Below are 114172 nucleotides of genomic sequence, written 5' to 3' on the forward strand. Positions count from 1 at the left end.
GCCCCGGGCTCGGCTCGCTGACGCTGGCGCTGCTGGAGGCGGCGGACCGGGTGACGGCCGTGGAGATCGACGACGTCCTGGCGGGCGCGCTGCCCGCCACGGTCCGGGCGCGGGTGCCCGCGCGCGCCGGCCGCTTCGCGCTGGTGCACTCCGACGCGCTGCACGTACGGGACCTGCCGGGCCCGGCGCCGACGGCGCTGGTCGCCAACCTCCCCTACAACGTCGCCGTACCGGTGCTGCTGCACATGCTGGAGCGCTTCCCGACCATCGAGCGGACGCTCGTGATGGTCCAGGCCGAGGTCGCCGACCGGCTGGCCGCGCCGCCGGGCGGCAAGGTGTACGGGGTGCCGTCGGTGAAGGCGGCCTGGTACGCGGAGGTCAGGCGCGCGGGCGCCATCGGCCGTACGGTCTTCTGGCCCGCGCCCAACGTGGACTCCGGTCTCGTCTCGCTGGTGCGCCGGTCCGAACCGGTACGGACGACGGCTTCCCGGGAAGAGGTCTTCGCGGTCGTCGACGCGGCCTTCGCACAGCGCCGCAAGACGCTGCGCGCGGCCCTCGCCGGGTGGGCGGGCTCGGCCCCGGCGGCGGAGGCGGCGCTGGTGGCGGCGGGGATCTCGCCGCAGGCGCGCGGGGAGTCATTGACGGTCGAGGAGTTCGCGCGGATCGCGGAGTCGAAGGGGGCGGGCGCGTGAGCGCGGTCGAACGGACGGAAACGCAGGCGGCACGGGCACGGGGCGCGTCGTCGACGCAGGCGGCACGGAAGCGGGGAGCACGGGCGCAGGCCCCGGGGGCGCAGGGTGCGGGTGCGCAGGGTGCGCAGGGTGCGGGGGCGCGAGGGGCCGGGGTCCGGGTGCGCGTGCCGGCCAAGGTCAACGTCCAGCTGGCGGTGGGGGCCGCGCGCCCCGACGGCTTCCACGACCTGGCGAACGTCTTTCTGGCGGTGGGCCTGTACGACGAGATCACCGTGACACCCGCCGACGAACTGCGGATCACCTGCAGCGGCCCGGACGCGCACCAGGTGCCCCTGGACGAGTCGAACCTGGCGGCGCGCGCGGCGATCGCGCTCGGCGCACGGCACGGCATCGAGCCGCGCGTGCACATCCACATCGACAAGGACATCCCCGTCGCGGGCGGCATGGCCGGTGGCAGCGCGGACGGTGCGGGCGCCCTGCTGGCCTGCGACGCGCTGTGGTCGCTGGGCTCCTCGCGCGAGGAACTGCTCGCGCTCTGCGCGGAGTTGGGCAGCGATGTGCCGTTCAGCCTGCTCGGCGGGGCGGCGCTCGGAACCGGCCGGGGCGAGCGGCTCACGCCCCTCGACGTCGGCGGGGCGTTCCACTGGGTCTTCGCGGTCGCGGACGGCGGTCTGTCGACGCCCGCCGTCTACGGGGAGTTCGACCGGCTCACGGAGGGCACGGGCGTCCCCGCCCCGGCCGCCGACCCGGCGCTGGTGGAGGCGCTTCGTACGGGAGACGCCGTCGCGCTGGCGGCCACCCTGGCCAACGACCTCCAGACCGCCGCCCTTTCCCTGCGCCCGTCCCTGGCCGCCACCCTCTCGGCGGGCACGGCGGCCGGCGCCCTGGGCGCCCTGGTCTCGGGCTCGGGTCCGACGACGGCGTTCCTGGCGAAGGACGAGGACGCCGCGACGCGGGTGGCGGAGGCCCTGCTCGCCTCGGGCACCTGCCGTACGGCCCGGGCGGCCCCGGCGCCGGCGCCGGGCGCGACGGTCGTCGGCGCGGAGGACGGCTGAGAGGTGCGGCAGGTGGAGGGTCGGCGAGGGTGGCGAGAGTTGGCGGGAGTTGGCGAGAGTTCGCCACTCTGTGTTGAGCGATCGCAGCTCTTGGTAGCGTGAACGTGAAGTGAGGGCTGGTGCTTCGTGCCGGCCCTCCACCCACGATCCTCACTGACCAGGGAGTTGACGATGGGAGAGCACGGAAAGCCGTCGGCCCCCACCCCGCCGGCCCCACAGCCCTCGCCGAGCACATCGGACAGCAAGCACCCCGATGTGTCGAAACCCGGCAGCGGTAAGCACAGGAAGTGACCACGGATCTCGCCCGGGGCCTGGATGACCTGCGCGCACGCGTCGTCGCCGAGTTCGATGCCGCGGACGGTTTCGCGGAACCCTGGATGCGCGACCTGTTCGTGAGGGTGCCCCGCCACGCGTTCGTCCCCGAACGGGTGTGGGAGTGGTCCGTCGAAGCGGGCTCGTACCAGCCACTGGACCGCGCGGACGACCCGGACGGCTGGGCCCGGCGCGTCCACGACATGACCCGGCCCGTGGTGACCCAGGTCGACGACGGGCGCCCCGGCCCGGCCGGGGGAGTGCTCTCCACGAGTTCGATCAGCGCGCCCGACGCCGTCTTCGCGATGCTCGCCGCCCTCGACGTGCGGCCGGGGCAGCGGGTCCTGGAGATCGGTACGGGCACCGGGTACAACGCGGCCCTGCTGTGCGAGAGGACAGGGGAGGGCACGGGCGAGGCGCCCGGCAAGGGCGAGGGCAAGGGCACGGGCACAGGCAAGAGCACGGGCGAGGCGCCCGGCATGGGCACTGGCGAGCGGAACGTCACGACCGTGGAGATCGATGCCGAGGTTGCCCGGGCCGCAGCCGAAGCCCTGCGCACTGCCGGATACCACCCCACCCTCGTGATCGGTGACGGCGAGGACGGCCATCGCCGCAAGGCGCCCTATGACCGGATCATCTCGACGGCCGCCCTGTCCCGGGTCCCCGGTGCGTGGATCACCCAGACCCGGCCGGGTGGTCTGATCGTCGCACCCTGGCGCACCACCCTCCAGCCCCGAGGCCTGGCGGTTCTCCGGGTCGCCACCGAAGGGGACCGGGCCGAGGGGCACTTCGGTCACCCCATGGCCTTCATGGACCTGCGCGGCCAGCGCCGCGCCGGCCGCTCACCGCTGCACACGCTCTACACGCCCGAGGCGTGGGAGACAGCGCGGCGCGGCACGACAGATCTCGAACCGGACTGGCTCGCCGACGACTTCCACGCCCGGTTCGCCGTCGGCCTGATGCTCCCCGGGATGTACGCGGAGCAGCAGGACACCGATGCGGGACCGGCGTGGTGGCTCTCCACCGCCACCTCCTGGGCACATCTGGCAGGGAGGTCCGTCAGGCAGTGGGGTCCGCGCGATCTCGTCGCCGACCTCGAAGAGGCGCACCGGCGTTGGAGCAGGGCCGGTGAGCCGGAGCTGTACGACTACGGGCTCACGGTGACGGCGGACGGAGGCCAGTATCCGTGGCTCCACGACCCGGAACAGCCGGTCTGGCGACCGGATGCGGATAGCCCGCCGTGAAGGGGAACTCCGCGCCGGTCCTCGCGTGCAACCGCGTACGGAACCCGCTCGGGCGACCGCTGCCGACCGGGTCGAGCGCCCGCTCGGGGGTGACCGGCCGGACAAGGGCCGGCGCCGCGACAGGGGCAGAGGCTGCCGGGAGGGGCACTAGCATCGGCCGATGCCCGGACAGCGATCAGCAGCACATCAGGTACTCCGGCGGTCGCGCCTGCTGGTGGCGATCGCGGTCAGCGTGTGCGCACTGCTGGGAACGGTACGGCTGGTGGCACCGGCCACCGGCGGGCCGGACGACGAACCGCCCGGCGTACAGCGACAGTTGGCTTTCCAGCGCGCGGCGCTGGACGACGGCGCGGGCGAAGAGGCGCAACAGCTCTTCCCGGAGGGGTACTTCTTCTCGTACGTGCTGTACGGCCTGAGCCGGGCCGAGTCCGGGATGCGCCGGCCCGCCGGCGAGCGGTCGACGGCGCTGCGCGAGGCGCGGTGGGCGCTGGAGCGGCTGAAATCCCCGTCGGGCCGCGCCCCGTTCAGCCCGGACCTCACCCCCTCGCACGGAGTCTTCTACCGGGGCTGGAGCAACTGGCTGCGCGGCGGGGTGCTGAGCCTCCAGTCGGCCGGGGAGCGCGACCCCGTCGAGGTACGCAGGTTCGCCGCCGACTCCGCCGCGCTCGCGGCGGCGTTCGACGCCTCGGACTCCCCGTACCTGGCGGCGTACCCAGGGCAGGCGTGGCCCGTCGACTCGACCGTGGCGATCGCCTCGCTGCGGCTGCACGACACGCTGCTGCCGGCCCGCTTCGACGGCACCGTCACCCGGTGGCTCCGGGCGGCGCGCGAACGGACCGACCCGGGGACCGGCCTGCTGCCGCACCGGGCCGATCCGGACACCGGCGATCCGCTGGAGTCGGCCAGGGGCAGCTCGCAGAGCCTCATCCAGCGCTTCCTCGTCGACGTCGACCCGGAGTTCGCGGATGAGCAGTACCGGCGTTTCCGCGACCGGTTCGTCGACTCTCCGTTGGCCCTCGGACCGGCGGTACGGGAGTACCCGAAAGGCACGGACGGCCCGGCCGACGTCGACTCCGGTCCGCTGCCCCTGGGCGTGAGCGCGTCGGCGACCGTGGTCACCATCGGGGCGGCCCAGGTCCATGGCGACGACCGGCTCGCGTCGGCGCTGGCGGCCTACTGCGAGTTGCTGGGACTGCCGCTCGACACCCCGTGGACCAAGCGGTACGCCTTCGGGCTGGTCCCGATCGGTGACGCGTTCCTGGCCTGGTCGAAGACCGCCCGACCCTGGGTAGCGGACCCACCACTCCCGCCGCCCGCGCCGCCCGCGTCCGTCTCGGAGTGGTGGCGGCTGCCGCTGTTGTCCCTGCTGGCGGTCCTCGGCGTCGCACCCTGGCTGCCGGCCCTGGTGCGCCGCTGTCGGCACCGTTACAGCCGGTCCGGTGCCGGCGCCGTACCCGGCCACGTGGCGGCGGACGTGCCTGCCGCAGACGGCGCTGCGCCGGGTCAGGACCGGCTCGGCGATGCCACGCGATCGGACCGGCGCTGACCGCACGATCGGCGCGAAGCGGCCGGGTCGCCGTCCTGGCCGAGGCCCCCGGCGCCGGGGGCCTCTTTTGCGTGCGCTGTTGCGTATACGGCGCCCTCAGACGCTGAAGGCGCGATTCTTGGTGAGCCAACTGTTCACGATGACCATCCGTGTCGACCAGTGGGTGCGTGATGACGGGTTCTCAGATGATGGCTGCGTAGGTGGCCTGGCTTCATCGATCTCCGCCTGCTGCCCCATGCGTACCTTGACCAGCTGATCAGCCAACTGGGGGTCAGGTCTTCGCGCGGCGCCGCCCGTCCGGCGGCTCACGGGCGCCGGGTAATGCGTCCCCCGTACCGCTTACCGCAACGGCGCACCCCACAGTCGGGACATCGCCGGAGATGTGGGGCGCGCTTCTCGTCTTGGCCCGCCTTCGCCGTGCTCGGCGGGCCGGGGGACCAGGGCGGTGACTGTCCTGGGTCGGGCGGGCGGGCTTGGTGCCGGAGTCAGAACTGTTGCTGCTTGGCGCCGGGTGGGAGGAGGCAGGGGGTGTTGACGATCAGAACGATGAGGTTGTCCGTCACGTCCCCTGCGGAGACGAACTGTTGGTCCTTTGGGTGCGTCGCATCCACCAGGTTTGCAGGGTCCTTGCTTGGATCGGATCGATATCCTTGGATTTTGAATCCCTTATCCGTGAGCGTGTCTTTGATTGCCCGGATAGCGTCGGCGTGTCGATCTTTGGGGAGCTTGGCGCGCACACTGTAATGCAGGGTGTATCGTCCGTCTTCGGATACCTCGTTGTTTTTTCCGACGCAATTGGTGAAGTTGGCTGGGGGCAGTTCTGGGTCGGCCTCAGGTTCGATCTCCGCCTTGGCTGTCCGTGCCATGGACTCGACCCAGTGCCTGGCCCACGTTTCGGCTTTCTCCTTGCTCATTCTGGGCAGCGGATCGTTGATGCTGTCGTCGGACATGCAGCCTCCCATGAGTAGGGTCAGGGTCAGGGCTGTGGCGCCCCGAACTATCGCTGAGGGAGAAGTTCGCGCCGCAGTCATCAGCCCTGCCCTCCGTCTATCGGTAGCTTGCCGGCGATGATGCGTCCTTGGTTCACCAAACTTTGGCTGCCTTCATTCCAGTAGCCGTTGTGCCCGCTTGTGTCTACGTACATTCTTTGCGCACCGAATTCTGGCTGTTTCGGGTCGGCGCCCAGTGAGAGGTCGGAGGCCCAGTTGGAGACGCGATCGTCCGGCGCCGCACCTACCCACAAGTTTTTCGAGTCGATATTGAGCTGATCTGCTCGCTCGACTGTCAGGCCTGGACTACCCAGGACAACCACGTCATCGGCATCCAGCCCCTTGCTCCCGGCGTCGGCGGCGCCTGCAGTTGTGGAGCCGTAACTGTGGGCGAGGACGGTCAGATGTGTGCGCTCGCCTTCATGGGCTGCGCGAAGACCGTGTGTGAAGCTGCGTAGATCTTCAGCTCCGCTTGTGGCACGTCCGTCGGTGGCGATACCGAGATTGATCTCGGCCTCTCGCAGCCTCCGCACATTGAGCTCCGGAGCGTTGTAGTCCAGCCACGAGATAATCGAGACATCGTTCTGCTTGCCTGCAGTCCAGTCGCTCGCTGCCTTCTGCAGCTTGTCGGCCCGCTCGATCTGGCCGCCGAAGTTGTCCAACTGGTTCGCCGTACCCGGTACCTGGACCGCTGTGTGCTTGGCCGTGTCCGGGTTGCCGATCGCGACGATTGCTCGGCCGTCCCCTTCCGTGCTTATGCCGAGCAGATACAGCTGCTTGTAGGAGGGCCCGGTTTCCGATCTCTCCAAGCGGTCTTTGAGAGCGCTGAGTGATCGGTAGCTGCTGCGGTCGTGGAATCCGAGACCGCTCTCTCGCATCGCGTAGTCGTTGAGTTGGATGTCGAGTGTCGTCCGGTTGGCCTGGTCCCGGACTGTCGCAGGAAGCCCGTCCAGCGCGCCGATCTGATCAGGAAACGCGGCGAGGTAGAAATTCTGCCTGTCATCGTCCAGGCGCGCCCACCACTCGGCAGCCTCCTTTGGGTTTTTCCCGTCCGGGATGTCCTTCTTGTTGATCCCGGCGAATTCGGCGACCCGCCCCGCGTCCTCCTGGGCGCTCGTGCCGCCGTGTCGCTTGTCGAGGTCGAACGGGTCGATCTGGTGGAGTAGTTCGGCCGCTTCGTAACTCGCCGTATCGGCGTCGGAGAGGGCGTCGTCGATGCGGGCGCGGAAGCCGCCCAGGCCCGCGTTGGCCTGCTGTTGCAGGTCTTCGTAGTCCCCATCGTTGTGGTACTTGGCATCCACGGCCTGCTTCGGCTCCACCCAGCCGTCGTCTCGGACCTTGTGCCCCGCTTCTTCAGCGTCGGCCACGGCGTTGCGCAGCTTGCGCTTCGCCGCCTGCATCTTGGTTTGCAAGGCGGCCAAGGTGGTGGCGATCAGCTGGACGTTCAGCCGTGCCGTGCCGAGCTTGCTCTCGGTCGCTTCCATCGCCTCGAAGCCGTACGTGGCGCTGACTCCGGACCAGCCCGCCTTCCGGAGCGGTCCCGTCACTCGCTTACCGCTGTCGGTCTGGGTTGTGCCCAGAGCTTCGGCGAGCTTCTTCCAAGAAGAAATCGCAGCATCGAGATCGGAGAAGTCCTGGTTGAACAGGCGTGTGAAGTTCTTCGGCATTCTTCGGTCTCACCAGCCTCTGAAACAGCTGATGACGTCCTGTTCCATGATGTCGCGACCGTCAGCGAGCATGCGCATACCCACCGCGTGCAGCGACAGGTCGTCGCGGAGAGCGCCGAGTGCGCTGCCCCAGCCGTCGCTCGTCTCCGCCATCCGAGGGCCTGCCGTCCAGTCGCGGAATGTCACGGACGCGTCCGTCAGATCGGCGAGTGCCTTCCGCAGGAACGGCTGCAGATCCGTTACCAGGCTGTCCGCCGCCCCCGCCGACGCCCTGAGCTCGCCTGCGGAGATGTTGAGGTCCCAGCCCATTCGGCCCCCATGTCGGTCCGTAGCGTCTTGAATACTCTGCGCCAATCCTACTGGTCAGTCGGTTTCGCCGGGCGAGGGACCACGAGGTGGGCGGGGCCAGGGGGTGAAGCGGCCGACGTTTCGCCCAAGACCAACGCTCCGCTCACGGCGACTACGCTGGGACGCTGACCGATCCCCCCGTACAGGAGCGTTGATGGCCGTCAATCTGGTCAATGTCGAGACAGTCACCAAGGTGTACGGCACCCGTGCGCTGCTCGACGGTGTTTCCCTCGGCGTCTCCGAGGGCGACCGGATCGGTGTCGTGGGCCGTAACGGGGACGGCAAGACGACCCTCATCCGTCTCCTCGCCAAGCTGGAGGAGGCCGACACCGGGCGCGTCACGCACAGTGGCGGGCTGCGGCTCGGGGTGCTGACCCAGCATGACTCGCTCGATCCCGGGGCCACCGTCCGGCACGAGGTCATCGGGGATCTCGCCGACCACGAGTGGGCCGGCAGCGCGCGGATCCGGGACGTGCTCACCGGGCTGTTCGGCGGGCTCGACCTGCCCGGGTTCCCCCAGGGGCTCGACACCGTCATCGGCCCGCTCTCCGGCGGTGAGCGGCGCCGGATCGCGCTCGCCAAGCTCCTCATCGGCGAGCCCGACCTGATCGTGCTGGACGAGCCCACCAACCACCTCGACGTCGAGGGCATCGCCTGGCTGGCGGGGCACCTGCGGGCCCGCAGGTCCGCCCTCGTCTGCGTGACGCACGACCGGTGGTTCCTCGACCAGGTCTGTACGCGCATGTGGGACGTCCAGCGCGGCGTGGTGCACGAGTACGAGGGCGGCTACTCCGACTACGTCTTCGCCCGCGCCGAGCGCGAGCGCATCGCCGCGACGGAGGAGGCCAAGCGGCAGAACCTGGTGCGCAAGGAGCTGGCCTGGCTGCGCCGGGGCGCGCCCGCCCGTACGTCCAAGCCGCGGTTCCGGGTGGAGGCGGCCAACGACCTGATCGCCGACGTCCCGCCGCCCCGTGACACCTCCGAGCTGATGAGGTTCGCGAACGCGCGGCTCGGCAAGACCGTCTTCGACCTGGAGGACGTGACCGTCCAGGCCGGGCCGAAGGTACTGCTCCGTCACCTCACCTGGCAGCTCGGCCCCGGCGACCGGATCGGCCTGGTCGGGGTGAACGGCGCGGGCAAGACCTCGCTGCTGAGCGCGCTCGCCGAGGCCGCCCGTACCCAGGGCGACGCGCAACCGGCGGCCGGCCGGGTCGTCGTCGGCAAGACGGTCCGGCTCGCGTACCTCTCCCAGGAGGTGGCCGAGCTCGACCCGGCGCTGCGGGTCCTCGAAGCGGTTCAGCGGGTACGGGACCGGGTCGACCTGGGCAAGGGCCGGGAGATGACCGCGGGCCAGCTGTGCGAGCAGTTCGGTTTCACGAAGGAGAAGCAGTGGACGCCCGTCGGGGACCTCTCCGGCGGTGAGCGGCGCCGGCTCCAGCTGCTGCGGCTGCTGATGGACGAGCCGAACGTCCTCTTCCTGGACGAGCCGACCAACGACCTCGACATCGAGACGCTCACCCAGCTCGAGGACCTGCTCGACGGCTGGCCGGGCTCGTTGGTCGTGATCTCCCACGACCGGTTCTTCATCGAGCGCACCACCGACAAGGTGATGGCCCTGCTCGGGGACATGACCCTGCGGATGCTGCCGCGCGGGATCGAGGAGTACCTGGAACGGCGCGCGAAGCAGGCCGAGGCATCGGCCGCTTCCGCTTCGTCGGTCGCCTCGCCCGCGGGCTCCTCGTCGTCCGCCCGGGCCGGGCAGGCCGGCCGGTCGTCCGGCGCGCGTTCCGTCGCGGGGGGCGGATCCGGCTCAGGGGCCGGCTCGGGAGCCGGGACCGGCGTGTCCTCCGCCAAGGACAGCCGCGCCGCGAAGAAGGAGCTCCAGAAGATCGAGCGGCAGCTGGACAAGCTCTCCGACCGGGAGGCGGCCCTTCACCAGGAGATCGCCGACAACCCCACGGATTTCGAGAAGGTGGCGAAACTGGACGGTGAGCTCCGTGAACTCGCGGGCACCCGGGAAGAGTTGGAAACGCGGTGGCTGGAGCTCGCGGAGAGCGCCTGAGCCGACCTGTAGAGACCGCGTGCAGAGGCCATAACGACCGCATCACGGGCCGGTCCTCCCTTGGGTACAGGGGCGGGACCGGCCCTCCTGTAGTGGGGTCCGAGTGATACAAAGAATGCCCCGCTCGACTGATGTGACGATGCGGAAACCACCGCCCGAATCGCTCCATTCCGGAGGTCAACCACCGGAATCGCGGGGGAGGCCGACCGGGCGGCGGTCCGTATGAAAAAGGGGGAAGCGCTGATGACCCAGCCGCCCGACCAGCAACCGCCGCAGGGAGGCTTCGGCGCTCCGCAGGATCCGCCGCCGCAGGCCCCGACCGGCCCGCCGCAGGCCCCGCAGGGACCGCCGCCCCAGAGCCCGCCGCCCCCGCAGGGGGCGCCACAGATGCCGCCCCAGGCTCCACCGGGGCCGCCCGGTGCCGCACAACCCGGTTCGGCCCAGCCGGGGTACGGATATCCGCAACAGCCGCCCGCACAGCCCGGGTACGGCTACCCCCAGGCCCCGCAGCCGGGACCGTACGGCCAGCAGCCGCCCCAGAGCCCGCCGGGCCAGCAGCCGGGCCCCTACGCCCAGCCCGGACCGTACGGCCAGCAGCCCGGTCCCTACGGTCAGCAGGCAGGGCCGTACGCCCAGCAGCCCGGACCGTACGGCCAGCAGGCCGGACCGTACGGCGGCGGCTACCCGCCCCAGCAGTACCCCGGCGCCCCGACACCCCCGCCCGGCGGCGGCAGCGGCAGTGGCGGCGGCAAGGACTTCTTCAAGGGCAAGCCCGGCATCATCGTCGCCTCGGCCGCCGCCGCGCTGCTCGTCATAGGCGGCGGAACGTGGTTCGCCCTCAGCGGCGACGACGAGGGCGGCTCCAAGCCCGTAGCGGGCGAGAGCGGGGACGCCAAGCGCAAGGGTTCGTCCGGCATCGACAAGGGTGACGGGACCGGCGGCGGCCGCGCGGCGGAGGACGATCTCAACGCCGGGCGCAAGGACGGCGAGTCCAAGATCTCCTGGCTCCAGACCAACGACGTGGACCTGCCGCGCAACGGCGCGGACGTGTACGGCCCGTGGATCGTCGGGGACACCGTCGTGAAGGCCATGTTCAAGAGCATCGCGGGCTACTCGGCCGCCGACGGCAAGAAGAAGTGGACGCTGACGCTGCCCGCCGAGGTGTGCGCGGCCCCCCAGACGCCCACGGCCGACGGCAAGCTCGTGATCGCGTACAAGAGCGGGACCAGCGACAAGGCCAAGTGCAACCAGTTGCAGATGGTGGACGCCACGAACGGCAAGGGCGGCTGGAAGAAGGAGGTCGCCGAGCGCGGCAACTTCGACATGCTGGGCGACATCACGCTGGCCATCAGCGGGGACACGGTCACCGCCGCCCGCACCGGCAACTCCGACGCCTACCGGGTGAGCGACGGCACGGAACTGTTCGGCAAACTGCCGGGCGAGTGCCAGCCCTACGCGTTCGCCGGCGGCGCCAAGCTCATAGCCGCCGAGAGCTGTCCCACGGCCGACTACGACACCGAGCAGAACCAGATACAGGAGCTCGACCCCGCCACCGGCAAGGCCAAGTGGACGTACAAGCTCAAGGAGAACTGGACCGTCGACAAGGCCTACTCGGTCAACCCGCTCGTCGTCTCCGTCAAGAACGACGACGAGAAGAGCTGGAGCATCCTCGCGCTCAACGCGGACGGCTCGGCGCGCTCGCAGATCGACGGCGGCGACGACAAGTTCGCGCCGCGCTGCGTGGGTTCCTTCGTCGTGTTCGGCGAGAACCTGGAAGGCTGCACCGGCGTCGCGGCCGACGCGAACACCTTCTACATGTCGACCGAGCCCGACGAGAGCGGAAGTTCGGCGACCAACGAGGTCGTCGCCTTCAACCTCGACACCGGCAAGGCGAAGTGGCGCTCCAAGGCGCCCGAGGGCCGCGAGATGGAGCCGATGGGCATGGAGGACGGCAAGGTCCTCGTCTACATGAGCGCCTCGTACAACGAGGGCGGCTCGGTCGCGACGATCGCCCCGACCGGTGGCGCGCCCAAGGTGATCCAGCGGCACCCGGCCGCCACGTCCGAGATCGAGTCGTCGTTCTACTCGCCGAAGATGCTGTACGCGGACGGCCGGTTCTACCTGGCCAGCGGCCGGGTCAGCGCGAGCAGCGACGAGGAGGAGAAGCAGACGAAGACGATGATGGCCTTCGAGGACTGATCAGGTCCCGGGCGCGTCCTCGCCTTCTCTTCCTCTCTTCCGGTTCCTTCCCTTCTCCCGCTCGCCCTGTGCGCGGCTTCCAGACGCGCGCTTCCCTTTCCGTGACTTCTTCTCCGAGGTACGACGTACGCCATGACGCAGCCGCCCCAGCCGCCCCAGCCTCCACAGCAGCCACCGAGTGAACCGCACAAGTCCCCGCAGGGAGGGTTCGGCGCTCCGCAGGACCCGCCGCCGGGCGGGTACGGCACCCCGCCGCCTCCGGCGGGACAGCCCCCGGCCGGGCCACCCCCGGCCGGGCCACCCCCGGCCGGGCCGCCTCCGCAGCCTCCGGCGCAGCCGCCGTCCGCACCGCAGGGCCAGCCGGGCCAGCCGGGCCAGCCGGGCCGGCCGGTCGAGCCGGGATACGGCTATCCGCAGCAGCAACCGGGTCAGCCGACCCAGCCCGGCCAGCCGGGGTACGGATATCCGCAGCAGCAGCCGGGCTACGGGTACCCGGGTCAGACCGGCCAGCCCGGTCAGCCGGGCCAGCAGCCGCCGGGCCCGTACGGTCAGCCTGGTCCCTACGCCCAGCCCGGCCCGTACGCCCAGCCCGGTCCTCCGTACGGTCAGCCCGGTCCGTACGGCCGGCAGGGCCCGTACACGCAGCCGCTCCAACAGGGCGGTGGCCCCGGCGGCGGGGGCGGCAAGAAGCTGACCGCCCAGATGCAGATCATCATCGCCGCGGCCGTCGCCGTCGTGCTGATCATCGGCGGCGGCATATGGTTCGCCTCGTCCGACGGCGGCGACGACCCGAAGAACGAGGCGAAGGGCGGCTCGTCGGGCTCCTCCGAGGGCGGTGGCAAGGCCCCGGACGGGCCCGGCAAGGAGAAGGCCCCGGACAACCCCGCGGCCAAGGTCGGCTTCCAACTGCCCGTGCCCAAGGTCACCGACGTGACCGCGGTGGACGGCTCCTGGCTGACCGACACGGCGTACGTGAAGACCGGCGTCAACCAGGTCGTCGGCTACGACATCAAGACGGGCGGCCAGCTCTGGACGATCCCGCTGCCCGGCCAGGTCTGCGCCGCGACGAAGCACGTCACCGACGACAACAAGACGGCGATCGCCTTCGAGGCGGCCAAGGTCACCAAGGGCAAGAGCTACCAGCCGTGCACCGAGGTCGGCGTGATCGACCTCGCGGCCGGGAAGCTGGCCTGGAGCACGTCCGTCAAGGCGTCCAACGCGGGTGACGACAAGGTCAAGTACGACGAGATCACCCTGAGCGGGAAGACCGTCGCGGCCGGTGGCACGGACGGCGGCGCCGCCTTCGACATCGCCGACGGAACGGTCCGCTGGAAGCCCGAGGTCACCGCCGACGGCTGCTACGACCAGGGGTACGCCGGCGGTCCGGCCCTGGTCGCGGTCCGCAAGTGCGGTACGTACGACGACCCGCAGCTCACCGTCCAGTACATGAACCCGGAAACCGGCGCCCCGATCTCCTCGTTCAAGATGCCCGCGGGTGTCGAGTGGACGGCTGTCGTCTCGACCAAGCCGCTGGTGGTGGCCGCCAACGTCGGTGACGTCGCGGACGACGGCAGCAGCATCTCGGACTATTTCTCGATCGACGAGAAGACCGGCAGGCTACGGGCCAAGATCCCGGCCGACGCCGACAAGTACGGCGGCCGGTGCGGATCCACCGAGGTCGAGCAGTGCCAGCAACTCGCCGTCGGCAACGGCCGGCTCTACGTTCCGACCGAGGAGCACGAGGGCAGCAGCGCGACGGGCGACACGAACGAGATCGTCTCCTTCGACCTGGCCACCGGCAAGTCCACCTCGGACCGGGCGGACGCGGGCGACCGCTACTCGATGGTTCCGCTGCGGATGGACGGCGGCAACATCATCGCGTACAAGGTGCCCCCGTACGACAAGGGCGGCCAGATCGTCTCGATCGACGGCAGCACGTTCAAGCAGACGGTGTTGTTGGAGAATCCGGCGGACGAGGCGGTCCGGGACGCGGAGACCAGCTTCTCGCTGGAGTACTCCGAGATCCTTTACGGGAAGGGCCGGATGTTCATCTCCGACAAGATGCTGAGCAAGCCGAGAGAGACCTCGCTGGACGACAAGTCGTACCTCGCGGTCGCGTTCACGACTGCCGGAGACTGACGCGGCGCGGCCCGTGTGCCGCGCCCGTGTGCCGCGCCCACGTGCCGCACTCGTGTGCCGCGCGATCAGGGCCCCGGCCCGTGCCGTTCCGCCGGACATCGTCCGCCGGCCCGGCACGGGCCGGGGCCCTTCCGCGTCTCCGGCCGCTGCCCTTCCATATCTCTTCCTCGTGCCCAACGCGGGCTGAACGACGGGGAATTCGGCAATCCGGGGGGCTTCTGGCCGTTAGGGGGCGCGCGACGTCGAACAAGCGTGTAGCTTGCCGGGTCAGGAGGCCGGGGGGCGCGGGGTCCAGCACGGAACGGGGCCGGCGGGGAGGGGGATTGTTCGATGGGCGTGCGGCTCATGGTGGTCGACGACCACAGGCTGCTGGCGGAGGCGCTCGCCTCGGCGCTCAAACTGCGCGGGCACCGGGTGCTCGCGGCGGCGGCGCCCACGGCGGGCGCCGCGGAGCTGGTGGTGAGCAGGGCGCCCGAGGTGTGCCTGATGGGCACGGCGGCGCCGGCGGAGCCGGGCGTCTTCGACCCGGTCGTACGGATCAAGCGGGAGCGCCCGCAGGTGGCGGTGGTGGTGCTCGGGCCGGTGCCGAGCCCGCGCGGGATCGCCGCGGCCTTCGCGGCCGGCGCCTCCGGTTACGTACGCCACGACGAGCGCATCGAGGGCGTCGAGCGCGCCATGGTGAAGGCGCGGGCGGGGGAGGCCGCGGTGGCGCCGCAGCTGCTCCAGGGCGCCTTCACCGAACTGCTCAACCCGGCGGCCCAGCCGGACGACGAGGGCCAGCGCCTGCTGCGGCTGCTCACTCCGCGCGAGGTCGAGGTGCTGGTACGGGTCGCGGAGGGCGAGGACACGCGGTTGATCGCGGCCGGTATGGGCATCGCGCCCAGTACGGCGCGGACGCATGTGCAACGGGTGCTGATGAAGCTGGGGGTGGGGTCGCGGCTGGAGGCGGCGGCCCTGGCCGCACGGACGGGGCTGTTGGAGCGCGCGGTGCTGATCAGGCGGCGCGGCGCCGGGGGCGCGGAGGCGGGGAACGGCGCGGGGCCTGGCGCGGGACCGCGTGAGGGGCGCGCGAGCTCTTAGCCCGCGTACGCCGATCCGCGCCACGATTCCAGGTCGCCCGGCCGGCCGCCACGACCCCGAGACGCCCGGACAACCGGCACGCCCCCGCAGGCACGGGCAACCGGCACGCCCCCGCAGGCACGGGCACGCCCTCCAGGCGACCGCCGCCACGCCTCCGGGGCAACCCGCGGCAGCTCGGGTCTCCCTGCCCCCGACCGCCCCACTGCGCCACTGCCTCATCCGTCACCTCGGCGTTGACCAGACTGTTGGGTTATGATTTCTTGTGTTCGGTTCTGTTGGGTGAGCGGGTAAGCGGTTCGGAGGCATCGACCGATGAAGAAGACGGTGACGAGGCTCGCCGACGGTCGCGAGCTGGTCTATTACGACTCCCGCGACGACGCCGTGCGCGGCGCCGTCGACCAGCGGCCCCTCGGGCCCACCTCGTCCACCTCCGAGGTGCGCCACGACGTCCTGCTCGGTGACTCGGTCGCCATCGCCTCGCACCGCCAGGGCCGTACGTACCACCCGCCCGCCGACGAGTGCCCGCTCTGCCCCTCCCGGGACGGCCGGCTCAGCGAGATCCCGGCGGACGACTACGACGTCGTCGTCTTCGAGAATCGTTTCCCCTCCCTCGCCGGGGACACCGGCCGCTGCGAGGTGGTCTGCTTCACCTCCGACCATGACACCTCCTTCAAGGACCTCACCGAGGAGCAGGCCGGGACGGTCCTGGAGGTGTGGACCGACCGCACCGCGGAACTGGCCGAACTGCCGCAGGTCGAGCACGTCTTCCCGTTCGAGAACCGCGGCGCCGAGATCGGCGTGACGCTCGGCCATCCGCACGGGCAGATCTACGCGTACCCCTTCGCCACCCCGCGCGCGAACCTGATGCTGCGCTCCCTGCGCGAGCACCGCGAGAAGACCGGCCGCAACCTCTTCGACGACATCGTCGAGCGCGAGCGCGCCGAGGGCACGCGGGTGGTGCTGGAGGGCGCGCACTGGATCGCCTTCGTGCCGTACGCCGCGCACTGGCCCTACGAAGTCCACCTCTACCCCAAGCGCCGGGTCCCCGACCTGCGCGGGCTGGACGACGAGGCGCGCACAGAGTTTCCACAGATCTATCTGGAACTGTTGAGGCGCTTCGACCGGATCTTCGGTGAAGGTGAACCGCCCACGCCGTACGTCGCCGCCTGGCACCAGGCGCCCTTCCGGGCGGCCGGACGCGCGGACTTCGCGCTCCACCTCGAGCTTTTCACCATCCGCCGCACTTCCGGCAAGCTGAAATTCCTCGCGGGTTCCGAATCCGGCATGAGTGTGTTCATCAACGACGTGCCGCCGGAGGCCGCGGCCGAGCGACTGCGAGAGGTAGCGAGCGAGTGAGCAAGAAGTACCTGGTCACGGGCGGTGCGGGATACGTCGGCAGCGTGGTCGCCGCGCATCTTCTGGAGGCCGGCCACGAGGTGACCGTCCTCGACGACCTCTCCACCGGCTTCCGCGAGGGCGTGCCCGCGGGCGCCGAGTTCATCGAGGGCCGGGTCCAGGACGCGGCCAAGTGGGTGGACTCGTCGTACGACGCGGTGCTGCACTTCGCCGCCTCCTCGCAGGTCGGCGAGTCCGTCGCCAGGCCCGAGAAGTACTGGGACAACAACGTCGGCGGTTCCATGGCGCTGCTCGCCGCCATGCGCGACGCCGGCGTGCGCACGCTGGTCTTCTCCTCCACCGCCGCGACCTACGGCGAGCCCGTCTCCACCCCGATCACGGAGACCGACCCGACCGCGCCCACCAATCCGTACGGCGCGACGAAGCTCGCCGTGGACCACATGATCGGCGGCGAGTGCGCGGCGCACGGCCTCGCCGCCGTCTCGCTGCGGTACTTCAACGTGGCGGGCGCGTACCGCACGCGCTCCGGAGCCACCGCCGGTGAGCGTCATGACCCCGAGTCGCACCTGATCCCGCTCGTCCTCCAGGTCGCCCTCGGCAAGCGCGAGTCGATCTCCGTCTACGGCGAGGACTACCCGACGCCCGACGGCACCTGCGTGCGCGACTACATCCACGTCGCGGACCTGGCCGAGGCCCATCTGCGCGCGCTGGACGCGGCGGTGGCCGGCGAGCACCTGATCTGCAACCTCGGCAACGGCAACGGCTTCTCGGTCCGGGAGGTCATCGAGACCGTGCGCGAGGTCACCGGGCACCCCGTGCCGGAGGTCGTCGCGGAGCGCCGGGCCGGTGACCCCGCCGTCCTGGTGGCGTCCGCCGGGACGGCCCACCGCCGCCTGGGCTGGACCCCGAGCCGCGCCGACCTGGCGGGCATCGTCGCGGACGCGTGGGCGTTCGCGCGCGGCGGGGAGGAGAACGAAGCGTGAGGAGAGACACGGGTGAGTGAGGCACGGCAGGGCGCGGCGGTCACGGGTACGGAGGCCGAAGGTACGGCGTCAGCGGACTCGGCTGTCTCGGGTACGGCTGTCTCCGGTGCTGAGGTGGCCGGCGCGGAGGTCGCGGACCCCGGGCCGGAGAGCGGGGACGCGATCGCCGCCCGGCGCGTCGCCGAGGAGTTCCGGGAGCTGTACGGCGCCGATCCGGACGGCGTCTGGGCGGCGCCCGGCCGGGTCAACCTGATCGGCGAGTACACCGACTTCAACGACGGTTTCGTGCTGCCGCTCGCGCTGCCGCACACCGCGCTCGCCGCCGTCGCCCGCCGCGCCGACGGGGTCCTTCGCCTGCACTCCGCCGATGTCTCCCAGGGCGTGGTCGAACTCGGCCCGGACGGGCTCGTGCCGGGCTCCGGCACCGGCTGGGCCGCGTACCCGGCGGGCGTCGTGCACGTCTTGCGCGGCGCGGGGCACGAGATACCCGGCGCGGACATCCACCTGTCCTCGACCGTCCCCACGGGCGCGGGACTGTCGTCCTCGGCGGCCCTGGAGGTCGTCACGGCGCTGGCCCTGAACGACCTGTACGGACTCGGTCTGCCGGCCGCCGAGCTGGCGGTCCTCGCGCAGCGCGCCGAGAACGAGTTCGTCGGCGTCCCCTGCGGCATCATGGACCAGATGGCCTCGGCGTGCGCCACCGCCGGGTACGCGCTGTACCTGGACACCCGGGACCTGGGCAGGCGTCAGGTCCCCTTCGACCTGGCCGCCCACGGTCTGCGGCTCCTGGTGGTCGACACCCGGGTCAAGCACGCGCTGGGCGACGGCGCGTACGCCGAGCGGCGCGCGGGGTGCGAGGCGGGCGCGCGGGCGCTCGGGGTGCGCGCGCTGCGCGACGTGCCGTACGGGGAACTGCCCGCGGCGCTCGACCGGCTCGCCGAGGCGGGCGAGAGCGACGACGTCCGCGCGTTCGTACGGCACGTCGTGAGCGACGACCACCGCGTGGAACAGGTCATCGCGCTCCTGGACGCCGGCGACGTGCGCGCCGTCGGCCCGGTCCTGACCGAGGGGCACGCGTCCCTCCGCGACGACCTGCGTGTCTCCTGCCCCGAACTGGACCTGGTGGTCTCCGCGGCCACGGCGGCCGGTGCCCTGGGGGCACGGATGACGGGCGGCGGCTTCGGCGGGTCGGCGATCGTCCTGGTCGAGGAGGCGGAAGCGGCGGCGGTGACGAAATCGGTGGAGGAGGCGTTCGCCGCGGCGGGGTACACGGCACCGAGGGTGTTCCCGGCGACCGCGTCGAGGGGCGCGCACCGGGTGCTCTGAGAGCGATTCGAAATGGCCGTTCTCAACCATTCACAACACTCTCCATGTCATTTATTGTCGACTTCTGTCTTTATTCGAACTTCAGACGCACGATAAACGGCCAGGCCATTCGAGTTCCGCGAATTACCTTCGGCTCCGCCCCCACGCCCGTACGCTGATGCACAGCACCGGTGGGGGCCGGTGCTGTTTCAGGGGTGGAGACAAGTCGGGTACGACGCCCGGGGCGGGGTGTTGGTCGGCAGGACGGCGGCGGCCGTACTGGTGACGGAGCACCCAACCGTTTCCCGGGCGCCGTGCCCCGCGCAGTCCGCTCCCCGCCGTCAGGGGGTTTGCGTTGGTACGTATCCGGGTTCTCGTGGTGGACGACCACCGCATCTTCGCCGAGTCACTGGCCGCCGCGCTCGCGGCCGAGCCCGACGTGGACGTCGCGGCGGCCGGCAGCGGCCCCGCCGCGCTGCGCTGTCTGGACCGGGCAGCGGCGGAGGGGCGCAGATTCGACGTGATGCTGGTCGACGCGGATCTCGGCGCGACGGCGGGGCCCGCGGGCGCGCCGTCGGCGCCGGGGCCGGCCGCGGGCCTGAACGGCGCGACGGTCATCGGCGCGACGCAGGCCGCACCGGGAGGACCGTTCGCCGGGCACGGCCCGGGTCCGCTCGGCGGCCCGGGCGCGGGCCCCGGTGGGAGCCGCGGCGCGGGGTACGGCCCCGGACCGGTCGTCGGCCACCGGGCGGCGTACGGTGCGGGTCCGGCGGCGGCGTCGTACGGCGCCGGACACGCCACGGGGCAGGCGGGCGGGCAGCTCCCGGCCGCGGCCGGTGGTCCGGTCGTCGGGGGACCGGTCGGCGGCGGACCGGTCGGCGGCGGACCGGTCAGGATGCCCGTCGCGCGGGCCGTCCCGGACGGCGGTGAACAGGCCCTGGTCGACGGCATCGCGCTCGTCGCCGGCGTCCGCTCCGCGCAGCCCAACGTCCGGTCGGTCGTCCTCGCCGAGAAGGACGACCCGCGCCGGGCCGCCCTGGCCCTCCAGGCGGGAGCCTCCGGCTGGGTCGCCAAGGACTGTTCGCTCCAGCGGCTGCTCACCGTCGTGCGGGGCGTGCTGCGCGACGAGACCCACCTGCCGCCCGCCCTGCTCACCGGCGTCCTGCGGGAACTGACGGCCGCCCGCAAGCACCGCACCGACAGCGAGCGGCTGGTCGAGTCGCTCACCCCGCGCGAGCGCGAGGTCCTGCGCTGCATGGTGGCGGGGCTGGGGCGCAAGGCCGTCGCCGAGCGCCTGTTCCTCTCGCCCCACACGGTCCGTACGCACATGCAGAACGTGCTCGGCAAGCTGGGGGTGCACTCGACCCTGGCCGCCGTCGCACTGGCCCGCCGGGCCGGCGTGGGCCCCGCCGAGGCGCCGGAGCAGCCCCTGAGGTCGGTCCCGTGATCGTCGGCGGGCTCCCGGCGCCGGGCATCCGGGCGGGCATCCGGTCGTACTGACGGTCCCGCCGGCCCTCAGCCGGGAATATTGTCGAACGGGGCGGTCAACTGCCGTAGCAGCGAGGCCAGTTCGCCGCGCTGCTGGCGGGAGAGCTCGGCGAGGATCGCGCGCTCCTGCTCCAGCAGCCCGGCGAGCGCCTGGTCCGCGCGGTCCCGCCCCTCGGCGGTCAGCCGGACCAGTACACCGCGCCGGTCGCTCGGGTCGGGTTCCCGCTCGACCAGGCCCTTCTTGGTGAGCCGGTCGATGCGGTTCGTCATCGTGCCCGAGGTGACCAGGGTCTGGGTCAGCAACTGGCCGGGGGAGAGCTGATACGGGTCGCCCGCGCGCCGCAGCGCGGTCAGGACGTCGAACTCCCACGGCTCCAGGCCGTGCTCGGAGAACGCGATCCGCCGCGCGCGGTCGAGGTGGCGGGCCAGCCTGCTGACCCGGCTGAGCACTTCGAGCGGCTCCACGTCGAGGTCCGGGCGCTCCCGGCGCCAAGCCGCGACCAGACGGTCGACCTCGTCCTCCATGACGATCAGTGTAGAGGGTCTGTCGACATGAAGTCTCTTGACGTCAAGAGATGTGGGCGGCATGGTGGTCGACGCCGGGCGCCCGCCCGGCCGCGCCGTACCCGCGACAGGGGCAAGACCATGCGTTCCGCGCCGCGTTCCACACCGTCGTCAGGCCCGAACCCAGGCCCGAACCCAGGCCCGTCCGCGGGTCCGTCGGACCACCCGGACACCACTCCGGCCGCCGGATCCGGCCGGGACACCGGGGCGGCGGGCGCCGCGGCGCCCGCCGCGCCCACCTGGGACCCGCACCAGTACCTGCGCCACTCCGGGCACCGGACACGCCCCTTCCTGGACCTCCTCTCCCGCGTCCCCGAGCCCCCGCGCGGCGCCGACGGGACGGTCAGGATCGCCGACATCGGCTGCGGCCCCGGCAACGTCACCGCGCTCCTCACGGACCGCTGGCCGGCCGCCCGCGTCACCGGCTTCGACAACTCCCCGGAGATGCTCGCCAAGGCGAGGAAGGACTACGAGGGCCCCACGGCCGGCGGCGGCACCATGGACTTCCGGGCCGCCGACGCGACGGCCTGGACCCCCGACGAGCCGTACGGCCTGATCGTCTCGAACGCCGCGCTCCAGTGGGTCCCCGGGCACGCCGACTCCTTCCCCCGCTGGATCGAGGCCCTGGCGCCCGGCGGCACGTTCGCCTTCCAGGTCCCCGGCAACTTCGCCGCCCCCAGCCACGCCCTCCTCGCCGACCTGTGCGCCGCCCCGCGCTGGCGCGACCGCCTGGCCACCGCCGTCCGCAACCGGGCGGCCGTCCTGGAGCCCGCGGACTACCTCGCCCGCCTGCTGGACCTCGGCTGCGCGGTGGAGGTCTGGGAGACCACCTACCTCCAACTGCTCACCGGCGAGGACGCGGTCCTCGACTGGACCAAGGGCACGGCCCTGCGCCCGGTCCTCACCGCGCTCGCGGACGACGAGCAGGCGGCGGCGGACTTCACCGAGGAATACCGGGCCCTCCTCCGCACCGCCTACCCCCCGACCCCGCACGGCACGGTCTTCCCCTTCCGCCGCGTCTTCGCGGTGGCCCGCACGGCGGCCTGACAGCCGCGACGCGACAGTCACCCATTCTGGTGATCGTCGGTCGATCCACCCTCGGTGACGCGACGGATCCGTAGCGTCACGGTGTCGCTTGTGCCGTAGTGGTGCCTGCGCCCAAACTGATGGAGGAGGTGCTTCACGATGACCGCTCTCGCACATGAGGTGATGCCGGTGACGGACAACACGCCCACGCCGGTCCCCGAACTGGACGAGATCCTGTGGCAGACGTGGAAGACCATGGAACTCCCCGAGGGCTACCGGGCCGAGATCATCGAGGGAACCATCGAAGTGTCGCCAACCGGTCGTCGTCGTCATACCGTTCTCATCAACCGTCTCCGCAGGGCGCTGGAGGCCCACCTTGAGGGCGGTGACCACGCGGTGTGGCATGACGGCAACGTCATCCACCGCCGGAAGGTCTGGATCCCCGACCTGTTCGTCGCCCCAAGGGACCTGGACGAGATCCCCGACGAGGAAAACCTCGGCGTCGACGCGGCCGGCGTCGCCATGGTCATCGAGGTCGTCTCGCCCGGGCAGCGCAACACCGAGCGTGACCGGGCCCGCAAACGCCGGGAGTACGCCCGCGCGGGTATTCCGCTGTACGTCCTCATCGACGACTTCGACGAGGACGGCACGGTCGTCGTGCTGGCGGGCCCCGACACCCGGAAGGGTATCTACGCCGACGAACACCGCGTCTCCTATGGCACGGACGCCGTGATCCCGGAGGGCCCCGCCAAGGGTTTCGCCATCGACGAGGCGATCACCCGGGCCTGACAGGGCCGCGGACTGCCCGGCGTCAGATCTTCCGGTGCCCTATCAGCCGCGGCTTCGGCTCCAGGTTCTCCAGCCCGTGCCACGCCAGGTTCACCAGGTGCGCCGCCACCTCCGACTTCTTCGGGCGGCGCGCGTCCACCCACCACTGGCCTGTCAGCGCCACCATGCCCACCAGGGCCTGCGCGTACAGCGGCGCCAGCTTGGGGTCGAAGCCGCGGGCCTTGAACTCCATGCCCAGGATGTCCTCGACCTGCGTGGCGATATCGCTGATGAGCGACGCGAACGTGCCCGTCGACTGGGCCACCGGCGAGTCCCGGACCAGGATGCGGAAGCCGTCCGTGTACCTCTCGATGTAGTCGAGGAGCGCGAACGCCGCCTGTTCCAGCAGCTCACGGGGGTGGCCCGCGGTCAGCGCGCTGGTGACCATGTCCAGCAGCTGGCGCATCTCGCGGTCCACCACCACCGCGTACAGCCCCTCCTTGCCGCCGAAGTGCTCGTACACCACCGGCTTGGAGACCCCCGCCTTCGACGCGATCTCCTCGACCGACGTCGCCTCGAAACCCTTCTCCGCGAAGACCGTGCGGCCGATGTCCAGCAGTTGCTCGCGGCGTTCCGCGCCGGTCATACGGACCCGGCGGGCGCGCCTGCCGCCCGGGGTCCGGGTCTTCTCGGGGCCGCTCTTGCCGCTCGTACCGCCTTCTATCGCCACGGTGCCCATCATGCCGGGTGCGACGACGTGGCCTTGCGCCGGGAGTCGAGACGTGCCTCGCTCGGCCAGCGGACGTCCGTCGCCCAGCCCAGCAGCTCGAACCAGCGGATCAGCCGCGCGCTGGAGTCCAGCTGGCCCCTGAGCACGCCGTGCCGGGCGCTCGTCGGGTCCGCGTGGTGCAGGTTGTGCCACGACTCGCCGCAGGAGAGCACCGCCAGCCACCACACATTGCCCGACCGGTCCCGGGACTTGAACGGCCGCTTGCCCACCGCGTGACAGATCGAGTTGATCGACCACGTCACGTGGTGCAGCAACGCCACCCGAACCAGTGACCCCCAGAAGAACGCCGTGAAGGCGCCCCACCACGACATCGTCACCAGCCCGCCCACCAGGGGCGGCACGGCGAGCGACACGGCCGTCCACAGCGCGAACTGGCGCGAGACGGCGCGCAGGGCCGGGTCCCTGACCAGATCCGGCGCGTACTTGTGCTGGGGCGTCTGCTCCTCGTCGAAGAGCCAGCCGATGTGCGCCCACCACAGCCCCTTCATCAGGGCCGGCAGTGTCTCCCCGAACCGCCACGGCGAGTGCGGGTCGCCCTCCGCGTCCGAGAACCTGTGGTGCTTGCGGTGATCCGCCACCCACCGCACCAGCGGGCCCTCGACAGCCAGCGACCCGGCCACCGCGAGCGCGATCCGCAGGGGCCGCTTCGCCTTGAACGAGCCGTGCGTGAAATGGCGGTGGTAGCCGATCGTCACGCCATGACAGCCGATGAAGTACATCCCCGCCATCAGCCCCAGGTCGAGCCAGCTCACACCCCCCCAGCGCCAGGCCAGCGGGACGGCCGCCAGCAGCGCCAGGAAGGGCACGGCGATGAACAGCATCAGCGCGATCTGCTCCACCGACCCCTTGCTGTCGGCCCCCATCGTCGCCGAAAGTGTCGATCCGGACTCGTTGGGTGACGGGGTGGAGGAGTCGTCGAGTACGTCGGGAGGTGTCGTCATGAGATCCCCTGGGGACGGTGAAGAGGGTGGTGATGAAGGTGATGAAGGGGAGCGGTGTGGGCGGTGGACGAACGAGTGGGGCGAGGCGTGGGCAGGACCGGAGAGGTGACGCCCAAGCGGGGCGGATGCCAGGATGTCGGGATACGGGTGCGTAACCTACGGCATCGTAAGTATGGCAGCGTGCGGCGTCGCGGCAACCAGCCTGTGGATAACGTCCGGCGAAGGGCGCCTATCCTTGGTGCGTCGGACAGCGCGGTCCGCCCAGACCGCCGGACGGTCTGAACTCTCCAGAAACCTCCAGACGTGCTCAAACACTGCAAGGAGCCGCACCTGTGAGCAGTGCCGACCAGACCCCATCCGCCAGCCCGGAGCTGCGCTCCGACATCCGCCGTCTAGGTGACCTGCTGGGCGAGACGCTCGTCCGCCAGGAGGGACCCGAACTGCTGGACCTCGTCGAGCGGGTACGCGCCCTCACGCGCGAGGACGGCGAAGCCGCCGCCGACCTGCTCGGCCACACCGATCTGGAGACCGCGGCCAAGCTGGTCCGCGCCTTCTCCACCTACTTCCACCTGGCCAACGTCACCGAACAGGTGCACCGAGGCCGCGAGATGCGCGAGCGGCGCGCCGCCGAGGGCGGCCTCCTGGCCCGTACCGCCGACCGGCTCAAGGACGCCGACCCCGAGCACCTGCGCGAGACCGTCAAGAACCTCAACGTGCGCCCCGTCTTCACCGCGCACCCCACCGAAGCCGCCCGCCGCTCCGTCCTCAACAAGCTCCGCCGGATCGCCGAACTCCTCGAAGCACCCGTCATCCCCTCCGACCGGCGCCGCCACGACCTGCGGCTCGCCGAGTGCATCGACCTGATCTGGCAGACCGACGAACTGCGCGTCGTCCGCCCCGAACCGGCCGACGAGGCCCGCAACGCCATCTACTACCTGGACGAACTCCACGTGGGCGCGGTCGGCGACGTCCTGGAGGACCTCGTCGGCGAACTGGCCCGCGTCGGCGTCGAGCTGCCCCCCGGCACCCGCCCCCTCACCTTCGGCACCTGGATCGGCGGCGACCGCGACGGCAACCCCAACGTGACCCCCCAGGTCACCGGCGACGTGCTCATACTCCAGCACGAACACGGCATCACCGACGCCCTCGAACTCGTCGACCACCTGCGCGGACAGCTCTCCAACTCCATCCGCTACACCGGCGCCACCGACGAACTGCTCGCCTCCCTCCGCGGCGACCTCGACCAGCTGCCCGAGATCAGCCCCCGCTACAAGCGCCTCAACGCCGAGGAGCCCTACCGCCTCAAGGCCACCTGCATCCGCCAGAAGCTCGTCAACACCCGCGAACGCCTCGCCAAGGGCACCCCGCACCAGAGCGGCCGCGACTACCTCGGCACCGCGGAACTCCTCGACGACCTCACCCTCATCCAGACCTCCCTGCGCGAACACCGGGGCGGCCTCTTCGCCGACGGCCGCATGGACCGTACGATCCGCACCCTCGCCGCGTTCGGCCTCCAGCTCGCCACCATGGACGTGCGGGAACACGCCGACGCCCACCACCACGCCCTCGGCCAGCTCTTCGACCGGCTCGGCGAGGAGTCCTGGCGCTACACCGACATGCCGCGCGAGTACCGGCAGAAGCTCCTCGCCAAGGAACTCCGCTCACGCCGCCCGCTCGCCCCCACCCCCGCGCCCCTCGACGCGGCGGGCGAGAAGACCCTCGGCGTCTTCCACACCATCCGCCAGGCATTCGAACGCTTCGGCCCCGAAGTCATCGAGTCCTACATCATCTCCATGTGCCAGGGCGCCGACGACGTCTTCGCCGCCGCCGTCCTCGCCCGCGAAGCCGGCCTGATCGACCTGCACGGCGGCTGGGCCAAGATCGGCATCGTTCCGCTCCTGGAGACCACGGACGAACTGCGCGCCGCCGACGTCATCCTCGACGAGATGCTCGCCGACCCGTCCTACCGCCGGCTCGTCTCCCTGCGCGGCGACGTCCAGGAGGTCATGCTCGGCTACTCGGACTCCTCCAAGTTCGGCGGCATCACCACCTCCCAGTGGGAGATCCACCGCGCCCAGCGGCGGCTGCGCGACGTCGCCCACCGCCACGGCGTACGGCTGCGCCTCTTCCACGGCCGGGGCGGCACCGTCGGCCGCGGCGGCGGCCCCTCGCACGACGCGATCCTCGCCCAGCCCTGGGGCACGCTGGAGGGCGAGATCAAGGTGACCGAGCAGGGCGAGGTCATCTCCGACAAGTACCTGATCCCCTCCCTCGCCCGGGAGAACCTGGAACTCACCGTCGCCGCCACCCTCCAGGCATCCGCCCTGCACACCGCGCCACGCCAGTCCGACGAGGCGCTCGCCCGCTGGGACGCGGCCATGGACACGGTCTCCGACGCCGCCCACTCCGCGTACCGCCGGCTGGTGGAGGACCCGGACCTGCCCGCGTACTTCTTCGCCGCCACCCCCGTCGACCAGCTCGCCGACCTGCACCTCGGGTCCCGCCCCTCCCGCCGCCCCGACTCCGGCGCCGGACTCGACGGGCTGCGGGCCATCCCGTGGGTCTTCGGCTGGACGCAGTCCCGGCAGATCGTGCCCGGCTGGTTCGGCGTCGGCTCCGGCCTCAAGGCACTGCGCGAGGCCGGCCCCGCCGCCGTCCTCGACGAGATGCACGAGCACTGGCACTTCTTCCGGAACTTCATCTCCAACGTCGAGATGACGCTGGCCAAGACCGACCTGCGGATCGCCCGCCATTACGTGGAAACACTGGTCCCCGAGGAGCTGCGGCACGTCTTCCACACCATCGAGGCCGAGCACGAACTGACCGTGCGGGAAGTCCTGCGGATCACCGGCGGCCAGAAGCTGCTCGACTCCAACCCCGTCCTCCAGCAGACGTTCGCCATCCGGGACGCCTACCTGGACCCGATCTCCTACCTCCAGGTCTCGCTGCTGGCCCGGCAGCGCGCGGCGGCGGGGCGGGCCGAGGCCCCGGACCCGCTGCTGGCACGGGCGCTGCTGCTCACGGTCAACGGCGTGGCGGCCGGCCTGCGCAACACCGGCTGACCAGGGTCCCCCGCGCGGGCCGGGCCGATGCCGGGCCCGCGCGGGGACGGCCGACGTCCGGCCCCACCGGATCCGCGACACCACAGCCCCGGCGTCCGGGGGCCGCACCGGGGAACGGGGGCGTTCACACCTTTCGTCCGGGGGCGCACGGCCTCCTACAGCGCGAGGAACGCCGCCAGCAGCAGCGCCCCGCCCGCCACCGCCGCGCCCCACCCCGTACGCGTCAGACGCAGACCCCCGCCGATCACCACCGAGGCCAGCAGCAGCGCCCCGCCGAGCGGCACCCACGCGTACAGCAGCCCCGCCGTGCCGGTACGGACCAGCTCGTCCGTGTCCGGCTTGCGCACCACCGCGAACCGCTCGCCCTTCTTCACGGCGACCGACTCCTCGATCCGCATCCCGTCGCGGGGGCCGCCGGGCCCCTCCGGGGCGTACGGACCGGTGCAGACACCCTCCGCGCAGGACGCGACCGTGAGCGTGCCGTGCTCACGGCCCTTGGACAGCACCACATGCTGGGCGTCACTCCACGACGACCAGACACCCGCGACCAGCAGCGCGAGGGCCACGCACCCCATCAGGACTCGGCGGCCGAACGACAGCACCCGACGGGAGGACCCCCGTCCCCGCTTCATCCGCTTCATAGCCGGGGATCCTTGGCCATGGGGATGCGCTCGGTCAACTCATGGCCGGCACATGTGCGGACATGTAAGACGTTGTACGGACGGCCGCCGTATACGGCCGCCCTCCGCACAACGCCCACGACCACCGGTACGCGCCGATGGCCGCACCGCGGCCCTCACCCGCTCAGGAGTTGTACGCGCTCTGCGCGCGCTCCAGCCCCTCCGTCACCAGGGCCTCCACCGCGTCCGCCGCCCGGTCGACGAAGTACGCCAGCTCCTTGCGCTCCACCGACGAGAAATCCTTCAGCACGAAGTCCGCGACCTGCATCCGGCCCGGCGGCCGGCCGATACCGAACCGCACCCGGTGGTAGCCCGGCCCCATCGCCTTCGTCATCGACTTCAGACCGTTGTGACCGTTGTCGCCGCCGCCCAGCTTCAGCCGCAGCGTGCCGTAGTCGATGTCCAGCTCGTCGTGGACCGCGACGATCCGCTCCACCGGCACCTTGTAGAAGTCCCGCAACGCCACGACCGGACCACCGGACAAGTTCATGTACGAGGACGGCTTGGCCAGCACGACCCGACGGCCCGCCGGCCCCGGCGGCCCGATCCGGCCCTCGATCACCTGCGCCTGCGCCTTCTGCGCCCGCTTGAAGGAGCCGCCGACACGCTCCGCGAGCAGGTCGGCCACCATGAAACCCACATTGTGGCGGTTGTCCGCGTAACCGGGGCCCGGGTTCCCCAGCCCCACGACCAGCCACGGGGCATTGGCATCCGTCGTCATCCGCGCCGCTTCTCCTCGCGTGATCGCGTACCGGCCTGCCGGCCGGCCGTCCTACTGGCGTACTCGTACCGGCGCGGACGCGGCTCGAGGAGCGCGTCCGCACCGATGGGCGACGCCCGTACCGCGACGGCGGCGAGCACCGCGGGGACACGAGCGATGTACAGCAACGGGGTGACGGACCGGCACCGGCCCGCCACCCCGTGGGGCACAGCGCGAGGATCAGGCCTCGGCGCCCTCGCCCGCACCCTCCGCGGCCGGCTCCTCCGCCTGCGCGGCCAGGACCTGGAGGACGACCGCGTCCTCGTCCGTGACCAGCGTGGTGCCGGACGGCAGCGGGACGTCCTTCGCGAGAACCGAGTCACCCGCGTCCAGGCCCGCGATGGAGACCGTCACCGACTCGGGGATGTGCGTGGCCTCGGTCTCCACGGTCACGGTGTTGAGCACGTGCTCCAGCAGGTTCGCACCCGGCGCCAGGTCACCCTCGGTCTGCACGGCCACCTCGACCGTGACCTTCTCGCCGCGCTTCACCGCGAGCAGGTCGATGTGCTCCACGAAGCCCTTCAGCGGGTCACGCTGCACGGCCTTCGGGATGACCAGCTCGTTGCGGCCCTCGATGTCCAGGGAGATCAGGACGTTCGACGTCTTGAGCGCCATCATCAGGTCGTAGCCCGGCAGCGTCACGTGCACGGTGTCGGCGCCGTGGCCGTACACCACCGCGGGCACCTTGCTGGCGCGACGGGCACGGCGCGCGGCGCCCTTGCCGAACTCGGTACGGATCTCGGCGCTGATCTTGACTTCAGCCATGGCTGCACTCCTCGTAGAAGGTGACGGTGGACAACGGTCACCCGGCCACGACCGGCCTGCTACGAAGAGCGCGTCGATAACGGACCGCCGCACACACGGGTGCGGCCTCCCTCGCCGAGCAACTCCACGAGTCTACCCGGCGGGGGAGGCCGCCCAGAAATCGATCATTCCCACCCGGCGCCGGGGCGGAAAAGCCAGGCCCGGAGGCCGGAGCCGGGGCTGTGCCCGGGGCTACGCCCGGCCCCGGCCCGCGGCTACGCCTCCTCGTCGAAGAGGCTGGTCACCGAGCCGTCCTCGAACACCTCACGCACCGCACGCGCGATCGTCGGCGCGATCGACAGCACCGTGATCTTGTCCAGGTCCAGCGTGACCGGATCGGGCAGCGTGTTCGTGAACACGAACTCACTGACCTGCGAGTTCTTCAGACGATCGGCGGCGGGCCCGGACAGCACCCCGTGCGTCGCCGTCACTATGACGTCCTCGGCCCCGTGCGCGAACAGCGCCTCCGCCGCCGCGCAGATCGTGCCACCGGTGTCGATCATGTCGTCCACCAGCACACAGACCCGGCCGTTCACGTTGCCCACGACCTCATGGACGGTGACCTGGTTCGCCACGTCCTTGTCCCGCCGCTTGTGCACGATCGCCAGCGGCGCGCCCAGCCGGTCGCACCAGCGGTCCGCGACCCGGACCCGGCCCGCGTCCGGGGAGACGACCGTCAGCTTGGAGCGGTCCACCTTCGCCGCCACGTAGTCCGCCAGGACCGGCAGCGCGAACAGGTGGTCCACCGGGCCGTCGAAGAAGCCCTGGATCTGGTCCGTGTGCAGATCCACCGTCAGGATCCGGTCGGCGCCCGCCGTCTTCATCAGATCGGCCACCAGCCTGGCCGAAATCGGCTCCCGCCCCCGGTGCTTCTTGTCCTGCCGCGCATATCCGTAGAACGGAACGATCACCGTGATACTCCGAGCGGAAGCCCGCTTCAGAGCATCGATCATGATCAACTGCTCCATGATCCACTTATTGATCGGAGCGGTGTGGCTCTGGATCAGGAAACAGTCCGCACCGCGGGCCGACTCCTGATAGCGCACATAGATCTCACCGTTGGCGAAGTCGAAAGCCTTGGTCGGAACTATGCCGACACCCAGCTGATGCGCGACCTCCTCGGCCAGCTCGGGGTGGGCGCGGCCGGAGAAGAGCATCAACTTCTTCTCGCCGGTCGTCTTGATCCCGGTCACAGCACTGTCTCCTCGGACGTGTTGATGGCCGCTGCACCCGCGCGTCCCTGCGAGCCAGCCGAATCGTGCAGATATCACGGTACGCCGAGAATGGCGCGCCCGTTTTCGGTCAGTCTTCCGCGGCGACGCTGCCGGGCGCTGAACCAGACGCGGACCGGGCGGCCTCGGCGGCCTGCGCGGCGGCGCTGCCGGGACGCTTCCGGGCCACCCAACCCTCGATATTCCGCTGCTGCCCCCGGGCGACGGCCAACGAACCCGGCGGGACGTCCTTCGTGATGACCGAGCCGGCCGCCGTGTACGCACCGTCCCCCACCGTGACAGGAGCCACAAACATATTGTCCGACCCCGTCTTGCAGTGTGAACCGATCGTCGTGTGATGCTTCGACTCACCGTCGTAGTTCACGAAAACACTCGCCGCGCCGATGTTCGTGTACTCACCGATCGTCGCGTCACCGACGTACGACAGATGAGGCACCTTCGTCCCCTCACCGATCGACGCGTTCTTCATCTCGACGTACGTACCCGCCTTCGCCCGCACGCCCAGCCGCGTACCCGGCCGCAGATAGGCGTACGGGCCGACCGACGCACCCTCGCCCACCACCGCGCCGTCCGCCACCGTGTTGTCCACCCGGGCGCCCGCACCCACCGACGTGTCCCGCAACCGCGAATTCGGCCCCACCTCGGCACCCTCGGCGAGATGAGTCGACCCCAGCAACTGCGTCCCCGGGTGCACCGTCACGTCCTGCTCGAACGTCACCGACACGTCCACCCGCACCGACGCCGGATCCACCACCGTCACACCGGCCAGCATCGCCCGCTCCAGCAACCGCCCGTTCAGCAGCCGCGACGCCTCCGCCAACTGCACCCGGTTGTTGATCCCCACGATCTCCCGGTGATCACCCGCCACACAGGCCCCCACCCGGTGCCCGGCCTCCCGCAGAATGCCCAGCACATCCGTCAGGTACTCCTCACCCTGACTGTTGTCCGTACGGACCTTCCCCAGCGCATCCGCCAGCAGCCGCCCGTCGAACGCGAACACCCCCGAATTGATCTCCCGGATCGCCCGCTGCGCCTCCGACGCGTCCTTGTGCTCCACGATCGCCGTCACCGCACCGGACACCTCGTCCCGCACGATCCGCCCGTACCCCGTCGAATCCGGCACCTCGGCCGTCAGCACGGTCACGGCGTTCCCGTCGGCCGCGTGCGCCCCGGCCAGCGCCCTCAGCGTCCCGCCCGACAGCAGCGGGGTGTCACCGCACACGACGACCACGGTCCCGTCGGGCGTGCTGCCCAACTCCTGCAACGCGATCCGCACCGCGTGCCCGGTGCCCCGCTGCTCCGCCTGGTACACCGTGCGCACACCCTCGTACGAGGCGGTCACATGCCCCTCGACCTGCTCGCGCGCATGCCCGACGACCACGACGAGCCGCTCCGGATCGAGCTCCCCGGCGGCGGTCACGACATGGCCGACGAGCGAACGCCCGCAGACCTCGTGCAGGACCTTGGGGGTCTTCGACTTCATGCGGGTTCCTTCACCCGCTGCGAGGACGACTACGGCTGCCGGGCGGTTGGCGCTCACGGGAATGCCCTTCGGCTTCGGGTGGTGGACAACCGCAGGATACCGGGGGGTTTCGGGGCGGAAACGTGTACGGGTCCCGACCGGTGAAGTCGGGACCCGTGATGACAAGCTCCCCCGCCAGGACTCGAACCTGGACAGATGCCACCAAAAGACACAGTGCTGCCAATTACACCACGGGGGATTAAAGCCGACGAAACGGACATTTGGTTAAGCTGTCCGCTCCGCCCCCAACACTATGCCGTACCAAGCGCCCTCTACGCGACGGTAGAGTTCGGCGCTCTTGGTGACGTAAATGATCAAGCAGCCCCTGTACGCGTCGGCGGTGTTCTTTCTCAGGGTCTTCGCGTTGTGCCTCTTGAGTGTCGCCTTGTAGAAGACCTGGGGGTCGACGCCTGCCAGGTCCGCCCAGAACTTCTCGGCCTCGGTGACGTCGGCCGATTCGTGAATGCTGACGCGGAAGTGCAGGCGCTCGCGCGGGATCTCGAGCAGGTCGAGCCAGCGGAGATACAACGTGATCACGTTGGGGTCGCTGTTGATGAACTGGAGTGATTCACGTCGCGAGTACGGCTTGTCCTTGGCCCCCTCCGCCCAGTAGAGCGTGACTCCGGCGAGGAACAGCTCCCGGTCGGAGAGTCGGCCGACCGCCTCGCGCGCCAATCGTTTCGTTTCCTGTCGCTCCTGATCCCGCGACATGCGTAAACGGGCGAGTCCGGCATTCATGCGGGCGCGTCGCTCCTCCTCCGTGTACCGGGGCTCAGGCTTCGGCAGGTCCCGCACCCACAGTGAGATCGAACTCTTCGAGCACCCCAGTTCCAGCTGGATCTGGTCGTACGTGAGCCCCTTCAGGCGCAACTCCCGTGCTCGTTCGCGTAAGTCGTCCTTGGCGCGCGGGCGTTTCGTCCATTCCGGAGGCGGCTCGCCCTCCAGGAGGCGGTTGAGGAGGTCGTTGTTGTCGACGTGCAGGCGGTCGCGGATCTGGCGTCGGCTCAGGCCCGCCCGGCGCAGGGCCACCGCCTGTTCCCGGAGGTGCTCGAAGTCCGCGTACTTGCTGTGGATGGATCGCATGGGGCGATCCTCATCCGAAATACGATCGAACGAGCCGAATGGGTGCGCTATTCACCAGTTCGAGCGATTGACACGTGTTCCGGGCGTGTCATGGCGTTTTCTGTGCTGTGGCTGTCTCCTTTTGTGGCGTGGCGCTCGCCCGAAAACGAGTCGCGGGCGCCTTTAGGCTGGGAGACATGACCACAACGGGGGCACACCAGGACGGTGCGGGCGCGACCACCCGCGGCGTGTGGTGGTGGGAACGGCGGCGCGGTGCCGCGCTGGATGTGGGGCTGGCGCTCGTGTCGGCCCTGGAGTGCGCGCTGGAAGGGGCCGCGTTCGCGGGTTCGACCGGCTTGCTCGTGCCGGTGGGGGTCCTCTTCGGGCTGTTCGCCGGCGGGCTGCTGGTGGTGCGGCGGCGGTGGCCGTTCGCCGTGGTGCTCGTCTCGATCGCCGTCACGCCGGCCGAGATGGGGTACCTGCTGGGGCTGGTCGGGCTGTACACGCTGGCCGCTTCGGAGATCCCGCGCCGGATCATCGGCTCGCTGGTGGGGATGGCGTTCCTCGGCACGCTGATCGTCACGTATGTACGGGCGCAGCAGAACGTGATCAACACGGGGATCGATTCGGGCCGCTGGTACGTGCCCACGGTGGCGATCCTGATGTCGGTGGGACTGACCGCGCCGCCGCTGTTCCTGGGGTTGTACGTCGGGGCGCGGCGGCGGCTGATGGAGAGCCTGCGGGAGCGGGCGGACAGTCTGGAGCAGGAGCTGTCGCTGCTGGCCGACCGGGCGGAGCAGCGGGCCGAGTGGGCGCGTACGGAGGAGCGGACGCGGATCGCGCGGGAGATGCACGACGTGGTCGCGCACCGGGTGAGTCTGATGGTGGTGCACGCGGCGGCGTTGCAGGCGGTGGCGTTGAAGGATCCGCCCAAGGCGGTGCGGAACGCGGAGCTGGTGGGGGAGCTGGGCCGGCAGGCGCTGACGGAGTTGCGCGAGATGCTCGGGGTGCTGCGGTCCGGTGAGCCGGCGGCGGGGCGCGAGGCGGCGGGCGCGGGGGGTGCCGCGAGTGCGGTCGGTGTGGCGGACGTGGCGGGTGCGGCGGGTGGTGTGGCCGCCGGCGCGTCCGCGGGCGGCTCGGGGGCGGGGGTGGCCGGCTCGGCGGTGCCGCTCGCGGCCGTGGGTGCCGCCGCCTCGGCTGCCGCGGCCGCGGCAGCCGAGGCGGGCGGTCCGGGGCTGGGGGACATCGAGGTGCTGGTGGGGGAGTCACGGGACACCGGCATGGTGGTGGAACTGTCGGTGATGGGGGAGTCGCGTCCGTACCCGCCGGAGGTGGAGCAGACGGCGTACCGGGTGGTGCAGGAGGCGTTGACGAACGTTCTCAAGCACGCGTCGGGGGCGAAGGTCATGGTGCGTCTCGCGCATCGTGACGACGAGGTCGCGATGCAGGTGGAGAACGGTCCGTCGGACGACGGTGCGCGGGACGCGGGTCTGCGTCTGCCGAGTGGGGGCAACGGACTGGTGGGCATGCGGGAACGGGTGGTGGCGCTGGGCGGGGTCTTCGTCTCGGGGGAGACGGAGTCGGGGGGCTTCAGGGTCTCGGCGGTCCTGCCGGACCGGGGCGCGGCGTAGCGTTCGGTCCGGCCGGTCGGGTTCGGTCGGTCCCGGTCGGTCCCGGTCGGTCCGGTCGGGTTCGGTTCGAGCGGTTTCGGCTGGGGCGGTTTCAGCCGGTCGGGGTCCGGCCGGGCGCTCGGTGCCGCAGCCCGGCGCTGGGCGTCAGGCGTGTGTCAGCCGTTCCGGTTCCATGCCCGTCAGTAGGGTGCCCAGTGCCTGGTCGAAGGTCGCTCCGAGGTACCAGTCGCCGGTGTGGTCGATGCTGTAGACGCGTCCTTCGGTGTCGATGGCGAGGACCGCCTGGCCGTCGCCTTCCTCGCCGAGCGGGCTGAGCTCCGTGTCCAGGGACCGGCCGAGGTCGGCGAGCGTACGGGCGAGGTGGAGGCCGGCGGTCGGGTCGATCCGTACGGTGGCCGGGGCGATCTGGCGGCCCGGGCCCTTGGCGGTGACGCGCAGGCCGCCGAATTCGGCCCATGCCTCGACGGCGGCGGGGAGGACGGTCAGCCGGTGTCCGGCGGGGGTGGTGTGTGCGCGGAGCGTGTCGGCCCACTCCTCCGCCTGGTGTATGACCCAGCGCCCCGGCTGCCAGCCCGCCTCGCGGAGTGCGGCGTCGACGGGGACGGGGAAACGGGTGGTGTTGAGGTCGGGCATCGCTCAGCCGTTCTGGGTGGGGTCGACGGAGCGTACGCCGAAATGGGCGAGCAGCGCGGTGCAGGAGCGGCAGGGCGGGGCATAGCTGCCGTGCAGCGGATCGCCGTCCTCGCGGATGCGGCGGGCGGTCAGTTTCGCCTGTTTGAGGGCACGGCGTGCCTCGCCGTGCGTCATGGGTTTTCGTCTGGCCCGTTTGGAGCGGACGGCGTCGGCGGCGGTGAGGTGGCGGGAGAGCAGGATCGCTTCGGGGCAGCGGCCGGTGAACCGTTCGCGCTGGCCGCTGGTGAGGGTGTCGAGGAAATCCTGTACGAGGGGGTGGAGGGCGGGCGGCCGGTCGCCTTTGCCCGCGGTGGAGGTGAGGGTCTCGCCGCGCACGGAGAGTGCCGCCGCGACGGCGGGCAGGATGCCGTCGCGGCGGTGCAGGAGGGTCGGCGCACGGTGGGTGTCGGGGGCGCTCCAGCTCAGGCGTGGGTCGCCGGTGGTGTCCGTCGGTGCTGCGTGCAAGGTGCTTGCTCCCCTCCCCGTACCGGCTGTGCTCAGCCGCTGGTCGGCGTCGTCGCGTCAGAAATGTGCCAGGTGTACACGCCCCCGTGCTCCCGTGTTGGGGGTGACAGCCTGCCAAATGTGACGGGCTGTGGGGAAGCTGGGGCGGTGATGTGCGGGTGGTGTCGGCGCTGGGTCACTCGTACGTGACCGTTGGTCACGGCAGGGCGACGTCTGTGCTGACGCGGAGGCGCGCGTGGCCGGGGCCGCCGGGGCACACGGGGCCGCCGGTGCGGCCCGGGCCGCACCGGCCGGGCCGGTCGCCCCGCGGGCGGGGGAGCGTGTGGTGGCGCGAGTCGTGGCGGGGAACGTGTGACGGCGTGGGTCGTGGCGGGGGAGCGTACGAGGGCACGAGCCGTGGTGGGGAGCGTGCGGCGGCTGCCGGGGAGGAGCCTCCGATCCCCTCTTGCCCCACCGCATAGGCTGTGCTGAACCAGGGCTGTGGAACCAGCCGGAAGCAGCAGGGGGCAAACGCCATGACGACAGGTCGGCTCGGGCAGCAAGCCGCGCCACCGAACGCGGCCTATGCCGGGCAGGTCGTGAACTTCCCGGACCCGGTCCGGGCCGCCCGCCACCCCAGAGGTGTGCGCGTGGACGACAACGGCTACCCGGACTTCTCGCCGTACGCGCGTGCCGCCGTGGAGATCGCCGACCCCCCGGAGGGCTTCGGCGTGGACGAGCTGCGGCTCACGGATTACGTGTCGGCCAACGCCGCGCTGCACGCGACCGGCCATGAGCTGTGGGACACGATTCCCGCGGTGGCCACTCCGCATGGCTGGACCTGGCACCACGTGCCGGTCTCCCGTCGGCTGATGCTGGTGCCGGCGGAGGTGAAGGCGTTGCTGCGGCACCATGGCGGTCTGGCCACGGCGCAGGTGGACCACGGCAAGCGGGGTACGCGTCCGCTCCAGGAGACCCGGCCCGTGCACGTGCGGCTGCCGAAGGGATCGGTGGCGGTCACGGAGCAGCAGGTGCTGGGTGTGGAGGAGGACCTGGGTTACCGGCTGCCGGGGGCGTACCGTTCCTTCTTGAAGGCGGCGGGCGGCTGCGCGCCGGTGGGCGCGGCGCTGGATCCCGAGCTGGGGCTGTTGGTGGACCAGCCGTTCTTCACCGTGCGGGACGAGGCCGCGGTCAATGACCTGGTGTACGTCAACAAGTGTCTGCGCGACCACCTGACCAAGGACTTTCTGGGTGTCGCGTTCGTCCAGGGCGGCATCCTGGCGGTCAAGGTCAAGGGTGAGCGGGTCGGTTCGGTCTGGTTCTGCGCGTACGACGACGCCGGGGACCGGGACGGCTGGAGCGTGCGGGAGCGCGTGGAGCGGTTGCTGCTGCCGTGCGGTGACGACTTCGACGCGTTCCTGCTGCGGCTGGCGGGCAGTCCGCCGGAGCTGGAGACCGTGGCGAACCTGATGGTGGACGGCGGCTTCGCGCGCGTCGTCCCGGTGGAGGGGTGAGCGCGATGGTGACCTTCGCGCAGGCGCAGGAGCGCGCGGAAGAGTGGGTGAACGGCGATCTGCCCGGCTACCAGCAGCGTGAGGTGCGGGTGCGGGAGTTCGAGCTGGGCTTCGTGGTGTGGGCGGAGGACCGCGAGGGCGGTCCGACGTCGTCGGACGGAGGCCGGCAGCGGCTGGTGATCGCCCGGGACAGCGGTGAGGCCACGCTGTGGCCGGGGCTGCCGGTGGGTGAGGTGATCCGGCGGTACGAGGAGGAGTACGGGACGCCGGCGGTGCCGGCGCAGCCTGCCGCGCCGGAGACGCCGCAGCGCGTCGACCTGAACCAGACGTCGTTCCTGCTGACGCCGCCGGAGTGGTTGCAGGACGCGGCGGACAAGATGGGTATTCCGGATCGGAGGACATCGGCCGACGCGTCGGCGGGATCCTCGGCGGGATCGCCTTCGGATTCGGAAGGCTCGTCGGCCGGTTCGCCGGCGGGGGCCTCCCTGGGGAGTTCGTCTCCGGGTGGCGCGCCTTCCGGTGGTCACGGCTCGGGTACGGGTGCGAGCGCGGGCGGGGCCGGCGGTGCGGCCGGCGGAGCGGCCGGCGGAGCGTCGCGGGGTGGTTCGGCCTCGACGTCCGGTGCTGCCCCCGCCTGGCCGGAACCGGCCGGTGGCGGTGACAGCAGCGGTGGCGACAGCATGGGCAGCGGCGTCGGCGGCGGCAGCGGCGTCGCCGGGGGTGCCGCTGATCCGGCCGGGGCGACGCCATGGGCCGGGACCGATACGAACGCGTCGTCCGGCTCGGCGCAGGACGGCTCCGTACCCCTGCCGATGACGGTGTTCGCGCCGCCGATCTCCGGCACGGACGACGACACGCCGCCGCCCGCGGTCAGCGCCGACGCGCCGACCGCGCTGATGTCCGGCGGCAGTCAGTTGCCGCGGACGACGGTCTCGCCCGCGCTGGACGAGCAGGGCGCGGGGTCGGGGACCGGCGCGGGGACGGGTTCCGGAGCGGGTGCCGGCTCCGCTTCCGGTGCCGGCTCCGCTTCTTCTTCAGGCGTCGGTACGGGCCCGGCCGCGGCGATAGCCGATGCCGAGACGGACAAGTCGCCCGTATCGCCGCACGGCTCATCCGGTTCGCAGGGCTCGCCCGGTTCGCACGGTGCCGGACTCGCGCCTCCGCCGCCTCCCGGTCCCCCGGGCCCTCCGGCGTCGAGCCCGGGGGCTCCGGGGGCTTCGGGGGCTCCGGCGGGTGGCTACCTGCCCACGCAACTGGCGCCCCAGCTCGACCAGGACGGGCCGCGCCCGCCCGGGCCGCCCGGTCCTCCGCAGCCTTCAACTCCGCCCGGTCCGCCCGGGCCGCCGCAGCCGAGTGCCGGTACGCCTCCGGGGGGAGTGCACCACGCGGCGACGATGCTCGCCGACCCGAGCATGGGGGGCCGGCCGTCGCGGCCTCCGCAGCCCCCGGGCCCGCCCGGCGCGCCTCGGCCTCCCGGTCCTCCTGGCCCGCCCGGTGCGCCGCAGCCTCCCGGTCCGCCCGGTCCTCCTGGTGGTATGCCTCCGGGCGGGGTGCACCAGGCCGCGACCATGCTGGCCGGGCCCGGCCAGGTCGGTCCGCAGCCGCCGACGGCTCAGCCTCCGGGGCCGCCCGGTCCGCCCAATCCGCCGGGTCCGCCCGGCCCTCCGGGTCCGCCCGGTCCGCCTCCGGGTATGCCGCCGGGCGCCCCCGGACCCGTACCGCCGGGGCCTCCTCCGCCCGCTCAGCCGCACGCGCCGCAGCAGCCGCCGCCCCAGGCGTACGGCTATCCGGGGCCGCAGTCCGGTCTGCCGACCGTCGGCCCCGGCTACCAGGCCGTGCTGCGCTACCGCGCGCCCGACGGCTCGGAGGCGCAGCTCATCCGGCGCTCCGCGCCCGGGACCCCGCACCCCGAGTGGCAGATCCTGCATGAGCTGCGCGCCATGAACGTGCCGCCGCAGCAGGTGCTCGAACTGCACACCGAGCTGGAGTCGTGCGAGCTGCCCGGTGGTTACTGCGCGCGGATGATCCGGGAGACGTGGCCGCAGGTGCGGATCACGAGTGTCGCCCCTTACGGTCAGGACCACGCCAGCAGGCAGCAGGGCATGCGTCATCTGCTCACCCACCAGGGCGAGTTGCACCAGGTGGCGGACGGCCCCGCCCGGCCCGCGCCGGTGCGGGCGCCGTTGCCGCAGATGGCGCCGGCGCCGCCGGTGCCTCCCGAGGGGATGGCGCAGGAGCTGGTGGCGGCGTTCGGGCCGCAGGCCCTGTGCCGGTTCGACCAGCGGGCGGTGTCCCGGCAGGGCGTGCCGGAGGTCGTGGCGCGCACGCTCGTGTGGGCGGGGCTGCCGGCGGACTTCGGGCCGTTCTTCTGGGCGCAGCCCGCGCAGCCGGTGGTGCCGACGCTGGCCGAACTGGCGGCGCAGCGGCAGGTGCAGCCGGCGGCCGACGCCGGTTCGTACTTGGTGCTGGGCAGCGACTTCGGCCGTGCGCTGTGTGTTCAGTACGGTACGGCGCACATCATGGCCGTCCCGGTGGAGGCGGGCCCTGGCGGGCAGTCGGTGCCGCCGCAGTTCGTCAACACCGGACTGCCGGAGTTCACGCGGTCGCTGGCGTTGCTGGGGCGCATGTGGCGGCTGAGGTTTGGGCTCAATCCCGAGCAGGCGGGCCGCTGGACGGTGGACTTCCAGGCGCAGCTCGCGGCGCTGGATCCGGCGGCGCTGTCGTCGCCGGAGAGTTGGTGGTCGGTGCTGTTGGAGCAGATGTGGGACGGACTGCTCTGACGGCCCGTCGGCTCTGGCTGCCTGACTGTTCATGTCCGCCCTGGTGCGGCCAGTTCATATGACTGGATGATCTGAGGCGCCCTTCGTGATCCGCGGAGGGCGCCTCTTTTCATGACCGGCTCGGGTGACGGCTTTTGTCGCATCTTTGATCGTAACGGCATGCCGGAGTGTCGCATTGTGATCGCTTTGCTCTGATTCGACAGGATTAAGGCATATGTCATCTGTCGTTCGTGTCGGAGAGAGGCGTCAAAGATGGGTACTGCACCGCTGTCGGTTCATGGCTTCGTCTCCGTAAAGGGCCGGGGCTACCGCCCCGAACAGGTCGATCTGCGTGTGTCCGTGCTCTGCCGCCAGCGCGACGAGTTGTGGGAGCGCGCGGCGCGACTCACCGTGCTCGCCCGGGACATGGAGGGAGAGGCCGAGGTGCTCCGGGCGCGGGTGGCGGCGCTCGTACCGCAGACCTACGAGAGCCTGGGACCCGGCGCCCAGCGCGTATTGGCCGCGGCGGTGGAGGAGGAGGCGGCACTGCGGGCGAGGACCCGCGAGGAGTGCCGGGCGCTGCTTGCCGCGGGCGAGGCGGCCGGGCGGCGGGTCACCGAGGCGGCAGGCGAACAGGCCGATGCCGTACGGGCGGAGGCCGAGGCGTGCGCCGGGCGGGTGCTGGCCGCCGCGCGGGAGTCGGCCGAGGCGGAGCGGGCGGAGGCCGTGCGCGGTATCGAGGAACAGCGCGGCGAGGTGCTCGCTTCGGTCGAGGAGGTGCGGCTACGTACGCAGGCGGTGATCGACGAACTGGAGCGTGACCGGGCCGAACGGCTGGCCGCCCAGGACCGCGAGTTCGCCGACCGCAAGCAGGGGGTGCAGGCCGCGAACGCCGAACGGGAGACGTACGCGGAGAGCGCGCTCGTGGACGCCCAGCGGCTCTTCTCCGAGGCGCGTGAGCAGGCGCGGCGCGTACAGGAGGAGTCCCAGGAGCGGGCGGCCGAACTGCTGGCGCAGGCGCGGGCCCGGGCGGAGGGCATCGCCCGGGAGACCGAACGGCTGCTGGCGGAGCACGCGCGGACGCGGGACGAGGTGCGGGCGCACATGGCGCGGGTGCAGCAGAGCCTGTCGGCTCTGACGGGCGGACGGGCACCGGCGGAGAACTGATTCGCCGCGGTCGGCCGACCGGACTCTGTGGCGCGGGGGCCGGCAGGCTGGTGCCTGTCGCGGCACTAGGCCGTGCCCGGTCGCTCAGGGCTGCTCGGGGCGTCCGTGCTGTCCACGACGTTCTCGCTGTCGACGGTGCTGCACGACGCCCGTGTCACCCGTGTCACCCGTGGAGCCCGTGCCACCTGTTTCACCTGTGGAGTCCATGGCCGCTGTGGTGTCCGTGGACCCCATGGCCTCCGTGGTGCCAGTTTCCTCTGTGTCGTCCGGGATGACCGGGAAGCGGCGTGGGGCTACGAAGACGAGCACCAGGACGGCCACGGCCGCCGCGCACGCCGCGCCGACGTAGACGTGGTCCACCGCCGTGTCCACCGCGCGGCGCAGGTAGTCCGCCGCGTCGGCGGTGAGGGCGGCCGGATTCTCCAGGGCGTGGGAGACCGAGTCCAGATCGTCCGGCAGGTCCGGATCGGGTGCGTGGGCGAGGCGGGCTGCGAGCACGCCGTTGGCGACGGCGCCGAAGAGCGCGGCGCCCACGCTCTGGCCCACCTGGCGGTAGAAGAGTATGGACGCGGTGGCCGTACCGCGTTCCGACCAGCCGACGCTCGCCTGGACGCCGATGATCAGGGGCAGTTGGAACAGCCCGAGCGCGGCGCCGAGCAGCAGCATGATCAGCGCGGGGTGCCAGGGGCTGCCGGGATAGGGGAGCAGGGGGAAGGCGAGCAGGACGAGCAGGGCGAGGGACATGCCGGTGATGGCGGTCCTGCGGAAACCGATGCGGTTGTAGACGCGGTTGGCGAACGCGGCGCTGACCGGCCAGCTCAGGGTCATGGCGGAGAGGACGAACCCGGCCGCTATGGGGCCGAGGCCGAGCACGGACTGGGCGTACGTCGGCAGGAAGACGGTGGGCGCGATCATCAGCAGGCCGAGGGCCCCGAGCGCGAGGTTGACGGCGGCGATCGTGCGGCGCCGCCAGACCCAGCCCGGAATGATCGGCTCCGCCGCACGGCGCTCGATGACGACGGTGACAACGGCGAGGACGGCGCTCGCGCCGAGGAGGGCGAGGGAGGGCGCGGAGAGCCAGGGCCAGGCGACGCCGCCCTGGACCAGCGCGGCCAGGAGGAGGGCGCCGGTGGCGAAGACGGCGAGCGCGCCGGCCCAGTCGACACGGGGTCGGGGCGCGGGTTCCGGTACCTGGGGCGGGGCTTCGTGCGCCCGAGCCGTCGCTGTCGTACGTCCGGGCTCGTACAGGTACCGGACCACCAGCCACAGCGCCAGCGCGCCCACCGGCAGGTTGATCAGGAAGATCCACCGCCAGTCCGCGTACCCGGCGAGCAGCCCGCCGAGCGCCGGCCCCGCCACCGACGAGGTCGCCCAGACCGTGGACAACTTGGCCTGGATTTTGGGGCGTTGGGCGAGGGGATAGAGGTCGGCCGCGATGACCTGCACCGTGCCTTGCAACGCACCGCCGCCGAGGCCCTGGAGGACGCGGAAGGCGATCAGGGAGGCCATGTTCCAGGCGGTCGCGCAGAGGAGCGAGCCGATGAGGAAGATCACGATGCCGGCGATCAGGACGGGTTTGCGGCCGAAGGTGTCGGAGAGCTTCCCGTACACCGGCAGTGTGACGGTCACGGCCAGCAGATAGCCGGAGAACAACCAGGAGAAGACGGCGAACCCGCCGAGGTCGCCGACGATCTGCGGGACGGCCGTGGACACGATGGTGCCGTCGAGCGCGGCGAGCGCCGTGCCGAGCATCAGACCGGCGACGACGGGCCCGCGCTTCTGCCCGCGCGGCCGGCCTGCCTGCGCGTCCGGGCGGCCCGCATGAGCCGCGTAGGCGTTGCGTCCACGGCCACCTGCCGGCCCGACGCCGGGAGACCTGGGAGACCCAGGGGCCCCGGGAGCCCCGGGGGAGCCGGCCGGGGCCTCGGGTATCGCTTCCGTTTCCGTCTGTCCGGTGTCCTCGGGACTGCCGTCGGCGCTGCTCACGGGATCCCTTCCCTATGCATCTACCGTCGGTGACACCTTCTCACCCACGTCTGCGCGACGGGAGACCGCGAACAACGCCCGTCCGGCCCGGCGGGCACCCATGCGCGCAATGCCCCGCCCACCCGTGGCGGGCCGGGCGAGTGCCCGTCACGTCACGGACGCGGGCAGCTCGTTCGGGACCTCAGGTGTGTTCTCGCAGCCCAACGTCTCTGTCATCAGTCGGGCGGACTGAAGGAGGTACGTGAGGTGGGCGCGGGCGTTGGGTTCGCCTGTGAGTGTGTCGACCAACTCGCCCGTGAACGGAACCTTGTCCTCCTGCCCAGAAGCTGCCCCGGGTGCTTTGCACCGCACGTAGATGCGATAGCGAACAGGCTCGTAAGTGGTCGCCTTGTAGGTCATGGCGACGTCCGGGGCTATGGAAATATTCCTTCTTTCGCCTTCTGTCGGGTCTTTGTCGAATGGGAACTCGAAGATGGTGGACGGTCCGTACCTCAGGGAGAGCTCCCGCGAGGCGTCGGTGACGTCGGTCCTCGCCTTGCATACCACGGCTGATGGAAAGGAAAGGGGGGCATCGTCCTGAGGGGCCCAGCTCTTTGCCTTCTCCTGGAACAGAGACCGAGCCTTCTCCGGGCTGTCATCGCTCTTCATGTGTGCTTTCCCTGGGCCACCTGTTCGGTCTTCGATCCACTTCAGGCCGGCGTCGCCCACCGCCTCTTTACATGCGGAGTGATCAGGGCTCGGGGTGCTGCTGCTGTCATGAGGGGCTTTATTCGTGCATGCGCTTGCACCCAACAGGAAAGACAGGAGAGCGGTGAGGGTCAGGACTCTTCTCACAGTCACCATCCCCTGGAGTTTTCCGTGTCGGTACGCCGCGTTCCTGCCACGTACTCGTGCTCTGCTGCACTGGACAGGTCCCATATGTCGTCGGTGGACATGCCGTGTGCTTGTGCGTAGTTGAGCAGTGGAGTCATCGCGTTGTTCTGTCCAGTCTGTCTGGCAAGCTCAATTCCTTGCACTGACTCGTCGATGTTGTCGAACTCGCGCTCCTTGAGCCAGTCCAGAGTCTGGTTGCCGACATAGGTCTCAGCGGCGCCGCCGACCGTGTCGAAGGCAAGAGGTACGGCGATGGCCGCAGCTGCGCCAGTGGGTACGATCGCTGCGGCGCCAATGCCCACAGTGGTGCCGATCACGGCTCCGGCGGCAAAGTTGCGCCACTCTCCCTGCTTCGCGAGTTCCCTGTTCCGTTCCTCCTTCTCGTCGCCGAACTCCTTGCCGATCCCCTCAAATCGCGCTTCATCCAGCATCCCGTGCATTTTGACGCTGTGCAGGCCTACACGTTTCGCATCCTCCAAGTCGTCCCCCTGCGTTGTCATGACGCTGGCGCCGTAGACCTGTTGCGCCGTGGAAACGGTGTTGTACGCGTTTTCCTCGGAAGCCTTCCTTCTCAGGAAGCGCGTCGTATCCATCGACCCGAAGTCGCGAAGACGGTTCTCCTCGGCACCAAAGCGTTCTGCTCTGCCCGAAGCATCTCCGCCGGCCCCGAAATTCGCCGCGGAGTAGTTGAGGCTGTCGATGTGGCCGGCGGCCATGTTGGCCAGGCTGTCGCGGATTCCGTCCTGGGCGTCGATGGTGTCGGCCGTCTTGTAGTGGGCGACCACCTTTTCCATCAGTGCGGTCCGGTCGTCGCGGGCTGTTCGTTGGGCCTCGGTGTCAAGCGGCGGGATGCCCGGGGTCTCCGTGTCGTACGGGTAGCCCAGTGTCGCGGATTCCAGGGCGTGTCCGAGGTGCGCGTAGCCGGCTGTCTTGCCGTCCGCGTCGACCGGCCAGTCGCGGGCTTCCTTGTTGTCCTTGTCGACCAGGTAGTCCCAGTTGCCCAGCGTGTCGAGGCCGTCGTTCGCGCCTTTGCCGCTGGAGCCGTTGAAGAACTCCAGTGATGCCCCGGGGTTGTGGCCAAGGGCCTCCAGGAAGCCGGTGACCGGGTCGAATGCCGGTTTCGGGGAGCCTGATGGGTAGCTGGAGTCAATGAGGTATGAGGGTTCGTTCCAGAGCTGGGGGGCGCCGGGCCTCGCGTGGCCGCGTTCGAAGTCGATGAGGCTCGTGCCGTAGGAGTTGAGGAAGCCGGTGTCCCACTTCCCCTTCGTCATGAGGTTGCTCGTGAGCTGGTAGCCGTAGAAGGACTGTGTCGTGTTCGGGTTGGTGAACCGGTCGTCGCCTGCCGCGATGATGCCGTTCTTCCATTCCCTCATGGCGGGGGAATCCAGGTGGGACGCGGTGGCGAGGGTGAGGCCCAGGTTGTCCCTGGTCCGGGCGAGCAGTTTCTCCCTGTCGTCGGTCGGCGGTCCACCGATGCCCGGGGCGATGTGGTCGCGCCAGAACTGGAGGGTGCCCTCCGGGCCCATCTTCGTGGCGAAGCGCTCGGCGAAGGCCGGGTTGTCGCGCTGGCGCGCGGCCAGTTCGTTGAAGCGCCGCAACTCGGCGTCGGGCAGCGGGTGGTCGGCCGAGGCCAGACGCACCGCGAGGTCGGCGTCCTCGATGCCCTGCTTGCGGTCGGCGTCCTGGAGACTGGTGAAACCGGTCTCGTCGAAGTCGTATGCGCTCCGGGCATGCGTACGCAGGGCGCGCGCGGCGATGCGGTCGGTCTCGGCGGCGGCCTCCAGGATCGTGGCGATTTCCGCCGCCGCCGTGTCGATGTCTTCCTGGGACGGCGGCTCGGTCCCGGCCGTCAGCGTCGAGTCGCCGTCCCTGACGCCCAGCGGAACAGCGGAGACCACGGTGCCCTTCGCGTTGACATGAACGTTCTTCCTGGCCCATTTGTCGACCGCGGCCGTCAGGTCGTCCTTGTGCTTCTTCAGCGCGCTGTGTGCGTCGTCGAGGATCGTGTGGACACTGCGGGCCTCGGTGAGCATGTCGCCGAACTGCCGGGCCGTCGTGGTGGTGAACGCCTTGGTGACGGTGGCGTTGTCTCCCTTCCAGTCCGCCGCGTTCGCCTTGCGCTCCAGATCGGCCGCACTGACGCCGCCGTCGCCTCCTTCGGCGAGCGTCACGAGTTTGCGGACCATCTCCTGCCACTCCGTGACCGCCGTATCGAGTTTGCCGAGACGCAGATCCCGCAACTCCTGATAGGAGACCAATGCGAAGTCCTCCGCTACCTGATCTGGTCGTAGATACGCGACACCGTCATCGTGTTGCCGTCCGCGTCCCTCATGTCCGTCACGATCTTCTGCTCCTGTTTCGCGTGGCTGGAGCGTGAATAATCGAGATGGTTGGAAATGTGGGCGCACGCCTCTTTGAGGGTGGCCAGCTTGGTGTTCCAGGCGTTGTGCAGTTCGAGCAGCCCGGCCCCCATGTCCAGACCGTCGTTGAACAACTCGGTCGACGCGTCGAACGTCGCCACGCGCGCGTGGTCGCCGTCGTTCGCCATCTGTTCGCGCAGCGTGCGCGCCATGTCGCCGAGCTTGCCCAACTCGTCGTCATGGACGATGAGGTCGCGCTGCCCGCCGCCGCTGCCGCTGTTGCCACCGCTCCGGTTCGAGGCCAGTTGGTTCAGCCGCGTCCCCGCCGGACCGCCCCCGCCTCCGCCGGCCTTCGCCTGTTCCCACTCGTCCCACACCACCGGCCTCGCCCTTCCGGAATTCTCTCCTCAATTTTTGTCAACCGTAGGGGAGTTGGGGGAGGGAAAAGCAAGCGGGTGGTTACGGCGCGTGTCGAAAAGGATGCGGCGTGTAAGGGAATTCGTGCCGGTTTCGGAGGGATCGCCGGGCTGTTCGGTGGGCCCGTGTGTACCTGGGGGCGGCGCGGTAGGGTGAGTGTTCCGGCCTCGGTGGATGTCCTCCAACATCCATCGAGGCCGTATTGCGTCGCCGTTCTGTTTCCGGTCGTCGGTGCGTGTACGAGGTCGGGGCGATGGCCTTGGAGTGCGGAGGCGGTGGCCGTCGCTTCGGGTGTTTCGTGCCCGGTGGCCGACAGCTCTCGGGTCCGTTGCCTCGCGTATCGCAACACCGGACGCAAAAGACGGTGGCCACCCAACGAGGCGTGACCGTTTGGTCCGGATCCGGGAGTCGTCGTGGGGCTGGGCGCGCGCGGCTGGGGGTGCTCCTGGGGGGGCGCCGAGTTTGCCGACCCGGCAAGAAGGCTTTTCGATCCGGGGGAGGTCGCCGCAGGCTTCGCGTACACACACCAAAGGAGGCCGATCATGACGGACACCTCGACCACCGCCACCGACGCCCTCGCCGCGAAAGCCACCACCGACACCGTCGCGCAGCAGTACTGGGAGGGTTTCTACGGGGAACGGGACAGCGTCTGGAGCGGCAGGCCCAACGAGTTGCTGGTACGCGAAGTCGAAGCCCTCACCCCCGGAACCGCGCTGGACCTCGGGTGCGCCGAGGGCGGCGACGCCATCTGGCTGGCCCGGCGGGGCTGGCGGGTCACCGGCGCCGACGCGTCCGCGACCGCACTGCGCCGCGCCGCCGCCCGCGCGGACGAGGAGGGCCTCGGCGAGCGGATCGACTTCCAGCGGCACGACCTGTCACAGGGCTTCCCCGCGGGCAGCTTCGACCTGGTGTCCGCCCAGTACCTGCACTCGCCGGTCGAACAGGACGGAGAGCGGACCGCGATCCTCCGGCAGGCGGCGCGGGCCGTGGCACCGGGCGGGGTGCTGCTGATCGTCGGCCACGCGGGCTGGCCGTCGTGGGAGGCCGAGCCGCCCTTCGACTACCACTTCCCCACCACGGCCGAGGTGCTCGACTCCCTCGGCCTCGAACCGGGGCGGTGGCATGTAGAGGTGGAGGAACTCGTCACTCGCGACGTGACCGACCCCGAAGGCCGGCCGGCCACCCGGCGGGACAACGTCCTGAAGGTCCGTCGGGGGCGCTGAGCCCGTGGTGCCGGACGCCGGACGGGCGGGGCGGGCGGACGAGGACGATCAGGGGGACGGGGTACGGTCCCGCGCCGCTCGCTCAGGCGGTGTCCGGCACGGACGCGGGCGTAGCGGCGAAGTGGTCGAACTCGCCTGCTTTGACGCCGAGGATGAAGGCGCGGAGTTTTTCGGGGGTGGTGGTGACGATGGTGGCGGGGTCGTCGCTTTCGTGGATCTTGATGGTGCCGTCGTCGGCGGCGGCGATGTGAACGCAGCCATTGGCTTCAGCGCTGAACGAAGACTTCTGCCACTTGAGGGCGGACACTGGCATTCCCTTCTCAGATTGCTGCCGCGATGCGACGGATCAAGTCGCGGGACTCCGTTGGCTTGAGGCTACAGCGCTCCATGCGGTCCAGAACGGTCCGGTACTTCACCAACTGCGGTTGAGCGTCGAGAAACGCTGCGCCATGGTCCGTGTCGAGTTGGACAGTGTCCAGGGCCCGGACCGCGCCGGCCATGTAGAAGACGTTCTGGCCCGAGCTGGGGAAGGTGCCCGCGCCGAACGGGACCACCAGAACAGTGATGTGTTCGAGCTCGCTCATGGAGACGAGATGCTCCAACTGCGCCCGGGCTACGTCCGGTCCGCCGAAGCCCATACGCAGGGCTGCCTCATGGATGATCGCCGTCAACGGCGCCGGGCCCTGCCCGTGCAGCACCGCTTGCCGCTTGATGCGGTACGAGACTCGGTGTTCCACCTCATAGGGCGCGAGCGCGGGAACGGCGTCACCGATCACGGCTTGGGCGTGAGCCCTCGTCTGCAGCAGCCCAGGCAGGTGGATCACTGACGCGGTACGCATCGCGATTGCGTGGTGTTCGAGTTCGGCGAGATCCAGGGCGTCTCGCGGGAGGATGTCCCGGTACTCGTCCCACCAGCCGCGCGTGCGGCCTCCCGTCATCTCGCTGAGAGCGTCGATGAGCGGCTGATCCGCGCAGTCGTACATGCGCGCCAGGGCCCGTACTCGATCGGCGCTCACCGGATAGCCGCCGGATTCGATGTTGCTGATCCGCGACTGGGTCGTGCCGTGCAGGCGGCCCGCCTCCGTCGCGGACATCTGCGCGAGTTCGCGCAAGCGGCGCAGCTCCGCGCCCAGGCGGCGCTGGCGGATCGTGGGTGGGAGCTTGCTCGGAGGCATCGTTGTCGTTCTTTCCTGATTCGTACGCACGGCCGGGTTGGAATCTATACGGGTGACATGGGGTGTTACTAACCGTTGTGGAGGTGGACTGGATACTACCCACCTGGCTACCGTGTGAAGCACGCCACATCCACTGGCCCGCGCCCCACGGCGCCCTTCCACCGCCATGCCCGGCCCCCGCCGGCGTGCGCGTGTGCTTCTTCCGACAGGGGATTTCGATGACCGTATCGCCGCAGAACCCTGCCCAGGAGCTGTTCGACCGCGACCCGTTCGACGCGTTCGACCCGCTCGATCAGGAGGCGTACGAGCGCGAGGTGCGCGAGCTCGTGCGTGACACCGCGCCCCGGCTGTTCGCCGTCGTCGTGGAGTACCGCGCCGGTACGGCGGACGCGGACGCCGTCGTCGCCGCGTGGGGGCTCGCGTACCAGGACGGGAAAGCCGAGGTCAGCGGCGCCGAGGTCGGCGACGGCGGGTGCGGGCGGCGGTGGAGTCTCGCCTCGGCGGAGGGTGCTCTGCGGCACTTCGGGCGGGCCGAGGGCTGTTCGGCGCGGCTCGTCTGGCTCATGGCGGCCGACGTGGACCGCCGTACCCCCGCGCGGGCCGCCTGATCAGCAGCCGCGTCGGGCGGCGCTGTGCCCCGGGCGCGGCCCGGGGCACAGGAGGGACGCACAGAACGGAGAATCCCCCGGTCAGTGCGGGGTCGGGGACGGCTCCAGGACGAAGAGGGGGATCTCGCGGTCCGTCTTCTCCTGGTACTCCGCGTACGGCGGGAACGCCTCGACCGCGCGCGCCCACCACACGGCCTTCTCCTCGCCCGTCGCCTCGTGGGCGATCATGTCCTGGCGCACGGGGCCGTCCTGGAGCTCCACCCGGGGGTCGGCCACGATGTTGTGGTACCAGACCGGATTCTTCGGGGCGCCGCCCAGCGAGGCGACCACCGCGTACCTGCCCTCGTGCTCCACCCGCATCAGCGGGCTCTTGCGGATCTTGCCGCTCTTCGCGCCCAGGGTCGTCAGGACGATGACGGGCAGGCCGTTCAATGTCGTCCCCTCCGTGCCGCCGGAGCTCTCGTACAGCTCGACCTGTTCCCGGGCCATCGTCATCGAGCTCGGCTCGTACTCACCCTCAAGAGGCATGCCGTTCCATCCCATCGTCGGAATCCCGCGCCGTACCGGTCATCGCTGGTCCTCCCCCGTGTGCTTCTCAAGGATCGGTACGGGGCGATCATTCCCGCGTACGGCGTTCCCGCGTACGGCACGGAGGCGGCCGTCCCGTCCCCGCTCCCGACCGCGTTGTCACTGGGGCGTCGTAGTCTGGAAGACCCCCGGCCCGTGTGACGTGTCGGGCCCTTCGCGTTGTCCGTCGCTCGACTCGTCGGCGCTCGCGTTGTCAGTCACTGCCAAGCCCCAGGATCCGGACGGAAAACCCTTCATGAGCCTGCACGGTCTGCTGGACGCCGTAAGTCGTGACCCGGCGCTCGCCGAAGCGGTGAAGGCCGCCCGCGACGGGCGCCGGCCGTATGTCGATCTGGTCGGGCCGCCCGCCGCCCGGCCCTTCGCGGTGGCCGCGCTGGCGCGTGAGGCCGGGCGGCCGGTGCTGGCCGTGACCGCGACCGGGCGGGAGGCGGAGGACCTGGCGGCGGCGCTGCGGTCGCTGCTGGACCCGGACGGCGTGGTGGAGTTCCCGTCCTGGGAGACGCTGCCGCACGAGCGGCTCTCGCCCCGTTCCGACACCGTGGGGCGGCGCCTGGCCGTGCTGCGGCGGCTCGCGCACCCGGTGGCGGACGATCCGGCGGCCGGGCCGGTCTCCGTCGTGGTCGCGCCCGTACGCTCCGTGCTCCAGCCGCAGGTCAAGGGGCTCGGCGACCTGGTCCCCGTCGAGCTGCGCACGGGCGCCACCGCCGATCTGAACGAGGTGACCGAGGCCCTGGCGGCAGCCGCGTACGCGCGGGTCGAGCTGGTCGAGAAGCGTGGCGAGTTCGCCGTGCGCGGCGGCATCCTCGATGTCTTCCCGCCCACCGAGGAGCACCCCCTGCGGGTGGAGTTCTGGGGCGACGACATCGAGGAGATCCGCTATTTCAAGGTCGCGGACCAGCGCTCGCTGGAGGTCGCCGAGCACGGCCTGTGGGCGCCGCCCTGCCGGGAGCTGCTGCTGACGGACGAGGTACGCGAGCGGGCCGCCGCGCTCGCCGAGGCGCACCCGGAGCTGGGCGAGCTGCTGGGCAAGATCGCCGAGGGCATCGCGGTCGAGGGCATGGAGTCCCTGGCGCCGGTCCTGGTGGACGACATGGAGCTGCTGCTGGACGTCCTGCCGGCCGGGTCCATGGCGCTGGTCTGCGACCCGGAGCGGGTCAGGACGCGGGCGGCTGACCTGGTGGCGACCAGCCAGGAGTTCCTCCAGGCGTCGTGGGCGGCCACAGCCGGCGGCGGCGAGGCGCCCATCGACGTCGGCGCGGCCTCCCTCTGGGGCATCGCCGACGTCCGGGAGCGGGCGCGCGAGCTGGGCATGATGTGGTGGTCGGTCTCCCCGTTCGCCGTGGACGAGGAGCTGGGGGACGAGGCCATCACGCTGGGGATGCACGCCCCGGAGTCGTACCGGGGCGACACCGCGCGCGCCCTCGCCGACACCAAGGGCTGGCTGGCGGACGGCTGGCGCACGGTGTACGTCACGGAGGGCCACGGCACGGCGTCCCGTACGGTCGAGGTGCTCGGCGGCGAGGGCATCCCCGCCCGGCTCGACACCCCCGGCGCCCGTACGGCGGGCGGCCTGGCGGAGCTCACCTCGTCCGTGGTCCAGGTGGCGTGCGGCTCCCTCGACCACGGCTTCGTGGCCCCGGAGCTCAAGCTGGCGGTGCTGACCGAGACCGACCTGTCCGGCCAGAAGGCGGCGGGCCGGGACGGCGCGCGGATGCCGGCCAAGCGCCGCAAGACCATCGACCCGCTCACGCTGGAGGCGGGCGACTACATCGTGCACGAGCAGCACGGCGTGGGCCGCTACGTGGAGATGGTGCAGCGCACGGTCCAGGGCGCGACCCGCGAGTATCTGCTGGTCGAGTACGCGCCCGCCAAGCGCGGCCAGCCGGGCGACCGGCTCTACATCCCCACCGACCAGCTCGAACAGGTCACCAAGTACGTCGGTGGCGAGGCCCCCACCCTGCACCGCCTCGGCGGCGCCGACTGGACGAAGACCAAGCAGCGCGCCAAGAAGGCGGTCAAGGAGATCGCCGCCGACCTGATCAAGCTCTACTCGGCGCGGATGGCGGCGCCCGGCCACGCCTTCGGCCCGGACACGCCCTGGCAGCGGGAGCTGGAGGACGCGTTCCCGTACGTGGAGACGCCCGACCAGCTCTCCACCATCGCCGAGGTCAAGGAGGACATGGAGAAGACGGTCCCGATGGACCGGCTGATCTGTGGTGACGTCGGGTACGGCAAGACGGAGATCGCCGTGCGGGCGGCGTTCAAGGCGGTCCAGGACGGCAAGCAGGTCGCGGTCCTGGTGCCCACGACGCTCCTGGTGCAACAGCACTTCGGGACGTTCACCGAGCGGTACGGGCAGTTCCCCGTCTCCGTGAAGGCGCTCTCCCGCTTCCAGAGCGAGACGGAGGCGAAGGCCACCCTCCAGGGGCTCACGGAGGGCGCGGTCGACATCGTCATCGGCACGCACCGGCTGTTCTCCTCCGAGACGCGGTTCAAGGACCTCGGCCTGGTCATCGTGGACGAGGAGCAGCGCTTCGGCGTGGAGCACAAGGAGCAGCTGAAGAAGCTCCGGGCCAACGTCGACGTCCTGACCATGTCGGCGACCCCCATCCCCCGGACGCTGGAGATGGCCGTCACCGGCATCCGCGAGATGTCGACCATCACCACCCCGCCGGAGGAGCGCCACCCGGTGCTGACCTTCGTCGGGCCGTACGAGCAGAAGCAGATCGGCGCGGCCATCCGGCGCGAGCTGCTGCGCGAGGGCCAGGTCTTCTACATCCACAACCGGGTGGAGTCGATCGACCGCGCCGCCGCCCGGCTGCGCGAGATCGTCCCCGAGGCGCGGATCGCGACGGCGCACGGCCAGATGTCGGAGGGCGCGCTGGAGCAGGTGGTCGTGGACTTCTGGGAGAAGAAGTTCGACGTGCTGGTCTCCACGACGATCGTGGAGTCCGGCATCGACATCTCCAACGCCAACACGCTGATCGTGGAGCGCGGCGACAACTTCGGCCTCTCGCAGCTGCACCAGCTGCGCGGCCGGGTCGGCCGGGGCCGGGAGCGTGGCTACGCGTACTTCCTGTACCCGCCGGAGAAGCCGCTCACCGAGACCGCGCACGAACGCCTCGCGACGATCGCCCAGCACACGGAGATGGGCGCGGGCATGTACGTGGCGATGAAGGACCTGGAGATCCGGGGCGCGGGCAACCTGCTCGGCGGGGAGCAGTCGGGCCATATCGCGGGCGTCGGCTTCGACCTGTACGTACGGATGGTGGGCGAGGCGGTCGCCGACTACCGGGCGTCCCTGGAGGGCGGCGTGGAGGAGGAGCCGCCGCTGGAGGTCAAGATCGAGCTGCCGGTCGACGCGCACGTCCCGCACGACTACGCGCCGGGCGAGCGGCTGCGCCTCCAGGCGTACCGCGCCATCGCGTCGGCGACCACGGAGGAGGACATCGCGGCGGTCCGCGAGGAGCTGACCGACCGTTACGGCAAGCTGCCGGAGCCGGTGGAGAACCTGCTGCTGGTGGCGGGGCTGCGGATGCTCGCGCGGGCGTGCGGGGTGGGGGAGATCGTGCTCCAGGGGTCGAACGTCCGCTTCGCGCCGGTGGAGCTGCGGGAGTCGCAGGAGCTGCGGCTGAAGCGGCTGTACCCCCGTACGGTGATCAAGGCACCGGCGCGGCAGATCCTGGTGCCGCGCCCGACGGCCGGGAAGATCGGCGGGAAGCCGGTGGTGGGGCGCGAACTGCTGGCGTGGACGGGGGAGTTCCTGACGACGATCCTCGGGTCGTAGCCGGGGGCGGCGGTTCCGCGGCGGGGCGCGGCAGGGCGTGGTGGGAGGTGTGCGCGGGGTGCGGCGGCCGACGGCCGTCAGAGGTTTCGCAGGTGTGGGCAGCGGAATGCGCGGTTCCCGGCGCCGATGGGTCCTATGTCGGGTGACCAACTCCTCGCAACGGAGATCCAGTTGTCCGCGTCTTCAACTCTGCGGTAGACCTTGGTCCTGCCGGAATGACTTCTCGCCATAAGGGGAAAACTGAATGGTCGTGCAGCGCAATCCGGAAGGCGGGAAGGGGCCCGATCCTGCTTCCGACTCGCCCCGTGTGCGAGTGGCGGTCACCCTGTCGGGCGCCGCGGAGGCCCCTGCTGACGCTCTGAAGCCCGGACGGTCCGCGGCGGCCGGGCCGCCCGCGACCGCGGGGCGCGAGGGCCCGGCGCGTGCCGGAGCGGAGAAAGCGGGGAAAACCGCCAGGGAGGAGAGGGAGGGGACCACCGCCCCTGAAGGCGGCGAAGGCGCGGAGGGCGCCTCGAACGCGAAGGGTGCCGACGGGGCGGCGGCCGGAAAGGCCCGGAAGGGCGGCAAGGACGACAAGGGCGCGCAGGCGTCCCGCGACGCCGGGTCCGAGGCCGGGTCCGGAGCGAGGGCCGGGACCGGGGCAGGGTCTGTTCCCGGGGCCGAGGCCGACACCGAGGCCGGGACCCGGAAGGGCGGGGCGAAGGCCGCGGCGGCGGAAGGCGACGCGACCACGGAGACCGGCGCGGCGGCGCTCCGGGGTACGAGGACGAGGTCCGCGGGAGCGGCGGCACCGGCCGGCAACGCGGATGGCGCGGGCGGTCCGAGCGGTGCGGCGGACACGGGCGGCCACGGCGGCTCGGTGGCCGCCACGGCCGCGGACGCCGGCTCGCCGCCCGACCGCCCCGACAAGGACGTGACCCCGTCCGGCCGGCCGCAGAAGCCGATGCTGGCCGCGGCGGCCATCGTGGGGGCCGTGCTCATAGCCGTACCGTTCCTGCTCATAGGCGGCGACAAGGACGACGACAAGCGGCCGGTGGCGTCCCAGAGCGTGATGGAGAAGGACGCCGACACCGTGCTGGACGCCGACGCGCCGGGCGGGCCGGTGGAGTACACCCCCGAACCGCCGCCCAAGCCGAGCGTCAAGCCCTCCCGTACGCGGGAGGCTCCGCCCGTGCCGGCCGCGCCGCCCCCGCCGAAGCCGTCGGACAAGCCCTCCCCGTCCGCCGAGCCCAAGAAGCCGGCGGAGGAGAAGAAGCCCGAGAAGCCCGCCGAACCGGCCGAGCCCAAGTGGACCCGGACCGTCGTCTCGGCGCCGAGTGTGCTCACCGTCGGCCAGTCCTGGAGCACGAACCGGATCACGATGACGCAGCAGGAGGACGGCAACCTCGTCGTCTACAACAAGGAGAAGAAGGCGCTCTGGGCCTCCATGCTCTTCGGGCAGAACCACTACACCAAGTTCCAGCCGGACGGCAATCTCGTCGTCTACAACGGTGAGGACCGGGCCGTATGGGCCAGCCGCACCGACGGCCACGGGGGCGCGAAGCTGGTCCTGCGGGAGGACGGCAAGGTGGCGATCATGGAGGGTGACAAGGCGCTGTGGACCACCTGACGCGGCGTCGGCGGAACGTGACCGCATGCCGTAACCCCCGTCGGCCCGCCGCGCGTTGAGGTGCATGTTTTCGGCCGGGGCCGGGGACGTACTCGTTCCCGGCCCCGACCGTTCGTCGTAGAGTTGCGCATGTGCGCAAACTTGAAACACACATATCGCGAACCGCCCTCCGGGGCGGGGCACTTGTTCTGTCCGCCGCGGTCCTGACCGGCTGCGGCGGCGGGTCCGGCACCGACGCCAAGCCGTCCGCGTCGGCCTCCGCCTCCTCCACCGCATCCGCGTCGGCGTCGGCGGGCAACGGCCAGGGCGTCAGCCCGCTCGCCAACCCCGACGGTACGAAGCCGGGCCTCGCGCCCCTCACCTCGGAAGCGGACCGGCAGGCCGGCCGTGAGCTCATCGAAAAGGTGCGCACCGCGGGCCGAGGGCCCAAGACCGGTTATGACCGGGACGAGTTCGGCCACGCCTGGCTGGACACGGCGGACGGCGTGCCCCTCGCCCGTAACGGCTGCGACACCCGGAACGACCTGCTGGCCAGGGACGGGCGGCAACTGCGGTTCCGGTCCGGCTCCGACTGCGTGGTCGTGTCGATGAACCTGCACGACCCGTACACCGGAAAGGACATCGCCTGGCGCAAGGAGCAGGCGACGGAGGTGCAGATCGACCATGTGATGCCGCTGTCGTACGACTGGCAGATGGGCGCCGCGCACTGGAACGAGGCCAAGCGGAAGCAGATCGCCAACGATCCCCTCAACCTCCTCCCCGTCGACGGGCCGGCCAACAACGCCAAGCGGGACTCGGGTCCCGCGTCCTGGCTGCCGCCCGACAAGAAGATCCGCTGCTCCTACGCGGTGCGGTTCGCGCAGGTGGCGCTGAAGTACGAGCTGCCGGTGACGGCTCCGGACAAGACGACCATGCTGGAGCAGTGCGGCGGCTGACCGCTCGTCCGGGCCCGATGGCGGGTGGCGCGGGCCCGTCCTGACGGACGTGGCCCGCGGCTGTTCCGGCCGGTGAGCGCGCTGCTCACGCTCGGACCGACGGCCGTGCTCATGGCCGTCCTGTGACGGGGGCGAGCACGGCCGAAGACTCGGAAGACGTGCGGGGAGCGGCCGTCGGAACGCGCGGCGGGAGCGACGTGATCAAGACGATGTCCGTCGGGGGACAACTGTTCGGTGCAACCCGGTCCCGTTGTCGGTGGCGGTGTATAACCTCGGATTCGCACGCCACCTCTGTGTCCGTCCATTCCAGGAGCAGCCATGCACGGCACCGGCCCCGGCTCCGGCTACCCGCTGCCGGTGCTCCGGCCCTGCGGCCCGTCTCCCCATAGGCCGGAAGAGGCCGAGGAACCGGAAGCGTCCGGGGAGCCGGAAGCGTCCGGGGAGCCGGAAGCGCGGTCCAGCCGGTGAACGGCCGTGTCGTCGCCAAGCGTTACGAGCTGTCGGCCGACATCGGCCGCGGCGGCATGGGACAGGTCTGGACGGCGTACGACCAGCGGCTGGACCGGCGCGTGGCCGTGAAGCTGCTGCGCCCCGACCACATGGCCGGTGCCACGGCGGCCGACGAGATGCGCCGCCGCTTCGTCCGCGAGTGCCGGGTCACCGCCCAGGTCGACCACCCCGGCCTGGTCACGGTCCACGACGCGGGCCGCGACGGCGAGGACCTCTACCTGGTCATGCAGTACGTGGACGGCGCCGACCTCGCCGACCACCTCGCCGCGCACGACCCGTACCCCTGGCCGTGGGCGGCGGCCGTCGCCGCGCAGCTGTGTGCCGTCCTCGCCGCGGTGCACGCCGTGCCCATCGTCCACCGCGACCTCAAGCCGCGGAACGTGATGGTCGGACCCGACGGCACGGTCACCGTGCTGGACCTCGGCATCGCCGCCGTCATCGACACCGACACCACCCGCCTCACCCACACCGGCTCGCCGGTCGGCAGCCCGGCCTACATGGCGCCCGAACAGGCCATGGGCGGCGTCGTCGGGCCGTACACCGACCTCTACGCGCTCGGGGTGCTCCTGCACGAACTGCTCAGCGGGAACGTGCCGTTCGCGGGCACCACCCCCCTCGGGGTGCTGCACCGCCATCTGCACGAGCCGCCGCTGCCCATCCGCCGGTACCGGCCGGAGGTCCCCGCCGCGCTGGAGGAACTGGTCCTGCGGCTGCTCGCCAAGGACCCGCAGGACCGTCCGGCCGGGGCACGCGAGGTGTACGAGGCCCTCGTCCCGCTGCTGCCCGCGCGCGGCGGCCCCGTGACCGGCCCGCTGGACCCGACGCGCCCCTTCGTCCGCCCGCACGCGCCCTGGCCGGACCGGGCCGGCGCCGCGCCGCAGCCCTTCCCCGTACCGCCGCCCTTCCCCGTACCGCCCCGGGTGCCGCTCCCGGCGGCCCGTACGGATGTCACGGCGGCCCTCGACGAGGTCAAGCGGCTGCTCGCCGAGGGCAGCATCACCCGGGCCGTGGACATACTCGGCGGCGTCCTGCCCGCCGCCGCGGCCGAGCACGGCGAGCACTCCCCGGTCGTCCGCACGCTGCGGGAGAGTTACGCGGCGACGCTGCTGGACGACGGGCAGTACCGAAGGGCGCTGCCGGAGCTGCGCCGGCTCGCGGAGGACCGGGCGGCCGGGGCCGGTCCGGGCGACGCGCTGACGCTCACGTACCGCTACGACGCGGCGCTGTGCCTGGAGCAGCTGGGCGAGGCGGCGGCGGCCCTAGCCGAGTACCGCGCGCTGCTGCCGTACCACGAGAGCGACCAGTACGGCGAGACGGGCGCGTACGGCGAGTCGGGCGCGTACGCGGAGAGCGGCACGTATGGGGAGGCCGGCGGCGCGTACGGGGAAGGCAGCGCTTACGGGGAGAGCGGGACGCATCGCAAGGGCGGCACGCACCGCAAGGGCGGCCCGGCGACCGGCGGTGACCCCGGCCGGGCCTTCGAGATCCGGCAGCGCATCGCGCACCTGCTGCTGTCGATGGGCGACCACACCGAGGCTCAGCAGCAGCTGGGGGACCTGCTGTGGGACACGGAGCGGGTCTACGGTCCTTACCACCCGCTCCCGACCGAGATCCGCCGGGCCCTGGACAGGCAGCGGCAGTTCCGGGGCCTGTGACGGGCCGCGCCGGCACGGGCCGGCCTGTGTCGGCCCGCGCCGGCCCGGGCCGCCGGAACCACCTCCGCCGGGTCGGTGGGATCGGTCGGTGGGGTCAGTCGGTTCCGGCCCGCAGGAAGGCCGAGGTGGCGACCTTCCCCAGCATCTCCAGCCGGGACGTGCCGCGTGCCAGGTACGCGTCCGTGGACTGCTGGACCCCGGGCCAGTGAGCGTCACCGTAGTCGTCGAGGACGACGATGCCCCCGGGAGCCACGATCTCCTCGGCCCATTCCAGATCGGCCAGGACACCCTCCGCCGAGTGGTCGCCGTCCACGACGATCACCCCGTAACGCCGGTCGGACACCGCGGCCCGCACCTCCGGATCGCCGGAGAACCCCTGCTCGACCCGGGCCTCGGCGCCCGTACGGCCGCCGAGGGCGAGGTTCGCGCGGACGACGTCCATCCGCACGGGCGTGCTCGTCGGCTCCCTGCCCTGCGTCGCACCGGGCTGGAGCTGGCTGCCCACCAGCGGGTCGACGATCGTCAGCCGGGCCTCGACACCGGCGCGGTGCAGCATGCGCGCCAGCGTGGCGGAGAAGAGGCCGTAGAGCGTGCCGATTTCCAGCACGTCCTCGTTCGGCGGGCGGAGCAGGGGCACGGTCGCCAGCTTGCCGCACACGTTCGACGTCGAGCCGGCCAGCCGTCCGACGGCCAGCGCCTCCAGCGCGATCACGTTGCGGAAGGCGATGGTGACGTTCCGGCGGGCCTGGACCTCGTCCTCCCCCGTCACCCGCGCGATCTCGCGCACCAGCGTGTCGATCTGGGCGGCGGAGGGCACGCGGTGGCCGCTGCGCCCCGTCCGGTCGAAGAGCAGACCGAACGCGTAGCTCTGCTTCCGCAGCTCGGCCACCTCCTGTCGGAGCGCTTCGAGGTCGGTGCGCAGCGGGGAGGTCGAGCGGCTGATCCGTCGGTCCGTCAGGGCCGCCGCGGGTCGCAGCAGGCGTCTCGTCAGTCGGTTGTGGATGAGTGGCGACGTGAGAGAGGACATGCGTGGACGCTAGGGGGAACCCGGCCGAGGCGGGCCACCGGAGCGTGCTCTTCAGATGAACGGTGGGTGCGGCGTGGGTGACCGTTCCGGGGCCGCCGCCCGCGGGGGACGGCTGTGCCAGACTCACACTCCTGACGGTATGAGCCGGGGGAGCCAGGGAGTTCGTACGCCTATGACGGTCCGGGGCCAGCTGGCGAGGTTCGCCGTGGTCGGTGTGGTCAACACCGGTACGTATTACGCCTGCTATCTGTCGTTGCTGTACCGGCTGCCGTACGTGGTCTCGCACGTCGTCGCGTTCGCGCTGAGCATGACCGGTTCGTTCTTCCTGAACAGCAGGTTCACCTACCGGACCCGTCCGACCTGGCGCAAGTTCCTGCTGTTCCCGCTCACCAACGCCGCGAACTTCGTGGTGTCGACCACCGGGGTGTACCTGCTGGTGCACGTGGCGCGGTACGACAGCCGCTACGCGCCGCTGCTCGCGACGGCGGCGGCCGTTCCCATCACCTTCCTGGTCTCGCGCGCGATCCTGCTGCGCCCGGACCGCCGCGGGGCCGGGACCACCGGCGGGCGGGACGGGACCGCGGGCGGGACGGGGCCGCGGGAGGGGCGGGGACGCGAGCGGGAGGGGGCGGGGCCACCGATTCCCCGGTGAATCGTTGGTCGTGGGTGTGGCCTCGGCCACGTCGACTGCCTACCATCGATCACCGCAAGGTCTTGTGCACCGCCGCACAATCACGCCGGGAGGCCCCTTTGCACCGCAGCCGTCGCACCGCGCTCCTCCTCTCCACCGCGCTCCTCGGCGCGGCGCCCCTGCTCACCGCCTGCGGCAACGACTCCCACCCCGGAGCCGCGGCCGTCGTCGGCGGGCAGCGGATCGAGGTGTCCCAGCTCCAGGCGCAGGTACGGGACGTCCGTGCGGCGCAGGACAGATCGCCGCAGGCGGCGCAGCTGATCAAGAACACGGGGCAGCTCGGCCAGGCGAAGCTGAACAGCATGATCTTCGACCGGGTGCTCGAACGCGCCGCAGCCGACACCGGTGTCACGGTCAGCCGCAAGGAGGTGCAGACCGCACGGCAGCAGGCGGCGGCGCAGTCGGGCGGGGACGAGCGGTTCGCCGAGATGCTGTTGCAGCAGGGCGCGCTCTCCGCCGGACAGATCGACGGCGCGATCCGCCGTGAGGTGCTGCTGAACAAGCTGTCGCAGACGCTCGGCGCCGACACCACGACGCCCCAGGGCCAGCAGAAGGTGCTCGGGGAGCTGACGCGTACGTCGAAGGAACTCGGCATCGACGTCAATCCGCGCTACGGGAACTGGGACTACCGGCAGGTGCGGCTGGGCGAGGCGAAGACGCCCTGGATCACGCAGGTGACGCGGCAGGCGCCGGAACAGGAACCGGCGGGCGCGTAGCGCCCGGCCGGCGGGGGAGACCAGGCGCCGGGGCCGGCCGCGACGGTGCGTACGGCCTCTGGCCCGGCGGCGGCCCGGTCCGTGGTCGGCGGTAGGTTCGAGGTGTGACTGATGAGGTTTCCGCCGCGCCCGGCCGTATCGTCCTGCTGACCGCCAGCCACCGGGTGGCGCCCGGGCTGCTGTCCTGGCCCGCCTGGCAGACGCTGCGCGCGGCCGACCGGGTGCTGTGCGCCGATCCGGACCACCCCCAGCTGCCGTACCTGCGCGAGGCCGGCATCACCGTGGAGCACGAGGTGCCCGCCGCGCGCGAGCTGGTCGACGAGTGCGCCGGCGGCCGTACGGTCGTGATCCTTCCCTCCGGCGCGGGCGACGGGAGCGACGAGCGCGACGAGACGGGCGGCGGTCTCACCGACGGCCTCGCCCGGCTCGCCGGGTCCGGCCGGGTCCGGATGCCGGACCTGGAGCTGCTGCCCGGCTCGTACGACCTGCCGGGGGCCCGGCTCCTCGACCTCGTGCAGGTCATGGACCGGATCCGCCGCGAGTGCCCGTGGACGTCGGGCAGAACACACAAGGAGCTGGCCAAGTACGCCATCGAGGAGGCGTACGAACTGGTCGAGGCGATCGAGGCCGGCGACGGCGACGAACTGCGGGAGGAACTGGGGGACGTGCTCCTCCAGGTGGTCTTCCACGCCCGGATCGCCCAGGACGGCCTGGAAGAGGGGATCGAGCCGTTCTCGATCGACGACGTCGCGGCCACGATCGTGGAGAAGCTGATCCACCGGCATCCCCATGTCTTCGGCACCGAGACCGCCGAGACACCGGAGGACGTCAAGGCGCACTGGCTCCGGACGAAGGCGATCGAGAAGCAGCGCACCTCGGTCACGGACGGCGTTCCGCTGACCCAGCCCGGCCTGGCGCTCGCCGCGAAGCTCGGGGCGCGTACCCGTACCGCCGGCCTCGACGTCCCGCTGCCGGGCGGCGAGGGCATCGGTTACGAACTGCTCGCCCTGGCGGTACGGGCGGAGGCGGCCGGGGTGGACCCGGAGACGGCGCTGCGCGCGGCGGCCCGTGCGTACCGGGACGCGATCCGGGCGGCGGAGGGCCACGCGGAGTAGTCCCCCGTGCCCGAGCCCGCCGGCCGTGCCCGAGCCCGCCGGCCGTGCCCGAGCCTGATCGCCGTGCCCGAGCCCGATGGCCGAGCCCGAGCCCGATGGCCGAGCCCGGCGAAAGCACCCCTTAGTGTCGAGGTATGTCGTCGACCGCCGCCCCCACCCTTTTCACCTGGGAGTTCGCCACCGATCCGTACCCCGCGTACGCCTGGTTGCGCGAACACGCCCCCGTACACCGGGCCACCCTGCCCAGCGGGGTCGACGCGTGGCTCGTGACGCGGTACGAGGACGCCAAGCAGGCCCTCGCCGACCCCCGGCTGTCCAAGAACCCCGTTCACCACGCCGAGCCGGCGCACGCGCGGGGGAAGACGGGGATCCCGGGGGAGCGGAACGCGGATCTCATGACGCATCTGCTCAACATCGACCCTCCCGACCACACCCGGCTGCGCCGGCTCGTGTCCAAGGCGTTCACCCCGCGCCGGGTCGCGCTGTTCGCGCCCCGCGTCCAGGAGTTGACCGACCAGCTCATCGAGGACTTCGCCGGCAAGGGCGAGGCGGATCTGATCCACGACTTCGCCTTCCCCCTCCCCATCTACGCGATCTGCGACCTCCTCGGGGTGCCGCGCGAGGACCAGGACGACTTCCGGGACTGGGCCGGGATGATGATCCGCCACGGCGGCGGCCCGCGCGGAGGGGTGGCCCGCTCGGTCAAGAAGATGCGCGGGTACCTGGCCGAGCTCATCCACCGCAAGAGGGAGAACCCCGGCGAGGACCTGATCTCCGGACTGATCCGGGCCAGTGACCACGGCGAGCACCTCACCGAGAACGAGGCCGCGGCGATGGCCTTCATCCTTCTGTTCGCGGGTTTCGAGACGACCATCAACCTGATCGGCAACGGGATGTACGCCCTGCTCCGCAACCCGGACCAGAAGGCGCTGCTCCAGCAGGCGCTCGAGCGTGGCGACTCCCGGCTGCTCGAGACGGCGGTCGAGGAACTGCTCCGGTACGACGGGCCCGTGGAACTGGCGACCTGGCGCTACGCCACCCGGCCCCTGCGCATCGGAGGGCAGGACATCGGCCAGGGCGAGCCCGTCCTCGTCGTCCTCGCCGCCGCCGACCGCGACCCGGACCGGTTCGCCGATCCCGACAGGCTCGACCTCGGACGGCGGGACAACCAGCACCTCGGTTACGGACACGGAATTCACTACTGCCTCGGTGCGCCCCTTGCGCGCCTGGAGGCACAAACGGCACTCGCGACCCTGCTGACTCGACTGCCCGATATGCGTCTTGCCCAGGATCCGGTCGATTTGCGGTGGCGGGGAGGGCTCATCATGCGCGGCTTGCGGACGCTCCCCGTGTGCTTCACGCCGTCGCCCGGCCTGTGATGTTCGCCATGGCCGCCTGCCCGTATCCGACCGTTTTTCCCTCCGCTTCTCACTGACGCTCCGTCAAAAACGTGACTTTCGCGTGATCTGCGCTGCATCCGCTTGTGACAGACGTTCGAGTCCCGCTACTTTCACGGAGACTCCGGCCGCAACATGCCCGAGTTGTAATATCAGTCACACGGAAGGCAATCGCATGCGCTCCGGGAACGGCCGACACAGGCGACCTCGTCAAGCACCCGCTCTGTTCGTCACGGCGGGGGTGACCGGCTCGGCGATCGCCATTCCGCTGCTCGGCGCGTCCGGCGCGAGCGCGGCCGAGACGTCCACGTGGGACCGGGTCGCGGAGTGCGAGAGCGGCGGCACGTGGAGCGCCAACCTCGGGAACGGCTTCTACGGCGGACTCCAGATGTCCCAGAAGACCTGGGACGAGTTCGGCGGCGGTGCCTACGCGGAGCGGCCCGACCTCGCCAGCCGCTCCCAGCAGATCGCGGTCGCCGAGAAGGTCCTCGCCAAGCAGGGTCCCGCGGCCTGGCTGAGCTGTGCGGTGGTCTCCGGTCTGACGGGCGGCGGGGCGCTGACGCCCGGTGACGGTGACGGCTCCGGCTCCTCCGACGCGGGCGCGGGCGGCGGTGCGACGGAGGGCTCGCCCTCCCCGAGCGGCTCGACCGGCTCCTCCGACGGGCGGTCGGGCGACGAGCCGACGCCTTCCCACTCACCCGACGCGCCGACGCCCGGAGCCACCGGTTCCGCCGACACCGAGGGCTCGGACCCGGGTTCGGCGTCCGGCTCCGGGAGCGAGGCGGGCGCGTCCAAGGGCAAGCACCGCGGCAACGCGGCCGACGAGAGCCCGGCCGAGAGCGGCGCGGACAAGGAGCGCGAGGCGACCGACCGGGCCTCTCGGGACACCGGTTACGGGCGTGACCTCGGCGCCGGGTCGGAGGACGCCTCCACGGGCCCGGACATCATCAGCGGCGCCGGGCTCGTCGGCCCGTACGCCCCCGACTACAGCGGCGACTTCACGGTGCGCCCGGGCGCGCAGAAGGTCGTCGGCGGCTGGCTGTGACGCCGGCCCTCGGCTGACGCCGGGGGAGGGCCGGAACGGGCTGTACGAGGCGGGCCTGTATGTGGTCGGCCCGTACGAGGCGGGCTCGGTGGGGCCTGTGGGCCGCGCGACGTCGTGTGATGCGTCGCGTGCCCCACAGGTCCCTTGTCGCGTTCCGGGGTGCGCCCCGGCGCACGCCGCCCACCCTCCGGGCCACCCCGTGCACGGGGGCCCACCCCGTGCCTGGTTGTGCCGGCCGAGCTCGGCCGCACCCCTCCGCGCTCGACGGGCTTCGTCGGGCTCCGCCACGCTCGACAGGGCCACTTCGGGCTCCTCCGTACGCGTCAAGGCACCTCCGCACTCCTCCGTGCCCCTGTCCGCGCCGCCCCGCGCCGTCGCCGTACCGCGTCCCGGCTCGCCTCGCCGCCACCGGTCGCCGCCGGCCTCGTCGCGGGCCGGCGGGCGGCCTCGGCAGAGGCCCCGAGTGGCTGCTCAGAGCCGTGATCTGACAGGCCGACAGGATGAGTTCGAGATCGTTTGTCCACTTTCGCGAAAGTGAGACAAGCATCTCTTTGCCGCACCAGTTCCTCCATGGCCCGCCTGTTGGTCTCGTTCGTCTCTCACCTGCGGAAATGCGGCGTTCCTGAAGGGCAGTTAGGGCGTTTTCTCCCTGATGTACTTCTTTGAACAAGCGGCGGGCCTGTGTTTACGGTCTGAACCGCTCGCACCGCGGGCCTCGTCGACCGAAACGCCGAATCCTGCCGTCGGTCGGGGGGAGAGTCGTCGCGTCAAGCGCCGAAGGCAGGAGCGGGGGACCCAAGGTTTCGTGCCGGGCCCGGCCGTCGAGAGACGGCCGAGGGCCGGCTTGGGGTGAAGCCGCGTTGCGAGAGCACGCGGCCGGGCCACTCACAGCCCGAACCCGACAGCTGACCTCGCAGGCGTCGGTGAGGAGATGACCCATGCTGTTTTCCGGCAAGGCCAAGCACCGCCGTCCGTCCAAGGCCGTTCGCTACGCCACGCTCGCCGGGATCACCGGCGCCGCCGTCGCGGCCCCGCTGATCGGTGCGACCTCCGCCTCCGCCGCCAGCACCTCCGAGTGGGACCAGGTCGCCCAGTGCGAGTCCGGCGGCAACTGGTCCATCAACACCGGCAACGGCTACTACGGCGGCCTCCAGTTCTCGTCGTCCACCTGGGCGGCGTACGGCGGTACCTCCTACGCCTCGACCGCCGACAAGGCCTCCAAGTCCCAGCAGATCGCCGTCGCGGAGAAGGTCCTCGCGGGTCAGGGCAAGGGCGCCTGGCCGAACTGCGGCGTGAACCTGTCCGGCGCGTCGAGCAGCTCCGGCTCTGCGTCGGGCAGCGGCTCCAGCGCCTCGAGCTCCGGTTCGAGCTCCGGCGAGCAGCAGTCGCAGCAGTCGCGGCAGACCCAGCCGCGTCAGTACCAGCAGCAGGCTCAGCCCGAGAAGCAGGAGCGTACGTACAGCCAGTCCGCCTCGCGCGGCGAGAGCCGTCCGGCCACGATCAAGAAGGGGGACGGCGAGTACAAGGTCAAGTCCGGTGACACCCTCTCCAAGATCGCTGACGCCAAGAAGGTCAAGGGCGGCTGGAAGAAGGTCTTCGACCTGAACAAGGACGTCATCAGCGATGCCGATGTCATCTACCCGGGCCAGCGGCTCCACCTGAGCTGACCCGAGCCGTTCCCGGCGGCCGGGCCGGCCTCGCGTCGCCGGCCCGGCCCGCCGGGCCCACCGGGTCGCACGGCCTGAAGCGGCGGCCATCCGGCGGGCCGGCTCCGTACCTCCGCTCCCCGTACTCCCCGGCCAGCCCCCGAGCCCGCTCCCCGCAGTCCTCACCCCGTCCCCCCGGTGCTCCCCGGTCCGGCGCGTTTCCCCCGTACGCGCCGGGCCGGGGTTTCACGTCTCCCGGGCCGGAACCCGCATTCCTCGGTCTCTTTCGTCCCAGCGGGCGGGCGCGGGGCGGGGTGGTCACGCCCGGCCGGTTAGGCTCGTGTCGCAAGGCCAAGAGACCCTGCACCTCTAGCGTCACACCAGAAGGAGATGCTCGTGCCGTCCATCGACGTCGTCGTAGCCCGGGAAATCCTTGACTCCCGAGGGAACCCCACGGTCGAGGTCGAGGTCGGCCTCGACGACGGCAGCACCGGCCGTGCTGCCGTCCCCTCCGGTGCGTCCACCGGTGCGTTCGAGGCCCTGGAGCTCCGCGACGGAGACCAGAACCGCTACCAGGGCAAGGGCGTCGAGAAGGCCGTCCTCGCCGTCATCGAGCAGATCGGCCCGGAGCTCGTCGGGTACGACGCCACCGAGCAGCGCCTGATCGACCAGGCGATGTTCGACCTGGACGCCACCCCGGACAAGTCGTCGCTCGGCGCCAACGCCATCCTCGGCGTCTCCCTCGCCGTCGCGCACGCCGCCTCCGAGGCGTCCGACCTTCCCCTCTTCCGCTACCTGGGCGGTCCGAACGCGCACCTGCTGCCGGTGCCGATGATGAACATCCTGAACGGCGGCTCGCACGCCGACTCCAATGTCGACATTCAGGAGTTCATGATCGCCCCGATCGGCGCGGAGTCCTTCTCCGAGGCCCTGCGCTGGGGCGCCGAGGTCTACCACACGCTCAAGAAGGTCCTGAAGCAGAAGGGCCTCGCCACCGGCCTCGGCGACGAGGGCGGCTTCGCGCCGAACCTGGACTCCAACCGCGCCGCGCTGGACCTCATCCTCGAAGCGGTCAAGGAGGCCGGCTACGTGCCGGGCCGCGACATCGCGCTCGCGCTCGACGTGGCCGCGTCCGAGTTCTACAAGGACGGCTCCTACGAGTTCGAGGGCAAGTCGCGTACGGCGGCCGAGATGACCGCGTACTACGAGGAGCTGGTCGACGCCTACCCGCTGGTCTCCATCGAGGACCCGCTCTTCGAGGACGACTGGGAGGGCTGGAAGACCATCACCGACAAGCTGGGCGCGAAGGTGCAGCTCGTCGGCGACGACCTGTTCGTCACCAACCCCGAGCGCCTCGCGCGCGGCATCGAGGACGGCGCCGCGAACGCGCTGCTCGTCAAGGTGAACCAGATCGGTTCGCTGACCGAGACCCTGGACGCCGTCGAGCTGGCCCAGCGCAACGGTTTCAAGTGCATGATGTCCCACCGTTCCGGCGAGACCGAGGACGTCACCATCGCCGACCTGGCCGTCGCCACGAACTGCGGCCAGATCAAGACCGGCGCCCCGGCCCGCTCCGAGCGCGTCGCCAAGTACAACCAGCTGCTGCGCATCGAGGAGATCCTCGACGACGCGGCGGTGTACGCGGGCCGGAGCGCGTTCCCGCGTTTCCGCACCGCGCAGTAAGTCCCGCGGCAAGTCCCCGAGGCAAGTCCCCGCACCGCGGTGACCCCTGCGGCGAGTCGCCGCGGCAAGCCCCGCGGTGAGCGCCGCCCGCCCGTCGTCCGTACGTCTCCGGCCGTGGTCCCGTACCGTGTGCCGGGGACGCACGGCGGCGTGAGGTGAAGCCGACGGCACACGGGCCGGAGGCTTGAGGCAAGGGGAGGCGAGCCATGGCAGGGAACCGCGACCGGTTCTCCACCGCGACCAGGCTGCGGCTGCTCGGTGAGCAGACCGCGGCCCGGGTCTACCGCTCGCAGACCCGCAGACAGGACCGCCGCTCCCGGCTCACCGGCCGGGCGGCCTTCCTCGCGCTGATCGTCTGCACCCTGGTCGTGGCGCTGGCGTACCCGATGCGGCAGTACGTGTCGCAGCGCAACGAGATCGCGGAGCAGGAACGGCTGGCCCGCGAGGCGAAGGAACGCGTCGAACAGCTGCGGGACGAGAAGGAACGCCTCCAGGACGACGCGTACATCGAGCGGCTGGCCCGTGAGCACCTGCACTACGTGAAGCCGGGCGAGACCGGCTACACCCTGACCGACCAGGGGACACGGGAGCGGGAGCACGACGAGGAGGAGGGGGCGGACCGCCCCTGGTACTCGAACGTCATGGACGGCGTGGACACGGCGGACCGCCGGGACGACTGACCACTCCATCTCGTCGCATCGCATCGCATCGCATCACATCATCGGAATCGGCTTAGGCAGGCATGGAACACCCCCCTCCGCAGACCGGACGCACCGAGCCCACCGCGGCGGACGTCAAGGCATTCGAGCAGCAGCTCGGCCGGCCCCCGCGCGGACTGCGGGCCATCGCGCACCGCTGCCCCTGCGGCCGGCCGGACGTCGTCGAGACCGCCCCGCGGCTGCCCGACGGCACGCCCTTCCCGACGACGTACTACCTGACCTGCCCGCGTGCGGCCTCGGCCATCGGCACGCTGGAGGCGAACGGCGTCATGAAGGAGATGACCGAGCGCCTGGCGACCGACCCCGAGCTGGCCGCCGCGTACCGCCGGGCGCACGAGGACTACATCGCGCGCCGGGACGCCATCGAGGTGCTGGAGGGCTTCCCGAGCGCGGGCGGTATGCCGGACCGGGTGAAGTGCCTGCACGTGCTGGTCGGCCACTCGCTGGCGGCGGGCCCGGGAGTGAACCCGCTGGGGGACGAGGCGCTGGCGATGCTGCCGGAGTGGTGGCGCAAGGGCCCGTGCGTCACACCGTGCGCGGACTCGGCCCCGGGCGCGGATGTCGCCTCCGACACCGACACCGACGAGAACGGGGAGACGGCGTGACCAGGGTCGCCGCCATCGACTGCGGTACGAACTCGATCCGGCTGCTGGTGGCCGACGCCCAGCCCGGGACCGGCGAGCTGGTCGATCTCGACCGGCGGATGAAGATCGTCCGGCTGGGCCAGGGCGTGGACCGCACCGGCCGGCTCGCGCCCGAGGCGCTGGAGCGCACGTTCGCGGCCTGCCGCGAGTACGCCGAGGTCATCGAGGAACACGGCGCGCGGCACGTCCGCTTCGTGGCGACCTCCGCCTCGCGCGACGCGGACAACCGCGACGAGTTCGTACGGGGTGTCGTGGACATCCTGGGCGTCGAGCCCGAAGTGATCACCGGCGACCAGGAGGCCGAGTTCTCCTTCACCGGCGCCACCAAGGAACTGGGCGGCCGGGACAGCTATCTGGTCGTGGACATCGGCGGCGGCTCGACCGAGTTCGTCGTCGGTGACGACCGGGTCCGGGCCGCGCGCTCGGTGGACATCGGCTGCGTGCGCCTCACCGAACGCCACCTGGCCCACGACGGCGAGGCCGGCGACCCGCCGACGGCCGACCGGATCGCCGGTATACGCGCGGACGTCGAAGCCGCCCTTGACCTGGTCGAGCGCACCGTCCCCCTCCGCGAACCCCGCACCCTGGTCGGCCTCGCGGGCTCGGTGACGACGGTGGCCGGCATCGCCCTGGACCTGCCGGCCTACGACTCCGCCGCGATCCACCACGCCCGAATCACGTACGAGCAGGTCAAGCGGATCACCGATCGCCTCCTGACCAGCACCCACGCCGAACGCGCCGCGATCCCGGTCCTCCACCCGGGCCGGGTCGACGTCATCGGCGCGGGAGCCCTGATCCTCCTGGCGATCATGGAACGGACGGGCGCGCGGGAGGTCGTGGTCAGCGAACACGACATCCTGGACGGGATCGCCTATTACGCGGCCGAGCCGCCGTCGTAGGCCACCCCGACGGGATCGCCCGGTCTTCGCCCCGACCGCCTACAGGTTGCGGTAGACGTCCCGCCGGTCGCCCACCTTGACGACGAGGACGACGAGTTCACCATCGTTGATCTGGTAGGCGACCCGGTAGCTTCCGACCCGGAGCCGGTAGAGCCCCGACGGGCCGGTGAGCTTCTTGACGTCGGCGTCCTCGCGGTACGGGTCGTCGCCGAGCGCGGTCAGTGCGGTCAGGATGCGCATGGCGTCGGGCCGGCTGATGGCCCGGAGCTGCCGCTGTGCTGCCGTGGTGAACCGGAAGGCGTACTTCACGCCGCCTCGCCGTCGTGGTCGGTGAACAGATCCGCCAGCAGTTCCGCCATCGTCACGGTGGGACCGCCCTCGGCCAGGACCGCTTCCGCTTCGCGCGCCAGCATCACGTCGGACGCTTCCTCCAGCGCCTCGAAGTCCGCGATCGGAACCACCGCCGCCACCGGAGCGCCGTTGCGCGTGATGACGGTCGGAACGCCTTCCTCGGCCCGGTTGATGTGGTCTGCGAGGTGCGCGCGGGCTTCCCGTACGGTCACGGTGTTCTCAGTCATGAGATTAGTGTACGCATTCGCGTGTACACGTGGTCCGGGTCCGGGAGTCGCGTTCGCGAGCGATCCTCGACGGGATCGCCTGGGCGGCGGCGCCCGACGACGCGTGAGCCGCGGGGGTCAGCGGCCGCCCGGGCGCGTGTCAGGCGGGGCCGGTCCGTCAGCCTTCGGCTCCAGCCGGTCGGCGGCGGCGCGAGCCGGTGCGTGACGGCTCTCTGTCGAGCCCCCTGTGGCTTTCCCCGCAACCGCCCGCGCAGCAGCCGCATGTTCGCCGGGCTCTCGCACGCCTTCGCACGGATACGGAACAGGGCGTCAGTGCGGAACTGCTCGCGCCCTACTTCCGCCTGATGGCCCGTCGCCTGACCGACGGGCGCCCCGACGAGGGCACCACGGGCGTCGTTGACCTGCTCATTCGATGAGCCCGGTCATCCGCTGAGCGGGCCAAGGGTCAGGTGTGGCGCGCTTGTGGAGCCCCTCCGCCAAGAACTTCGTGAAGTTCTTCACAAGGAATTCGTCGCTCGGGCTCGCCGTGGCGGCCCACGGGGGCCGTTCGGCCCTAGCGGTACGGCGTCGCGCGCTGGTGTCCTGGGGTGCGAGGCGGTGTGCCGGTGTATGGGGCGAGTGGCCCGTTCGCCCCGTACCGGAGGACGGAGGTCCAGCTCAAGCGGGGTGGACAAGCGATGATCAACGCTCGGGAAGTCCGTCCGGTTCCCCGGGTGCCCATGAGCTCGGTCACGTGGGCCGGGCAGTGTAGCACGGGGGGACCATAACCTTGTGAAGGGGCTCACGAGCACCCCCTCCGAGGGGGGTGGATACTCGATGGCATGAGCACCACGGAGCGTCCCAGGATCCTCGTTGTAGGCGGTGGGTACGTAGGCCTGTACGCAGCTCGTCGCATTCTGAAGAAGATGCGCTACGGGGAGGCGACCGTCACGGTCGTCGACCCCCGCTCGTACATGACGTACCAGCCCTTTCTCCCCGAAGCCGCCGCCGGCAGCATTTCGCCTCGGCACGTCGTCGTCCCGCTGCGACGCGTGCTGCCCAAGGCTGAGGTGCTCACCGGCCGGGTCACCACCATCGACCAGGACCGCAAGGTCGCCACGGTCGCGCCGCTCGTCGGCGACGCCTACGAGCTGCCCTTCGACTACCTCGTCGTCGCGCTCGGCGCGGTGTCCCGTACCTTCCCGATCCCCGGACTCGCCGAGCAGGGCATCGGTATGAAGGGGATCGAGGAGGCCATCGGGCTGCGCAACCACGTTCTGGAGCAGCTCGACAAGGCCGACTCGACGGCCGACGAGGAGGTCCGCCGCAAGGCGCTGACCTTCGTCTTCGTCGGTGGCGGCTTCGCCGGTGCGGAGACCGTCGGTGAGGTCGAGGACATGGCCCGCGACGCGGCCAAGTACTACACGAACGTCAAGCGCGAGGACATGCGCTTCATCCTCGTGGACGTCGCGGACAAGATCCTGCCCGAGGTCGGCCCGAAGCTGGGCACGTGGGGCAAGGAGCACCTGGAGAGCCGCGGGGTCGAGGTCTACCTGAAGACCGGCATGGACTCCTGCGTCGACGGTCACGTCGTGCTCAACAACGGCCTCGAGGTCGACTCCGACACCATCGTGTGGACGGCCGGCGTCAAGCCGAACCCGGCGCTCGCCCGCTACGGTCTGCCCCTCGGCCCGCGCGGTCACGTGGACACCAGCGAGAAGCTCCAGGTGCAGGGCACGGACTACATCTGGGCCGCGGGCGACAACGCCCAGGTGCCGGACATGGTCTCCCGCCGCGCCGGTGTCGAGAACGCCTGGTGCCCGCCCAACGCCCAGCACGCGCTGCGCCAGGCGAAGGTCCTCGGCGACAACGTGATCTCCGGTATGCGGGGCTTCCCGCAGAAGGAGTACAGCCACGCCAACAAGGGCGCGGTCGCCGGACTCGGCCTGCACAAGGGCGTCGCGCTGATCGCCATGGGCAAGATGAAGATCAAGCTCAAGGGGCGGCTGGCCTGGTACATGCACCGTGGCTACCACGGTCTGGCCATGCCGACCTGGAACCGCAAGATCCGGGTCATCGCCGACTGGACGCTGGCCGTCTTCCTTAAGCGCGAGGTCGTCTCGCTGGGCGCCATGGAGACGCCGCGCGAGGAGTTCTACGAGGCCGCCAAGCCGGCCCCGGCGCCCGCCGCCGCTGCCGCCTCCCCCGCGACGGCGGGTGAGAAGGCAAAGGCCTCCTGACCCTCCGTAACGCCCGGGGCGTGAGCTCCCGGCCGGGAGGGCACGCCGTACCGGAGCCGCGCGGCGGCAGGACGACGGCACGACAACGGCACAACTTCATACGTCATACCGAAGAGCCGTCCGCCATCCGTGGTGCGGGCGGCTCTTTCGCGTGCCCGCACGCCGCACGTGTGCGCCCAGCCCGCGCACTCCCTTGCGCGCGGGCGTCGGTTTTCGTACGCATTTGCCCATGCCTGTACGGCTGATCTTTCGCGCCGGCCTCCGTGCGGCACCGTAAAGTCCATGGTGAATGCAGGTATTTTACTGTCCCATTGCGTGCATTGGGGACTGCTCCGAACACACCCGGTGTTTACGTGGTGTCGAGCATGTCGGTAACCACCCTTTACGGAGGTGTACGCCATGGCCAACGCCGCGCTGCGGCTGACCACTCTTGCCGAGGAACTGCTGGGGGCCCCGCTCCCGGTCCGGCTCCGCGCCTGGGACGGCAGCGAGTCGGGCCCGCCAGAGGCGCCGACCCTGATCATCCGCAACCGCCGTGCTCTGCGTCGCCTCCTGTGGAAGCCGGGCGAGCTGGGGCTGGCGCGGGGGTGGGTGGCCGGGGAGATCGATGTGGAGGGGGACCTCTACGCGGCCCTCGACCGGCTCGCCGGCTTCATCTGGGAGCGCGGTGACGACGACCCCGAGGACCGGGTCCACCCCCTGCTCGATCCCCGGATGCGGTCCGTCGGCCGGAAGCTGGTCGAGATCGCGGGACCGTGGCCGCCGCCCCCGCCGCCGCCCGAGGAGACCCGCCGCCGGCGCGGCACGTCGCACACCAAGCGGCGTGACAGGCAGGCGATCAGTCATCACTACGACGTCGGCAACGACTTCTACGAACTTGTCCTCGGACCGTCCATGGTCTACTCGTGCGCCTATTGGGACGACACCCCCGGCTTCACACTGGAGGACGCGCAGAGGGACAAGCTCGACCTCGTCTGCCGCAAGCTCGCCCTTCGCGAGGGCGACCGGCTGCTCGACGTCGGGTGCGGGTGGGGGTCCATGGCGATCCACGCCGCCCGGGAGTACGGGGCCCGGGTCGTCGGTGTCACGCTCTCCCGCGAACAGGCCGCCTTCGCGCGCAAGCGCATCGCGGAGGAGGGCCTGACCGACCGTATCGAGATCCGCGTACAGGACTACCGGGACGTCAGGGACGGGCCGTTCGACGCGATCTCCTCCATCGGCATGGCCGAGCACGTCGGCTCGGTGCGCTACCGCGAGTACGCCGACGACCTGTACGCCCTGCTCAAGGAGGGCGGACGGCTGCTCAACCACCAGATCGCCCGGCGCCCGGAGAAAAACGAGGACCAGTACCACATCGACGAGTTCATCGACGCGTACGTCTTCCCCGACGGCGAACTGGCGCCGGTCGGGCGGACCGTCTCCATCCTGGAGGAGGCCGGGTTCGAGGTCCGCGACGTCGAGTCGATCCGCGAGCACTACGCCCTGACGCTGCGCCGCTGGGTGGCGAACCTGGAGTCGCGCTGGGCAGAGGCGGTCCGCGCCACCTCGCCCGGCCGCGCGCGCGTATGGCGGCTGTACATGGCCGCCTCGGCCGTCTCATTCGAACGGAACAGGATCGGCGTCAACCAGGTCCTGGCGGTGAAGACCCCGGAGAGCGGGGCGTCGGGGCTGCCGGCCCGCTCCCGTACCTGGAAGGGCTGAGGGGTTTCGCGGGGGAGCCGATCGCGAAAGAGTGACACCGAAGAGTGACACGGGGGAACGAGCCGTCGGGCGGCGTGTCCGGCGGCTCCTTCGTCTGTTGTCAGGGAAAGGCATCGCGACCGAATCGCCCCGCGCACCGGGGCAATTCGGAATATGGGGGGAATCATGTACCGTCGTCGCCACCGTCAGCACCACGGACGTCCCAACGGTCATCAGCAGGAACAGCACCACCAGCACGAACAGCACCACCAGCGGCAGGACCACCATGAGCCGCAGGACCAGCACCGGCAGAACGCACGTCAGCAGAACCGGCGTCAGCGTCGGCGCGGGCGCGGAGCCTGGGCGACGGCCCTCGGTATCGGTCTGCTGGCCGTCGGCGTTCCCGGCCCCGCGGCGGCCACGGAAGCCACGGAAACCACTGATGTCATGCGGGCCGCGGCGGTCACTCCTGGCGCGATCTTCAACGACCCGGCCGGCACCGCGACCGCGCAGAACCGGATCCGCGATCACGTCATCTCGCTCATCCAGGGCGCGCCCGCGGGCAGTTCGATCACCCTCTCGCTGTACACCTTCACCGACAACGACGTCCGGACGGCTCTCGTCGCCGCCAACGACCGCGGGGTGGGCGTACGGGCCATTCTCGACCACAAGTCGCGCGAGAGCCGGACGCCCGGCGGCGAGTACGAGAACCTGGCGGCGAAGCTGGGCACCGACCGCACCAAGAAGTCGTGGGTGATGACCTGTCCGCAGACGCGGTCGTGCATCGGCAACCGCACGATCGGCCAGGCGGCCATCAACCACAACAAGTTCTTCCTCTTCTCCAGCACGGGAGGGGCCGACGACGTCGTCGTGCAGACGTCGGCCAACATGACGGGCGTCCAGCGCACGGACCTGTTCAACAACGCCGTGACGCTGGTGGACTCGGGTCTGTACGCCAACTACCTCGCCTACTTCGCCGACCAGGAGAAGTACGGCACCTCGGGGGACGGGCTCGCGTCGTACTACAAGACGCCGAGCAGCCCGACCGACGCCGCGTACAAGACGTACTTCTTCCCCCGCCAGGAGTCCTCGGGCAAGGCGTACAACACGGACCCCGCGACCGACACCGTCAAGCTGATCCTCGACAACGTCACCTGCTCGTCCTCGCAACCGACCGAGGTACGGATGGCCGCGAACCTGTTCTACCGCGACCACATCGCCACCAAGCTCGTCGCCATGGCCGACGCGGGCTGCAAGGTCTACCTGGCGGCCGACGGCAATCCGAACGGCGGCCGGGAGGGCGTGCCGTCGATGGGCAGGACCGTCGAGTCCATCGTCTCGGGCAAGCTGACCCAGCGCGTGGCGTGCTGGGAGAACCCGCCCGCCGGCCGGACGGCCAACATCGGGCTGCACTCCAAGTACCTGCTGGTGAAGGGCGTGTACGCGGGTGTGGCCAACGAGAAGATCGTCTTCACCGGCAGCCACAACTACTCGTGGCAGGCGCTGCGGTCCAACGACGAGACGCTGCTGAAGATCAATGACGACGCGGTCCACGACCAGTTCAAGGCGGACCACGACCACCTGATGGACTACTGCGCCGGCAGCTGACGGGCCGTACGAGGTGCCGGACCTCGTACGGGCCGCGCCTCACACGCGTGCGGGCCGGGCCCCCGGTCGGGGGTCCGGCCCGCATACGTCTTCCGGTTGTACGACGGCTTCGTCGCGACGTCGCGAGGTCATGCCGTCACGAGGTCACGCCGTCATCTCGACGGCCGGCTACTCCGTCTTGATCGCCGTCAGCATGTTCAGCTTGGCGGCGCTGCGGGCCGGCCACAGGGCGGCGAGCACGCCGACCAGTCCGGCCAGCACCAGGAAGAGCGCGATCCGGTCCCAGGGGAGGACCAGCGCGTAGCCCGGGATGGACGACTTGATGGTCTCGCCGATCGCCCAGGCCAGGAAGGTGCCCAGGGCCACACCGACCACCGCGCCGAAGACCGAGATCACCACGGCCTCCAGCCGGATGGTCCGCTTCACCTTGGTGCGGTCCAGGCCGATCGCCCGCAGCATGCCGATCTCCTGCTGCCGTTCGAAGACGGACATCGCCAGGGTGTTGACGACTCCGAGGACCGCGATGATCAGGGCCATCGCGAGCAGGCCGTACATGATGTAGAGCGCGGTGTTGATGAATCCGCTGTACGCGTTCCTGATGGCGTCGTGGTCCATGATGGTGACGGCGGGGTTCTTGCCCAGGGCGTCCACCAGGGCCTGCTCGTTGGCGTCGCTCGCGCCGCCGTCGGTCTTGACCAGCATGTCACGGATGTACGCGTCGGGCTCGTGCGGCCGGGCCAGCTCCGTGGACATCGTGACGGGGGAGAGCAGTTCGTTGTCCTCGTAGATCGCCCCGACCTTCAGATCGGCCTTCTTCCCGTCGTCGAAGGTGACCGGAAGGGTGTCCCCGACCTTCCACTTCTTGGACTCGGCCGTCTTCTCGGCGACGGCTATCCCGCCCTCCGCGAGGGTCTTCGTCGAACCGGAGACCGTCTTGATGTTCAGGACCTGGTCGACGTCGTTCGGGGTGACCGCGGAACCCGCGACCCAATCGTCCTTGACCGTCAGCGAGACGGACAGCTGCGGCGAGACGGCGGTCACGACGGATGCCTTCTCCAGCGCCCGCAGTGACTCCGGGCTGAAGGACTCGGCCCCCGCCATCGTCAGCATGTAGTCGGCCTTGATATTGGCCGTGGTCGCCTTGTCGACCGCCTGGCCGATCGTGACACCGAGGACCGAGAGGCCGGTGACGAGCGTGAGCCCGATGGCCAGCGCGGAGGCGGTGGCCCCGGTACGTCGCGGATTGCGGACCGCGTTCAGCCCCGCCAGCTTGCCGGACACCCCGAAGACGCCGATCAGCAGCGGCCGTACGAGCGCGATCACCGGCCGGGAGAGCAGCGGGATCAGGATGATGACGCCGACCATCGCCAGGAAGGCGCCCGCGCCGATCACGATGCGCCCGTCGGAGCCGGTCGCGGCACCGGCGACGATGGCCCCGGCGCCGAGCAGGGTCAGGATCCCGCCGATGGAGTTCCGCACGACCAGCGACTTGGTGGTCGCGACGGCGTGCACGCTGCTCATCGCCGCCACCGGCGGGATCTTCGCGGCGCGCCGGGCGGGCAGCCAGGCGGCGAACACGGTGATCAGCACACCGACGGCGAAGGCGGCGCCGACCGCGGTGGGCGAGACGACCAGCGGGCCCGCGGGGATCTTCGCGCCGGTCAGGCCCATGGCGGAGCGGAGGGCGACCGCGAGCCCGATCCCGCCGGCGAAGCCGGCCACGGAGGCGAACACGCCGACCACCGCGGCCTCGATCAGCACCGAACGCTTGACCTGGCGGCGGGAGGCGCCGACGGCGCGCATCAGTGCCAGTTCCTTGGTGCGCTGGGCGACCAGCATGGTGAAGGTGTTGGAGATGAGGAAGACGCCGACGAACAGGGCGATGGCGGCGAACGCCAGCAGCATCTGGTTGAGGCTGGAGAGCTGTGTCTCGATCGCCTTCGCCTGCTTGGCGGCGAGCTCCTGACCGGTCTCGGCCTCGGCGTTCGCAGGCAGGATCTTCTCGGTCTCGCGGAGGATCTTCTCCTGGGAGGCGCCGGCGTCGGCGCTGAGCGTGGCGGTGCCGAAGAGGCCCGGCCCCCGGTACAGCTTCTGGGCGGTCGCGGTGTCGAAGAGGGTCAGGGTGCCGCCCGCGTTCACCTCGCCGTCCTCGGTGGTGAAGATGCCGGCGAGGGTGTACTCACGTGCTGTTCCGTCGGCGGCGACGCGCACGCGGTCACCGACCTCGTACCCGCCCTTCGCCGCCGTCGCCTTGTCGAGCGCGATCTGGCCGGCTCGGGTGGGACCGGTCCCGTCGGTGAAGGTGTAGTCGCGGTCCTTGCCGTCCTCGCCGGGCTGGAAGTTGCCACCTTTGGTGGCCCACTCGGTGCCGATCAGCTTGCCGTTGGCGTCGGCGACCCCGGCGAAGCCGGTGACGCGCGGGGTGACCGAGGCGACCCCGTCGAGGGCGCCGAGTTTGTCGAGGGTCTTGTCGTCCAGGCCGGAGGGGAGCTTGCGCTCCTCCGGGTCGTCGCTGTGGCTCGTGTCGAAGACGTCGATGCTGACGGCCACGTCGTCGTAGTTCTTGGCCGACTGCTTGTGGAAGGCGTTGCCGAGGGTGTCGGTGAAGACCAGGGTGCCGGAGACGAAGGCCACGCCGAGCAGGACGGCGAGGACGGTCATCAGCAGCCTGGCCTTGTGCGCGAGCACATTGCGCAGGGCGGTACGGAACATGGTGGAAGTCCTGGTGGAAGGCGCCCGGAGCGGTGGCCGGGCGGAAGAGAGGGAGGGCGGGCGGCCGGCCTCGGGCCGTCGGTTCGCGCGGCGCGGGTCCGGGGCGTACGCCGACGGCCCCGGATCAGCTGGTGCGGCCCTTGGCGTCGAACGCCTTCATGCGGTCCAGCACGCCGTCGGCGGTCGGGTTGAGCATCTCGTCGACGATCCGGCCGTCGGCGAGGAAGATCACACGGTCCGCGTAGGAGGCGGCCGCCGGGTCGTGCGTCACCATGACGACCGTCTGACCAAGCTCCCGAACAGAGTTGCGAAGGAAGCCCAGCACCTCCGCGCCGGAGCGCGAGTCGAGGTTTCCTGTCGGCTCGTCACCGAAGATGATTTCCGGCTGCGAGGCCAGCGCGCGGGCGACGGCGACGCGCTGCTGCTGACCGCCGGAGAGCTGGGTGGGTCGGTGGCCGAGGCGGCCGGAGAGGCCGATCAGGTCGATGATCCGGTTGAGCCACTGCTGGTCGGGTTTGCGGCCCGCGATGTCCATGGGGAGCGTGATGTTCTCCAGGGCCGTCAGCGTGGGCAGCAGGTTGAACGCCTGGAAGATGAAGCCGATCTTGTCCCGGCGCAGCTGCGTCAGCTGCTTGTCCTTCAGGGTGGAGAGCTCGGTGTCACCGATGCGCGCGGAGCCGCTGCTGAAGCTGTCCAGCCCGGCGACGCAGTGCATCAGCGTGGACTTGCCGGAGCCGGAGGGGCCCATGATCGCGGTGAACTCGCCCTGGCGGAAGTCCACGCTGACCCGGTCGAGGGCGACCACCTGGGTCTCGCCCTGCCCGTAGACCTTGGAGAGGTCGGTGGCGCGGGCGGCCACGGCGGTTGCTTGGTACGCGAGCGGGGTGGTGGTCACGGGGACAACTCCTGTCGGACGTGGTTGGGAACTCCTCCATCCTCACGGCCGTTACCACCGTGGGGCGTCCGTCCCGTTGTCGGTTCCCGGGGCCCTCTTCGGGCTGACGGACCCGACCCGTTGTCCTCCTGCGGTATGACACCGTCCCCGAGACCGCTCCCCCCTCGGTATGCCCGGACGGAGGTACCGTCGCGGTCGGTGCCCCGGCCTCGCGGCCCGGCGCCCGGCCCGGCGGCGGCTCTTCCGGCGCCGCGCGCCCGGCGATGCGCACCCCGCGATGCGAGTTCTGCGATGCGAGTCCTGCGCGCCCGGGGCCGCCGGTGTCCCGCCGTCGCCCCCGCCCCCTACGGGGGACCTCGGTTCCGGAGAGCCGGCCGAGCCCGCCAGGGCCCCAGTCCGACCGGCCGTCGCCGCGCGCGACGCTTGCATGCTCGTGTCACCTGAGTAATCGGACGACGACTTTTCGTCATTCCTGCGGACCTCGGTACGGATGCCCATCCGCGCCCGGCATGTGCCGATGGCCCGCTCCCTGTGCTGACGCACCCTCAGACGTCAATAAAATAAGACAACATCGGGTTGTTGCTCGGCTGTTCGAGTGGTGTGTCCCGATAGGCTCGTGTGCCAACGCGGCGTCGCGTGCCCTGCCCGGATGGTGGAATGCAGACACGGCGAGCTTAAACCTCGCTGCCCCTCGGGGCGTACCGGTTCAAGTCCGGTTCCGGGCACCACTCTCGACGCATAGCTGACGGGCCAACAGACGGACGTCGTGAGCCCCTCCTGACCGCAAGTTCCTCGCGCCCCGTGTCCGGATCGGGCAGGTGCTCTCTACGCGAAGCCGGGCACCAGGGAGGCGAGCCGGAGGCGCCGTGGCCGGCGAGGGCGGGGGCGCATGTGGGCACGAGAATGTGACATATGCCACGCCGTGAAACGTCGCAGTCCCGGAAAGATCCTCCCTCAGCACTAGAGCGTAGTCTTTGCTTGCCTATTACTCTTGACGCAAGGCCGCGCAGGGCGGCCATGGAGGAGTGAGATGAGGAGCAGTAACCCGGTCTTCTCGCGACGGGGCTTCAGCCGCGACAACGGCCACGCGGGCTTCAACGCGGCGCCGCAGGCCGGGGGCCCCGCTGTAGCGACCAATCCGTACGCGACCAACCCCTACGCCACCGACCCGTACGCCCAGCAGCAGGGTACGCAGTTCGGTGCCGGCCCGCAGGCGCCCGCCCGGTCGGGGGCCATGACGATCGACGACGTCGTGACCCGTACGGGCATGACGCTCGGCACGGTCGTGCTGACGGCAGTCCTCTCATGGGTGCTGCTGCCGGTCGACCCGGCCAACGTCGGCAAGTCGTACGGCATCGCCATCGGTGCCGCGCTGGTCGCGCTGGTCCTCTCGCTGGTCCAGTCCTTCAAGCGCAAGCCGTCCCCGGCGCTGATCCTGGCGTACGCCGCCTTCGAGGGTGTCTTCCTCGGTGTGATCAGCAGCGCTGTCAGCACGTACATCGCCCCGGGTGTGGTCATCCAGGCGGTGCTGGGCACGATGGCGGTGTTCGCCGGTGTGCTCATCGCGTACAAGATGCGGTGGATCCGTGTCACGCGGCGCTTCTACGGCTTCGTGATGGCCGCGGCCATGGGCTTCGTGCTCCTGATGGTCGTCAACCTGCTCTTCAGCGTCTTCGGCGGCGGTGACGGCCTCGGCTTCCGCAGCGGTGGCCTCGGCATCCTCTTCGGTGTCATCGGCATCATCCTCGGCGCGTGCTTCCTGGCGCTGGACTTCAAGCAGGTCGAGGACGGCATCGCGTTCGGCGCGCCGCGCGAGGAGTCCTGGCTGGCGGCCTTCGGGCTCACGCTGACGCTGGTGTGGATCTACCTGGAGATGCTGCGGGTGCTGTCGATCCTGCAAGGCAACGACTGACGCGACAGACGCGACACCGCACGCGCGTAGCGGTATGACGCGGTGAGCGGTGAGCGGTAAACGCGGAAGGGGTCCGCGGGCAGTGAGCCCGCGGACCCCTTCCGCATTGTCGGGTTGTCGGATCCGATGTGCCGTGGGTTGGATTTTTTTGGGGCTCAGTGCAGGCGGCGGGCCGCCCGGCGCAGGTCGTACTCGTGGACGATCGCCTTGGCGTGTCCGTACGCGAGGTCGTACTCGCTCCTGAGCCAGCTGACCTTCTCCTCGAAGCGGAAGAGGGACGGGCCTTCTTCGACGGTGCGAAGCCAGTCGGACACTTCACGACCGGTGCACTGGGGGATGCGGGAGAGCAGGTTGCGATGGGTCTCTTCGGAGAAGACAAGGGACATCGGCGCCTCCGGACGCTTGCGCGTGCTAATCCTTCAAGCCACCGTGCCGCAGTGCGGAGCCGTTGGCAACAGTCGGGGGGCGGGCGGATAGGGTCGGGCGGTGCTCGATACGACGCCTCTGACGGCCGCAGTGGACCGATTCGCCGACCGCCTGCGGGCCGCCCCGCAGAGCCGCCTCCAGCGAGGTGCGGCGGCCGAGGCGCTGGAGCTGGCGCGTGAGCTGTCCGTACGGGCCCAGCGCCTGGACGCCCCGGACGAGGAACCGCGCCTCATGCCGGACGCGGGAGTGTTCGCGATCGCGGACCAGTTGACGGTCGCGGCGGCCGACCTGGCGGAGGCGCTGCGGACGGCTCCGTCCTCGGGGGAACTGGACGAGGCCGTGGCGTTGGTGGAGCGAGCCGCGGCGACGGCGGATCTCTGACGGGCGCGTGAGGCTTCCGGGCTCAGAGCGAGGCGATGACGCGGTCCGCGAGGATGTAGACGTGCTCGGCGGCCCCCGCCTTGTTGTCACCGCTGCGGGCGCCACCGCGGTCGTCGCCGCCGTACGAGAACGTCAGGGTGTACGCGCCCGAGACGCCCGACCCGCCCAGCAGGAACGGCGCCTCCCCCGCGCGCAGCGCCCCGGCGAGCCGCTCGGCGGTCTCCCGGTGGCCGGGCGTCATGCACAGCGTCGTGCCGTCGGCGAAGACGTAGACGTCGAGCGTGCCCAGCGGCCCCGGGCGGACGTCGGAGAGCTCCGTGCGGGTCCCGGCGAGCTCCTCCAGCCGGGCCACGGTCCGCTCGTGGTCGGTGACGACCGGCGTCCGTACCGGTACGAAGTCCGGGTGTGACGGATGCCGACGGCGGGCGGCGGCCAGTTCGGGCGAGTCCTCGGCGTCCGGGTGGTTCGTGAGGCCGTCGTGATCCAGCCGCTCCGGGGAATCGAGAGAGTCCAGATACCGCAGGGATTCCTTTGAGCCCAGGGAGTCGAGGGCATCAAGGGAATCAAGAGACTCGAGGGCTTCCAGAGATTCCAGAGACTCCACGGATTCCAGAGACTCCAGGGAGTCGCGGGAGTCGAGGGAACGGAAGGAATCCAGAGAATCGAGCGAATCCAGGGGCTCCAGCGGCTCCAGTCCGACGAAGTCGGCCTGGCGCGGTACGTAGAACGCCCCGTCCCCGGTGTCGAAACCGGTCGGCCCGCCCAGCGCCGACGGGGCGTCGGCCGCGTCCCGGGCCTCCTGCGCGGCCCAGAACGCGCGCGCCTCGGCCAGCTCCCGCTCGCGCTCCTCGGCGAGGGCCTCGGCCACGGCGGTGCGTATGTCGTCGGTGTGGGTGGCGGCGGTGCCGCTTCTGGCGTGCGGCACGGAAGCGGTGGCGCCGACGGGGTAGGCCACGGCCAGTTCGTCACGCAGTGCGCTTACCTGCTTGCGGAGCGCGTGGGCGGCGTGCAGGGCGGCGACACCCACGGCCGTGGCGGTGACCGTGGTCAGCAGCAGGGCAAGAGGCATGGCGCTCACTGACTACTCCCGATTCCAATCGATACCCCCGACTTCCTACCTCAGCTTGTCGCGGGCTCGGTCCGATCGGCAGTGCATTACGTCATGAAATGGGTGGGTCTTTAGGCCCGGGGAAAACCGCTCACAAAGCTCTGACCTCGATAAACGAATCTCCCCCGGAGATAGGTCACATCCTGGGGGAGATTCAGTCACAACTGGGGATCGAGGGAGCGTGCTGTCGCTTTTCCGTGTCGTGTGAAACACGCTCCGTCATGGAGAGGCGTAATTCCCTCGGTCCCAACTCGGTCGATGGCGGCTCGGCCGTGGTCGACTCGGCCGGGCCAACTCGGTCGTGGTCGACTCGGCCGGGTGTGTTCGACTCGGTCGCGTGGCCGGGGCTCGATCCGGTCGCACCGGATCAGCTCAGTCGCTCGATCACCATCGCCATGCCCTGGCCGCCGCCCACGCACATCGTCTCCAGACCGAACTGCTTGTCGTGGAACTGAAGGCTGTTGATCAGTGTTCCCGTGATCCGGGCACCCGTCATGCCGAAGGGGTGGCCGACGGCGATCGCGCCGCCGTTGACGTTCAGCTTCTCCAGCGGGACGCCGAGATCCCGGTAGGAGGGGATGACCTGGGCGGCGAACGCCTCGTTGATCTCGACCAGGTCGATGTCGTCGATCGTCAGCCCGGCCCGCGCGAGCGCCTGCTTGCTGGCCTCGACCGGGCCGTACCCCATGATCTCCGGGGGCAGTGCGGTCACCCCCGTGGAGACGATCCGGGCCAGCGGGGTCAGGCCCAGCTCGCGCGCCTTGGCGTCGGACATGATCACCAGCGCGGCCGCACCGTCGTTGAGCGGGCAGCAGTTGCCCGCCGTGACCAGGCCGTCGGGACGGAAGACGGGCTTCAGGCTCTGGACGCCTTCCATCGTGACGCCCGGGCGCGGGCCGTCGTCCTTCGTGACGACCGTGCCGTCCGCCAATGTGACGGGCGTGATCTCGCGCTGCCAGAAACCGTTCTTGAGGGCCTCCTCGGCGAGGTTCTGCGACCGTACGCCGAACTCGTCCATCTCCTGGCGTGTGACGCCCTTGAAGCGGGCCAGGTTCTCGGCGGTCTGGCCCATCGCGATGTAGGCGTCGGGCACGAGGCCGTCTTCGCGGGGGTCGTGCCAGCCGCCGCCCTCGCTCGCCGCGACGGCGGCCGTACGGGCCTCGGCGTCCGCGAAGAGCGGGTTGTGGGTGCCGGGCATACCGTCCGAGCTTCCGTTCACGGACCGGGAGACCGTCTCCACGCCCGCGGAGATGAACACGTCACCCTCGCCGGCCTTGATGGCGTGCAGTGCCATCCGGGAGGTCTGGAGCGACGAGGAACAGTACCGGGTGAGGGTGCACCCGGGGAGGTGGTCCATTCCCAGCTGTACGGCGACGATCCGGCCCAGGTTGTGCCCCTGCTCCCCGCCGGGCAGGCCGCAGCCGAGCATCAGGTCGTCGATGTCGCGCGGGTCGAGTTCGGGGATCTTCGCCAGCGCGGCCTGGACGACCGTGGCGGTCAGGTCGTCGGGCCGCAGCTCCTTGAGCGAGCCCTTGAAGGCCCGCCCGATGGGCGAACGGGCGGCAGAGACGATCACGGCTTCGGGCATTACGGCTCCAAAGGGCGGGGACAGACGGTGCGGGCAGTACCGAACAGGAAGTTACCCATACGTAGCGTGGAGGTCACCTGGGTGGCCATGTGACGCGGGATTCACTTTTTTGAGGGCTCGGTTCGCCTCCGGGGCGGGGGTGCCGGGTGGCGGCTGGGAAACCCCCGATGTCGGGCGGGGCGTTCCGGTGACCGCCGCGCGGCCTCTGTTTTGGGGCTCGGTTCGCCTCCGGGGGCGCTTCAAGCCCCCTGTCGACGGTCGACCGTGCTCGGTTTGCTCGTACCTCACAAACCTCCGCGCGCTCTCCCTTTCGACAGCGGCCGCGCCCCCTTCGGCTCACTCGCCGGCGGACGTGCCCGGCCCGGACGTATCGGGCACCCCGGCCTGCGGCCGCTCGCCGGTGGACGTGCCTGGCCGGGGCGTGTCGGGCGCCCCGGCCCCCGGCTCATTCGCCGGCCGGGGCAGGGCGGGAGAGGTCGTCGGTGCCGGTGCCTCCCGCGCGTACCTCGTCCGGGTGGATCTCCTCCGGCGTCGCTTCCTCCGCGGCCGTCGGCAGGTGGCGCCGGCGCCGGTGCTTGAGCAGGGCCCAGGGGGCGCGGACGCCCGTGACCTCCGTGCCCGCCTCGGACGCCGCGGCCGAGGCCGCCTGGGCCACCGGCAGCACGTCCTCGTCGCGGGAGACGTCCAGCCGGTCCGTCTCGGGCCACAGGTTGAGCACCGCGCACAGCGTCGGCAGGACCGCCATCGCGGCCGTCGCGTACCCCTCGGCCGACGGGTGGTAGTTGTCCGGGCCGAACAGCTCCCGCGGGTTCGCGGCGAACTCCGGGCCCAGCAGGTCGCCCAGCGAGACCGTACGGGCGCCCTGCTCGACCGCGACGATCGTCTGGGCCGCCGCCAGCTGTCGGCTCACCCGGCGGGCCAGCCAGCGCAAGGGCTGGTAGACCGGCTCGATCGTGCCGAGATCCGGGCAGGTGCCGACCACCACCTCCGCCCCAGCCGTACGCAGCCGCCGCACCGCCGCCGCGAGACAGCGCACGGACCGGGTGGCGGTCATCCGGTGCGTGACGTCGTTCGCGCCGATCATGATCACGCAGACGTCCGGCGGCCGGGCGGGGTCGGTCAGCACCAGCGTCACCTGGCGGTCCAGGTCGTCGGACTTGGCGCCGGGCAATGCCACGTTCCGCAGTTCCACCGGGCGCTCCGCGACCGCCGCGAGCCCGGAGGCGAGCAGCGCGCCGGGCGTCTGTCCCACTCGCCGTACGCCCTGCCCCGCCGCCGTCGAATCGCCGAGCATGCCCAGCCGGATCGGCTCGGAGCGCCCGTAGGCCAGCCCGTACCAGCCGTCACCGCTCGGCGGCAGGGGAGCGATCCCGTTGCCGACCGTCCGCTTCGCCAGCTGGACCTCCGCCAGCAGGAGCCCGACGCCCGCCGCTCCCAGCAGGCCGATGCTCCCGCCGCCGTAGGCCGCGCCTGCGGCGATCCGCCGTGCCACCCTCGCCCTTGACACAGTCCGAGCACCTCCTCCGCCTCATCTGCCCTGTCTGTCCCGTCCGCGTCACGGCCCCGGCCGTCGGCCGGGGCCGTACGCACGGCCACCGAGCGCGTACACCAGCTAAGTGCCCCGAACCGGGCATCGCCCAATCTCGGCCCCGGGCGCATACGCTGGCCGGACCATCACGGAGACCCCGGAGACAACGGTGCAATTCCACGACTCGATGATCAGTCTGGTTGGCAATACCCCGCTGCTGAAGCTGAACAGCGTGACAGCGGGCATTCAGGCGACAGTCCTGGCGAAGGTCGAATACTTCAACCCCGGCGGTTCGGTCAAGGACCGGATCGCGCTGCGCATGATCGAGGCGGCCGAGCAGAGCGGGGAGCTCGAGCCGGGCGGCACGATCGTGGAGCCGACGAGCGGCAACACGGGTGTCGGCCTGGCGATCGTGGCCCAGCAGAAGGGCTACAAGTGCGTCTTCGTCTGCCCGGACAAGGTCTCCACGGACAAGATCAATGTGCTGCGGGCGTACGGCGCCGAGGTTGTCGTCTGCCCGACGGCGGTCGATCCGGAGCACCCGGACTCGTACTACAACGTCTCTGACCGGCTGGTGCGCGAGACCCCCGGCGCCTGGAAGCCCGACCAGTACAGCAACCCGAACAACCCGCGCTCGCACTACGAGACGACCGGCCCCGAACTGTGGGAGCAGACGGCCGGGAAGATCACCCATTTCGTGGCGGGCATCGGCACGGGCGGCACGATCTCGGGCACCGGCCGGTACCTGAAGGAGGTCAGCGACGGGCGGGTGCGGATCGTCGGCGCGGACCCCGAGGGCTCGGTGTACTCGGGCGGTTCGGGACGGCCGTACCTGGTGGAGGGCGTCGGCGAGGACTTCTGGCCGACGGCCTACGACCGTACGGTGACGGACGAGATCGTCGCCGTGTCCGACAAGGACTCCTTCCGGATGACCCGCCGGCTGGCCAAGGAGGAGGGCCTGCTGGTCGGCGGCTCGTGCGGGATGGCGGTCGTGGCGGCGCTGGAGGTCGCGCGGGGACTGGGGCCGGAGGACGTGGTGGTCGTCCTGCTGCCGGACAGCGGCCGCGGCTATCTGAGCAAGATCTTCAACGACGAGTGGATGAACGACTACGGCTTCCTGGAGCAGGGGGGCGACGCGCCGCGCGTGGGCGATGTGCTCCGCCACAAGGAGGGCGGCATCCCCGGGCTCGTGCACATGCACCCCGAGGAGACGGTCGGCGAGGCGATCGAGGTGCTGCGGGAGTACGGCGTCTCCCAGATGCCGATCGTCAAACCCGGCGCGGGGCACCCGGACGTGATGGCGGCGGAGGTCATCGGCTCGGTCGTGGAGCGGGAACTGCTGGACGCCCTGTTCACCCAGCGGGCCTCGCTCGGCGATTCGCTGGAGAAGCACATGTCCTCGCCGCTGCCCCAGGTCGGCTCGGGCGAGCCGGTGGCGGACCTGATGGCGGCGCTGAGCGGATCGAGCGGGGCGGACGCGGCGATCGTGCTGGTGGAGGGGAAGCCGACGGGCGTCGTCAGCAGGCAGGATCTGCTGGCGTTCCTCTCGAAGGACCTGTCCGGGGGCGCGCGGCAGTAGCGTCGACGGGGGCCCGGTCCCGTTCCGGGGCCCTTCCGGCCGCTGCCTGTCCGCCGCCTGTCCCACATCGGTCCCGCTCCGGCCACCGCCGGTCCTGCTCCGGCCACCGCCGGTCCCGCTCCGGCCCCCGGTCCGCTCGGGGTCGCTCGGGTTCGTGAAAGTGGTACGAGCGCGACACGTCCGCGCAGCACCCGCTTAACACAGGTCGGGCACATTGGTGGGTGTCGGCGTCACGGACCTCCGGAGCGGCTCCCGGACCTCCACGGACGCCTGGACACGGCGAACCGGCCCTGACCCGGAACCGTGTCCCTCGCGGGGACCGCCGTCGTCCCGCCCCCCGGCAACGGGGGTGCGGCGGTCCCCGCGACTGCCTCCTCTGCGTCTTCTGTTCTCCGTCTTCTGTCTCTCCCCCCTCGGCCGCTCACCGCCAACCGAACCTCATGCCTCGCTGTCCGCCTCGCGGTCGGACGGCCGACGGCTCTCGCGCGGCGGCCACCCCTGGCGCGGCAAGCGGTCCCGGAAGGCGTGGACGGCGTTGATTCCGACGATGCCGGCCCAGCAGACGACCAGCCCGGGCAACTGGGCCTGTGTGACGGCGATCGCGGTCAGCGGAACGGCCAGGGCGAGTGAGACGACGCCGAAGCCGTACTGCTCCCAGAACCTCGCCGAGGCGCCCGGCGCCCGCGCCTCCCGGGCAGCGGCCATCCGCCGCTCGGCTGCCTGCCGCCGGACCTCGCGGTCGGCCGTACCGTCCATGCGTTGCTCGACCTTCTCCAGAAACGACGCGATGAGCGCGGGCTCGTAGTCCGGCCCCAGCTCCTGGCGTGCCTGAAGGGTGGCGTGGAGCTCCTTCGTGAGCTCGGGGTCGCGGGCGTCCATACCGTAACGGTAGGGAGGGCGCGCGTGAAGGTCACTGGGGTCAGCCCCAGTCCTCGGGCAGTCGGCGACCGTACCGGCCAGGGCCCGAAGTTCGGACCGTGCGGTCGTGGGTTCGAAACCGTCGGCGGCACCCAAATAATAATTCGACTGTTAAAGTTGGCGCATGGCTGATTCGACTGACTCCTTCGCGCCCGGTGAAGGCCCCACCCGGCCCATGTCCGTCTCCCTCCACGAGGGCACCATCGCTGCTCTCAAGGAGCGCACCGGAAGGCGTGGCATGTCCGCGTACGTCGAGGCGCTGATTCAGCGGCAACTGGAGCGGGACCGGCTGCGTGAGTTGATCGAGGACGCGGAGGCCGAGCACGGGCCGGTCGATCAGGCGGCGGTCGCCGCCAAGCGGGCGATTCTGCGCGGTGCTTCGGTCGGCTCGGCGGACGCCGCGTGAGCGGAACGCTCGTCCTGGACTGCGAGGGATTGTCCGCGCTGGTGCGGCTTACGCCCGAGCTCTCCGAGTGGCTGGCAGCCGCCGAGGCGGAGGACATCCGTGTCGTCGTCAGTTCCGTGACGCTGGTGGAGGCACGCGACCCCCGGGTGAACCAGGCGCGGTTCGACTACGCCGTTTCGCGCGTCAACGCCATCCCGCCCACCGAGCTCATCGCCCGCCACGCGAGTAAATTACTCGCCGGCGCGGGCCTGCACGGTCACAAGTACGCGCTCGACGCACTCGTTGCCGCCACCGCTCTGGACGCGCCTGCTCCGGTCACCGTCCTGACCTCGGACCCCGAGGACCTGGGCGCGCTGTGCGGCACAGGCGTGCGTGTGGTCAAGATCTGAGCCCTCCCGAGCCCTTTTGGCCGTGGCCAGGTCGCTACGCGGCCGTGCTGGGAAGGATCGGGCGCGAGGTGCCGTTTCGTGGGCACGTCCAGCATGCCGTGCCGTCCAGGGCACGCGCCACGGCCGGATGGCCGTGGCCGGGGGCCGGGCAGGGCGGGGCCGGGACGCCACTTCTTCGCCCTGGCGTCAGACGCCCAGGCGAGCGATCCCGTCCCGGGCCTCCCGCCGACGTTCACCCTGAACGTCATGTGGTCCTGGAACTGGACGTGGTCGTTGTGCTTCACGGGCTTCAGCGTCCCATGGAAGTGATAGTCCTTCCCCACCGCATGGCCGGCGTTCTTCGGCTTCCTCTTGCCGTTGGTTGGTCGTCGAAGCACCGGTGGAGGTGCCTGACGTGAACGTGTTGTCCTCGGCTCCTCGCGGTGCCGTACCCGCGGCCGGAGCGGCGACGGTACGTTGCGTCGCCTCGGCCGGCACGACAGTGCCGATTCCCGGCACCGCTGCCGCCAGAGCCACCGCCATGGCACCGGCTGACACCCGCGCGCTTTCCAGGTGTGCGTTCACGTGGTTGGCCTCTCTCGGTCGCGAAGCGATGGCCCCGAATGGAGCGCCTTTACCAAGAGTGATGGATTGGTCACGTGTCGGGTCAGGGGTTGGCGCATAGACGCCGACTATTTCTTCGCCAGGCCGTGCTTCGCCGCCCAGTCCGTCGCCACGTCCTCCGGGTCCTTCTTGTCCTTGTCGACCAGCCGGTTCAGCTCCGTCAGCGCCTCTGTCGTCAGGACGTTGCCCAGACGGGCCAGGGCCTTGCGGACGCGTGAGTCGGCCTTGCGGTCGGCTATCAGGGGGACCACGTGCTGGCCCGGGATCAGGTTCTTCGGGTCGCCGAGGACGACCCAGCCCTCGGCGGCGATGTCCGTGTCCGTCGTGAAGAGGTTCGCCACGTCCACGTCGCCCTTCCGCAGCGCGCCCTTGACCAGGGGGCCCGAGGAGTCCAGCGACTTGAACTCCTTGAACTCCACGCCGTACACCTCCTTGAGCCCCACGACCCCCACCACCCTCTTCTTCACCTCGGGCGCGGCGCCGATGACCAGCTTGCCGTTCTGCTTCTTCAGGTCGGCCAGCGTCCGCAGGCCGTACTTCTCCGCCGTCTTCCTGGTGACCGCGAACGCGTCGGAGTCCTCCGCCTTGCCGTACGGGAGGATCTGGAGGCCCGCGGGGAGTACGGCGGCGAGGGCGTTCTGCATGTCGCCCTCCTCCGTCTCGGTCGCCTTCGGGTCGAGGTAGTGCAGCAGGGCGCCCTGGTACTCGGGGAGCAGGTCGATGTCGCCGCCCTTGAGTGCCGGGATGAGGATCTCCCGCGTACCGAGGTTGGGGCGGACCGTCGTCTTCACGCCGGCGGCTTCGAGTACCGCCGCGTAGAGGTGGCCGAGGATCTGGTTCTCGGTGAAGTTGGCGGTTCCGATCGTGACCCCGTCCGCGCTGGAGCCGCCGCCCGCGCCGCCGGTGCCGCTCCCCTCCAGGGAGGTGATGCCGCTGCTGCACGCGGCCAGGACCGGGACGGCCGCCCCCGCGAACAGGCCGACCAGGATCTTTCTGCGGTTCGGCGACGGGGCGGATGAGGGGGTCGGGGCGGATGAGGGGGGCGGGGTGGACGGGTTGGGGGTGGGATTGGGGGCGTTGTCGGCTGCTGCCATGTGCGCGTGGCTCCTTGAGGCTGTCGGACCGGACGGTGGCGGTTCGTTCGGACGTGTGCGGCGTCAGGCCGCGCGGTGGCGGAAGAGGAAGCGCTGGAGTCCCGACAGCGCGAGGTCCAGGGCGACGGCCACCACCGCGACCAGCACCGCCCCGCCCATCACCTGGACGAGATCGCGCTGGGCCAGGCCGTCGAATACGTACCGGCCGAGTCCGCCGAAACTGACGTACGCGGCGATCGTCGCCGTCGCCACCACCTGGATCAGGGCGAGCCGCAGCCCGGTCATGATCAGCGGGAGCGCCAGCGGCAGTTCGACCTGGAGCAGGACCTGGTGGCCGCGCATGCCCTGGCCCCGCGCCGCGTCCTTCACCTCCGGGTCGATCGCGGTCATCCCCGCGTACGTGTTGGTCACGATGGACGGCACGGCGAGCGCCACCAGTGCCACGTACACCGGCGTCATCGACAGGCCGCTGGCCAGGAAGACCAGCACGACCAGGCCGACCGTGGGCAGCGCCCGGCCGAACGAGGCCAGGTTGATGGCCACGAACGCGCCCCGGCCGGTGTGCCCGATGAGCAGCCCGAGCGGCAGCGCGATGGCGGCGGCGATCAGCGTGGCCAGCAGCGAGTACTGGAGGTGCTCGGCGAGACGGTGGCCGATCCCGTCCGAGCCGGACCAGTTCTCGCCCGCGACCAGCCATCCGCCGAGGTTCCTGAAGAGTTCGTACATCCCGGATCAGGCCCTTTCGGTCACGGGGCGGCGACCGTCGTGCCCCGGCTCTGCGGCCTTCTCCGGCCGGTCGGTGGGGTCCGGCCGCCCGGCGCGCGCCTGGCTCCCGGTCCGGCGCGGTCGTCTCGTCCACGGCGTCAGCACGTACTGCGCCGCCACCAGCAGCGCGTCCGCGACCAGCGCCAGCAGCAGCGTCAGGACGACGCCGACGATCACCGGCGTGGGGAAGTTGCGCTGGAAACCGTCCGTGAAGAGCTGGCCGAGCCCGCCGTCGCCGATGTACGTGGCGACGCTGACCAGCGAGATCGACATGACCGTCGCGATCCGTACCCCTGCCATGATCACGGGCAGCGCGAGCGGCAGCTCGACCGTCAGGAGCGTACGCAGCGGGCGCGTGCCCATGGCCACGGCGGCCTCGCGGGTCCTGGCGGGCACGGAGTCGAGTCCCTCGACGGTGTTCCGCAGCAGGACGACGAGCGTGTAGATCGTCAGGCCGATGACGGTCGTCGTCCTCGTCAGCCCCGACACGGGCAGCAGCAGGACGAAGACCGCGATGGACGGGATCGTGAACAGGACGTTGGACAGCCCGAGGAGGAAGCCGCGCAGCGGGCGGACCCGGTGGGCGACGACGGCGAGGGGGAGGGAGATCAGCAGGCCCAGCAGTACGGCGGTGGACGCGGCCTGGAGGTGGGAGAGGGTGAGGGCGGCCAGGTCGCCGGCGTGGTCGGAGATCCACGTCCATTCGATGGTCATACGGACCCGTCCTTGGCCGTCACCGTGCCCGCGCCTGTGCCTTCGCCCGCGTCGGCGCCTCTGCCTTCGTCCGCGCCTGCGTCCGTGTCTGCGCCTGCCTTCGTGTCCGCGCCTGCGCCCGAGCCCGCGTCCGCGCCGGTCCGGCTGCTCGCGGGCGCCCGGTCCGGGCGGGCCGCCTCCTGGTGCCTGCGGCCGGCGTACTCGTGGATCGTCTCGCGCGAGGTGACCCCCGTCAGTACCCCCTCCGCGTCCACCCGCGCCACCAGTCCCGTCGGCGACGCGATCGACTCGTTGACGGCGGCGAGCAGGGTGTCCGTGTCGCGCAGCGGCCGTACGGGCAGCAGCGTTCCGTCCGGGGCCGGCCAGCCGAGCGGTTCGCCCCGGGCGGATATGACCAGGTGGTGACCGGTGCCGGAGGCGGAACCGGTGCCGGAGGCGGGGCCGGGGACTGGCTCGCCCTCCCGGACGGTCGTCGCCCGCTGCTGAGGCACCTCGGACAGCGTCGTCAGCGACAGCAGCTTCAGCTCGCGCTCCGCGCCCAGGAAGTCCGCGACGAAGGGGTCCGCCGGGCGGGCCAGCAGTTCCGCCGGGGCGGCGTACTGGACCAGGTGGCCGCCCGTACGGAAGACCGCGATGCGGTCACCGAGCCGTACCGCCTCGTCGATGTCGTGTGTGACGAACGCGATGGTCTTGTTCAGCTCCTTCTGGAGGCGCAGCAGCTCGTCCTGGAGCTGTGTCCTGACGACGGGGTCGACCGCGCCGAAGGGCTCGTCCATCAGCAGCACCGGCGGGTCGGCCGCCAGCGCCCGCGCCACACCGACGCGCTGCTGCTGGCCGCCCGAGAGCTGGTGCGGGTAGCGCTTGCCGGCGTCCGCCGTCAGGCCCACCGTCTCCAGCAGCTCCGCAGCCCGCGCCCGGGCCTTCCCGCGCCCCCAGCCGAGCAGCAGCGGGACGGTCGCGATGTTGTCGAGGACCGTGCGGTGCGGAAACAGGCCCGCCTGCTGGATGACGTACCCGATGCCGCGCCGCAGCTCGGCGGCGTCCTGCTCGAGGATGTCCTTCCCGCCGAGGCGGATGGTGCCCGAGGTCGGGTCGACCATCCGGTTGATCATGCGGAGGGTGGTGGTCTTGCCGCACCCGGAGGAGCCGACCAGCACGGTGATGCCGCCCTCCGGCACCTCCAGGGTGAGGTCGTGGACCGCCGTCGTGCCGTTGGGGAAGCGTTTGTGCACCGCGTCGAATGTGATCATCAGTCGTCCCTTGCCCGGCTGCATATAGTCATGCAGAGTTCTTGGTAGCTGAATAGATTGTCAATGCCCTGGGGTTAATCGCTCGTTACGGATGGCCGCAGGACGAGACAAAGCGTCCGATAAGGAGGCGTTCGCGCATGATGTCGTCCCACAGTGCGGACCCCGCTCCGGCCGGTACGGGACCCGTTGTTCCCGCTGGTACGGGCCCCGGGAAGCCGACGCGGCCCGCACGTAACCGTACGCACCCCGCCGTCGTCGTCCTCGACGGACATGGCCTCCCCGTCGGCGATGTCGTACGCCTCGCCGACGGCGCAGCCCGCCCCGTCCCCGGCACCGACGCCATGAAGCGGGTCGAGCGCGGCTGGCACGTGGCGCGCGAGCTGGCCGCCTCCGGCCGGGTGTACGGGCGCTCGACCGGCGTCGGCGCCAACCGCTCCGAGGCCGTCCCCACCGAGGCCGCCGCCGACCACGGCCTGCGCCTGCTGCGCAGCCATGCCGGTGCGGTCGGCGAGCGGCTGCCGGCCCGCGAGGTGCGCGCCATGCTCGCCGTACGGGCCAACCAGCTGCTCGCCGGGGGAGCGGGGCTGCGGCCCACCGTCGTCACCGCCCTCTGCGCGGCGCTGGAGTCCGGCGCGTACCCGCTCGTCCACGAATTCGGCTCGGTCGGCACGGGGGACATCGCGGCACTGTCGCAGATGGGCCTCGCCCTGGCCGGGGAGCACCCGTGGCTGGGCGGGCCCGGGCCACTCGCCCAGCCCCTCGACAACAATGACGCCCTCGCCCTGATCAGCAGCAACGCGCTCACCCTCGGCCAGGCGGCGCTCGCCCTGCACGAGCTGCGCCGGCTCGTCGCCGCCACCGAACTCGTCGCCGCGCTCTCGCTGCTCGCCGTGGACGGTTCGTACGAGGCGTACGCGGAGCCCGTGCACGCCGCCCGCCGGCACCCCGGCTCTTACGCCGTCGCCGCCCGGATGCGGGCCGTCCTCGGCGCGCCGGAGCGGCCCGGACCGCCGCTCGGCCGGATCCAGGACCCGTACGGTTTCCGCTGCGTCCCGCAAATACACGGGCCGGCGCGCGACGCCGCCGACGCCCTGGAGGACGCGCTCGCCGTCGAGATCAACGCCGCCGCCGAGAATCCGCTGATCTGGCCGGGCACGGAGGAGGACCCGATCCCGGCCGCGTACCACCACGGCGGCTTCTACCTGGCGCAGATCGCGCTGGCGCTGGACCACTTCCGGCTCTCGCTCGTCCAGACCGCCCGGCTGTCCACCTCCCGGCTCTCCGCCCTGAACGAACCCGCGTTCACCCGGCTGAGGCCGTTCCTCGCCGACACGGAGCCCGCCAGCTCCGGGGTGATGATCCTGGAATACGCGGCCGGCGCGGCGCTCGGCGACCTGCGCGCGTACGCGGCCCCGGCCTCCCTCGGGCACGCCGTCCTGTCCCGGGGCGTGGAGGAACAGGCCAGCTTCGCCTCCCTCGCCGCGCGCCAGACGCTCCGGGTGGCCGGTGCCTACCGGTTGGTCGTCGGCTGCGAACTGGTCGCCGCCGTACGGGCGTTGCGCCAGCGAGGATTGCGTCCGGATCCCGGGCTGCCGGTCACGCGGGCCCTGGACCTGGCCGAGACCGTACTCGAAGAGAGTGTCGCCGACCGGCCGTTGACCGATGATGTGACGGCTGCGGCGGCTCTGCTCGATCAATTCGCAGATCTGGCCGACCTCGCCGACCTGACGATTCCGCAAGGGGGACCGACCGTATGAGTGACAGCCCTGCCGCCCGGCTCCAACAGCTCTTCGAGGGCCACCGGCTGACCCCCACCCAGCGGCGCATCGCGCACAGCATGGTGCGGGCGGCCGGGGACGCGCCCTTCCTGTCGAGCGTCGAGCTGGCCGATCTGGCGGGGGTGAGCCAGCCGTCCGTGACCCGCTTCGCGGTCGCGCTCGGCTTCGACGGCTATCCGGGACTGCGCCGGCACCTGCGGGAGGTCGCGCCCGCCGAGCCGACGACGGGTGGTGAGCCCACGTACAACGAGTACCAGCAGGCCGTCCAGGGCGAGATCGAGAACCTGCGGCGGCTCGCCGACCTCCTCGCCGACCCCGCCCCGGTCGAACGCGCGGGCGCGCTGCTCGCCGCCTCGCGCCCGCTGCCCGTCCTGGGGCTGCGCGCGGCCTCCTCGCAGGCGCGCGGCTTCGCCTACTTCGCGGCCAAGGTGCACCCGGACGTACGGCTGCTGGACGAGGGCGGCTCGATGCTGTGCGACCGGATCGACACGGCCAGGGGCGCGGGCGCGAGCGCGCTGCTGTGCTTCGCGCTGCCCCGCCACCCGAGGGAGGTGGTGGAGGCGCTGGCGTACGCGCGGTCGGCCGGGCTGACGGTGGTGACGGTGGCGGACTCGGCGTTCGCGCCGGTGGCCGCCCACAGCGACCTGCTGATCCCGGCGGCGGTCGGCACGGGGCTCGCCTTCGACACGGCGTGCGCGCCGATGCTGCTGGGGCGGGTGCTGCTGGAGTCGATGTGCGACGGACTGCCGGACGCGCAGGCCCGGCTGGAGGAGTTCGACGCGCGGGCGGGGGAGCGGGGGCTGTTCGTGGAGTAGACGGGGATCCCGGCCGGGGGCACGGTCAGGGGACCCCGGGCCGGGAATCATTGCCGAGGGTCCCGGCCCGGGAATCACCACCGGGTCTCCGGCCAGCGGCGGCGCAGGGACGGGTCGAGCGGCGCGGGGCTGCTGTCAGCCTCGCCAGACCGCGAGAGTCAGGGCGGCACCGAGCGTCAGCACCGCGACCACGTAGCCGACCTGCTGGGCAGCAGGACTCATGCCGTGGCCGCCAGACGCTCTGCGATGCGCGCGCTCAGCAGCGGCGGCCCGACGGAGTCGACCGTGATCCGGCGCGCCTGACCCGTCTGCGTCAACGTGCGCAGAAGAACCCCGGAGCGCACCCGGAAGAGGTACCGGAAGCCGTACCGCGTACGCCGGCCGCACGCCTGCGCGGTGCGCGACACGTCGATCAGGACCGGCCCCTCGGCGCCGGGAACCGGCAGCAGGTCGTGCACGCCGGTGGACTCCGCCAGAACGCGCACGGCGGTCCGGCGGAGGGTGGCATCCGCCGTCTCGGGCGCCCCCTCCGCGAAGCCCCAGCCCCCGGCGTGCCGCAGGGTCAAGGCGTGCCCCCGCTCGTTCACGAGCACGGCGCCGGCCCGGACGACGGGGCAGCGGCTCTTGTGTGGACAGTTGCGTTCCCGCGCATGGTCGACCATCGAGTTGAACAGCGGCGTCAGTGCGTCGGTTTCGCCGGGGTGCTGATGCAGGTAGCCGTTCAGCTCCTCAGGCGCGTGGCCGCCTCGGGAATGCGGTTCCCGGGACGGCCTCCCGTGGCTACCGCCCGGCGGACGCGGCCGATCGCCTGCGTACCAGGTGGCCGGCGAGGAGCGCCAGGTCCACGGCCAGGGCGACGGCCGCCAGGACGGTCAGCCAGACCGGCCCGCCGGTGGCGAGGTTGTCGGCCAGGTAGCTGACCAGAATCAGGGAGAGGACCACCTGCTGGACGTCGCCGCGCTGCCACCACCGCGCGCGGGGAGCGGCCTCCTGCTCGGCGAGGTCCAGCGCGTACAGCTCTACGGGGCCGAACTCCTCCTCGGGCGCGCGTCCCGAGGTGGCGAGGTGCTGGGCGGCCTCCTCGGTGAGTTCGGCGGCGCGGGCGCCGGGCACTTCGTGCCGTTCCTCCAGCAGCCGGGTCAGATCACGCAGCCAGTCCTCGGGCGCGATGTCTTTCCGGGCGTCCGTCCGAGACTTCATCTTGTGTCTCCTTCATGGTTGGGGGCCGGGGTGCGGCGCGTGGTCCACCAGAGCGGCAGGAGGCCCAGTACGCACAGGGCCGGGGCCGGAAGGCGGCCCAGGGTGGTCGTGGGCAGGGTGGTGAGGGCCGCTGCCGCGAGCAGCGCCGCCACCAGGGCGGCGGCTCCCCAGCCGGCCGCGCTACGGCACCGGGAACGCGGAAGGGGCACCGCGAGGCAGGCACTCGGCAGGGCGACGGCGGCGAGGAGCGACGTGCCGACCAGCCCGGCAAGGGACAGCGTCAGCATGGTCCCGTCCGCGATCCACAGGTAGGCGCCGGCCACCAGGACGGCCAGCCCCGTCGATGCGACGGCGGCCGAGACATGGTCCGCCTGGGTCAGGCCGTCCCGGCGCCGGCCGGCGCGTTCCTCGGGCGGTATGCGGTCGCGGACGACGGCGGTCGCGTACTCCTCCGGTGTGCCGAAGGCGTCCTCGGGTGTCTCCCCGCTGTCCGCGCAGTGCTGGGCGACCTCGTCGAGGACGGTGTCGGCGGTGGCCCTGTCCACCGACCGCACCGCCAGTTCCAGCCGTACCCGGGCGTTCCACCGGGTCAACTCGTCCGTCATCCCCGCTCCTTCACGGCCCGGTCGAGCAGTCCGTCCATCGCGCCGGAGAACCGCTGCCAGCTCTCGGCCTCCTCGTGCAGCCGGGCGCGCCCGGCGTCGGTGAGCCGGTAGACCTTGCGTCCGGGGCCGCCCTCCCCGGGCTCCCAGCGGGCCTCCACCAGCCCCTCGGTCTCCATCCGGCCGAGCACCGGATACAGCGCCCCGCCGCGAATGGTGCCGAACCCATGGGCGGCCAACCGCTGGACCAGCGCGTACCCGTGCTGATCCGCCTCGGCCAGCGCGGCGGCGAGCGCGAGTGGCAGCACTCCGCGCAGCCAGCCCGCCGAGGGCTCCGCCGTGGGCATCCGTAACCAACCCCGCTCTCTACTCTTCGATCTCGACTAGTTCGTTTTCAGAGTAGCGGGGTTCTCGTGCTCGCGTCGAGTCGGAGGTCGAGTCGGCGGCCGGCCCCGGATCGGGGCGCGCTCTCAGGAAACGTTCAGGGAGCGGCGCTAATCTGCGCGCCGAACTCATGGGCATCCGGGTATGAGGAGGCGGGTCGTGGGGCGCGGAGGGCAGTCGCTGGCACGGGTTGCGGTGATCGTGCGGGCCGGGGCGGTGCCGCTGTGGTGGCTCGGCGTCCTGGCCACCGGAATCGGGCTCCTGCTGCCCGGCCTGACGGGCCGCCGGATCGGCCTGTACGCGGGTGCCGCGCTCTTCGTCGTCGTCGCGGCGGTCGTCGCGATGGTGCGCCGGGGCCGGTACCGCGCCTGGGCGGACCGTGCGTCCCGGGCGGCGAAGTACGACTACCTCCAGGACCGTGCCGTCACCTCGCGCAACTGGCGGCGTGCCCACCGCTGGTGGCTGCTGGCCGGGTTCCTCGTGGCGGTCGGGAGTTCGTTCGCGCTGCCCGGCGCCGGCGGGCCCGCGCTGGCGGGCGCGGGCGCCGGGCTGTGGCTCAAGGCGGCCTGGCTGGGCCGCCGGGAGCGGCGCGACGAGGCGCTGCTGTGGGTACGGACGGACTGGGCCGGGACCGGGCGGCCGACGGGCAAGCTGGTGAAGGGGTACCGGACCACGGGCCTCGCGGCCGGCGACGCGGCCCCCGGCGGGGCGCGTCGCCGCCGCTGAACCGGTACGGCCGCTGAACCGGTACGGCCGCTGAACCGGTACGGCCGCTGAACCGGTACGGCCGTAACTCCGTATCCGTAAGACCCGTAGCGGTGCCGCCCGGCGCGCTCGCGGAGTTCCCGGCGCTCGGTCGGCGCTTCCGGCGCTCAGACCTCCAGGCGGCTCTCGATCTTGGCCAGTTGGTGGCGTGCCATCGCCAGGTTCGCCCGGCCCTTGTCCAGCGCCAGGTACAGGAACAGGCCGGTATTGCCCCGTCCCTTGAGCAGCCGGATCAGGTGGTACTGCGTTCCGAGAGTGATCAGGATGTCCTCGATCTCGTCCTTGATGCCGAGCATCTCCAGGGTGCGGACCTTGGCCCGCACCACGTCGGTGTTGCCCGCCGCCGCGACCGTGAGATCGAGGTCCTTGCCGCCGCCGACCGTACCGAGGGCCATGCCGCTGGAGTAGTCCACGAGCGCGGCGCCCAGCGCTCCTTCTATGGAGGTGGTGGCTTCCTTGAGAGCGGCTTCGGTGTTGGCCATGGATGTCGCACTTCCTTTCCGTCCGAGGGCGCTCCGGGGAATTCCGGGCGCCTGGGTACCGCGAGTGGCTGGGGCGGGGCCCGCGCCCCGGCCCGGGATCGGGTCGCGTGGGGGCCCAGGGGGCCGGTCCGGGGCGGGGGTTGGGACAAGGTCCGGGACAGGGACAGGGGCAGGGGCAGGGGTTCTCAGGCGTTCTCCAGTCGTTCGAGCGCGCCGTCCACCAGCTCGCCGATCCGGGTGCTGGACCTGCGCGCCTCCAGATGGAGGCGGCCCACGTTGATCCGGGGCTCGGCCAGTACCGTCAGGACCGCGGAGGAGCCCGCCGCGTACGTCGCGACGTAGCCGTCCTCGCCGCGGACCAGCAGCTCGCGGAAGCCGCCCTGGCCCGTGGCGTCCGTCAGGCGCAGCGAGACGCCCAGCGCGGCGGCCGTGAGCGCGGCCACCCCCTCGGCTTCCACGTTCGTCGCGTCCGACGCCAGCACCAGGCCGTCGGCGCTGGCCGCGAGCGCCCCGGTGAGCTGGGGGAGCCGGGCCCGCAGGCGCCTGAGTTCACCGAGTACGTCGGCTTCCGCCGTCATCAGCTGTCTCCTCTCGGCGCGCTGCCGCAGAGCGCGCCCCATGACGGTGCGGCGAGGGCCCGGTACTCCGCGGGGAGTCAGAGTCACAGGCTTTCCTCCAGGGCGTCGCGGAGCCGGCGTAACAGGGCGGTGTCCGGGTCGGCGGCCACTGTCGCGACCCAGGAGGGAACCGTCGCGGGCGCGGCGGCCGGTTCGTCGGGGGTTTCCAGCAGTCCGGCCGCGGCCAGCCGCCGGATGTCGAGAAGGGTGTGGAACGCGGGGCGGCCCAGCGCACGGGCGAGGGCCACCGGGGTCCGCGTGCCGTCCGCCAGCGACAGCAGGGCGTGCTGTCCGCGGGTGACCACCTGGCCGGGGGAGGGCGCGCGGGGTGTCACCGGTGCGGTGTCGACGGCCGGGTACGGCCAGACGGAGTCGAGGAGTTCGAGCCGTCGCGCGATCTCGCGCGCGACGGCCGCCGCGGGCACGGGCCGTACGGGGCCGATCCAGTGCTGGGCGCCGTGCCGGAACCGGGTGGGGCCGCCGCCGGGCGTGAGGGCGAAGTACGCGGCGTCGAACAGCGCGCCCACGTGGCATATCTCCAACTCGCCCTCGTGCAGCCGGCCGCTCTCCACGAGGAACCGGCCGACCGTGCGGCGCGCACCGGCCCGGTCGACGGCTTCCTCCCAGTCGGCGTGCGACAGTCGGCCGCCCGTGGTGAGCAGGATGTCGATGCCGGGGGCCGCGGGGCTCTCGGCGTGCACCACCCGGCCGTCGGCCAGGTAGAGCGTGCCGTGGTCGCGGAGCAGGGCGCCGGTGGCGTGTTCGTCCGCCAGCCGTACGAGCATCGGGACGACCTCCGAGGGCCCTGATGGCTCCGGGGGGCCCGAGCGGCCGGGGGGACCCGGTATCGGAAACGGCGGGAGCGGAGGAGGCGGTGGCGGCGGTGGCGGAGGAGGTGGTGGCGGTGGGGCCGCCTGGGGTGTCGCCGGGGCCGGACCGGGGTCGCGGGCCGGTGCCGCCGACGGGTGCGGCGCCGCATGGGGCGCGGGGTGGGACGTCGGGGGCGGCGTCGGCGCGGGGGGCGGGGACGGCCGGCGGACGGGCAGCCGGCGCGGGGGAGGCGGAGGGGAAGAGGTCATTCGAGCACCAGCCGTTCAGCAAGCTGTCTGAGCCGTAATCGCGCCAGTGCCAGGTTGCCGCGGTCACGGTCGAGCCAGAGGTGCAGAAACACGCTGCTGTCGAACGTCGTGTCGACAAAGCTCACTATGTGATATCCGGTGCGGGTAGTGACGATCAGGTCCTCGACCGGCGGGCCCTTGTCGGGATCGCCGGAGTCTGTGGGGCCGCCGCCGTCGGCAGGGCCGGTGGCGCCGTGGACGGAGTGCCCGTCCCGGCCGCCCCGTGCGGCGGGACGCCCCGGCACGGGGGCCGGGGCGAAGGCGGTGAACTCCGCCGCCGCTCTCGCCAGTTCGGCCGTCTCCGCCGCGGTCGCCTCGTAGTCGCCGTTGGGCGACTCGCCCGCCGTGCCGAGCGCGAGGCCGCTCGTCCAGTCGACGATCGCCGCGCCGCGCGCTCCGGGCAGGCTCATGGCCTCGTGCAGACACGCGTCGATTCCGGGCACGCGGACTCCCCTCCAGCCGGGCATGCGGGCACACCTGTCCTGCGGACGCACGTACCGTGCGGGCGCACTTGTGTGCGGCAGTAGTCGTGAGGTTACGCAACGTCCGAATCTCAGGCGGAAGTTCTGGCAATTTCCAGCCGAACATGACGATCGAGGAACGGGAGGTACGGGCAGGTACGGGAAAATGGCCGGAAATGGCCACAGTTGTGTGTCCGGCGCGGGAACTTTTCGTGCGGTGGCGGCTTCTGGGGAGGCGCCGTTCACCCCGGAGCACCGGGTTCGGCGGCCCGGGGCCCGGTTCGCGCCCCGGTCCTGCCCCCGTCCGTACCCCGTCCGTGCGCCGCCCCGCGGGCCGGCTCAGCCGTCCAGGAGTGCGTCGGTGTGGTCCCCGCCGGACTCGGTGACGACCTCTTCGACGCTCTGGGCGGCCCGTACGGTCGCGAAGCGCACGTCGCCGCCGGTCGTCACGGTGAAGCCCAGGACGGCCGGCCGGGCCAGGCTGTTGTAGGCGTAGTGATTCGTGAAGTAGTACGCGCCGGTGTCAAGGGCCGCGACGAGATCGCCCTGGGAGAGCAGCGGCAACGGCCGGTTCTCGGCGAGCAGGTCGCCCGCGAAGCACGCCGGGCCCGCGATGTCCTGCGCGACCGCCGGGCCCGTCCTGGGGCGGCCCTCGGCGTCGTACGCGGCGATGCGCAGCGGCCAGGAGACCGGGTCGTAGACGGTGCGGGTGGCCACCTGGGCGCCCGCGTGGGTGACCGCGATGGGGCGGCCCCCGGCGGACTTCGCATACTCCACCCGGGTGAGGACCGTGCCGTGTTTCGCGAGCAGAGAACGTCCGAATTCCGTCACCAGTCCATAGCGCCCGTCCAGCAGACCGGGAACGGTGTCCTTCAGCAGCCGGGCGTACGCGCCATGGCCCGGGATCTCCTCGTCGGAGGCGAAGTTGACGGGGACACCGCCGCCGATGTCGAGGGTGTCGATCTGCCGGCGCCCGGCCGCCGCGTTGATCTCCTCGGCCAGCTCGAAGACGGCCCGTACGCCCTGGGTCATGAGGTCCAGGGGGACGCCCTGCGAGCCGGAGTGCGTGTGCAGCCGGGTCAGCCAGGGGCGGTCCAGGTACGCCTGGACGACCCAGGCGCGGGCGCCCTCGTCGCGCAGCGCGACACCGAACTTGGAGGTGGCGGTCGCGGTGGACAGCGCGCCGATGGACCCGGCGCCGACCTGGGCGTTGACCCGCAGTCCGCAGGGCGCTCCCGGCGCCCCCGGCCCGGCGGCGGCGACGAGGGCGTCCAGCCGGGCCAGCTCCTCGGGGTTGTCGGCATTGAGGGCGATGCCGAGCGCGAGGGCCTCGCGCAGCTCCGTGATGGTCTTGGCGGGGGAGTCGAGGACGGTGCGGTCGGCCGGTACGCCCGCGGCGCGCGCGAGTGCCAGTTCGCCGGGGCTCGCGACCTCGGCGCCGATGCCCTCGACGGCCAGTAGGCGCAGCACCGGCACGAGCGGCGCGGCCTTCACGGCGAAGGCGTGCAGCACCGGGGTACCGGGGGCGGTGACGGCGTCGAAGGCGGTGCGGAGCGCGGCGGCGGAGGCCCGGATCCCGGCCACGTCGAGCAGCGCGACGACGGGTGACGCGTCGCTGATCAGGCCCTGCGCCACGGCGGCGCGCACGGCCCGGTCGCGGCGGGCCGCGCGCCCCGCGGCCCCGCCGTCGGCGCCCTCGCCGGCCGGGGCGAGGCCCGTGCCGCCGGGGGCGCCGGGCGCGTCGCCCGGAAGGCTGGGCGCGTCGGCCGGGGTGCCGCGTGTGTCGGCCGGGGTGCTGGACGCGTCGGCCCGGGTGCCGCCCTGGGGCGCGTCCCGGCTGCCCGTCCGGCTGCCGTCCTGGGCGTTCCGTATGCCGCCGTCCCCGCTTCGCGGGGGGCGCGCCGGGGAGTGCTCACCAGAGGCCATGCATGCCAGCCAATCATCCCAAGGCCCGCCACGCAGCTGTTGACTATAAGTATTCATCGATCCAAGATGTGAATAGATCGGTCAACAGGTCCACTCGGAGGAGGCATCGCCATGTCAGGACCCCGCCCCGTACGGGCGCCGCGCGGTACGGAACTGAGCACCCTGGGATGGCAGCAGGAAGCCGCGCTCCGCATGCTCCAGAACAACCTGGACCCCGAGGTCGCGGAGCACCCCGACAAGCTCGTCGTCTACGGCGGCACGGGCAAGGCCGCCCGCGACTGGCGCTCGTTCGACGCCATGGTCCGTACGCTGCGGACGCTGAAGCAGGACGAGACGATGCTCGTCCAGTCCGGCCGGCCGGTGGGCGTCATGCAGACGCACGAATGGGCGCCGCGCGTCCTGCTCGCCAACTCCAACCTGGTCGGCGACTGGGCGAACTGGGAGGAGTTCCGGCGCCTGGAGGCCCTTGGCCTGACCATGTACGGGCAGATGACCGCCGGCTCCTGGATCTACATCGGCACGCAGGGCATCCTCCAGGGCACCTACGAGACCTTCGCCGCCGTCGCCGCCAAACGCTTCGGGGGCAGCCTCGCCGGCACGATCACGCTCACCGCGGGCCTCGGCGGCATGGGCGGCGCCCAGCCGCTCGCCGTGACCATGAACGACGGCGTGGCGATCTGTATCGACTGCGACCCGCGCGCGATCGAGCGCCGTATCGAGCACCGCTACCTCGACGTGAAGGCCGACAGCCTGGAGCACGCGCTCCAACTGGCGACCGAGGCCCGTGACGCCCGCCGCCCGCTCTCCGTCGGCCTGCTCGGCAACGCGGCGGAACTGCTGCCCCGCATGCTCGCCGAGGGCGCGCCCATCGACATCGTCACGGACCAGACCTCCGCGCACGACCCGCTCTCCTACCTCCCGCTCGGCGTCGACTTCGCCGACATGGCCTCGTACGCGGCCGAGAAGCCCGCCGACTTCACCCAGCGCGCCCGGGAGTCGATGGCGCGGCATGTGGAGGCGATGGTCGGCTTCCTGGACGCCGGTGCCGAGGTCTTCGACTACGGCAACTCCATCCGCGGCGAGGCGCGGCTGGCCGGATACGACCGGGCCTTCGCCTTCCCCGGCTTCGTGCCCGCCTATATCCGGCCGCTGTTCTGCGAGGGGAAGGGGCCGTTCCGCTGGGCGGCCCTGTCCGGCGAGGCGTCCGACATCCACAAGACCGACCGGGCGATGCTCGATCTCTTCCCGGAGAACGAGTCCCTGCGCCGCTGGATCACCCTGGCCGGGGAACGCGTCCACTTCCAGGGCCTGCCCGCCCGGATCTGCTGGCTCGGCTACGGCGAGCGCGACAAGGCCGGCGAGCGCTTCAACGACATGGTCGCCTCCGGAGAACTCGCCGCCCCGCTGGCCATCGGCCGCGACCACCTGGACTGCGGCTCGGTCGCCTCCCCGTACCGGGAGACCGAGGCGATGCTCGACGGCTCCGACGCCATCGCCGACTGGCCGCTGCTCAACGCCATGGTCAACGTCGCATCAGGCGCCTCCTGGGTCTCCCTGCACCACGGCGGCGGCGTCGGCATGGGCCGCTCCATCCACGCCGGACAGGTCTCGGTCGCGGACGGCACGAAACTCGCGGGCGAGAAGATCCGCCGCGTCCTGACCAACGACCCCGGCATGGGCGTCATCCGCCATGTCGACGCGGGCTACGACAGCGCGGAGTCGGTCGCCGCCGAGCGCGGGGTCCGCGTCCCGATGCACGAGGGCGGGGCCGCGGACGCGGGCGGCGGCGTGGGTGGCGCCGAGAGCGCGGGCGGGTCCCCGGACCGGGAAGCCGCCACGGCCGAAGGCGGCGCCGCGTGACCCGGCCCGCCACGCCCGGCCCCACAGGTACGGGCGCTCCCGGGAACCCGGGTCCCGGGAACCCGGGCCCCGGCCCCGCCGGTACGGGCGCGGTGCCCGGGGCCGCCGCTCGGGCCGACGGGCCGGACGCGGCCGACCAGGCCGACGGCGTCGCCCGGGGCAGCGCGGCCGACCGGACCGACACGGTCACCCACCGGCCTCCCTCCTTCCACGAGATGTGGCGCGATCTCGCGCCCCTGGGCCGGGACGCCGGCAGTCACGGCTACCGCCGCTATGCCTGGACCGCCGCTGATACCGACTGCCGTGCATGGTTCCGGGCGCAGGCCGAGGCCCGCGGGCTGGTCCACGAGGTGGACCGCAACGGCAACCAGTGGGCCTGGCTCGGTGACCCGCTCGCCGGTGACGCCGTCGTGACGGGGTCCCACCTGGACTCCGTCCCCGACGGCGGGGCCTTCGACGGGCCGCTCGGTGTCGTCTCCTCCTTCGCCGCGCTCGATGAACTGCGCCGCCGGGGCGCGCGGTTCACCAGGCCCCTTGCCCTCACCAACTTCGGTGACGAGGAAGGCGCCCGGTTCGGACTCGCCTGCGTCGGATCCCGGCTCACCGCCGGACAGCTCACCCCCGAGCAGGCCCATGAACTGCGTGACGGCGCCGGTGTCCCGCTGCCGAAGGCCATGGAGGCCGCCGGTCAGGACCCGTCCGCGCTCGGACCCGACCGCGAACGCCTCGCCAGGATCGGTGCGTTCGTGGAGCTGCACATCGAGCAGGGCCGGGCCCTGGACCTGTCCGGCGACCCCGTCGGCATCGCCTCCGCGATCTGGCCGCACGGCCGCTGGCGGTTCGACTTCCGAGGCGAGGCCAACCACGCGGGCACCACCCGCCTGGCCGACCGCCGCGACCCCATGCTCACCTACGCCGAGACCGTCCTCGCCGCCCGCCGTGAGGCGGAACTGGCCGGAGCCCTCGCCACCTTCGGCAAGATCTCCGTCGAACCCAACGGCGTCAACGCCATCCCCTCCCTCGTCCGCGGCTGGCTGGATTCACGCGCTTCCGACCCGGCCGCGCTTGACACCGTGGTCGCCGGCATCGAGGCCGCGGCCCGTGAGCACGCGGACCGCGCCGGGATCGAGCTGAGCGTCGTACGGGAGTCCTTCACCCCGGTGGTCGAGTTCGAGCACGCCCTGCGGGACGAGCTCGGCTCGATCCTCCGCCGGAGCTCCGGCGGACGGCCCGTCCCCGTCCTCGGCACCGGCGCCGGGCACGACGCGGGCATTTTGTCCGGCTCCATCCCGACGGCCATGCTGTTCGTACGGAACCCGACCGGCGTCTCGCACTCGCCGGCCGAGTCCGCGGCGGAGGACGACTGTGTGGCCGGGGTCCTGGCCCTGGCCGACGTACTGGAAGGACTCGCGTGCTCATGACGACGCATCCGGCGGCCGTGACCCCGCGGGGCACGGCGGCGCCGTCCTCCCCGCCGCCGGCGTACGCAACACCGCGGGCCTCCCCGGCGGCACCTGCCTTCCCACGGGAAACCCCAGCGGAGCAACCAGTGGACCCCCCGGCGGCGTCCGCACCGGGATCCTCTTCCCGCGCGGCGTCCCACGCCGCGACCGCGTCGGCCGCCTCCGGGTCGAGGACCCGGGCCGCCGGGCGGCCCCGGACCCCGAAGACCGTGGCGTCCGACAGGACGCAGGTCACCGACGCCCCGCCCGCCCCGCACCCGGGGCCGGACACCCAGGTCCCGCCCGACCCGGACACGCACGAGACCACCTACTGGCTCGAACACGCCTGGCTCGAGAGCCATGTCGAGCACGGCGTGACCATCGGGGTCACCGGCGGCCGGATCGCCGCCGTCAGCACCCGGGCCGACACCCCGCCGCCCGGTGCCACGGTGCTGCGCGGACTCACCCTCCCCGGGCTCGCCAACGCCCACTCGCACGCCTTCCACCGCGCCCTGCGCTCCACCGTCCAGGTCGGCTCCGGCACCTTCTGGACCTGGCGCGAGGTCATGTACGGCATCGCCGCCAAGCTCACGCCCGAGAACTACCACGCACTCGCCCGCGCCGTGTACGCCGAGATGGCGCTGGCCGGCATCACCTCCGTCGGTGAATTCCACTACCTCCACCACGCGCCGGACGGCACGCCCTACGACAACCCGAACGCGATGGGCGAGGCCCTTCTCGCGGCCGCCGCCGAGGCCGGAATCCGGATCACGCTCCTCGACACCGCCTATCTCGCCTCCGGCATCAGCGACCGGCGCGGTGGCAAGCCACCCGAGCGCCACCAGCTCCGCTTCTCCGACGGCACCGCCGACGCCTGGGCCGAGCGCGCGTCGGCCCTCGAGGACAGCGACCACGCCCTGATCGGCGCGGCGATCCACTCCGTACGGGCCGTGCCCGCAGAGCAGCTCGCGACCGTCGCGGAATGGGCCGAGGCGCGGGACGCCCCACTGCATGTCCACCTCTCCGAGCAGACCGCAGAGAACGACGCCTGCCTCGCCGTCCACGGCCGCACCCCCACCAGGCTCCTCGCCGATCACGGCGTCCTGGGCAGCCGCACCACCGGCGTCCACAACACGCACCTCACCGACGAGGACATCGCCCTGCTGGGCTCCTCCCGCACCGGCACCTGCATGTGTCCCACCACCGAACGCGATCTCGCCGACGGCATCGGCCCGGCCGCCCGGCTCCAGGAGGCCGGCTCGCCCCTGTCCCTCGGCAGCGACAGCCATGCCGTCATCGACCTCCTCGAAGAGGCCCGCGCGATGGAACTCGACGAACGGCTGCGCACCCGCCGACGCGGCCACTGGACGGCCAATGCCCTCCTGCGCGCCGCCACCGCCGACGGTCACGCGGCGCTCGGCCGGCCGGACGCGGGCCGGATCGAGCGCGGCGCGCTCGCCGACCTCGTCACGATCGCCCTGGACTCGGTCAGGACCGCCGGCACCCTGCCCCGGCTCGGAGCGGAGACCGCCGTATTCGCCGCCTCCGCGGCGGATGTACGCCACACGGTCGTGGGCGGCCGGCATCTCGTACGGGACGGGGTCCACACCCTGATCCCGGACGTGCCCACCGCCCTGGCCGCGTCGGTCGCCGCCCTGCGGGGCTGAGGGGTCCTTGCCCTACGGGCGTCCGATCAGGTCGCGCGACCCGGACGGGCATGGGGCGAGGACCCCCGAACCCGCCGGGCCCGGACAGGGACGGCCACCGTCCCGCACCCGGCTCCGGGCCGGCCCCTCCCCGATCCCCGAGCGCGCGTCCGCCGAGCCCCCCGTTCCCGGCGGACGCGCCCACCCCCCTCCCGCGCGCGCCACCGAAGGAGAACACCCCCGCGATGACGACCACCGCCCCGGCGGCGAGCACCGCCAGCGCAGGCACGACCGCCATCACCAACATCGCCGCACTGGTCACCAACGACCCCTCCCTCGGTGACGGGACCCCCCTCGGCCTGATCCAGGACGCGGCCGTCGTCATCGACGGCGACCGCGTCGCCTGGGTCGGTGAGTCAAGCAAAGCACCCGCCACTGACAACGCCGTCGACGCCGGCGGCCGGGCCGTGATCCCCGGCTTCGTCGACTCCCACTCCCACCTCGTCTTCGCGGGCGACCGCACCCAGGAGTTCAACGCCCGGATGTCCGGCCGCGCCTACTCCGCCGGCGGCATCCGCACCACCGTCGCCGCCACCCGCGCCGCCACCGACGCCCAGCTCGACGGCAACGTCGCCCGCTACCTCGCCGAGGCGCTGCGCCAGGGCACGACCACCATGGAGACCAAGTCGGGCTACGGCCTGACCGTCGAGGACGAGGCCCGGGCCCTGCGCATCGCCCGCGAGCACACCGACGAGGTCACCTACCTCGGCGCGCACATCGTCCCGCCCGACCACGCCGACGACCCCGCCGCGTACGTCGACCTCGTCACCGGGCCCATGCTCGACGCCTGCGCCCCGTACGCGCGTTGGATCGACGTCTTCTGCGAGGAGGGCGCCTTCGACGGGGACCAGGCGCGTGCGATCCTCACCGCGGGCCGGGCGAAGGGCCTGATCCCCCGCGTCCACGCCAACCAGCTCTCGTACGGTCCCGGCGTGCGCCTCGCCGTGGAACTCGGTGCCGCCTCCGCCGATCACTGCACGCATCTGACCGACGCCGACGTCGACGCGCTCGCCCACGGCCCGACCGTGGCCACGCTGCTGCCGGGGGCGGAGTTCTCCACCCGCGCCGACTGGCCCGACGCCCGCCGCCTGCTCGACGCGGGAGCGACCGTGGCGCTCTCCACGGACTGCAATCCGGGCTCGTCCTTCACCTCGTCCATGCCGTTCTGCGTCGCCCTCGCCGTACGGGACATGGGCCTCACCCCGGACGAGGCGGTCTGGTCGGCCACGGCGGGCGGCGCGGCCGCCCTGCGCCGCTCCGACGTCGGCCGGATCGCCTCCGGCGCCCGCGCCGACCTGGCCCTGCTCGACGCGCCGAGCCATGTGCACCTCGCGTACCGCCCGGGCGTGCCGCTGGTCTCCGCGGTCTGGCGGGGCGGCCGACGCGTCCACTGACCAGCGCGTCGGTCGACGGGGCGCGTGTCGGCCGGCGGGCCGACCGGTGAACGCGCCGGTCGGCCGACCCGCGGGTCCCACGGCTCCCGGCCGGCCGCCCTCAGCCCTTCAGCGCCGCAACCTCGTCGATCTTCGGCCGCAGCTTGCGCACCGCCCAGGTCTTCACGTACGGCTTCAACCGCCGCCGCATCGTCTCGAAGTGCTCGTCCCCCCGCGCCGACGACACGTGCTCGTAGTCGTCCAGGAACTGCCACCAGCTGACGCACGCCGCTTCCAGGTGCCCGAGTTCGAGCTGGCGCTGGGCCAGCACGGCGAGGAAGTGCACCCTGCCCTGCCGCTCGTTCTTCGCCTGCGTCTTCAGCGACTGCTGGAGCGCCGTTATCGACCCCGGCAGGTCCTTGAACTCGTACAGGACGTGCGACATGTGGAACAGGTACGCGGTGTGGTCGTAACCGCCCACCGACTCGCGCCGGTTGTCCGCCTTCGTCAGCGCGGTCTCCGTCTCGCGCAACCGGGCGAACGCCTGGCGCTTGTCGCCGACCATCGCCGCCGAGTGCGCCTGCTGCCCGGACAGGAACGCCCGCAGCCGCGGTCCCGCCTTCGGCGACGCCTCGGCGGCCGAGTCGGCCAGTTCCAGGGCGCGTTTGCCGTAGCCGAGGTTGGACGCCTGGAGCGACATGCCGCGCAGCGTACGGCAGTACGTGACATGGTCCTCCGCCGCGCCCGCCAGCTCCAGCGCCCGCAGGTAGTACTGCTGGCCGAGGCCGTGCGCGCGCTCGTACATCGCCATCCACCCCGTCAGGTAGACCAGGTCGGAGGCCGCCGACAGCATGTCCTTGCGTACGGCCTCGGGCGCCTCCGCCTTCAGCCACGGCATCACCGTGTTCACGAGGAACGCGGCGGCCATGGGCCGCGCGTGTCCGCCGCCGAGTTCATCGAGGATGTCCGCTATTCGGTCCGTCATCGTGCGTACGGCCTGTACTTGCGGGGCCCCGATCCGGACCGTCGGCTTCCCCGCCGGTGGCGCGTTCCGGTCGGCGGCCTGCGCCAGATCCGGGAACAGCGGCACCACGATGGCGGCGGAGAACAGCCCTGCGGCGATCACATTGCGGCGCGACGGGTCCATATCGGCCCTTCCCATGTCGACCAACTCTTCCAAGGTGTTGACACCAGAAGAGCCGGGCGGGGCGGACGGGCCAAGAGCGCCAGGAGTTCCAGGAGTGCCGTCGGCGCCCGAAGTGAGAGAAGTGAGAATGGATGTGTATGTGGAGGACACAACCGGCAGGCCGGCTTCCGCATGGGTCACCGGACGCCCCAGCTTGCGCGAGAACGCCTCGACGATCAGTGGTCTGACCTGCTCCTTCGGCATGGTCCCCGCCACCCAGTGAGAGACCGCGGACTGGTCGTAGCGGAGTTCGAGGCCCGCTTCCGCGCCGATGCGATTGACGATCTGTGCGAACTGGGATCGTGACCATTTCGCCTGATCGAGCAGGTTCGCCAACCCGGTATTGGGCGTGCGTGAGTGACGTGAGTTACTCGCCATGTTTTTAACTCCCCCAAGCGTTCATGGCTTTCATTCTCAGACCTGCCCCCACGGTACCCACGGTGGGTAATGACGCGGTTTTCTCTTCGTAGACGACGAACGGCCGGTCAGGCCGGACACGAAGATCGGGGGCCAAGGTGACCACAGTGACAGACCATAGAGCCGCAGGCACAGGGAAAAGCGCGCGTACGAAGGCATTGGCATATGACGAAATCGCCTTCGATGTCATCGCTCTGGACGCCGATCGCGCGCTGGCCCCGCACCGGATGATGCCGCCGCCGCAGGAGATCGCCGATCTCACCGCGCGGCTGGTCACCCATGGCGCTCGGCTGGTCTCGGTCGTCCAGCGCATCCCGGCGGCGGAGCACAGCGTGCGGGCGTCGGGCGCGCTGAAGGACTGGTACGACCTGTCCGGCGGCGGGCCCGGCGAGGGGGCGATGGCGCACTGGGTCCACATGCGCGCGCTGGCCCGGATGTGCCGCACGTTCATGGTTTTTCTCCACGAACGGGAAGGGCGCCGCCGGCCATGACGCCAGAAGGCAGGCAACAGGCGTG

General features: G+C 71.4%; 95 protein-coding genes, 2 tRNA genes, 2 pseudogenes and 1 riboswitch (1 of these 100 running past the window's edge). Of the genes and pseudogenes, 53 read left to right on the forward strand and 46 right to left on the reverse strand.

Going from position 1 to position 114172, the window contains the following annotated elements:
- From rsmA to ACU6P3_RS20105, 4 genes are all read left to right on the forward strand, one after another.
- Positions 1–692, forward strand: partial view of a 16S rRNA (adenine(1518)-N(6)/adenine(1519)-N(6))-dimethyltransferase RsmA gene (gene rsmA / locus ACU6P3_RS20090; protein ID WP_447197977.1) — the 3' portion only. The gene continues 175 nt to the left of window position 1, outside the view; only the last 692 of its 867 coding nucleotides appear in the window; the start codon falls outside the window, past its left edge; it ends in the stop codon at positions 690–692.
- Positions 693–850: 158 nt separating this feature from the next.
- On the forward strand, positions 851–1747 hold the full coding sequence (locus tag ACU6P3_RS20095) for a 4-(cytidine 5'-diphospho)-2-C-methyl-D-erythritol kinase (protein ID WP_447197978.1): 897 nt from the start codon (positions 851–853) through the stop codon (positions 1745–1747).
- A 287-nt stretch (positions 1748–2034) separates the two neighbouring features.
- Positions 2035–3303: a methyltransferase domain-containing protein gene (locus ACU6P3_RS20100; RefSeq protein WP_447193501.1), complete on the forward strand. Its 1269-nt coding sequence runs from the start codon at positions 2035–2037 to the stop codon at positions 3301–3303.
- Between the two features lie 160 nt (positions 3304–3463).
- Positions 3464–4849, forward strand: a complete 1386-nt coding sequence (locus tag ACU6P3_RS20105; protein WP_447193502.1) for a hypothetical protein — start codon at positions 3464–3466, stop codon at positions 4847–4849.
- Positions 4850–5334: 485 nt separating this feature from the next.
- On the opposite strand, the gene ACU6P3_RS20110 is transcribed toward ACU6P3_RS20105, so the two are convergent.
- The 3 genes from ACU6P3_RS20110 to ACU6P3_RS20120 all read right to left on the reverse strand — a co-directional run bounded on the left by ACU6P3_RS20110 (position 5335) and on the right by ACU6P3_RS20120 (position 7814).
- Positions 5335–5799 carry a hypothetical protein gene (locus ACU6P3_RS20110; RefSeq protein WP_447193503.1) on the reverse strand — a complete coding sequence of 155 codons (465 nt, stop codon included), beginning with the start codon at positions 5797–5799 and terminating at the stop codon, positions 5335–5337.
- A gap of 80 nt (positions 5800–5879) precedes the next feature.
- A complete protein-coding gene (locus ACU6P3_RS20115; RefSeq protein WP_447193504.1) occupies positions 5880–7505 on the reverse strand; it encodes an alpha/beta hydrolase in 1626 nt (541 codons plus the stop codon).
- A 9-nt stretch (positions 7506–7514) separates the two neighbouring features.
- Positions 7515–7814: a hypothetical protein gene (locus ACU6P3_RS20120; protein WP_447193505.1), complete on the reverse strand. Its 300-nt coding sequence runs from the start codon at positions 7812–7814 to the stop codon at positions 7515–7517.
- Positions 7815–8007: 193 nt separating this feature from the next.
- Between ACU6P3_RS20120 and ACU6P3_RS20125 the strand changes: the two genes are divergently transcribed.
- The 9 genes and pseudogenes from ACU6P3_RS20125 to ACU6P3_RS20165 all read left to right on the forward strand — a co-directional run.
- Positions 8008–9915 (forward strand): ABC-F family ATP-binding cassette domain-containing protein, encoded by a 1908-nt coding sequence (locus tag ACU6P3_RS20125; RefSeq protein ID WP_447193506.1) that lies wholly within the window; start codon positions 8008–8010, stop codon positions 9913–9915.
- Positions 9916–10158: 243 nt separating this feature from the next.
- Positions 10159–12114, forward strand: coding sequence for an outer membrane protein assembly factor BamB family protein (locus ACU6P3_RS20130; RefSeq protein ID WP_447193507.1), 1956 nt, complete (start codon positions 10159–10161; stop codon positions 12112–12114).
- A 132-nt stretch (positions 12115–12246) separates the two neighbouring features.
- A complete protein-coding gene (locus ACU6P3_RS20135; protein WP_447193508.1) occupies positions 12247–14253 on the forward strand; it encodes an outer membrane protein assembly factor BamB family protein in 2007 nt (668 codons plus the stop codon).
- Positions 14254–14583: 330 nt separating this feature from the next.
- Positions 14584–15333, forward strand: a complete 750-nt coding sequence (locus ACU6P3_RS20140) for a response regulator transcription factor (RefSeq protein ID WP_447193509.1) — start codon at positions 14584–14586, stop codon at positions 15331–15333.
- A gap of 312 nt (positions 15334–15645) precedes the next feature.
- Positions 15646–16689, forward strand: a complete 1044-nt coding sequence (gene galT, locus ACU6P3_RS20145; RefSeq protein ID WP_447193510.1) for a galactose-1-phosphate uridylyltransferase — start codon at positions 15646–15648, stop codon at positions 16687–16689.
- On the forward strand, positions 16686–17672 hold the full coding sequence (galE, locus tag ACU6P3_RS20150; RefSeq protein ID WP_344278191.1) for a UDP-glucose 4-epimerase GalE: 987 nt from the start codon (positions 16686–16688) through the stop codon (positions 17670–17672). The genes galT and galE overlap by 4 nt, the downstream gene beginning before the upstream one ends.
- A 162-nt stretch (positions 17673–17834) precedes the next feature.
- Complete coding sequence (galK, locus tag ACU6P3_RS20155; RefSeq protein ID WP_447197979.1) at positions 17835–18998, forward strand: galactokinase; 1164 nt, start codon at positions 17835–17837, stop codon at positions 18996–18998.
- A 334-nt stretch (positions 18999–19332) separates the two neighbouring features.
- A pseudogene (locus ACU6P3_RS20160) lies at positions 19333–19572 on the forward strand (response regulator); the annotation flags it as partial.
- Positions 19573–19854: 282 nt separating this feature from the next.
- Positions 19855–20424 (forward strand): annotated as a pseudogene (locus ACU6P3_RS20165) (LuxR C-terminal-related transcriptional regulator); the annotation flags it as partial.
- Between the two features lie 68 nt (positions 20425–20492).
- Here the strand turns inward: ACU6P3_RS20165 and ACU6P3_RS20170 are convergent.
- Positions 20493–20990 (reverse strand): MarR family winged helix-turn-helix transcriptional regulator, encoded by a 498-nt coding sequence (locus ACU6P3_RS20170; protein WP_030747828.1) that lies wholly within the window; start codon positions 20988–20990, stop codon positions 20493–20495.
- A 120-nt stretch (positions 20991–21110) separates the two neighbouring features.
- Here ACU6P3_RS20170 and ACU6P3_RS20175 point away from each other — a divergent pair, with 120 nt between their 5' ends.
- Positions 21111–22076 (forward strand): trans-aconitate 2-methyltransferase, encoded by a 966-nt coding sequence (locus tag ACU6P3_RS20175; protein WP_447193511.1) that lies wholly within the window; start codon positions 21111–21113, stop codon positions 22074–22076.
- A gap of 138 nt (positions 22077–22214) precedes the next feature.
- Positions 22215–22844, forward strand: coding sequence for a Uma2 family endonuclease (locus tag ACU6P3_RS20180; RefSeq protein ID WP_030747822.1), 630 nt, complete (start codon positions 22215–22217; stop codon positions 22842–22844).
- 22 nt (positions 22845–22866) lie between these two features.
- Here the strand turns inward: ACU6P3_RS20180 and ACU6P3_RS20185 are convergent, their stop codons facing one another.
- Both ACU6P3_RS20185 and ACU6P3_RS20190 read right to left on the reverse strand, forming a co-directional pair.
- Positions 22867–23562 (reverse strand): TetR/AcrR family transcriptional regulator, encoded by a 696-nt coding sequence (locus ACU6P3_RS20185; RefSeq protein WP_447197980.1) that lies wholly within the window; start codon positions 23560–23562, stop codon positions 22867–22869.
- Entirely contained in the window at positions 23562–24554 is a 993-nt protein-coding gene (locus tag ACU6P3_RS20190; protein WP_447193512.1) for an acyl-CoA desaturase, read from the reverse strand. The genes ACU6P3_RS20185 and ACU6P3_RS20190 overlap by 1 nt, the downstream gene beginning before the upstream one ends.
- A 332-nt stretch (positions 24555–24886) precedes the next feature.
- On the opposite strand from ACU6P3_RS20190, the gene ppc reads away from it, so the two are divergent.
- Positions 24887–27616 (forward strand): phosphoenolpyruvate carboxylase, encoded by a 2730-nt coding sequence (ppc, locus tag ACU6P3_RS20195; protein ID WP_447193513.1) that lies wholly within the window; start codon positions 24887–24889, stop codon positions 27614–27616.
- A 155-nt stretch (positions 27617–27771) separates the two neighbouring features.
- Here the strand turns inward: ppc and ACU6P3_RS20200 are convergent, their stop codons facing one another.
- The 7 genes from ACU6P3_RS20200 to ACU6P3_RS20230 form a co-directional block, all read right to left on the reverse strand.
- Positions 27772–28257 carry a hypothetical protein gene (locus tag ACU6P3_RS20200; RefSeq protein WP_447193514.1) on the reverse strand — a complete coding sequence of 162 codons (486 nt, stop codon included), beginning with the start codon at positions 28255–28257 and terminating at the stop codon, positions 27772–27774.
- A 163-nt stretch (positions 28258–28420) separates the two neighbouring features.
- Entirely contained in the window at positions 28421–29017 is a 597-nt protein-coding gene (pth, locus tag ACU6P3_RS20205; protein ID WP_447193515.1) for an aminoacyl-tRNA hydrolase, read from the reverse strand.
- 219 nt (positions 29018–29236) lie between these two features.
- Entirely contained in the window at positions 29237–29821 is a 585-nt protein-coding gene (locus tag ACU6P3_RS20210; protein WP_447193516.1) for a 50S ribosomal protein L25/general stress protein Ctc, read from the reverse strand.
- A 254-nt stretch (positions 29822–30075) separates the two neighbouring features.
- Positions 30076–31053 (reverse strand): ribose-phosphate diphosphokinase, encoded by a 978-nt coding sequence (locus ACU6P3_RS20215; protein WP_030747803.1) that lies wholly within the window; start codon positions 31051–31053, stop codon positions 30076–30078.
- A gap of 109 nt (positions 31054–31162) precedes the next feature.
- Positions 31163–32632: a bifunctional UDP-N-acetylglucosamine diphosphorylase/glucosamine-1-phosphate N-acetyltransferase GlmU gene (gene glmU, locus ACU6P3_RS20220; protein ID WP_447193517.1), complete on the reverse strand. Its 1470-nt coding sequence runs from the start codon at positions 32630–32632 to the stop codon at positions 31163–31165.
- Positions 32633–32741: 109 nt separating this feature from the next.
- Positions 32742–32813 (reverse strand) — tRNA-Gln (locus ACU6P3_RS20225).
- A 26-nt stretch (positions 32814–32839) separates the two neighbouring features.
- Positions 32840–33697 (reverse strand): hypothetical protein, encoded by an 858-nt coding sequence (locus ACU6P3_RS20230; RefSeq protein ID WP_447193518.1) that lies wholly within the window; start codon positions 33695–33697, stop codon positions 32840–32842.
- Positions 33698–33873: 176 nt separating this feature from the next.
- Between ACU6P3_RS20230 and ACU6P3_RS20235 the strand changes: the two genes are divergently transcribed.
- A complete protein-coding gene (locus ACU6P3_RS20235; RefSeq protein ID WP_447193519.1) occupies positions 33874–35307 on the forward strand; it encodes a sensor histidine kinase in 1434 nt (477 codons plus the stop codon).
- Between the two features lie 144 nt (positions 35308–35451).
- Here ACU6P3_RS20235 and ACU6P3_RS20240 read toward each other — a convergent pair whose 3' ends face one another.
- Both ACU6P3_RS20240 and ACU6P3_RS20245 read right to left on the reverse strand, forming a co-directional pair.
- Complete coding sequence (locus tag ACU6P3_RS20240; protein ID WP_447193520.1) at positions 35452–35940, reverse strand: SUKH-3 domain-containing protein; 489 nt, start codon at positions 35938–35940, stop codon at positions 35452–35454.
- A gap of 3 nt (positions 35941–35943) precedes the next feature.
- Positions 35944–36444: a YwqJ-related putative deaminase gene (locus ACU6P3_RS20245; protein WP_030747792.1), complete on the reverse strand. Its 501-nt coding sequence runs from the start codon at positions 36442–36444 to the stop codon at positions 35944–35946.
- A gap of 515 nt (positions 36445–36959) precedes the next feature.
- On the opposite strand from ACU6P3_RS20245, the gene ACU6P3_RS20250 reads away from it, so the two are divergent.
- The 3 genes from ACU6P3_RS20250 to ACU6P3_RS20260 all read left to right on the forward strand — a co-directional run bounded on the left by ACU6P3_RS20250 (position 36960) and on the right by ACU6P3_RS20260 (position 41863).
- Positions 36960–37937: an SMI1/KNR4 family protein gene (locus tag ACU6P3_RS20250; protein ID WP_344278234.1), complete on the forward strand. Its 978-nt coding sequence runs from the start codon at positions 36960–36962 to the stop codon at positions 37935–37937.
- Positions 37938–37942: 5 nt separating this feature from the next.
- Positions 37943–40717, forward strand: coding sequence for an SUKH-4 family immunity protein (locus ACU6P3_RS20255; protein ID WP_447197981.1), 2775 nt, complete (start codon positions 37943–37945; stop codon positions 40715–40717).
- A gap of 252 nt (positions 40718–40969) precedes the next feature.
- On the forward strand, positions 40970–41863 hold the full coding sequence (locus ACU6P3_RS20260; protein ID WP_447193521.1) for a coiled-coil domain-containing protein: 894 nt from the start codon (positions 40970–40972) through the stop codon (positions 41861–41863).
- 84 nt (positions 41864–41947) lie between these two features.
- Here the strand turns inward: ACU6P3_RS20260 and ACU6P3_RS20265 are convergent, their stop codons facing one another.
- The 4 genes from ACU6P3_RS20265 to ACU6P3_RS20280 form a co-directional block, all read right to left on the reverse strand.
- The gene (locus ACU6P3_RS20265; RefSeq protein WP_447197982.1) at positions 41948–43795 is read right to left on the reverse strand and encodes an MFS transporter; all 1848 of its coding nucleotides are present in this window, start codon (positions 43793–43795) and stop codon (positions 41948–41950) included.
- A 201-nt stretch (positions 43796–43996) separates the two neighbouring features.
- Positions 43997–44497, reverse strand: a complete 501-nt coding sequence (locus ACU6P3_RS20270) for a hypothetical protein (protein WP_447193522.1) — start codon at positions 44495–44497, stop codon at positions 43997–43999.
- A gap of 188 nt (positions 44498–44685) precedes the next feature.
- A complete protein-coding gene (locus ACU6P3_RS20275) occupies positions 44686–46980 on the reverse strand; it encodes a DUF6571 family protein (protein WP_447193523.1) in 2295 nt (764 codons plus the stop codon).
- A 14-nt stretch (positions 46981–46994) separates the two neighbouring features.
- Entirely contained in the window at positions 46995–47462 is a 468-nt protein-coding gene (locus ACU6P3_RS20280; protein ID WP_447193524.1) for a hypothetical protein, read from the reverse strand.
- A 579-nt stretch (positions 47463–48041) separates the two neighbouring features.
- On the opposite strand from ACU6P3_RS20280, the gene ACU6P3_RS20285 reads away from it, so the two are divergent.
- Complete coding sequence (locus tag ACU6P3_RS20285) at positions 48042–48722, forward strand: class I SAM-dependent methyltransferase (RefSeq protein ID WP_447193525.1); 681 nt, start codon at positions 48042–48044, stop codon at positions 48720–48722.
- Positions 48723–48804: 82 nt separating this feature from the next.
- Here the strand turns inward: ACU6P3_RS20285 and ACU6P3_RS20290 are convergent, their stop codons facing one another.
- Both ACU6P3_RS20290 and ACU6P3_RS20295 read right to left on the reverse strand, forming a co-directional pair.
- Positions 48805–49035 (reverse strand): DUF397 domain-containing protein, encoded by a 231-nt coding sequence (locus ACU6P3_RS20290; RefSeq protein ID WP_447193526.1) that lies wholly within the window; start codon positions 49033–49035, stop codon positions 48805–48807.
- A gap of 7 nt (positions 49036–49042) precedes the next feature.
- The gene (locus ACU6P3_RS20295; protein WP_447193527.1) at positions 49043–49897 is read right to left on the reverse strand and encodes a helix-turn-helix domain-containing protein; all 855 of its coding nucleotides are present in this window, start codon (positions 49895–49897) and stop codon (positions 49043–49045) included.
- 218 nt (positions 49898–50115) lie between these two features.
- Between ACU6P3_RS20295 and ACU6P3_RS20300 the strand changes: the two genes are divergently transcribed.
- Positions 50116–50505, forward strand: a complete 390-nt coding sequence (locus tag ACU6P3_RS20300) for a hypothetical protein (RefSeq protein ID WP_447193528.1) — start codon at positions 50116–50118, stop codon at positions 50503–50505.
- 81 nt (positions 50506–50586) lie between these two features.
- On the opposite strand, the gene ACU6P3_RS20305 is transcribed toward ACU6P3_RS20300, so the two are convergent.
- Positions 50587–51033, reverse strand: coding sequence for a nitroreductase family deazaflavin-dependent oxidoreductase (locus ACU6P3_RS20305; protein ID WP_447193529.1), 447 nt, complete (start codon positions 51031–51033; stop codon positions 50587–50589).
- 295 nt (positions 51034–51328) lie between these two features.
- Between ACU6P3_RS20305 and mfd the strand changes: the two genes are divergently transcribed.
- The 4 genes from mfd (at position 51329) to ACU6P3_RS20325 (ending at position 59589) form a co-directional block, all read left to right on the forward strand.
- The gene (mfd, locus tag ACU6P3_RS20310) at positions 51329–54880 is read left to right on the forward strand and encodes a transcription-repair coupling factor (protein WP_447193530.1); all 3552 of its coding nucleotides are present in this window, start codon (positions 51329–51331) and stop codon (positions 54878–54880) included.
- Positions 54881–55124: 244 nt separating this feature from the next.
- The gene (locus ACU6P3_RS20315; RefSeq protein ID WP_447193531.1) at positions 55125–56489 is read left to right on the forward strand and encodes a mannose-binding protein; all 1365 of its coding nucleotides are present in this window, start codon (positions 55125–55127) and stop codon (positions 56487–56489) included.
- A gap of 131 nt (positions 56490–56620) precedes the next feature.
- Positions 56621–57424 (forward strand): HNH endonuclease family protein, encoded by an 804-nt coding sequence (locus ACU6P3_RS20320; RefSeq protein WP_344278267.1) that lies wholly within the window; start codon positions 56621–56623, stop codon positions 57422–57424.
- Positions 57425–57888: 464 nt separating this feature from the next.
- Positions 57889–59589: a serine/threonine-protein kinase gene (locus ACU6P3_RS20325; RefSeq protein ID WP_447193532.1), complete on the forward strand. Its 1701-nt coding sequence runs from the start codon at positions 57889–57891 to the stop codon at positions 59587–59589.
- Positions 59590–59683: 94 nt separating this feature from the next.
- On the opposite strand, the gene ACU6P3_RS20330 is transcribed toward ACU6P3_RS20325, so the two are convergent.
- Positions 59684–60616 (reverse strand): class I SAM-dependent methyltransferase, encoded by a 933-nt coding sequence (locus ACU6P3_RS20330; protein ID WP_447193533.1) that lies wholly within the window; start codon positions 60614–60616, stop codon positions 59684–59686.
- 172 nt (positions 60617–60788) lie between these two features.
- On the opposite strand from ACU6P3_RS20330, the gene ACU6P3_RS20335 reads away from it, so the two are divergent.
- The 10 genes from ACU6P3_RS20335 to ACU6P3_RS20380 all read left to right on the forward strand — a co-directional run bounded on the left by ACU6P3_RS20335 (position 60789) and on the right by ACU6P3_RS20380 (position 71171).
- Positions 60789–61268 carry a GtrA family protein gene (locus tag ACU6P3_RS20335; RefSeq protein ID WP_447193534.1) on the forward strand — a complete coding sequence of 160 codons (480 nt, stop codon included), beginning with the start codon at positions 60789–60791 and terminating at the stop codon, positions 61266–61268.
- Between the two features lie 98 nt (positions 61269–61366).
- Complete coding sequence (locus ACU6P3_RS20340; protein WP_447193535.1) at positions 61367–62023, forward strand: SurA N-terminal domain-containing protein; 657 nt, start codon at positions 61367–61369, stop codon at positions 62021–62023.
- Between the two features lie 104 nt (positions 62024–62127).
- Positions 62128–63138 (forward strand): nucleoside triphosphate pyrophosphohydrolase, encoded by a 1011-nt coding sequence (locus ACU6P3_RS20345; RefSeq protein ID WP_447193536.1) that lies wholly within the window; start codon positions 62128–62130, stop codon positions 63136–63138.
- A 134-nt stretch (positions 63139–63272) separates the two neighbouring features.
- On the forward strand, positions 63273–64517 hold the full coding sequence (locus tag ACU6P3_RS20350) for a cytochrome P450 family protein (protein ID WP_447193537.1): 1245 nt from the start codon (positions 63273–63275) through the stop codon (positions 64515–64517).
- A 259-nt stretch (positions 64518–64776) separates the two neighbouring features.
- Positions 64777–65580, forward strand: a complete 804-nt coding sequence (locus tag ACU6P3_RS20355; protein ID WP_447193538.1) for a transglycosylase family protein — start codon at positions 64777–64779, stop codon at positions 65578–65580.
- Positions 65581–66342: 762 nt separating this feature from the next.
- Positions 66343–66515, forward strand: a riboswitch (cyclic di-AMP (ydaO/yuaA leader).
- Positions 66516–66518: 3 nt separating this feature from the next.
- Positions 66519–67247: a transglycosylase family protein gene (locus tag ACU6P3_RS20360; protein ID WP_447193539.1), complete on the forward strand. Its 729-nt coding sequence runs from the start codon at positions 66519–66521 to the stop codon at positions 67245–67247.
- A gap of 375 nt (positions 67248–67622) precedes the next feature.
- Positions 67623–68909: a phosphopyruvate hydratase gene (eno, locus tag ACU6P3_RS20365; protein WP_344278295.1), complete on the forward strand. Its 1287-nt coding sequence runs from the start codon at positions 67623–67625 to the stop codon at positions 68907–68909.
- Between the two features lie 206 nt (positions 68910–69115).
- On the forward strand, positions 69116–69589 hold the full coding sequence (locus tag ACU6P3_RS20370) for an FtsB family cell division protein (RefSeq protein WP_447193540.1): 474 nt from the start codon (positions 69116–69118) through the stop codon (positions 69587–69589).
- Positions 69590–69651: 62 nt separating this feature from the next.
- Entirely contained in the window at positions 69652–70233 is a 582-nt protein-coding gene (locus tag ACU6P3_RS20375) for a DUF501 domain-containing protein (protein WP_447193541.1), read from the forward strand.
- On the forward strand, positions 70230–71171 hold the full coding sequence (locus tag ACU6P3_RS20380; RefSeq protein WP_447193542.1) for a Ppx/GppA phosphatase family protein: 942 nt from the start codon (positions 70230–70232) through the stop codon (positions 71169–71171). The genes ACU6P3_RS20375 and ACU6P3_RS20380 overlap by 4 nt, the downstream gene beginning before the upstream one ends.
- Before the next feature lie 39 nt (positions 71172–71210).
- Here ACU6P3_RS20380 and ACU6P3_RS20385 read toward each other — a convergent pair whose 3' ends face one another.
- Positions 71211–71480, reverse strand: a complete 270-nt coding sequence (locus ACU6P3_RS20385) for a type II toxin-antitoxin system RelE family toxin (RefSeq protein WP_447193543.1) — start codon at positions 71478–71480, stop codon at positions 71211–71213.
- On the reverse strand, positions 71477–71749 hold the full coding sequence (locus ACU6P3_RS20390; RefSeq protein ID WP_447193544.1) for a type II toxin-antitoxin system Phd/YefM family antitoxin: 273 nt from the start codon (positions 71747–71749) through the stop codon (positions 71477–71479). The genes ACU6P3_RS20385 and ACU6P3_RS20390 overlap by 4 nt, the downstream gene beginning before the upstream one ends.
- An 821-nt stretch (positions 71750–72570) precedes the next feature.
- Here ACU6P3_RS20390 and ACU6P3_RS20395 point away from each other — a divergent pair.
- The 3 genes from ACU6P3_RS20395 to ACU6P3_RS20405 all read left to right on the forward strand — a co-directional run bounded on the left by ACU6P3_RS20395 (position 72571) and on the right by ACU6P3_RS20405 (position 77256).
- Positions 72571–73968, forward strand: coding sequence for an NAD(P)/FAD-dependent oxidoreductase (locus ACU6P3_RS20395; protein ID WP_447193545.1), 1398 nt, complete (start codon positions 72571–72573; stop codon positions 73966–73968).
- A gap of 399 nt (positions 73969–74367) precedes the next feature.
- Positions 74368–75669, forward strand: coding sequence for a class I SAM-dependent methyltransferase (locus tag ACU6P3_RS20400; RefSeq protein ID WP_447193546.1), 1302 nt, complete (start codon positions 74368–74370; stop codon positions 75667–75669).
- A gap of 165 nt (positions 75670–75834) precedes the next feature.
- Positions 75835–77256 (forward strand): phospholipase D-like domain-containing protein, encoded by a 1422-nt coding sequence (locus ACU6P3_RS20405; protein WP_447193547.1) that lies wholly within the window; start codon positions 75835–75837, stop codon positions 77254–77256.
- 168 nt (positions 77257–77424) lie between these two features.
- Here the strand turns inward: ACU6P3_RS20405 and ACU6P3_RS20410 are convergent, their stop codons facing one another.
- Together ACU6P3_RS20410 and ACU6P3_RS20415 are read right to left on the reverse strand one after the other, a co-directional pair.
- Entirely contained in the window at positions 77425–79968 is a 2544-nt protein-coding gene (locus tag ACU6P3_RS20410; RefSeq protein WP_447193548.1) for an ABC transporter permease, read from the reverse strand.
- A gap of 124 nt (positions 79969–80092) precedes the next feature.
- A complete protein-coding gene (locus ACU6P3_RS20415; RefSeq protein WP_344278330.1) occupies positions 80093–80863 on the reverse strand; it encodes an ABC transporter ATP-binding protein in 771 nt (256 codons plus the stop codon).
- A 643-nt stretch (positions 80864–81506) separates the two neighbouring features.
- Between ACU6P3_RS20415 and ACU6P3_RS20420 the strand changes: the two genes are divergently transcribed.
- Together ACU6P3_RS20420 and ACU6P3_RS20425 are read left to right on the forward strand one after the other, a co-directional pair.
- Positions 81507–81591 (forward strand) — tRNA-Leu (locus ACU6P3_RS20420).
- A gap of 302 nt (positions 81592–81893) precedes the next feature.
- Positions 81894–82775, forward strand: coding sequence for a Bax inhibitor-1/YccA family protein (locus tag ACU6P3_RS20425; protein WP_344278333.1), 882 nt, complete (start codon positions 81894–81896; stop codon positions 82773–82775).
- Between the two features lie 155 nt (positions 82776–82930).
- Here ACU6P3_RS20425 and ACU6P3_RS20430 read toward each other — a convergent pair whose 3' ends face one another.
- Entirely contained in the window at positions 82931–83161 is a 231-nt protein-coding gene (locus tag ACU6P3_RS20430; RefSeq protein ID WP_030747508.1) for a DUF4287 domain-containing protein, read from the reverse strand.
- Between the two features lie 100 nt (positions 83162–83261).
- On the opposite strand from ACU6P3_RS20430, the gene ACU6P3_RS20435 reads away from it, so the two are divergent.
- Positions 83262–83582, forward strand: a complete 321-nt coding sequence (locus tag ACU6P3_RS20435) for a hypothetical protein (protein WP_447193549.1) — start codon at positions 83262–83264, stop codon at positions 83580–83582.
- A 22-nt stretch (positions 83583–83604) separates the two neighbouring features.
- Here the strand turns inward: ACU6P3_RS20435 and ACU6P3_RS20440 are convergent, their stop codons facing one another.
- From ACU6P3_RS20440 to ACU6P3_RS20450, 3 genes are all read right to left on the reverse strand, one after another.
- Complete coding sequence (locus tag ACU6P3_RS20440; protein WP_447197983.1) at positions 83605–84651, reverse strand: hypothetical protein; 1047 nt, start codon at positions 84649–84651, stop codon at positions 83605–83607.
- A gap of 406 nt (positions 84652–85057) precedes the next feature.
- Positions 85058–86278, reverse strand: coding sequence for an acetyl-CoA C-acetyltransferase (locus ACU6P3_RS20445; RefSeq protein ID WP_447193550.1), 1221 nt, complete (start codon positions 86276–86278; stop codon positions 85058–85060).
- A 445-nt stretch (positions 86279–86723) separates the two neighbouring features.
- A complete protein-coding gene (locus ACU6P3_RS20450) occupies positions 86724–87770 on the reverse strand; it encodes an SGNH/GDSL hydrolase family protein (RefSeq protein ID WP_447197984.1) in 1047 nt (348 codons plus the stop codon).
- 205 nt (positions 87771–87975) lie between these two features.
- Here ACU6P3_RS20450 and ACU6P3_RS20455 point away from each other — a divergent pair, with 205 nt between their 5' ends.
- On the forward strand, positions 87976–89385 hold the full coding sequence (locus tag ACU6P3_RS20455) for a cystathionine beta-synthase (protein ID WP_030747493.1): 1410 nt from the start codon (positions 87976–87978) through the stop codon (positions 89383–89385).
- Between the two features lie 438 nt (positions 89386–89823).
- Here ACU6P3_RS20455 and ACU6P3_RS20460 read toward each other — a convergent pair whose 3' ends face one another.
- Positions 89824–90264: a hypothetical protein gene (locus ACU6P3_RS20460; protein WP_447193551.1), complete on the reverse strand. Its 441-nt coding sequence runs from the start codon at positions 90262–90264 to the stop codon at positions 89824–89826.
- A gap of 163 nt (positions 90265–90427) precedes the next feature.
- On the opposite strand from ACU6P3_RS20460, the gene ACU6P3_RS20465 reads away from it, so the two are divergent.
- Positions 90428–90709, forward strand: a complete 282-nt coding sequence (locus ACU6P3_RS20465) for a hypothetical protein (protein WP_344278350.1) — start codon at positions 90428–90430, stop codon at positions 90707–90709.
- Positions 90706–91098, forward strand: coding sequence for a type II toxin-antitoxin system VapC family toxin (locus ACU6P3_RS20470; RefSeq protein ID WP_447193552.1), 393 nt, complete (start codon positions 90706–90708; stop codon positions 91096–91098). Before ACU6P3_RS20465 ends, ACU6P3_RS20470 begins: the two co-directional genes overlap by 4 nt.
- Positions 91099–91769: 671 nt before the next feature.
- Here the strand turns inward: ACU6P3_RS20470 and ACU6P3_RS20475 are convergent.
- The 4 genes from ACU6P3_RS20475 to ACU6P3_RS20490 all read right to left on the reverse strand — a co-directional run bounded on the left by ACU6P3_RS20475 (position 91770) and on the right by ACU6P3_RS20490 (position 95524).
- The gene (locus tag ACU6P3_RS20475) at positions 91770–92795 is read right to left on the reverse strand and encodes an ABC transporter substrate-binding protein (protein WP_447193553.1); all 1026 of its coding nucleotides are present in this window, start codon (positions 92793–92795) and stop codon (positions 91770–91772) included.
- 63 nt (positions 92796–92858) lie between these two features.
- A complete protein-coding gene (locus ACU6P3_RS20480) occupies positions 92859–93521 on the reverse strand; it encodes an ABC transporter permease (RefSeq protein WP_344278359.1) in 663 nt (220 codons plus the stop codon).
- 6 nt (positions 93522–93527) lie between these two features.
- Positions 93528–94274 carry an ABC transporter permease gene (locus tag ACU6P3_RS20485; RefSeq protein WP_447193554.1) on the reverse strand — a complete coding sequence of 249 codons (747 nt, stop codon included), beginning with the start codon at positions 94272–94274 and terminating at the stop codon, positions 93528–93530.
- The gene (locus tag ACU6P3_RS20490; RefSeq protein ID WP_447193555.1) at positions 94271–95524 is read right to left on the reverse strand and encodes an ABC transporter ATP-binding protein; all 1254 of its coding nucleotides are present in this window, start codon (positions 95522–95524) and stop codon (positions 94271–94273) included. Before ACU6P3_RS20490 ends, ACU6P3_RS20485 begins: the two co-directional genes overlap by 4 nt.
- Before the next feature lie 137 nt (positions 95525–95661).
- Here ACU6P3_RS20490 and ACU6P3_RS20495 point away from each other — a divergent pair, with 137 nt between their 5' ends.
- Together ACU6P3_RS20495 and ACU6P3_RS20500 are read left to right on the forward strand one after the other, a co-directional pair.
- On the forward strand, positions 95662–97281 hold the full coding sequence (locus ACU6P3_RS20495; RefSeq protein WP_447193556.1) for an aromatic amino acid ammonia-lyase: 1620 nt from the start codon (positions 95662–95664) through the stop codon (positions 97279–97281).
- Positions 97278–98117, forward strand: a complete 840-nt coding sequence (locus ACU6P3_RS20500; protein ID WP_447193557.1) for a MurR/RpiR family transcriptional regulator — start codon at positions 97278–97280, stop codon at positions 98115–98117. Before ACU6P3_RS20495 ends, ACU6P3_RS20500 begins: the two co-directional genes overlap by 4 nt.
- A gap of 218 nt (positions 98118–98335) precedes the next feature.
- On the opposite strand, the gene ACU6P3_RS20505 is transcribed toward ACU6P3_RS20500, so the two are convergent.
- The 4 genes from ACU6P3_RS20505 to ACU6P3_RS20520 form a co-directional block, all read right to left on the reverse strand.
- Positions 98336–98683: an NUDIX hydrolase gene (locus tag ACU6P3_RS20505; protein ID WP_514414737.1), complete on the reverse strand. Its 348-nt coding sequence runs from the start codon at positions 98681–98683 to the stop codon at positions 98336–98338.
- 214 nt (positions 98684–98897) lie between these two features.
- The gene (locus tag ACU6P3_RS20510) at positions 98898–99317 is read right to left on the reverse strand and encodes a hypothetical protein (RefSeq protein WP_447193559.1); all 420 of its coding nucleotides are present in this window, start codon (positions 99315–99317) and stop codon (positions 98898–98900) included.
- Positions 99314–99922, reverse strand: a complete 609-nt coding sequence (locus tag ACU6P3_RS20515) for a hypothetical protein (protein ID WP_447193560.1) — start codon at positions 99920–99922, stop codon at positions 99314–99316. Before ACU6P3_RS20515 ends, ACU6P3_RS20510 begins: the two co-directional genes overlap by 4 nt.
- A complete protein-coding gene (locus ACU6P3_RS20520; protein ID WP_447193561.1) occupies positions 99919–100266 on the reverse strand; it encodes a PadR family transcriptional regulator in 348 nt (115 codons plus the stop codon). The genes ACU6P3_RS20515 and ACU6P3_RS20520 overlap by 4 nt, the downstream gene beginning before the upstream one ends.
- 196 nt (positions 100267–100462) lie before the next feature.
- On the opposite strand from ACU6P3_RS20520, the gene ACU6P3_RS20525 reads away from it, so the two are divergent.
- The gene (locus tag ACU6P3_RS20525; protein ID WP_447193562.1) at positions 100463–101029 is read left to right on the forward strand and encodes a hypothetical protein; all 567 of its coding nucleotides are present in this window, start codon (positions 100463–100465) and stop codon (positions 101027–101029) included.
- 146 nt (positions 101030–101175) lie between these two features.
- Here the strand turns inward: ACU6P3_RS20525 and ACU6P3_RS20530 are convergent, their stop codons facing one another.
- The 5 genes from ACU6P3_RS20530 to ACU6P3_RS20550 all read right to left on the reverse strand — a co-directional run bounded on the left by ACU6P3_RS20530 (position 101176) and on the right by ACU6P3_RS20550 (position 105672).
- The gene (locus ACU6P3_RS20530) at positions 101176–101550 is read right to left on the reverse strand and encodes a hypothetical protein (RefSeq protein ID WP_030747461.1); all 375 of its coding nucleotides are present in this window, start codon (positions 101548–101550) and stop codon (positions 101176–101178) included.
- Positions 101551–101735: 185 nt separating this feature from the next.
- On the reverse strand, positions 101736–102128 hold the full coding sequence (locus tag ACU6P3_RS20535) for a roadblock/LC7 domain-containing protein (protein WP_030747458.1): 393 nt from the start codon (positions 102126–102128) through the stop codon (positions 101736–101738).
- 83 nt (positions 102129–102211) lie between these two features.
- A complete protein-coding gene (locus ACU6P3_RS20540) occupies positions 102212–102952 on the reverse strand; it encodes a transcriptional regulator (protein ID WP_447193563.1) in 741 nt (246 codons plus the stop codon).
- A gap of 290 nt (positions 102953–103242) precedes the next feature.
- Positions 103243–103728 carry a hypothetical protein gene (locus tag ACU6P3_RS20545; RefSeq protein WP_030747453.1) on the reverse strand — a complete coding sequence of 162 codons (486 nt, stop codon included), beginning with the start codon at positions 103726–103728 and terminating at the stop codon, positions 103243–103245.
- Positions 103729–104085: 357 nt separating this feature from the next.
- The gene (locus ACU6P3_RS20550; protein WP_447193564.1) at positions 104086–105672 is read right to left on the reverse strand and encodes a type III PLP-dependent enzyme domain-containing protein; all 1587 of its coding nucleotides are present in this window, start codon (positions 105670–105672) and stop codon (positions 104086–104088) included.
- A gap of 111 nt (positions 105673–105783) precedes the next feature.
- Here ACU6P3_RS20550 and hutU point away from each other — a divergent pair, with 111 nt between their 5' ends.
- The 4 genes from hutU to hutI all read left to right on the forward strand — a co-directional run bounded on the left by hutU (position 105784) and on the right by hutI (position 112074).
- On the forward strand, positions 105784–107532 hold the full coding sequence (hutU, locus tag ACU6P3_RS20555; protein ID WP_447193565.1) for a urocanate hydratase: 1749 nt from the start codon (positions 105784–105786) through the stop codon (positions 107530–107532).
- 215 nt (positions 107533–107747) lie between these two features.
- Positions 107748–108953 (forward strand): allantoate amidohydrolase, encoded by a 1206-nt coding sequence (locus tag ACU6P3_RS20560; protein WP_447197985.1) that lies wholly within the window; start codon positions 107748–107750, stop codon positions 108951–108953.
- Positions 108954–109204: 251 nt separating this feature from the next.
- Positions 109205–110641 (forward strand): formimidoylglutamate deiminase, encoded by a 1437-nt coding sequence (locus ACU6P3_RS20565; protein ID WP_447193566.1) that lies wholly within the window; start codon positions 109205–109207, stop codon positions 110639–110641.
- A gap of 224 nt (positions 110642–110865) precedes the next feature.
- A complete protein-coding gene (gene hutI / locus ACU6P3_RS20570) occupies positions 110866–112074 on the forward strand; it encodes an imidazolonepropionase (RefSeq protein ID WP_447193567.1) in 1209 nt (402 codons plus the stop codon).
- 100 nt (positions 112075–112174) lie between these two features.
- On the opposite strand, the gene ACU6P3_RS20575 is transcribed toward hutI, so the two are convergent.
- On the reverse strand, positions 112175–113617 hold the full coding sequence (locus tag ACU6P3_RS20575) for an NsdA family TPR-like regulatory protein (protein WP_447193568.1): 1443 nt from the start codon (positions 113615–113617) through the stop codon (positions 112175–112177).
- Between the two features lie 197 nt (positions 113618–113814).
- On the opposite strand from ACU6P3_RS20575, the gene ACU6P3_RS20580 reads away from it, so the two are divergent.
- A complete protein-coding gene (locus ACU6P3_RS20580) occupies positions 113815–114147 on the forward strand; it encodes a DUF6415 family natural product biosynthesis protein (RefSeq protein ID WP_447193569.1) in 333 nt (110 codons plus the stop codon).
- Positions 114148–114172: the final 25 nt, after the last annotated feature.

The sequence above is a fragment of the Streptomyces hebeiensis genome (genome assembly GCF_052983195.1).

Coding starts and splice junctions, on each gene's coding strand:
- ACU6P3_RS20105 (WP_447193502.1), top strand. CDS start 3,464: ATGCCCGGACAGCGATCAGCAGCACATCAGGTACTCCGGCGGTCGCGC.
- ACU6P3_RS20110 (WP_447193503.1), bottom strand. CDS start 5,799: ATGTCCGACGACAGCATCAACGATCCGCTGCCCAGAATGAGCAAGGAG.
- ACU6P3_RS20115 (WP_447193504.1), bottom strand. CDS start 7,505: ATGCCGAAGAACTTCACACGCCTGTTCAACCAGGACTTCTCCGATCTC.
- ACU6P3_RS20120 (WP_447193505.1), bottom strand. CDS start 7,814: ATGGGCTGGGACCTCAACATCTCCGCAGGCGAGCTCAGGGCGTCGGCG.
- ACU6P3_RS20125 (WP_447193506.1), top strand. CDS start 8,008: ATGGCCGTCAATCTGGTCAATGTCGAGACAGTCACCAAGGTGTACGGC.
- ACU6P3_RS20130 (WP_447193507.1), top strand. CDS start 10,159: ATGACCCAGCCGCCCGACCAGCAACCGCCGCAGGGAGGCTTCGGCGCT.
- ACU6P3_RS20135 (WP_447193508.1), top strand. CDS start 12,247: ATGACGCAGCCGCCCCAGCCGCCCCAGCCTCCACAGCAGCCACCGAGT.
- ACU6P3_RS20140 (WP_447193509.1), top strand. CDS start 14,584: ATGGGCGTGCGGCTCATGGTGGTCGACGACCACAGGCTGCTGGCGGAG.
- galT (WP_447193510.1), top strand. CDS start 15,646: ATGAAGAAGACGGTGACGAGGCTCGCCGACGGTCGCGAGCTGGTCTAT.
- ACU6P3_RS20170 (WP_030747828.1), bottom strand. CDS start 20,990: ATGGAGGACGAGGTCGACCGTCTGGTCGCGGCTTGGCGCCGGGAGCGC.
- ACU6P3_RS20175 (WP_447193511.1), top strand. CDS start 21,111: ATGCGTTCCGCGCCGCGTTCCACACCGTCGTCAGGCCCGAACCCAGGC.
- ACU6P3_RS20180 (WP_030747822.1), top strand. CDS start 22,215: ATGACCGCTCTCGCACATGAGGTGATGCCGGTGACGGACAACACGCCC.
- ACU6P3_RS20185 (WP_447197980.1), bottom strand. CDS start 23,562: ATGGGCACCGTGGCGATAGAAGGCGGTACGAGCGGCAAGAGCGGCCCC.
- ACU6P3_RS20190 (WP_447193512.1), bottom strand. CDS start 24,554: ATGACGACACCTCCCGACGTACTCGACGACTCCTCCACCCCGTCACCC.
- ACU6P3_RS20200 (WP_447193514.1), bottom strand. CDS start 28,257: ATGAAGCGGATGAAGCGGGGACGGGGGTCCTCCCGTCGGGTGCTGTCG.
- pth (WP_447193515.1), bottom strand. CDS start 29,017: ATGACGACGGATGCCAATGCCCCGTGGCTGGTCGTGGGGCTGGGGAAC.
- ACU6P3_RS20210 (WP_447193516.1), bottom strand. CDS start 29,821: ATGGCTGAAGTCAAGATCAGCGCCGAGATCCGTACCGAGTTCGGCAAG.
- ACU6P3_RS20230 (WP_447193518.1), bottom strand. CDS start 33,697: ATGCGATCCATCCACAGCAAGTACGCGGACTTCGAGCACCTCCGGGAA.
- ACU6P3_RS20235 (WP_447193519.1), top strand. CDS start 33,874: ATGACCACAACGGGGGCACACCAGGACGGTGCGGGCGCGACCACCCGC.
- ACU6P3_RS20240 (WP_447193520.1), bottom strand. CDS start 35,940: ATGCCCGACCTCAACACCACCCGTTTCCCCGTCCCCGTCGACGCCGCA.
- ACU6P3_RS20250 (WP_344278234.1), top strand. CDS start 36,960: ATGACGACAGGTCGGCTCGGGCAGCAAGCCGCGCCACCGAACGCGGCC.
- ACU6P3_RS20255 (WP_447197981.1), top strand. CDS start 37,943: ATGGTGACCTTCGCGCAGGCGCAGGAGCGCGCGGAAGAGTGGGTGAAC.
- ACU6P3_RS20260 (WP_447193521.1), top strand. CDS start 40,970: ATGGGTACTGCACCGCTGTCGGTTCATGGCTTCGTCTCCGTAAAGGGC.
- ACU6P3_RS20270 (WP_447193522.1), bottom strand. CDS start 44,497: ATGAAGAGCGATGACAGCCCGGAGAAGGCTCGGTCTCTGTTCCAGGAG.
- ACU6P3_RS20285 (WP_447193525.1), top strand. CDS start 48,042: ATGACGGACACCTCGACCACCGCCACCGACGCCCTCGCCGCGAAAGCC.
- ACU6P3_RS20290 (WP_447193526.1), bottom strand. CDS start 49,035: ATGCCAGTGTCCGCCCTCAAGTGGCAGAAGTCTTCGTTCAGCGCTGAA.
- ACU6P3_RS20295 (WP_447193527.1), bottom strand. CDS start 49,897: ATGCCTCCGAGCAAGCTCCCACCCACGATCCGCCAGCGCCGCCTGGGC.
- ACU6P3_RS20300 (WP_447193528.1), top strand. CDS start 50,116: ATGACCGTATCGCCGCAGAACCCTGCCCAGGAGCTGTTCGACCGCGAC.
- ACU6P3_RS20305 (WP_447193529.1), bottom strand. CDS start 51,033: ATGCCTCTTGAGGGTGAGTACGAGCCGAGCTCGATGACGATGGCCCGG.
- mfd (WP_447193530.1), top strand. CDS start 51,329: ATGAGCCTGCACGGTCTGCTGGACGCCGTAAGTCGTGACCCGGCGCTC.
- ACU6P3_RS20315 (WP_447193531.1), top strand. CDS start 55,125: ATGGTCGTGCAGCGCAATCCGGAAGGCGGGAAGGGGCCCGATCCTGCT.
- ACU6P3_RS20330 (WP_447193533.1), bottom strand. CDS start 60,616: ATGTCCTCTCTCACGTCGCCACTCATCCACAACCGACTGACGAGACGC.
- ACU6P3_RS20335 (WP_447193534.1), top strand. CDS start 60,789: ATGACGGTCCGGGGCCAGCTGGCGAGGTTCGCCGTGGTCGGTGTGGTC.
- ACU6P3_RS20350 (WP_447193537.1), top strand. CDS start 63,273: ATGTCGTCGACCGCCGCCCCCACCCTTTTCACCTGGGAGTTCGCCACC.
- ACU6P3_RS20360 (WP_447193539.1), top strand. CDS start 66,519: ATGCTGTTTTCCGGCAAGGCCAAGCACCGCCGTCCGTCCAAGGCCGTT.
- ACU6P3_RS20370 (WP_447193540.1), top strand. CDS start 69,116: ATGGCAGGGAACCGCGACCGGTTCTCCACCGCGACCAGGCTGCGGCTG.
- ACU6P3_RS20375 (WP_447193541.1), top strand. CDS start 69,652: ATGGAACACCCCCCTCCGCAGACCGGACGCACCGAGCCCACCGCGGCG.
- ACU6P3_RS20390 (WP_447193544.1), bottom strand. CDS start 71,749: ATGACTGAGAACACCGTGACCGTACGGGAAGCCCGCGCGCACCTCGCA.
- ACU6P3_RS20395 (WP_447193545.1), top strand. CDS start 72,571: ATGAGCACCACGGAGCGTCCCAGGATCCTCGTTGTAGGCGGTGGGTAC.
- ACU6P3_RS20400 (WP_447193546.1), top strand. CDS start 74,368: ATGGCCAACGCCGCGCTGCGGCTGACCACTCTTGCCGAGGAACTGCTG.
- ACU6P3_RS20405 (WP_447193547.1), top strand. CDS start 75,835: ATGTACCGTCGTCGCCACCGTCAGCACCACGGACGTCCCAACGGTCAT.
- ACU6P3_RS20410 (WP_447193548.1), bottom strand. CDS start 79,968: ATGTTCCGTACCGCCCTGCGCAATGTGCTCGCGCACAAGGCCAGGCTG.
- ACU6P3_RS20425 (WP_344278333.1), top strand. CDS start 81,894: ATGAGGAGCAGTAACCCGGTCTTCTCGCGACGGGGCTTCAGCCGCGAC.
- ACU6P3_RS20430 (WP_030747508.1), bottom strand. CDS start 83,161: ATGTCCCTTGTCTTCTCCGAAGAGACCCATCGCAACCTGCTCTCCCGC.
- ACU6P3_RS20440 (WP_447197983.1), bottom strand. CDS start 84,651: ATGCCTCTTGCCCTGCTGCTGACCACGGTCACCGCCACGGCCGTGGGT.
- ACU6P3_RS20445 (WP_447193550.1), bottom strand. CDS start 86,278: ATGCCCGAAGCCGTGATCGTCTCTGCCGCCCGTTCGCCCATCGGGCGG.
- ACU6P3_RS20460 (WP_447193551.1), bottom strand. CDS start 90,264: ATGGACGCCCGCGACCCCGAGCTCACGAAGGAGCTCCACGCCACCCTT.
- ACU6P3_RS20465 (WP_344278350.1), top strand. CDS start 90,428: ATGGCTGATTCGACTGACTCCTTCGCGCCCGGTGAAGGCCCCACCCGG.
- ACU6P3_RS20475 (WP_447193553.1), bottom strand. CDS start 92,795: ATGGCAGCAGCCGACAACGCCCCCAATCCCACCCCCAACCCGTCCACC.
- ACU6P3_RS20480 (WP_344278359.1), bottom strand. CDS start 93,521: ATGTACGAACTCTTCAGGAACCTCGGCGGATGGCTGGTCGCGGGCGAG.
- ACU6P3_RS20485 (WP_447193554.1), bottom strand. CDS start 94,274: ATGACCATCGAATGGACGTGGATCTCCGACCACGCCGGCGACCTGGCC.
- ACU6P3_RS20490 (WP_447193555.1), bottom strand. CDS start 95,524: ATGATCACATTCGACGCGGTGCACAAACGCTTCCCCAACGGCACGACG.
- ACU6P3_RS20495 (WP_447193556.1), top strand. CDS start 95,662: ATGATGTCGTCCCACAGTGCGGACCCCGCTCCGGCCGGTACGGGACCC.
- ACU6P3_RS20500 (WP_447193557.1), top strand. CDS start 97,278: ATGAGTGACAGCCCTGCCGCCCGGCTCCAACAGCTCTTCGAGGGCCAC.
- ACU6P3_RS20510 (WP_447193559.1), bottom strand. CDS start 99,317: ATGAAGTCTCGGACGGACGCCCGGAAAGACATCGCGCCCGAGGACTGG.
- ACU6P3_RS20515 (WP_447193560.1), bottom strand. CDS start 99,922: ATGACGGACGAGTTGACCCGGTGGAACGCCCGGGTACGGCTGGAACTG.
- ACU6P3_RS20520 (WP_447193561.1), bottom strand. CDS start 100,266: ATGCCCACGGCGGAGCCCTCGGCGGGCTGGCTGCGCGGAGTGCTGCCA.
- ACU6P3_RS20530 (WP_030747461.1), bottom strand. CDS start 101,550: ATGGCCAACACCGAAGCCGCTCTCAAGGAAGCCACCACCTCCATAGAA.
- ACU6P3_RS20535 (WP_030747458.1), bottom strand. CDS start 102,128: ATGACGGCGGAAGCCGACGTACTCGGTGAACTCAGGCGCCTGCGGGCC.
- ACU6P3_RS20540 (WP_447193563.1), bottom strand. CDS start 102,952: ATGCTCGTACGGCTGGCGGACGAACACGCCACCGGCGCCCTGCTCCGC.
- ACU6P3_RS20550 (WP_447193564.1), bottom strand. CDS start 105,672: ATGGCCTCTGGTGAGCACTCCCCGGCGCGCCCCCCGCGAAGCGGGGAC.
- hutU (WP_447193565.1), top strand. CDS start 105,784: ATGTCAGGACCCCGCCCCGTACGGGCGCCGCGCGGTACGGAACTGAGC.
- ACU6P3_RS20560 (WP_447197985.1), top strand. CDS start 107,748: ATGTGGCGCGATCTCGCGCCCCTGGGCCGGGACGCCGGCAGTCACGGC.
- hutI (WP_447193567.1), top strand. CDS start 110,866: ATGACGACCACCGCCCCGGCGGCGAGCACCGCCAGCGCAGGCACGACC.
- ACU6P3_RS20575 (WP_447193568.1), bottom strand. CDS start 113,617: ATGGCGAGTAACTCACGTCACTCACGCACGCCCAATACCGGGTTGGCG.